Below are 89921 nucleotides of genomic sequence, written 5' to 3'. Positions count from 1 at the left end.
TCACCGCCACCAGCCTGAACGGCACATGGACACCACAGGCCGCCACCGAGGGCAACCCCTTCGCCGGCAAGGCCAACAGCGGCGCCACCTGGACCAACGACATCAGCCACGGCGAACTGATCCGCACGAGCGCCGACCAGACCTTCACCGTGGACCCCTGCAACCTCCAACTCCTCTACCAGGGACGCAGCCCCAGCTCCGGCGGCGACTACGGCCTCCTGCCCTACCGACCGGGTCTGCTCACACTCCAGCGCTGAGCCTGCTGAGCGCGGGTTGATCGTCCCGCGAACATCGAGACGGCTTTGAGCGATCACACCCGGTGCCGAGCCACCGGTGATCGCTCAAGGCCGTGACAGACGTCGTCGCACGCCTGGCGCAACCCGATCTGGCGGCACCGGGACCGCTCGTTCGCCGAGTGGTAGTCGTCCCTGGAGCCGCCCGTCGCCGCCCTGTGCTGGCACAGGCACGTGGCGGACGATGTGGTGCTCACCGCACACGGCCTCGTTTCGCAGCGACTCCACCAGCGGACGGGCGATGCTCACCAGCCCCACCCACAGGCTCGACAGCCGGGAGGGTGATCACGCAACCATGCGAAACCGCAGGTGGAAGCTCTGAAGATTTCGCGCGCCCCCCTCCGAGGCACCACGTCCTGCGCGGCGGTGGCGCCATCCTGTCCGCCCTCGCCGGGGACCGAGTCGTCAGAGGCTCAGGAGGCACGCAGCTTGGCGTCGGCCGCGTCCGTACGGGCCCGGCTGCCCCAGAACCACTCCAGGTGGGCGGTCCGCCGCTGCTCCGTCAGCCACTCCTCGAACAGGTGCCGCTCGATGAGCCCGCGGCGGATCTCGTCGAGCACCGCCGGCTCCGTCGCCAGCACGTACGCGACGCAGAGCCCGCCGTCCGGGAGCCGCCCGGGCCCGAGCACGTCACCGGCGGCGGCCTTCTCGACCTCGGGGCCGAAGAGCCCGATCAGCGAGCTCCTGTCGTTCGCCTCCATTCGGCACGTGGCCGCGCCCGCCAGCACCTCCTCCGTGGCCAGCGCGACCGGGTCGGCCTTACCACCCCGCAGCATCGCGGCGGCGATCGCGGCGCGGGCTGCGTCGACGTACCGCAGCCTGACCACGCGCAGCCCTGGCGTTCCCCACAGGCCCGATCGGGCCGCGGCCGGCCGCCCAAGGTGTCCCTGGACAAGATCGTGGGTGCGGCCATGGCGCTGGCGGACCGGGAAGGACTGGCCGCCATGACCATGGACCGGCTCGCCGCGTCCCTCGGCGTCGGCACGATGACGCTCTACACCCACGTGCCCGGCAAGGCCGAACTGGTCGACCTGATGGTGGACTCCGCCTGGCAGGAACCCGACCTGACTCGATCAGGCTCCTGGCGGGACCGGATCGAGCACTACGCGAAGCAGAACACGGCCTTGCACGAACGCCACCCGTGGCTGCGCATGGTGTCGACCGTACGACCACCCCTGGGTCCCGGCCTGCTCGCCAGGGCCGACTTCCTCCTGGCCGCTCTGTCCATGACCGGGCTGTCCGCCACCGAGAGGTCCGCGGCGAGCGACTCCGTCGTCACCTTCGTCGACGCCGCGACCGCCACCCTTGCCGAACACACCCATGCCGAGCGGCTCAGCGGCCTGTCCGACGACGACTGGTGGGCCGCCCGTCAGGAGTTCTGGGAGACCATCTTCGACCCGGCGCGCTACCCGGCGATCGAACAGACCTGGCAGAACGGCGGCCTCGACCGCAGCGCGGCCGAGGCCGCGGTGCGCGCGTTCGACCTCGGCCTGCGTGCCCTGCTCGACGGAATCGCCGCGACGGCCCAGCGGAATCGCCGATCGACCGGCTGATCTCCACAGGGACCTCGATCGGCTAGCTAGCCCTGTCCGGCGACAGTCGCGCGGAGGGTCTCGATCCACCAGTCGAGCAGACGATCCCGGGCGGTGTCGTCCAGCCCGACGCTCCGGCGGAACTCGTCGCCGAACAGCGGCTCCGTCGCGACCGCTTGGTGCAGGGCACACACAGTCAGCTGGATCGCCTCGCGTGACGGCGGCGTTCGCCCGGTGGCCGCGCACTGCCGCCGAGCCTGGGCGTGCAGCCGGTCCACCACCTCGTCCAGCATTCCGCTACCGGCGTCCCGCCAGCCGGAACGGTGCAGCGCGAGCGCCAGTTCGGCGTAACCGCCCGCGTACAGCGCGGCCAACGTGCGCACCAGTTCGGCGGGATCGATCGGGGCGTCGGCCCACGTGTCGAGCACGATGTGCAGTTCGGCCTTCAGCTTGGCCCCGCCGAACCGCAGCAGCGACTCCAGCAGTCGTTCCCGCGTGCCGAAGTGGTGGTTGACCGCGGCGTCGGACACACCGACCTCCGCCGCGACGGCGCGCACCTGCACGGCGGCAGGGCCGCCCGCGGCGAGCAACCTGCTCGCCGCTTCGAGGATCAGCCGCTTGGCGTCCTCGGGCCGGCGTCGTACTCGGGGGGGCATGCGCCCACCTTACCTTGACCGGTCAAGGCAGCGTCGCTTACCTTGGTCGCTCAAGGTAAGGAAGGTGGCGCGTGCGGGGACACTTAGCGATTCCGGCGATGACCGAGCTGGCGACGGCACTGGGTGTCACGATCGACGATCCGGCGCCGCCCCGCGAGATCCACTTCTCCCGTGCGGGCTGCCGGTTGCACGGATTCGACTGGGGTGGAACCGGATCCCCGGTGCTCCTGTTGCACGGTGGCGCGTTGACCGCGCACACGTGGGACTTCGTCTGCCTCGGCCTGCGCGGCGCTGCCCGGCTGATCGCGCTGGATCTGCGAGGTCACGGCGAGAGCGGCTGGTCCGGTGACTACCGCGTCGGCACCCTCGCGGCCGACGTCGTCGCCGCGGCCGATCACCTCGGCTTCGACCGGGTCCGGCTGGTCGGCATGTCTCTGGGCGGCGTCATCGCGGCCCACGTCGCCGACCGGCATCCCGCTCGGGTGGAGCGGCTGGTGCTCGTCGATGTCGCGCCCGGCGTGGACTTCGACAGCACCTGGCGGGTGCGGTTGTTCATCAGCGGGCTCGGTCCGGTGCGGGATCTGGAGACGGTGGTGGAGGCCGCGATGCGGGTCAATCCACGCGCCGACCGGGCCAGTGTCACCTACCGCATGAGCACGCTGTTCCGCCGTGCACCCGGCGGCGGCTGGGTGCCGAAGAGCGATCCGCGGCCTCCGGACTTCCCCGCCATCCTGGCGGCCATCGATCGGCTGCCCGATCAGCTGAGCAGGACGCCGGTGCTGCTCGTGCGCGGCGGACGCAGCAGGGTGCTCCCCCAGGCCGCCGCCGAACGCCTGGCCGCGCGCCTCCCGGACGGCGAGCTCGTGGTCGTGCCGGACGCCGGGCACAACGTCCAGGAGGACAATCCGGCCGCACTGATCACCGCGTTACGTGCCTTCCTGACACGCTGACCGCGACAACGCCGGATCAGCAACTACGGCCGTGACCGGCTGCGAACCGCAGAACCCTGCTGGAGACCCGGCGAGTCCCTTACCGCCGGACCACGAAAGGAGAACCAGCGCATGTCCGCACGAACGTTCGAGCTCACCACGATCCCCTCGGTGAAGGTCGGCATGCTCATCCGCCGCCCCGCCCGCGAGGTGTTCCAGGCCATCGTGGACCCCGCCATCACGAGCAAGATCTGGTACACCAAGAGCAGTGGGATGATGACCCCCGGCGCCGAGCTGACCTGGGAATGGGAGATGTACGGGGCGTCGACTCAAGCCTCGGTCGAAGAGGTGGACGAAAACAGTCGGATCCGCTTCACCTGGGGCAACTACGCGCCCGACGCCCCCACCACAGTCGAGTTCCGTTTCATCCCCATGCCCGACGACACCACCTACGTCCACGTCACCGAAACCGGGTTCACCGGCACCGGCGACGAACTCGTCCACCACGTAACCGACTCCACCGGCGGCTTCACGTTCCTGATCAGTGCACTCAAGGCGCTGCTGGAGCACGACATCGTTCTCGGCCTCGTCGCCGACGCCAACCCGAGCGGCCTGTCGGCCTGAAAGAACTGGCATCATCGCAGCATCTTCTGTCCTGTCCGTTCATGTGTTGCAGGGAGCCAGATGGATCAGCTGGTGGAGGACGATCCGCGCACGCTGGGGCCGTACGAACTCGTCGCCCGGCTCGGCGAGGGCGGCCAGGGCGTCGTCTATCTGGGACGCGACCTCTCCGGCCGGCAGGTGGCCGTCAAGCTGCTGCACAACGGCCTGCTGACCGATCCCGGCGCGCGCGACGGGTTCCTGCGCGAGGTGGAGCTCGCCCGGCGGGTGGCCAGGTTCTCCACCGCGCCCGTGCTCAACGCCGACCTGGCGGGCCGGCGGCCCTACATCGTCAGCGAGTACGTGCCCGGCCCCTCGCTGCGTGACCTGGTCGCCACCGAGGGACCACGGCAGGGGGCCGCGCTGGAGCGGCTGGCGATCAGCACCGCCGCCGCGCTGGCCGCCATCCACCGGGCCGGGGTGCTCCACCGCGACTTCAAGCCGGCCAACATCCTCATGGGGCCCGAGGGCCCGGTCGTGATCGACTTCGGTATCGCCCGGGCTCTGGACGCGCCAGGCAACACCTCGACGGGCCCGCTGATGGGCACGCCGTCCTATCTGGCGCCCGAGCAGATCGGCGGCGGGCAGGTGACGGCCGCGGCCGACGTCTTCGCCTGGGCCGTGACCATGGTGTTCGCGGCTTCGGGGCGACCCGCGTTCGGCGCCGACTCCACCCCCGCCGTGATCAACCGCATCCTGAACGAGCAGCCGGCCGTCTCCGGGCTGGACGGCGTCCTGCTCCGGCTCGTCACCGCCGGCCTGTCGAAGGACCCGGCCGCGCGGCCGAGCGCCGACGACCTGGTCACCGGGCTGACCTCGCGCGAGTTCGTACCGGGACCGGCCACCGGGTCTCCCCCGCCGCCGGAGCGTCAGGGCGGTCGGGGGCGGCGGCGCGCGCTGCTGGCGACGGCCGCCGCCACGGCGGCGCTGCTCGTCACGGGCGGCGTGCTGATCACCGCGGACACCCTGCCCCCACCGCCCCCGGCCACGATCGGCACGGCCTCTCCCCCGTCGTCCGGCACCGCCACCGCCCCGGCTCCGGCCGCGGCCACCGCCTCGCCGCAGGAGGTCAAGAGCACTGCGCGGGGGACGTCGTCCCCACCGGCCAGGCAGCGGGCCCGACCCAGGAGCTCGCCCCCCCGCCACCCGGCCGACCAGGACGGGCGACACGGTGAGCAGCCGCATCGACGACGGCTCAGTACCCCACCCGACACCCGCCCGGCACACGGAGAACCCGCCGGAGCCCACGCGCGAGCCGTCGCAGCAGCCCACCCAGGCGCCCGCCCAGCCGCAGCCGCCGTCCCCGATGGAGAACCCGTTCACCTGCATCCCGTCGATGTGCTGAGGCGTGGCCCGCGTCAGTCGTCCCGGGGGATCTTCGAGACTCGTGGTCGGCGTGGAAGAGCACCTCCTGCACCCGACGGTCGTCCCTGCGGGTGCACATCTGGCCGACCAGGGGCAGTGTGGGGGCCCGGCAGCGATGGAGCAGAATTCACGCTGTCGGCGCTGACCCGCGGGAACTCCTCGAGAAACACGATCACGGGACGGCGGGGTCCGACGTGGCGCTGGACGACATCGCGCGCCGCGCAGGAGTAGGCAACCCTCTATCGCCATTTCCCCACGCGCGGCGACCTGCTCGTCGCCGTCTTCACCGAGGAGGTGGCCGAGCGCGGCGGTCGTGGGTGATCGACGAGGCCTCCGGCAGTTGGTTCAAACGACGAAGAAGAGCCAAATACCGGAGACCTCATGGCCGGCGTAGCGGTGACGAGGCGGCACGACCTCACCGACGAGCAGTGGGCAGCGCTGGAGCCGCTGTTACCCGCCGCTCCGGGACGTGGTCGTCCGCCGAAATGGAGCAGAGGGCAGCCGGGATGGCCGTCTGCGGAAGGAACCGCCCGGTGGGACGGAAAGCGAACCCTAGTCGGGCAGGCGGTCCAGGAGCCAGGTGGCGGCCTCTTCCGTGATCTCGGTGTGGCCGCGGTTGTCGCCGGCGCACAGGAAGTCGTCGAAGTCGCTCTCGTCCGGGGACAGCGCGTCGATGTCGGTGTACAGCTCGGCGTCGGTGATGTCGCGGACGGAGACGGCGCTGATGGACGGGACGAAGCAGTGCCCGGCGATCGGATTGTCGACGTCCAGGCCGAGACCGGTGGCTTCGGCGATCGCGTTGAGCGCGTCGGCGAGGATCTTGAACCCGGTCAGGATGCCGCCGGGCGCGCCGTCGACGCACGGAACGCCCGGCGCCTGGACCTCGATGACGTCGGGCGTCAGCAGGCGAAGCAGGCCGGCCAGGGTCTCCGGCGCCTTGGGCTGCGTGCGCAGGTCGGTGCCGGTGATGAGGTCGCCGGTGCCCAGCAGCGCGCTCTCCCCGGCGCCGGTGCCGTTGCCCGCGCCGTTGCCCGCGCCGTCGGCGACAGCGAGCAGGCGCGGGATACGCGGCCAGCCGCCGACGGATTCCAGTTCGCGCAGGAACTGGGTGCGCAGCGGGTCGACGCCGGGCACGCCGTCGGTGCCGGGCAGGTGCCAGGCCAGCAGCTGGCGGGCGGCCGGGCTGTTGAAGAGGTCGGAGAAGCGCGAGTCGTAGGCGTTGATGTGGTGCGCGAACGCCTGGAGCGAGATCGGCACGTAGGCGCCGCGGTGCGGGGTGTCCCAGGAGAAGTACACGCCGACCTGGTGGTCGATGCGCTGCGTCTCCATCCGGGCCAGGGCGTAGCGGGTGACCAGGCCGCCCATGCTGAACCCGCCGGCCAGCAGGCGGGTGTCGCCGACCCGCTCGGCGGCGGCGCGGTGGATCGCCGCGGTGGCGGTCTGCGCGTTGTCGAGGATGGAGGCGCCGCGGTCGTCGAAGCCGATGACGACGACGTCGCGGCCGCGCCGGCGCAGCTCGCTGATCAGCGGGAAGGCGCGCCGCTCCAGGCCGTCGTAGAGCTCGTCGATGTCGCTGGCCCCGGATCCGAAGCCGTCGGCCAGAAGCACCGGCCGGGTCAGGGTCTGGTTGCGTTCGCCGTAGTACACCCATGCGGTCCCGCCGGGCAGCTGCCAGCGGTCGCTCCACTCCGCGGCGGGTGGAGCGGTGGTGGTGGCGCCCGCCCTGGAGCTGGCGCTGGAGGACAGGACGACCGGCGGCGCGGCGCTCAGAGCGCTCGCGATCTGCTTTTTGTTGATCACCCCAGAGTTATCACCATTAGTGGCCGTACGGACACCTAAAGCTATGATCTCGGTCGGCTCCTCGTTTGGTCCGCATGAGACCGCAGCAGCGAGTCCACCGGCCGGCCGAGAACACCCACGCGCGTGGGATCGCACGCAGCGGCTTGTGCTCGGTCAGGACGCCTTCCAGGTGAGGGTGATGCGCCAGAGTCGCCCAGTGTGGGCGCGGAAGTCGTGCCCCTCCAGCGCTTGAGCCCGGCTCCCCACGCGTTGCGGGCGGGCGTACGTCGCAGATGACACGAACTGGCCGCGGCCCCGCTCGGTGATCAGCGCGCGGCAGTCGGGCCCGGTTCGGCGTGTGCGCGCGACGGGCGGGCCGAGACGACGTCGAGCAGGTTGGCGAGCTGACCGAGCTGTTGTGGGTCCAGCCGACCGGTCGCCGGTGTCAGGGCACGCCGGATGTCGTCCTTCACGCGTTCGGTGAGTTCGATCCCGGCCGGGGTCATGTACACCTCGACGACCCGGCCGTCATCGGGGTTCTTGCCGCGCGCCAGCAGGCCCCGGCGCTCGGCGCGGGCGATGAGGGTGGACATCGTGGACTTGTCCAGACCGAGGTAGGCGGCCAGGTCGGTGACGCGGAGGCGGCGGTCGCTGAGGATACCGAGCACCCGCAGCTGGGTGAGCGACAGATCATGCTCGCCACCGATGCGGGTCAGCACGCCGGCCACTTCGAAGGTGGTCCGGACGAGGGCGTCCATGACGTCGTCGGCGACGGTCATGCCGCCATGCTAGTCCGGCATGGTTGGAAATGCCAACCATGCCGAGGCGTGGACGCCTGACATCGCCGTCGCCCGAGGGCGCCTCACGGCTCGATCCCGCATCAGGTGATCGACGGATACGGCGTCGATCACACGGCCCGGTTGACATGGTTTGCATTTCCAACCATCCTGAAGATAGTTGGAAATGCAAACCATCCTCAGGAGGTCTCCATGCATGCTGCCGTCATCCCTGAAGCCGGTGCTCCGCCGGTCTATCAGGACCATCCCGACCCCACGGAACGCCACGACGAGCTCGCCGTCGAGGTCCTCGCGGCCGGGCTGCACCATCTGACCAGAGCCAAGGCGAACGGCTCGCACTACTCCGGCAAGGGCATGTACCCGCTCGTCCCAGGCGTCGACGGCGTCGTACGCGACAAGGAGGGCAACGTCCGCTACGTGGTCCTGGACGACACAGCTCTGGGAACGTTCGCCGACCGCACCCTCATCGACCCGCGTCGCAGCGTGATCCTGCCCGACGGCGTCGACCCCGTACGGATCGCCGCCGCGATGAATCCGGCCATGTCGTCCTGGGTCGCGCTGCGCCGGCGCGTCGAATTCCGAGCCGGTCAGCGTGTCCTCGTCCTCGGCGCCACCGGCAACGCCGGACGGATGGCGGTCCAGATCGCCAAGCTGTTCGGCGCCGCCCACGTCATCGCCGCAGGCCGTGACGCCGCCCGCTTGAGAGCGCTGACCGCCCTCGGAGCCGACGAGACGATCACCTTCGACGAGATCAGCCGCGCGGCCGATGTCGACGTGGTCATCGACTACGTGTGGGGCGAGCCCGCAGCCGGCGCCTTGATCCCGATGCTCACCGCCCGCGCCGACCGCGCCGTCCCGCTGACCTGGATCCAGATCGGATCCATCGCCGGCCAGAGTGCGCCGATCCCGTCCGCGGCACTGCGCTCGGCCCGCCTGCAGATCGTCGGCAGCGGCATCGGCTCGGTCCCTGCCCGCGACATCCTCGCCGAGCTGCCCGAACTGGCCTCAGCGGTGACCGCCGGCGCGATCGACGTGCGGGTCCGCGCCGTACCCCTCCCCCAGGTCGCGCAGGCGTGGACCGACGAGACCGAGGACCGCATCGTCCTCGTCCCCCAGCCGCCGAGGGCGGCGGGGGACGCGGCGTCGGGGTCATGATCGGCCCGTTGTCGGCAAGTGAGGCGCCTCATGTCGGCGGCGATGGTCGGACGCGGGGCCATGGCGAGGCCGAGGGAGGGGCGCGGATGTCGGCTGAGGCGTTGGCAGCGGTGGCGCCTCCGTACGTGCCGTTGCCCCTGTCCGACGCCCCGGACCCACCGACCATCACCACCCCGTGAACCACTTCGCCACGATCGGGGACCGCCGTCGAACCCGCCGGCTCCACCTCGCTGCTGACGAACCTGACCTCACGCGGACCGGATCGGCAGCCATGAAGATCAGTACCTCCGAGAGCCCACCCGACGCGCAGTGGGGCCGGCCGTCCTGCGGGGAGATGAACATGATCGCCGCCAAGGTCTGTCCTGGTACGACCATGGCCCCGAGCCGTCCGGGGCCGGCGGGCGGCCTCGGACGGCGCGGTGACTGTTTGACGGTGGATTCCCGTCCACCCTGGTGAGCCTGTCGCCGGGGTGCCCACGGCGTCGGCGCCACCCGAATGAGTAGGCGTTACTCATGCCGGGCGGCGTCCGGCGGCGGAGGCTGGTCCTGGAACGACTCCAGAAGATCAACGACTGTCGGGCAGGAGAATCCATGGACACGCATTGGGGCACGATGCGCCGCCACTACACGCGGGCCGCCGCGCGGGCGCAGGCGATGACCGCGCTGAGCACGGCCGGATACGAGGTCTGGAGCGACCCGGCCGGCGACGAGTACTTCGTCCTGGGCGGCAACGACCAGGTGAACGTGACGATCGTGATCGTCCCCGAGGGGGACGACGAGTGCTTCCTCGCCGTCATCGCCAACAGCTCCAACGGCACGGCCGAGAGCGCACGCAACAAGGTCCGCAGCCTCATCCCGGACCTGGCGGCTCCCGCCCCGATGCCCCACCTGCCGTAGGTCCGGTCGTCCGACAGAGGGGAGCACGGTCATGGTTCAGGTGGCCCCGACATTCGGCCCGTGGTCGAGCAACGCGACCAGCGTCGTCAGCACCTGGGTGCCCAACGGCGACACACCGCTGGGCTACCGCGTCTGGGTGAACCCGTTCGACCTGCGGGTCACGATCGACGTCGACCTCGCCCTGTTCACGGCCGATCCCTCGGTCGGCGGGTGGGGCGGCCGGTACACCTGGACGAACCTGCCCAGCGACCGTCAGATGACGTTCATCGTGGCGTGCGTGTACCCGGGAGGAGTGATCGCGGCCAACAGCTTCCAGGCACGTACCCTGCCCTCGGCGACCGCTCCGGTGGAGCCGCCCCCGCCGCCCGCCGGCCATTTCCGCGCAGTCGGGAACATCGGCGGGGCCGTCGAACTGACGTGGGACCGCGTCGACGCGGCGGCCGTGAGGGAGCTGTTCGTGGTCCGGCATGGGCCGGAAGTGAGGTTGTTCAGCTCGCCTGGGGCCTCCGACCCGGGACGGTTCACCGACCACGTGGGCGGGCCGGGCGACTACACGTACATGCTGCGGACCATCGCCCCGCACGGGGCCTTCGCGGACGTACGGGCGACGGCGACGGTCGTCCCGGCCCCAGCTCCGATGCCGCACCTGCCGGGCTGGTCGGAACGGCGCGGGATCGCCATGAGCCACGGTGTCCCGATACCGGCGATGACCGCCGTCTCATGGGGGCCGAACCGCATCGACGCGGCATGGAGCTCGTTCTCGGACTTCAAGAAGATCGCCAGGGTGGCCTGGACCGGGGCGGCGTTCGAGTCCCAGCCGGGACCGGCGGGACCGGGCGACGGGAGCGGTGACCCCTCCGCCATCGGCTCGATGGCCCTCAGCTCGCTGGGTCCGGGGCATCTGGACTTCCTCTACGCGCACCCGGGGACGGGCCCCTGGCATCGCTGGTGGGACGGGCAGTCGTGGACGGCGCCCGAGAACCTGGGCTGGGGGACGATCAACGGGCTCTGCGCCGTGGGGTGGCCCGCGTCGGACCAGTTGCACGTGTTCTACACCACCGCGAGCGGAGGCAGCCGCCTCCTGCACCGCCACTGGAGCGGCGGCGCCTGGTCCGGCGAGGAGGACTGGGGCGGGACCGTGCAGGGGCGGCCCACGGCCGCATCCTGGGGCGAAGGACGGCTGGACGTCTTCTACCGATCCCCCGCGAACCATCTCATGCACCAGTGGCTGGACGCCGGAGCCCGGGGCGCGGAGGAGGACCTGGGCGACTCTCTCACCTCCGACCCGGCAGCGGTCGCCGACCGGTTCGGGTCGCTCCACGTGTTCTACAACTCCGGAGGGCGCCTGGTCGATCGGCGATGGAACACCGGCGGCCACGGCTGGGACCGTCCTGCCGAACCGCTGGACCACACCGCCACCGGGCCCCTCGACGAGAAGCGCGCCCCAGCCGCCGCGTCCTGGGGGGCGGGCCGGGTCGACGTGTTCTTCGTCCGCTTCGACCAGGGGGCGGTCCCGTACGTGTATCACATGGCCTTTCACTGACCGGTGACCCGGCCCACGCGCGTCGGTTGTCAGGGATGCCTGGGTTGCTCCCTTGCGCGGCTCTGGAGAAACCCACGACGACCGCGCCGACCAGCTGCCGCACCAGGAACTCGAAGAGGCCGTCACACTCTGGACCCGTAAAGCCGAGGTAGCAAGTTACAAGTTTTGACATCTGTTACCAACCCGCTTAGCGTTTCTCGTATGGAGCAGAGGACATTCGCCGCCGACATCTGTGTGGGGGCGGTCGGGCTCGGTTGTGCAGGCATGTCCGGCGCGTACGGACGCAGCGCCGACGAGCAGAGCATCGCCACGCTTCGCAACGCGCTCGACGCCTGGATCACGTTCATCGACACGGCCGACCACTACGGGATGGGGCACAACGAGACGCTCATCGGGCAGGCGCTGCGACCCGCCGATCGCGACCGCGCCGTGGTGAGCGTGAAGTTCGGCGCGTTGTTCGGTGTGGACGGCAGCGTCCGCGGCATCGGGCTGTCGGAGGTCGGCGCCGAGACGATCCGCCGCGCCCACGCCGTGCACCCGATCACCGACGTCCAGATCGAGTACTCACTGTTCAGCCGCGGCGTCGAAGATGAGATCCTGCCCACCTGCCGCGAGCTGGGCATCGGCGTCACCGCCTACGGGGTGCTCGCCCAAGGGATGCTGACCGGGACATGGCGACCGTCGGCCGGCGACGCACGGCATCGCGGGCACCTGCCCCGCTTCGCCGCCGGCAACATCGAGACCAACCTCGCGTTGGTCGAGCGGCTGCGGGAGGTCGCCACCTCCCGCAGCGCCACGGTCGCCCAGCTCGCGATCGCGTGGGTGCTGGCGCAGGGTCGCGTGCACCAGGACATCGTCGCGCTGGTCGGGGCCAGCCGACCGCACAGCGTCACCGAGGCGGTGGACGCCGTCGGCCTGCGGCTGACCGAGGACGACCTGGACGCGATCGAGCAGGCCGTCCCCCGTGGGGCGGTCGCGGGAGAACGCTACGCCCCCGCCCTGCTCGCGCTCCTGGACAGCGAGCGAACGGGCGGCAGGCACTGATGCCGGCCCGAACCCCGCTGGATGCGAACGCCATCCTGGCGGCCACCGAGCAGATCCTGCGCCGCCACGGACCGGACAAGGCAACGGTCGTCGACGTCGCCCGCGCACTCGGGGTCAGCCACGCCGCCGTCTACAAGCACTTCCCCTCCAAGCAGGCGCTGCGCGAGGCCGTGACCCGGCGCTGGCTCGACCGCAACCGCGACGCCCTCGCCGTCATCGCCGCCGACAGCGCGGTCCCACCGGTGCAGCGACTGCGTACCTGGCTGCACGCCGTCCTGGCCGTGAAGCAGGCCAAGATTCGCGAGGACCCCGAGCTGTTCGCCGCCTATGGAATCCTCGCGGCCGCGCACAGCAGCGTCGCCACCGACCACGTCGCCGACCTCCTGGGCCAGCTGACGGCCATCATCGCCGACGGCGCCGCCGACGGCAGCCTCCGCACCGACGACGCGGAGGCCACCGCCCACGTGGTCTTCAACGCCACCGCCAAGTTCCACCACCTCGCCCACGCGGCCGAATGGCAGCACCCCGGCGTCGGCGCCGAACTCGACGAGGTGTGCAACCTGCTGCTGGAGGGCCTGCACGTCCCCACATCGCCGTAGCCGAAGCGGGTCGACCACACGCCGCGACTCGTCAGCGGCGCGGTCGGCCCTGCCCATCACCACCCAGGCGGCAACGAACAAGGAGGACGAACGACCATGGTTCAAGCAATCGGAGTGACGCGGCCAGGCGGACCGGACGCTCTCGGCGAGCTCGATCTGGCGGCCGAACCGATCGGTCCCGGTCAGGTCAGGATCCGGGTCACCAGCGCCACGGTGAACCCGGCCGACGCGATGATCCGTTCTCGTCCGCGGCAGGATGAGGCGGACGCGGTGCGGGTGCCGGGCATGGAGGTCGCCGGCGTGATCACCGAGATCGGCCCCGCCGTCGACCGCCCGTTCACGATCGGGGACGCCGTCATGGCCATCGTGGTGCCCTCGGGCGAGCACGGCGGCTACCGGGCAGACCTGGTCATGTCGGCACGCTCGGTCGCGAAGATCCCGGCCGGGCTCTCGGACGTTCAGGCCGCCACCATCCCGATGAACGGGCTCACCGCCCGGCTCGCACTCGACACGCTGGCGCTCCCGGCCGGCGCGACGGTCGCCGTCACCGGCGCAGCCGGCACCGTCGGCGGATACTTCGTCCAGCTCGCCAAGCAGGCCGGGCTGGTCGTCGTCGCCGACGCCGCCCAGCAGGACGAGACCTTCGTCCGCGAGTGCGGAGCCGACGAAGTCGTGCCGCGGGGGGACGACTTCGCCGCGATGGTCCGCCGCCACCACCCGGGCGGCGTCGACGGGCTCGTCGACGCCGCCGTGCTGGAGGCCGTCGTGCTCCCTGCCGTCAAGGACGGCGGCACCGTCGTCACCGTCCGCGGCTACCAGGGCGACGGGACCGGCCGGGTCCGCGTCGTCCCGATCTTCGTCCGCGACTACGTCGAGGCCGCGGCCGAGCTCGACCGGCTCGCCGAACTCGCCGGTGAAGGGCGGCTCACCGTCCGCGTGGCCGGCGAGCTGCCGGCCTCCCGAGCCGCCGACGCGCATCGCTCGCTCGAACGGCGCGGCGTACGCGGGCGGTTCGTCCTGCGGTTCGGCTGACCGATCCGCGCCAGGGCTGCACACGACTCCCGAAAGCGCTGCCACCACCGGAGGAGCCGTCGCCGCCGTCGAACCGCGAAGGGCGACCGGGACGAACCTGCTGCCTGTTCAGCAGTGACAGACGCCCGCAAGCGTTCGGCCGGCAGAGCAGGGCGGTGGCGATGGAGCAGGACAGTCCGACCGCGAGCACCGCGTCCCGGGCCGCCTTTGCCTCCGTCGCGGTAGTGGGGGTGGAGCCGGTTTGACGCGTACACTTGCACCTGTAAGACTGAACTAACAGGTGCAAGACAGACGCTCCCCAAGGACGACATGCCGACCAGCGAAGAGTTGCTCCGCCTGCTCGGCGCGGTCGGGCATCCACTCAGGTTGCAGATCCTCGCCGAGCTCGCCGACGGCCGGGTCCACGTCAGCGAGCTGGCCCGCCGGATCAAGGTGTCCCGTGCGCTGCTCTACATGCATCTGGAGCGGCTGGAGAAGGCGGGGCTGATCGAAGGGCGGCTGGAGCTGTCGGCCGACGGCAAGGCGATGAAGTACATCGAGCTGCTGCCCTTCGAGCTCAGCCTGACGATCGACACCGTCCTCGCGGCTCTGCGCGCGGACGACGAGGAAGGACCCCATCAGGTGCAGGAGACCCCGCAGTGATCGACATCGGTTCCATCGTGATCCCCATCGTGGTCGTGCTGATTCTGTTCGGCGCGATCACGGCCTGCATGGCGTTCTACTTCCGGTTCGAACGGCACCGCACCGACGTGCTGACGGCCGAGATGGCCAGATATCGCGAACTGGCCGAGCAGGCCGTGCAGCGGCAGGGTGAGGTGCAGGCCAGGCTGGGCGAGCTGACGGAGAAGGTCGCGGCGATGGAGAGGATCCTGCTCAGCGTCGACTGACGAGCCTGTGACACAGGTCCGGGGGCGAGCGGCAACTCACCCCCGGACGGCGGAACCGCACGACCACGCCGTGACGGCGTGCCTTTGACGCGTACGTGCTCCCACAGAAAGGAGAGCAGCTCATGCTGCTCGAACGCAAATCGTCCCGCTGGCGTGCCCTCATGTGCTCGCTGGCGGTCGCCGCGCCGCTGCTCGCAGTGAGCGCCCCCGCCGCCGCGACGGCGGCCGATCCGGCACGGTCGGTACGGGAGTTCGCCGACGCCTACGTGCCCCGCCAGCTCAAGGAGCACCACATCCCGGGGGCGGCGATCGCCGTCGTGGCGGGCGGCCGTCAGGTCTTCGCCCAGGGGTACGGCGTCGCCGAGGTGGAGACCGGCCGTCCCGTGGACGCCGAGCGGACCGTCTTCGCCCCCGCGTCGGTGGCCAAGCTGATCACCGCCACCGCCGTCATGCAGCTCGTCGAACGGGGCCGGATCGACCTGAACGCCGACGTCAACCAGTACCTCACCACGTTCAAGATCGACGACGCCTACCCGGGCCGGCCGGTCACCATGGCGAGCCTGCTGACCCACACCGCCGGGTTCGCCGGCGGTGACTTCGGCACCGGCGCGGCCACCGCCCGTGACGTGCACCCGCTCGGCGCCCACCTCGCCGACCACCAGCCGCCCCGGATCCGGCCGCCCGGCACCAGGGCCGTCTACTCCAACTACGGGATGGGCCTGGCCGGCTACCTGGTCGAGGTGCGCTCGGGCCTGCCCTTCCAGCAGTACGTGCAGGAGAACATCTTCCGCCCGCTCGGCATGACGCGCTCCAGCATGGCCCAGCCCGAGCCCGGCCCCGTCGCCCAGGCGCTGGCCCCCGGTTACCGTCTCCAGGACGGCCACCAGGTCCGGGCCGAAGGGGCCAAATACGGACACATGCCGCCGCACGGAGCCGGCTTCCGCTCCACCGCCACCGACATGGCCGCGTTCATGCTGGCCCAGCTGACCGGCGGCGGGAGGATACTCAGGCCGGACAGCGTGCGACTCATGCAGAGCCGCCACTTCGGCAACGCCGAGGGCACCGCCGGCATGGGGTACGGCTTCCAGGAGTACACCAGGAACGGCCGGCGCCTGCTGGTGCACCGGGGCAACATTCCCGGCTACTTCGCGATCATGGCGCTGATCCCCGACCGGGGCATCGGCGTCTACGCCTCCTACAACGGCATCGGCAAGGGCGGCCCCGACTCCGCCTGGTCCCTGGTCAACGCCTTCGCCGACCGCTTCGCCCCGGCCCCCGCCCCGGCGGACGGCACGCCGGGCCCGCTGCCCGACGTCGCCCAGTACACCGGCACCTACCGTACGGCCCTGGCCGCCGACATGACCGACCTGGGCAAGCTCAGCTCGCTCACCAGCACCGTGACGGTCAGCGCGGGCGGCGACGGCCTCCTGACCACCACCGGCGCGGTCGCGCTCGGCCCCACCGAGAGCCGCCAGTGGACGCAGATCGCCCCCGCCCTGTTCCGCGAGAAGAACGGCTACCGCACGATCCGGTTCCGCCCCGACGGCCTGCTGGCCACGGAGAACCCGGCGGGGCCGCTGGAGCGCCTGGCCTGGTACCAGTCGCCCACGGTGCATCTCGGCGTGCTCGGCGTGAGCCTGACCGTGCTGCTGCTGTCGGCTGTGGGCGGACCCCTCGCGCATGCCGTACGCCTCGCGCGGCGCCGCCGCAGGCCCGGCGGGTCCAGTGACGGATCCGCACCCGCAGGTGCTTTCGGGGCTGCCGCCGGAGCCGGGCGGGCGGCGCGCCGGCGGCCGGTTCGCGGGCCACGCCTGGCCGGGCTGCCCGCGTGGATCACGGCGGTGCTCGTCACGGCCTCCGCCGGGTCCCTCGTGGCGATGTTCGCGGACTTCGACGCCAACCAGGCTGAGTTCTTCCTGGGCGGCAGCCCGTTGTTCACGACCATCACCACGCTGCCCGTCCTGGCCGCGGCCGGGGCCGCCGTGACGCTGGTCACCGCCGGTCTGGCCTGGGTCAAGGGCTGGTGGACCCTGGCCGGGCGGGTTCACTGCACCGTCGTGGTCCTGGCCGCGCTCGCCTATCTGAGTGTGGCCGCCGCCTACAACCTGATCGGCTGAGAGCCCCCGGCACCCGGCCCTTGGTTCGGGAAGGCGGTCAGCCCTTGACGGTGAGGAGCGGGCGCAGCTCGGCCACCGGGTCCGCCACGCCTCCCGCCTGCAGGCTCGACACCACGGGCCCGATGTCCTTGTACGCCCACGGAGCTTCCTGCTTGAGGTCGCGCCGCCAGGCCGCCATCACGTCCGCGCGGCGCGCCACGGTCGGATCGCGGTGGTCCAGCGGCGTGACCACGCGGAACTCCCGCAGGAACGCGTCGAGGTCGCGGTCGCCGGCCCGTGCGGTGGCGCCGCGCGGGACCCGCCGTCCGGCGCCGTGGCAGGCGCTGGCCAACGTGCGGGCGTTGCCGTGGCCCCGCAGCAGGTAGCTGGACGCTCCCATCGACCCGGGCACGATCACGGGCTCACCCCACATCGTGTACGGGCCGCCGCTCATCTGCTCGTGACCACCCGCCGGCGTCGCGCCCTTGCGGTGGACGACGCGGTCCCCGTCCTGCCAGAACAGGTTGTGCGGCGCGTCGTAGAGCAGGCGCGCCGTCATCCGACCGCATTCGGCGGCGAGTCCGGCCCGCATGGTGAGGGCGAGGAAGAACCGATTGCCTGAGGCGAAGTTGGCGGCGTTGCCGAAGGCGTCCAGGTAGCGGCGCCGGGCGGCGGCCGTGCGCCCGTTCAGCAGGAACGGCAGGATCTGGTTGCGGGGTCGCGACAACCCCGGCGGCCAGGTCCGGCGCAGCCGGTCCAGCGCTGTGGCGTTGGCCTGGTGTCCCAGCGCCAGTGAGCCGCTGTGCACCATCAGGACGACCGCGCCCGCCGTCAGACCCCACGCGTACGCGGCGGCGGGATCGTGGATCCGTGCCACGTACTGCAGTTCGGCGAAGTGGTTGCCGCCGCCGATGCTGCCGATGAGGCTGTCGTGGCTGGCGGCCTCGGTGCCGCCCGCGCTGGTGATCCAGTCGGCGAACGCCTCGGCGGTGCCGGTCGGGTGCGCCGGGGCGTGCATGCGGTCCAGGCAGTCCTCGGTGTCGGTCGGCTGGTGGCCTTGCCAGGGGGCGTCGCCGGTGAGCATGAGCCCCGGGAGCCCGTCGCGCAGGAGCGCCTCCCGCTGGGCGGGCGTGAGGGCGATGCGGCGGCCGCCCTCGAAGAACAAGTGCCGCAGCCGCCGTTCCAGGGCGTCCAGGCGCGGCCGTACCTGCTCCACGGTGAGTGAGGTGACCTCCAGCCGCATGCCGCAGTTGACGTCGTTGCCGACCGCCTGCGGGAGCAGCGCGCCCTCGGTCTCGATGACCGTGCCGATCGGGATGCCCGCGCCCTTGTGGAAGTCAGGGGTGAGGACGAGGCGGACCAGGCGGGGCAGCGGACCGTCGTGGCCGGGTACGGCCTCGGCGAGGCGGTCGAGGGTGTCGGCGGTCTCCAGGACGGACAGCACTTCGTCGACGGCGGCCGGTTCGAGAGGCACACGCTCGTCGGCACAGATGTCGACGGGGACGTCCCAGGGGTTCGGGAGGGTGAGCCACTGCTCGTCGCGGCGCACGAGACGGCGGTCCTGACGGGTGCGCATGATGGTGAAGTCCTTCGGGCTGCTGAAACGCGATCTAAGGGCGGGCGCGGTCGAAAGCGCGCCGAAGAAGGCGACGGACCGGAGCCGCCGCCGTGGGCCTCGTGGTTCAGCAGCCGCGAGGGTGAAGGCGTGCCCGACTGTAGTACGGCACACGCCGCCCACACCACGGATTTACGCCTCCACCGAGGAGGCGATGCCGGCACTGTCCCCTTCCACCCTTTGAACCGACTCAGGGAAAACCCGATTTCATGCTGCGAGCTGCGGCCACCGTGTATCTGACCCGCGCCCCCTCCCCCTCCCCCGCAACGAGATGTGGGAGATGACCACAAGGCGCTGCCGATCCCGGTGCTGCCGCCGCGCGGATTCGCCGTCTGCCCGTGGCGTGCGGTCGACGTGCTCAGCCCCACCCCGCCCGGCCGGTCAGGGCAGTGTCCGGGTCGGGTCCTCAAGGGTGGCCAGTAGCGGTTCGACGGTAGTGAGGGCCTGGTCGACCAGGGCGGCGAGCGGGGTGGCGCCCTGGTCGGCCACCCATCTGCGGGAGGCGGTGAACAGGACCCCCGCGAGGACGAAAGCGATGAGTTCGAGCTGGTAGTCGTCGGCCGGGCGCCCGGTGCGGCCGGCGAGCAGGGCGGTCAGGAGCTCGATGGTCCTGCGCTCTTCGCCGGCGTAACGAGCTTCGAGGGCCGGGACGGTCGCGACGAGCCGCATGCGGGCGAGAGTGAGGTCGCGGTCGGCTTCGACCGCCGCCACGACCGCGCCCATGGCGGCGCGGACCGTCGCCGTCAGGGGCTCGCCCGCGGGTCGCTCAGCGGTGGTGGTCTCGAAGAGGGGGGAGGCGTCGTTGTCGAGGACGACGTCCTCCTTGGTGGGAAAGTAGCGGTAGAAGGTGGTGGTGGAGGTCTCGGCGGCCTCGGCGATCTGCTCAACGGTGGTGTTCTCGTAGCCCTGGCTCTCGAAGAGGCGCAGCGCCGCGGTCTGGATGGCGCGTCGCAGCTTGATCCTCTTGCGTTCCCGCAGGCCCGGGGAGGGATGAGTCGGTGGGCTCATTGTGCCGATCTCTGTTCGCAGGCCGACAGGGCCGCTCCGCTGTGGGTCATGCTTGCAGCACGACCTCGTAGAGGGCGACCGGAGGAGGGGTGACGCCCAGCTCCGCACTCGCCTCCTGACGCGCCTGGGCGCCTCGGCCTTCGTTGTTCCTGCGCAGGTCGTCGTCGCTGTCCCACAGGGAGATGGTCAGGACCTTGCCGCTCTGGCGGTCGGCAAGCAGGTAGAAACCTTTGAAACCGGGAACTTCGCGGAAGCTTGGGAGCTGCTCCTCGCAGAACGTGAGGAGACCGGCGAGCTTGTCGCTTTCCGCCTCCGTGGAGACAACCTGAGCGAACATGACATGACGTCCTTTCGGAGATCGAGCCACGAGGGGTCGCCCGCCGCCTTGCGGTGTGCTGTCGATGAAAGGCAGCGCCCGTAGGAGCGATGGGATGAAGCCACGCCAAACCGACCCGATCCACACGCGGACCATTTCGGGTCAATGACACAAATAGTAGTTTGACCCATATTTTTCAATCTGTCACCCACCCGTGAAAGCCGCCACCACCGGCGCCGACACCGGACCACTGGACGCTGTTGCGGTGGGCAACGGCCCGATCGAGGGTTTCGCGCCCATGGCGACGAGCCTGCCAACCCTCACCGTGGAGACCGTCGCCGGCTACCGGCCGGGACCGTCCCGCCCGCTGAAGATTGCAGCCGGGGCACATGTGCGCTCGTCTGGGGCCATCGGCATGTCGGAGGTAGCGGACGGCGCGTCGAAGGCCCCTTGCTTCCGTTGAGGATCCTCTCATCGGCAGCCGTCGCTCCACCCGGCGGAGTCGTTCACAACCATCCGCTCCTGCGCAGCAGCCGGTACACGATGATCACGGCGATGACCATGACGCACAAGCTCAGCGGGTAACCGAGCAGCCAGTGCAGTTCGGGCATGTGGTCGAAGTTCATGCCGTAGACCCCGGCGATCATGGTGGGGACGGCGATGAGCGCCGCCCACGAGGAGATCTTGCGCATGTCCGCGTTCTGCTGCATGGCCGCCGCGCTCTGCTCGCGGCCGACAAGGGCCAGGTGGGCGTTCAGGGCGTTGGTGAGCAGTTCGTTGTGCTCGTCGACGGCCGCGTCCACCCGCAGCAGATGATCGAGGACGTCGCGGAACTGGTCGCGGGCCACGTTGCACAACTCCACGCGTCCCTTGACGATCTCCTCAAGGACGGGGATGAGGGGATCTTGAGCGGCCCGGAACTCCAGCACCTCACGCTTGAGCGAGTAGATGTCCTCGGTCACGTCGGCCTGCTCGCCGCTGAAGACCCGCCGCTCCAGCACGATCAAGTCGTGCTCGACCTCGTGGGAGATCTCCGAGTAGGTGTCGACGATCTGGTCGCAGATCGCGTACAGCACCCCGGCCGGCCCGGCGGCCAGCAGCTCGGGATCGTCCTCGATCCGCCTGCGCACCCCTGTCAGCGGGTTGGCCTGCCCGTGCCGGACACTGATGACGAAGTCCGCGCCGACGAACAGGTTGATCTCGCCGACCTCGATGTCGGAGCCGTCCTCCACGTACAGCAGCGTCTTGAGCACCACGAACAGGGTGTCGCCGTAACGTTCGAGTTTGGGCCGCTGATGGGCGTGGATGGCGTCCTCCACCGCCAGCGGGTGCAGCTTCACCTCGCTGGTGATCAGGTCGAACTCCTCCTGGCTGGGCTCGTGCAAGCCGATCCACAGGAAGCAGTCGCCCCGGGTCCTGGCATCACTGAAGGCGTCGCTGATGTCGCCGTGGATGGTGTGGCGTACGCCGTCGCAGTAGATCGCCTTGTCCACAATCACATCCGGCATTGTCGCCCATCGAACGACTCACCGGCCGACGCGTTCGACCTCAAGACTGCCTTCTCCACCTCGATGCCCGGCGCGCGTCCCTGCGCCGTCGGCGCGGACGGGGGACGATCTCGCGCCGTTCCATCCGCAGCCAGACGGGGCTGCGCCGGTGTCGTGACAGCGCGCATCCGGGAAACTTCGGCCAGGACTGACACGATGCGCCGCCTCTCTCACCCCGGCCCGACTCGGCCTGCCGAGTGAGCAGAGCCTGCAGGCGGAAGTCGGTTCAAGGGGGCGCCGCCCCGGCCAACCGGCTCCCGCCGCCTGCGGCTGTCGCGTTCTCGGGGCGACGGGTTTCTCGCAGTGGCGGGGGAAGGGTTCCGGCGAGGGTGCGCACGCCACCGTTGCGGATCTGGTGAGCGGGAGAACCGGCGCCCTGATCATGCGGACGTCTGGGGCTGGCGGGCGCCTGTCGCAACCTTTATGTTGCTATATTAATGGCAACACAAAGGTTGCGACAGGAGGGTGGGCATGGTCCCGGACACGATCGAACGCGAAGTGGTGCTGAGGCATCCCATTGAGCGGGTGTGGGCCGCCCTGATCACCGCCGAAGGCCTCTCGCGGTGGTTCGGTTCGGTGGCCGAGGTAGATCTGCGGCCCGGCGGGCGAGCGTACTTCCGCTGGGAGGACCTCGGCCAGGAATCTGTCGCCACGATCACGGCGGTCGAGCCACCCCGCCGTTTCGCGTTCAGGTGGGGGATCGAGGGCCTGCCGGCGAACCATGAACTGCAGACGCTTGTGGAGTTCACGCTGGAGCAAGTGCCGGACGGCACCCGGCTGCGTCTCGTGGAGAGCGGATTCGCCCAAGCCGCCGACGACGTCGCCTGGTCCGCCCATGAGGCCAACAGCCAGGGATGGGACGCAGAACTCGTCGACCTGAAGACCTACCTCGATGCGGCCGCCTGATGCGGAAGGGCAGGCCGTCGCGGTGTTCGCGGCGCTCACCGACCCGACGCGGCGGGCGCTGCTGGAGGAGCTCTCCCGCACCGGGCCGGCCACCGTCACTGATCTGGCGCGACGGTTGCCGGTCAGCCGTCAGGCGGTAGCCAGGCACCTCGGCCGGCTCGCCGAAGCGGGCACTGCTCGCCAACAGGTGGGACGACCGCCTGACCGCGCTGGAACACGCACTGGACGCCACCGACACGAAGGAGTCGAGCAACCATGGACAAGCCTGAATTCACCGCCGGCCTGAACATCGCCATGAAGATCCCCAAGGCGCAGTACGAGGCCACCGTGGCCTTCTATCGAGACACCCTGGGCTTCGAGGTCAAAGAGGACGACGTCTCCTATGCACCGACCGTCTCGAGAACTCATTCGGTGCGGTTCGGGCCCAACACGCTGTGGCTCGACTGCGTGGACAACTACAGCCGGCCCGACCTGTGGCTGCAACTCCACACCGATGACCTGGACGCGGCGACGGGCAAGCTGGCCGACATCGGCATCCACCCCTGTGATGAGCTGGAACCCCTGGAGAACCTCGATTCCAGAACCCATTGGATCAAGAACCCGGCCGGTATCGTCCATCTGCTCGCACAGTCCGGCTGATCACCGTCGTCGGGACCGGAGCGACGAGGCGTCGCAAGCGTTGCCTCTCCTTGTCGACGGCCAGGCCGCCATCGAGGCCTCCACCCGCGTACTGGCGGCGATGAGGCGAGCACCATCCCCATGATCGGCGACGTCCGCGGGAAAGGCCTGCCGGACCTCGACGACAACATCTGCGCCGACAACAACGCACGATCACCGGGATATCTCGATGATGGACCGTCGGCTCGCCTGATCGTCGAGATGGTTGAGCATGTAGTGCGCGAGATCGGCACGCGACAAAGTACGCGGGCGCGGCAGGTGCTGGTTGGCGGCCGTCCGGTACTGGCGGGTGAGCTCGCCGTCGGTCAGCTTCGGCGGTCGGACGATGGTCCAGTCCAGGTCACTGGTGGTGACGACGTCCTCCATCTTGGTCATGTCGGTGTAGACGTGGCGGTACAGCGGCCGGACCACACCGCCGATCAGCAGTCGCCGGCTCAGCGGTGCGGTCGGGGGCAGGCTGAGACTGGCTGAGGTGACGCAGGTCAGTCGGCGCACTCCGCTGTCCCGCATGGCCGCGATGATGCCGGTCATACCTTGCGAGTAGACGGTCGTGGGACGTCGATCGGCGCTTCCGAGGCACGACAGCACCGCGTCGTGGCCCGCGAGCACCCGGCGCCAGCCATGGGGTTCCAGCACATTGCCGGGCAGGATCGTCAGGCGGGCATGGCCGGGGATCGATTCGGGGGTGCGTGCTACGGCGGTGACGCGGTGGCCGGAGCCCAGGGCCTGGTCGAGCACCTGCGCGCCCAGGCCACCGCTCGCACCGAAGACGAACAGCCTCACGACGTGACCTGAGGGCGGCGCGTCACGGCGAGGAGCACCGCGATGGCGAGGATCACGCAAGTGACGGCGGCCATGAACAACTGGCCATGCAGGCCGAGAACGAACTGGGTTTCGTCCTTGAATTCCGGGTCGTACGTGGCGGTGCCGGGGAACAGCAGCGCGGGGAACATGCCGGCCCACGGTACGGCCACGATGCCTGCCGACCACAGCAGGCGTGAGTGCGTGTCCCCATGGCGGCGGACCAGCAGGAGCAGGGCGAGCAGGCCGAGAGCCAGCGACGTGACGATGTACTGCGCGTCGTGGAACTTGGCGTGCGGAGGCCAGGCCGGGTTGTACATGTGCTCGTGGGCCGTGTCATGGAGGACCAGGTCGAACAGGAGCGCTCCCAGGGCGGTCTCGACCGCCACCAGGGCGATGAGTACGCGCGGCAGGGCCCAGTGTCGCTTCGATGTCGTCACGCTTACCTCTCACGGTGATTGGAGACGTTCCATAAGTGTAGTGACTACATCGACAGTGTCCATACATGAATAGAGTCACACTATTTATGTATCGGCCGCCGCGAGGGCTCGTACGCTTGGCCCATGAGCGAGATGACGAGCCGGCGAGACCGCAAGAAGCAGCAGACGCGACAGGCGATCGGCGAGGCAGCGATGCGGCTCTTTCTCGCGCGGGGATTCGACGCCGTCACCATCGCCGACGTGGCCAGGGAGGCCGACACGGCGGTCCAGACGGTCTTCAACCACTTCCCGACGAAGGAGGACCTCTTCTTCCAGGAGCGCGACAGCTTTGTGGCAGCACCGAGCGCGGCCATCAGGAGCCGTCGAGACGACGAATCGATCGCACAGGCCTTGGCCCGCGGCTACCTGCGGCTGCTCAGCGACTATCACGTCGCCGGCCTGCTCGTGCAGAGCGTCGAGTACCAGCGGACCATGGACGCCAGCCCTGCACTGCGCGGCAGGGAACTGGAGCTGCGCCGGGAGCGAGAGGATCTTCTCGCCGCCACTTTGGCCGAGGACATGCCGCCGCAGGGGGATCCGCTACGCCCGCGGCTGGTGGCGGCACTCGCATCGGCCATTGACCGGGTGCTGGACGGGGAGTTCCGGCACCGACTGCTCGCGGGAGAGGGGGCCAGTGAGGTCCGGGCCGCGCTGGCGCCGATGGCCGAAGAACTGTTCGGCACCATCGAGGCCGCCTGCCGGCACCTGGATGCGTCCGGAGCTGAAAATCCCCGCATCGAGCCTGCGCGCCGATCACCTGCCTGAAGCAACCTCCCGAGATCATTTCGGCTGAGATCAACTCATTGCTCTTGGACCTGTGGACGAGGATGTGGCGCGGCTGCCCCCGCTGGGCGACGCCCACCTCAACTGCCCGGGCCGCAGCGCGCTCGCCTCCTCGGCCTCGGCGCAGGGCCTGCGGTCGCTCGGATCGCCGCGTTCCTCAAGGGGCGCAGACGAACCGGCGGCGTAAGCGTCGAGGAGATGGTGGCCGCCACCCTGAAGGGTGTTCAATACCCCGTTCACGGTCGTGAGCTGCACGTTCGTCCTGGCTTCCGGGCCGGAGCAGTAGCCCGGGTCGGCATGCTCGAACACGTGGCTCTGGGAGAAGCGCACTTAAACCGGTGACAGATGCCTCTGGGCAACCCCTGGCCGGGCTTCCTAGTTTCTTGAACGGAACCGTCTCCGTGAAGGGATCATCCTGCGTCCGCTCAAACGTTCGGTCATCGCCGCCGCAGTGCTCGCGGCGCCCCTCCTGGCGACCCCCGCCGCCCACGCCGAAGGCTCCTACGAATGCTTCTTCGGCAGCATCACCCCTGGTCAGTACGGCTACCACCTCGACGGCAACCCGTGCGACGGCACCGGATACGGCGTGGGCCCGGGCAGCTTCGTCCGCTGACCCTCAGGACTCCGAAGGGAATCATCATGCGCCCCGTCCGAACGCTCCTCCTCGCTCTCGTCGCGGCAGCGCTCCTGCCCGCGACGGCGGCCGCGGCCCAGGAGCGTGTGTACGACTGCGCCCAGGGCTTCTGGTCGCCCAACCCCTACCGCGGAGGGATCGACATCCTCGCCGGCCCCTGCACGGGACCGGCGTCGGGCACGGAACCGGCCTACGTCACGCTCCGGTCCGGGGTGTCCTCGCCTCCCCAGACGTTCCTGTGCCCGACGGCCGCGTATGTCGACGGCACCGTGGTCGCGTCGCGGTGCGCCCACGTGCCGCCGGCCTGACACCCTTCGAACGGGGTCAGTCCCGCGCCGGCTGAGGGTGGGCGCGTTCGTGGACGAGGGTCTGCGCGCTCAGGACGCAGGTGGCGAGGACGGTGAGGACGGCGCCGGTCCACCTGGCGGCGGCGGTGGCGTCTCCGGTGGCGCAGACGGCCACGTCGCCGATGGCGCTGCCGGTGACGACGTCCAGCGTGATGATCGGACGTGTGCACGCCTGATCTGCCCTCCGGGCGGCGGCAACCCGTTCCTGACCCGGATGTGGGAGATCCTCGAACCGAGCCTGCGCGCCACCGCCGACACGCTCTTCGACGGCGACCGGCACGCGATGGCCGACGAGCGCGGCCGCCTGGTCTCGCTGCTGCCCGACGGCGACTCCGGCCAAGGCGTCCGAGGCGTTCGCCGACCATTCCGCGGGCCGCTCCCCCGTCCCCGACCGCCACACCCGCAGGAAGAGCAAGCTCTCTTCTCGCTGAGCCCAGGATGTTGTCGTTCCAGGTGGGATTCGCCGGATCCCGCCCCCTGAATCCCGCTAACGTGGGGCACATGGCAGATGATCAACATGGAGGTGCGGGGGTGACCGGCGACAGGCGGACGGGGGTCGATCTCAGGACGAACGTGCCGCACTCGGCGCGGGTCTACGACTACCTCCTGGGAGGCAAGGACAACTTCGCGGCCGACCGCACGGCGGCCGAGGAGGTCATCAAGATAGCCCCCTACATGCCGACGTCCGTACGCGCCAACCGCGACTTCATGGTCAGGGTGACCCGCCATCTGGCGGCCGAGCGCGGCGTCGACCAGTTCATCGACATCGGCACCGGACTGCCCACCTCGCCCAACCTGCACGAGGTGGCCCAGCAGGCCGACCCCGCCGCCCGGGTCATCTACGTGGACAACGACCCGCTCGTCCTCGTCCACGCCCGCGCCCTGCTCACCAGCACCCCGGAGGGCAGAACCCGGTACATCCAGGCCGACCTGAACGACCCCGACGCCATCATCGGCTCGGCCGAGGTCCGCGACACCTTCGACTTCACCCGTCCCGTCGCGCTGTGCCTGATCGCCGTCGTGCACTTCATCCGCGACGACTCCGACGTCCGCTCGATCATCGAGCACCTGATGAAGCCGCTGCCGCCGGGCAGCTTCCTGGCCCTGTCCACCATCACGCTCGACAGCGCGCCGAGCAGGCTGGTGAGCGGGGCCGTCGCCCAGTACAACCGGCGCGGCATCATGTCCAAGGCCCGTACCAGAGCGCAGATCGAGGAGTTCTTCACCGGGTTCGAGCTCATCGAGCCGGGTGTGGTGCCGGTGCACCGGTGGCGGCCCGACGACCAGGCGCTGCTCGTGGAGGACTCCATGGTCTCGATGTACGGCGGGCTCGCCGTCAAGGCCTGACCCGCCCCCGGAGGGCGGTGGTGAGGGCTCTGAACTCGGCGATGCGCAGGACTCACGCGGCCAGGGCGTAGAGGACGGCGCCGATCGCCGGAGCAGGCGATGTTGGCATGTAGTGGCACGGGAGCCGGATTCGGCTCCCGCCATGAGTAAGGCGTCGGTTCGCCATGCAGGGCCGCGAACATCGTGCTGTCGACTGCAACGCTCAGGGTCACTTCTCGTCCTACTGCCTGCAGCGGATGTTCCGCCCACCCGTGGTGAGCGTGTTCGGCGGGTCGAGCACAGTGACGACGTCCACGTCGATGACGCTACGCCACTCGCGTCACAGTGCTCACAGCCCCAGCCGTTCCCGATCGACGTGGTCCAACGCCATGCGCACCGCGCCGAGCGCGATGCTCTCCTCGCCGAACGTGGACAGCGTGACCTCGGGAGGGTTCAGGCACATCTGGGCCAGATGCGCCCGCATGCGCCCGAGCAGCAACTCGCCCGCGCGCGAGAACCCGCCGCCCACGACGACCAGCTCGGGGTCCACCACGAGGACGAGCGCGGACGCGCCGCGCGCGAGCCCGTGCGCGAGCCGGTCCACCACCGCGAGCGCCCGCTCGTCGCCCGCCCGCGCCGCCCGGAAGACCTCCTCGGCGTCCCGTCCCGCCTCGGCGAGCACGACGGAGGAGTCCTCCCAGCCGGTCAGCGGCAGCCTGCCCAGCTCGCCGGCGCTCCCGGTGCGGCCGGTACGCAACCGGCCGTCGAGCAGCAGGCCGTGCCCGGCCCGGTACCCGGACAACACGTAGACGAGGTCCTCGACGTGGCGGGCGCTGCCCCGCCAGTGCTCGGCGACGGCCGCGAGGTTGGCGTCGTTGGCCGCGAACCCCGGGCAGCCGAACCATCGCCCCACCAGGCCGCCGAGGTCGAGCCCGGTCCAGCCGGGGATGAGGTGCGAGACCGACACCCGGCCGGACCGGTCCACGACGCCCGAGGTGCCCGCCGTGGCCGCCCACACGCCCCCGCGGGCCAGCTCGGCCGCCTCCACGCAGGCGGTGGCGGCCCGCTCGGCCAGCGCGAGGCGTTCGGCTGCGGGCAGGTGCTCGTCCACGTCGAGCCGCCGCTCCTCGATCACGTCGCCGTCGAGGTCGGCCAGCATGGCGAGGATCCGTCGCGGCCCCACGTCCAGGCCGACGACGTGACCGGCCTCGGACCTGAACCTGAAGCGGCGGGCGGGCCGCCCGGCCCTGCCTTCGGTCGGCGCGGCCTCCTCCGCGAGCCCCCGCTCGGTCAGGTCGGACAGCGCCACCTCAGCCGTCTGCCGCGACAGGCCGGCGGCGCGGGCGAGCTGGGTCAGCGTCTGCGGCCCGCCCTGGCGCAGGGCGTGCAGGGTGGCGCGCGTGTTGAGGCGGCGCAGCAGGGCGGTGTCGTTGGTAACACCGAGACTTCTCATAAGGCCCCTTGACGGTAGGACTAAGCGAACTCTAGCTTTACGTCGCGTCTTCTCATAATTGGAGTTGGGGATATGCGGCAGGTTGGGCTGGCCTTGGTCGGTGCGGGCGACCGAGGGACGAGATACACGCGATACGCGACGGCGGACGGCCGTGCCAGGCTCACCGCCGTGGCCGAGCCCGATCCACGGCGCCGGGAAGGACTGCTCGCCGAGCACCCGGACGCCGTGGGCTTCGGCGACTGGCGGGAACTCGCCGAGCAGCCGCGGCTCGCGGACGCGGTGGTGATCGCGACGCTGGACGCCGGCCACGTGGAACCGGCGGTGCGCTTCGCCGAGCTCGGCTACCACATCCTGCTGGAGAAGCCGATGGCGATCCGGCTGGAGGACTGCCGCAGAATCGTCGCGGCCGCCGAACGGGCGGGCGTGTTGTTCGCCGTCTGTCACGTGATGCGCTACACGTCCTACACCCGCGGAGTGAAGGACGTGCTCGACAGCGGACGGCTCGGCGAGATCGTCAACATCGAGCACCTGGAGCCCGTCGGCTGGTGGCATCACGCCCACTCCTATGTGCGCGGCAACTGGCGCCGCACCGATCAGGCCACGTTCATGCTGCTGGCCAAATCGTGCCACGATCTTGACTGGCTGACGTACGTGATGGGCCGCCGGGTGACACGGGTGTCGTCGTTCGGCGGGTTGAAGCACTTCACGGCCGACAACCAGCCGGCGGGCGCGGCGGAGCGCTGCCTGGACTGCGCCGTCGCGGACACCTGCCCCTACGACGCGCAGCGCATCTACCTGCCCTTCGTGGGCAGCCAGGACCGCTGGCCGCTGACCGTGCTGAGCGAGGACACCACCGAGGCGGGCGTGCTGCGCGCACTGCGCGAGGGCCCCTACGGCAGGTGCGTCTACGCCTGCGACAACGACGTCGTCGACCACCAAGTGGTCAACCTCGACTTCGACGGCGGCGCGACCGCCTCGTTCACCATGACCGCCTTCTCCCCCAAGACCCCGCGCCAGACCCGCATCTTCGGCACACACGGCTCCCTCGAAGGGGACGGCGCCCGGCTCACCGTCACCGACTTCGTGACCGGGGACGTCGAGGTCATCGACACCAACCCGCCCGCGGACGGTCACAGCGGCGGCGACCAGGGCCTGGTCACGGCGTTCCTGGACGCCCTCACCCGCAACGACCCCTCCCCCATCCTCTCCGACCCCCGGGAAAGCCTGCACAGCCACGAGATCGCGTGGGCGGCCGAGGAAGCCCGCCTCACCGGAACCGTCGTCACCCTGAAGGAACCACGATGAAGAAGACCCTCTTGCTCGCCTGCGCGCTGACACTCGCCACGACCACCGCGTGCGGCGCCGACGAGGAGGAATCGCCCGCCGACGGACGCGGCCCGATCACCATCGTCGACACCCAGAGCCACGAGGCCGCGACCAGAAAGGTGATCGACGCCTGGAACGCGGCCCACCCCGACCAGCAGGTGACCCTGGACATCCAGCCCAAGGACGCCGACAGCCAGCGGCAGCGCCTGATCAACAACGCGCAGACCAAGTCCGACGCCATGGACGTCATCATGCTGGACGCCGTCTGGACGGCCGAGTTCGCCGCCAACCGCTGGGTGGACCCCATCGCCGCCGGCACGTTCAAGGCCGAGGAGTTCCTCGCCCCCACCCTGCAGACCGCCACCTACCGGGGCACGCTGTACGCGATGCCCTGGCTCACCGGGACCGGCCTGCTCTACTACCGCGGCGACCTGGTCGACAAGGCCCCCACGACCTGGGCCGAGATGAAGGAGACCTGCGACGAGGTGCTGCCCGAGCACAAGGAGATGTCCTGCTACGCGGGCCTGCTCGACAAGTACGAGGGCCTGACCGTCTCCTTCTCCGAGGCCGTGCAGTCCGCGGGCGGCACCGTGGCCGACGAGTCCGGCGTGCCGCACCTGGACACCGACGCCGCCAAGGCGGGACTGGCCTTCCTCGTCGACGGACTCAAGAGCGGCATGATCCCCAAGGAGGGCATCACCTTCAAGGAGGACGAGGTCAAGAACGCCCTGCAGAGCGGCAAGGTGCTCTTCGCCCGCAGCTGGGCCTCGCTGTACGGCACCGCCAACGCCGCCGACAGCCCCGTGGCGGGCAAGGTCGGGGTCGCCCCCATTCCCGGCCTCGACGGTCCGGGCAGCGGCACCCTCGGCGGGGCGAACCTGGCGATCTCCGCCTTCTCCAAGCACAAGGAGACCGCCAAGGACTTCCTGGCCTTCCTCACCTCGCCCGAGCAGATGAAGACCTGGGCCACGGTCAACAGCACACCCGTCGCCCGCGCGGCACTCTACGACGACCCGGAGCTCGTCAAGCGGTACCCGTACCTGCCCTCCCTGAAGGACGGCATCGTCGCGGCCAAGCCCCGGCCGGTCGCCGTCAAGTACGGGGACGTGACCGCGGCGATCCAGAACGCCGTCTACCCGGCGCTTTCCGGCGAGGTGGCCGTCGACCAGGCGCTGTCCGGGCTGCAGCAGCAACTGTCGGGGTTGCTCAAGCAATGAGGCGCGGCTCGCGGTGGTTCACCGCACTGATGATCTCCCCGACACTGCTCGCCCTCGCCCTGGTGGTCCTGTACCCGCTGGTCGCGGCCGCGCGGGAGTCGATGTACGTCCGGGGCGAGGGCCTGGACGCCGACGGTTTCGTCGTCGAGGGCGAACGGTTCGTCGGCCTGGCGCACTACGCCGAGCTGGTCGGCGAGCGCTTCCTCAACGCCCTGGCCAACACCACGGTCTTCACCGTCGTCACCGTCTCGCTGGAGACCGTGCTCGGCGTCGCGATGGCGCTGGTCATGCACAACGTCCTGCGCGGCCGCGGCCTGGTGCGGGCCAGCATCCTCATCCCCTGGGCGGTGCCGACCGCCATCTCCGGCCTGATGTGGCGGTGGGTGTTCCAGGCCGACGGCGTGGCCAACGCCGTCATCGGCGAGAAGATCCTGTGGACCACCGAGGGCGTCCAGGCCAAGCTCGCCGTCGTCATCGCCGACACGTGGAAGACCGCGCCGTTCGTCGGGCTGCTGGTGCTCGCCGGGCTGCAGATCATCCCCACGATGGTGTACGAGGCCGCGAAGGTGGACGGCGCCTCGGCCTGGCAGACGTTCTGGCGCATCACGTTACCGCTGGTCAGGCCCGCGCTGGTGGTGGCGGTCCTGTTCCGCATCCTCGACGCGCTGGCCATGTTCGACCTGCCGTTCGTGATGATCGGCCGGGGCAAGCTGTCCGTGGAGACCCTGTCGGCCCTGGTCTGGGACGAGGCCACCCAGCTCCGATACGGGTCGGCCGCCGCCTACGGGATCGTGCTCATCTCGTACGTGGCCGTGGTGGTGTTCGTCTTCGTCCGCCTGCTCGGCGCCGACCTGCTCGCCGACGCACGATCAAGGAAGAGGACGGCATGAAGAGGGCCTTGGGGGCCGGGCTCGTCGTGGTGTACTGTCTGGCGCCGTTCTACTGGATGGTCGTCTCCAGCCTGCGGCGCACCGGCGACATCTTCTCCACCACGCCCTGGCCGTCGCCGCCGTCACTGGAGAACTACACCGCGGTGTTCTCCGGGCACAGCGACTTCGGCCGGGCACTGCTCAACAGCCTGATCGTGTCGGCCGGCACCACCGCGCTGACGCTGATCCTCGGCATCTGCTGCGCCTACGCGCTGGCCCGGCTCACCTTCCGCGGCAAGAACCTCGTGCTCGGCCTGATCATGGGCACCTCGATGTTCCCAGGCGCGCTGCTGATCGTGCCGCTGCTCAAGCTCTTCACCGAGCTGGGCTGGATCAACACCTACCACGCGATGATCGTGCCGAGCATGTCGTTCGCGCTCCCGCTGGCCGTCTGGACGCTCACCGCGTTCTTCCGCCAGATGCCGCACGAGCTGGAGCAGGCCGCCACGATCGACGGCTGCACCCGCTGGGGCGCGTTCCGGCGGGTGATCCTGCCGATCGCCGCGCCGGGCGTGTTCACCACGGCCATCCTCGCCTTCTTCGCCACCTGGAACGAGTTCATGATCGCGCTGACCATGATCAGCAAGGCGGACATGCAGACCGCCACCGTGCGGGTGGCCCAGTTCGGCGGAGCCTCCGACTTCGACACCCCGTTCGGCACCCAGATGGCCGCAGGGGTCGTCGTCACGATCCCCCTCGTGATCCTCGTCCTGGTCTTCCAGAAGAGGATCGTCGCCGGGCTCACGTCCGGCGCGCTCAAGTAACCCCGGAAAGGAACCCCCCATCATGAGCATCAGCAGGAGAGGTCTGCTCGGCGCCGGCGCCGTGGCGGCGGCCGGCGTCGGACTGGCCGCGATGCCCGCCTCCGCGACCGTGGAGAAGCGCAGGATCCGGCGCGGGGTCATCCGCGTGGCCACCTTCAACATCCACTACGGCGCCGGTCCCGACAACGTCTTCGACCTCCGGCACACCGCCGAGATGATCGAGGCCATCGACCCGGACGTCATCGGCCTCCAAGAGGTCGACAAGCACTTCCGCGCGCGCAGCGAGTGGCTCGACACCGCCGGCGAGCTGGCCGGCATGCTCGGCATGCACCAGGCGTACGGCGCCAACTACGACCTGGACCCGCTGGAGCCGGGCCGGCCGCGCAGGCAGTACGGCACCGCGTTCCTGTCCCGCTGGCCGATCCTCGAATCGAGCAACACCCGCCTTCCGCAGTACACCGGCAGCGAGCCGCGCGGCCTGCTGGAGGTCGTCGTCAACATCCAGGGCAAGCAGGTACGGCTGGGCAACTCGCACATGCAGCACACCAGCGACGCCGAGTGGCAGGAGCAGGCCGACGCCATCACGGCCCGGCTCGCCCAGTCGGCCCAGCCGGTCATCCTGCTCGGCGACACCAACGCCGTGCCGGCCTTCCCCGGCATCAAGACCTTCACCGACCGGTACGACGACGTGTGGGCACGGGTCGGCGTGGGCCCCGGCCTGTCGGCGGCGAACACGTGGCGCTTCGACTACGTCTTCGTGCCCAAGGGCTCCGACGTGCGCTCGGCCTGGCTGGTGAGCACCGACGCCTCGGACCACCTGCCGCTGGTCACCGACCTTCTGCTCCCGTGAACAACGCCTCCAATACCCCCCGGCGCCTGCTCACCGCGTTGCTCGGCGTCGCGCTGACCGCGCCGATCGCGCTTCCCGCGCGGGCCGGCGGGCACTGGGCCGACGCCTGGGCCACCTCCCTGCACTCCTCGGCCGCCGCCGTCGTGCCGCCCGCGTACGAGAACCAGAGCATCCGCATGGTCGTACGGATGCGCGGCGACGGCGACCAGGTGCGCGTCCGGCTCTCCAACCTCCATGGCGACCGGCCGGTGACCTTCGGCGCCGCCACCGTGGCACTGCGCAGCTCCGGCCCGGCGCTGGCCGAGGGCACACTGAGGCGGCTCGCCTTCGGCGGCGCGCCCTCGGTGACGGTCCCCGCCGGTCAGGAGGTCTCCAGCGACCCGGTGGAGCTGAAGGTCAGGAGCGGCCAGGACCTGGCCGTCAGCATCTACCTGCCGGACGCCACCGGGCCGGCCACCTGGCACCGCTCCGCCGTGCAGACCAACTACCTCACGACCGGCGACCACACCGCCGACGAGGACGGCGGCTCGTTCACCACCACGGTGAGGAGCTGGCTCTTCCTCAACGCGGTCGCCGTCACCCACGGTCCCACGCACGAGACGCTGGCCGCGCTCGGCGACTCCATCACCGACGGCTCCGGCACGGCCGTCGACGGGTTCGAGCGCTGGCCGGACCATCTGGCGGCCCGGCTCGCCGCCGTCCCCGGACGCGACCCCGCCGTCGTGAACGTGGGCATCGGCGGCAACCGCGTGCTGGCCGACACCGCACAGGACGGCCTGAGCGTGCTGAACCGGCTGGAGCACGACGTGCTCACCCGCGACGGCCTGAGGTACGTGCTGCTCCTCGAAGGCACGAACGACCTGCGCAACCGTGCCACAGCCGGCCGGCTCGTCACCGCCTATCGCCAGATCGCCGACCGGGTGCACGCGGCGGGCGCGCGGATCATCGGCGGGACGCTCCCGCCGCTGAAGGGCAGCGCCGGGTACGACGAGGCGTTGGAGGCCGAACGCCAGGCCGTCAACACCTGGATCACCACCGGCGGCGCGTTCGACGGGGTCGTGGACTTCGCGAGCGCGCTGGCCGACCCCGCGGACCCGCTGCGCTACCTGCCCGCCTACGACCGGGGCGACCACATCCACCCCAACGCCGCGGGCTTCGCGGCCATGGCCGCCGCCGTGGACCTCGACCTGCTGCGCTGAACACGGCCGAGCTGAACACCACCCGGCGGGAGGCGCACACCGCGTCCCGCCCGGTCCGCCGTTTTGACACCGTTCAGGCCCTGTACCTTCTCGGCACCGTCATATCCGCGTGAGCCGGTGGCGACGGTCTCCGCGGCCCGCAGTGACTGCGGGTCGGTGATCCCCGCGTTGGGTTCCGGCGCCTGGGGGCGGGAAGCCGTAGGGAAGTGCCTCACTTGAGGGGCCCCGAACCGGTGAGTTGCCGGGCATCAGGTGCGGTCTCCGGCTCCAGGGACGATCAAGCCGGTCTCGTATGCGATGACCACGGCTTGGGCGCGGCTGGACAGCTTGAGCTTGGCCATGAGGCGGCCCAGGTGGGATTTGACGGTGGCCTCGGCGATGTTCAGGCGGGAGGCGATCTGCTGGTTGGTCAGGCCCTGGCCGCGCTGACCGGCTCCCGCATGATCACATTGAACGGCGCCTTCCGCCACGGGGTCTACCTCGCGGCGGGCAACGCCTGCGTCGACACCAAGGTCGCCGGCTACCTGGCCGACGGTGTCCTGCCCGGTGAGGACGTCACCTGCGGCCGCCCGGCCGTCTGACACGTTCGCGCCCCACCACCGGCCGTCCCGGCCGGAACCGGGCCTCGAAGCCGGAGATCTACGCTGACCTCGCTGAACCGGCTGCACGAGATCCCTCGCGCCGTCATGGACGACGTCGCGCCCCCGGGGGCCGGCGACGGCGGTGCGCATGATCCGGGCCGGGGCCGACGCGCACCCCGATCGACTCGTTGGGGAAGCCTTTCGCGCCGGTGCCGCGTGGCTGAACTCCAACGCCCCCGACCGGCTCGGCCGCAACCTCCTGGAAGGGCTCATCGTCCTCAACGACCTGTTCCAGCACGGCATCGCGGCCTGGTGTCCCTCACAACCACTGTGCGGCTGGTGACACGGACCCGAGCCGCGGCCCTTCCAGGAGCGGCAGGCCCGCCGCGTACCGCCGCAAGAAACCGGCGGTCGGGGTGTTCGCGGTTGCGACGGCGTCCGGGGTGCCCTCCGCGACCACCGCGCCCCCGTCCGGACCGGCTCCCGGCCCCAGGTCGATCACCCAGTCCGCGGACGCGGCGACGGGGATGTCGTGTTCGGCCACGACGACGGTGTTGCCCGAGTCGAGCAACACGTCGAACGCATCCACCACACGCTGGATGTCAGAGGGGTGCAGGCCCGAGACGGGTTCGTCGAGAACGACAAGACCGGCCTTGCGGCCCGCGGCACCGCGCTGGATGGCGGACGCCAGCTTCAGCCGCTGCGCCTCGCCGCCGGACAACTCCGTGGCGCTCTGGCCGAGCTGCAGATAGCCGAGCCCGACCTGGTTCAAGGCTCCCAGGGTTTCGGCGAGTTGCCGGGGTTCGGGGAACTGCTCCACCGCCTCGGAGACGGTCAGCTCCAGCACCTGATCGATGGCCAATCCCTGGTACTTGATCTCCAAGGCCTCCGGCGTGTAGCGCCGCCCCTGGCATGCGTCGCAGACCACCCACACATCCGGCAGGAAGTGCATGTCGACCAGCTTGCGGCCATAACCGGTGCAGGGTTCGCAGCGGCCACCGCCCGCGGTGTTGAAGCTGAACCAGGACGCATTGACCCCACGTGCGCGTGCCATGCCGGTTTCGGCGAACAGCTTACGGACGACGTCGAACGCCTTGCTGTAGGTGGCCGGGTTGGATCGCGGCGTGCGCCCGAGCGGTTCCTGATCGACGACGGCGACCCAGTCGAACCCCTCCAGGCCGGTCACCTGTCGCACGGCGTCGATCGTCGTCCCGTTCAGAGCGGCCTCCACGCTCGCCGCGAGCGCGCCGAGCAGGCTGCTCTTGCCGCTGCCGCTCACCCCGGTCAGGCAGGTGAGCCGGCCGGCGGGGAAACGCACCACGTCTGCGGTCACGTTGTGCGCACGCAAGCCGTGCAGTACCACCCAGCCGGTGTCATCCCCGGCCGGACGGCAGGTCCGGCGCAGCCGTGGCCCCTCACCGGCCAGGTAGCGTCCGGTCAGTGACGTGGGGTGGGCGGCCGCGTCGGAGGGAAGCCCCGACACCAGGATCTCACCGCCGAGGCGGCCCGCGCCGGGCCCCATGTCGATCACCCAGTCGGCCCGGGCGATCAGTTCGGGGTCGTGCTCGACCAGGAGCACCGTGTTGCCGGCCTTGCGCAGCTCCAGGGCGATGTCGAGCAGGTGCGCCTTGTCCGCCGGATGCAGCCCGGTCCCGGGCTCGTCCAGGACGAAGACGATGCCGCTCAGCTCGGTGCTGAGCTGCGCGGCGAGCCGGGTTCGCTGCAACTCGCCCCCGGACAGTGTCGCCGCGCTCCGGGACAGCTGGAGATGGGCCAGGCCGAGGCGGTCGAGGATCCCGAGTCTGCGGCCCAGGTCCTGCAGCAGCGGCTCACCCACCTCGCGCTGCCGGGCGTCCAGGTCGCCGGCCACCCGCTCGGCCCAGCCGCGTACCTCCCGTACGTCCACCTGGAGCAGGTCGGGAAAGGTCAGCCCGCCGAGCCGCACGGACCGGGCCACCTGGTCGTACCCGCTGCCGCCGCAGGTGCCGCACGGCTGCTTGCGCATGTACGGCAGGTAGCGCTGCTTGGCGCTGGCGGTCTGGGCGTTCAAGAACACCCGCTCCACCTCGGCCAGCGCCCCCCGCAGCGGCTGGCTGGAGGTGTAGGTCACCGAGACCGTCTCCTTCTTGCTGGTCATGTCGACGGTCGCCTCGACCTTCTCCTCACCTGTGCCGTACAGCACGCAGTGGCGGAACTCCTCCGGCAGCGACCGCCATGGCAGGCCGAGGTCCACGCCGCGCTTGTCGGCGAGCGCCGGCACGAAGGCGTGCTCCCCCGACCGCCACTTGGCGTACCAGGGCGAGGCCCCCTCGAAGAGGGGAAGCTCCGGATGGGTGATGATGAGGTCCTCCTGCGCCCGCCAGCGCCCGCCCACGCCGTGACAGTCCGCGCAGCTGCCTTCCGGGGAGTTGCGATCGAAATGAGCGGTCGTCAGAGGCCCGTTGACGCTCTGCGCCGCCGGGTCCGCGCCGATCCCCGGAAGGCGCGAGTACAGCAGTCCCAGATGCCCGTCGATGCCGGTGATCGTCGCGACCGTGGACCGGGGGTTGCGGTTCAGGCGGCGCTGGTCGACTGCGAGCGTCGCGCCGAGTCCCAGGATGCGGTCGACCTTCGGCCGATTGCGCTGGGTGATGTACTGCCGCACGAACGGCGAAAGCCCCTCCAGGTACCGCAACTGGGCCTCGTTGTGCAGGGTGTCGATGGCCAGCGAGGTCTTGCCGCTGCCGCTCACCCCGGTGAAGGCGGTGAGCCACCCTTTGGGGATGCTCACCGACACGTCCCGCAGATTGTTGGTACGAGCCCCCACCACCTCGATGGCCTCTCGCCCCATGCTCGCGACGTCCCGTACGAACGCAGTCAACCTTGATCCACCCTCTCGCAACACAGCAGAACACAGGCGGACGGACTCCCACCCACGTCGAACAAGTTGATTCCGCCACTACGCGGCCGTTTGACCAGATCCCTCGGCACGTGGCCGGTCTGGATTCGGCCCGTGCCGCAGATCAAGACCGGGACCCCCGGTGAGCTTGTCGATGCCCGGGGCATGGGCGGTCATCCAGTGCGGATGCAGCCGGCAGCAGACCACGTCGTTGTCCCAGTCGAAGGCGTCGTCGCCGGTGCCGATTCGGGTGATCTGCTCCGCGGTCAGGGTGTTCCCGGTGACGATCGAGCGGAGGTGCGAGGTGGAGCGGGACAGGGAGGCTTCGAGGAGAGTCTCAAGCTCCTTGAGCTCCTCGGGCGTTTCGCGCATTGAGGTCCTTGTCTATCCATGAGGCCCCCGGTCCACACCCACATCGGCGCCGACCGGTGCATTGATGATCACTCTGAAACCCGACGCCTTGTGTCATGTTTTCATCCGTGTCCTGTCCCGGGACACGCTTGACACGTCGATCCCAAGACCTGGGTGAAGGTGCTGTCTTCGGCCCGTCTGACGTGCGTCGTTGCGGCGTCGCGCGTCAGGACGCCGGGAATGGCCCTGGTGGATATGTCCGTTGTCGAGCAGCGGTATCGGGCTGTGCCGGCGGTGCCGGCCCGCGGTTCGGTGACCGGATGCGGGCGGAGGTGGAGGTACTGGTGTGTGAGTTGCGGCGTCAGCATGCGCGGTGGGGACCGGTCCGGCTGGCGCGCGAGGCCGGTCGCCGTGGCGTGGATCGGCCGCCGTCCCGGATGGGCATGCATCGGGCGCTGGTGCGTCACGGGCTGGTCGAGCCGGGTGCGAGGGTCTTTCGCCGTTGGCGGCGTGAGGCGCCGATGGAGTTATGGCAGACGGACGTCGTCGGCGGCGTGCTGCCGGCTGACGGGCGTAGGTCAAGGTGGTGACGGCGTCGACGACCACTCGCGCTGCTGTGTGATCGCCAAGGCGGTGGTGCGGGCCACCGGCCGGGCTGTCTGCCTGGCCTTCGTCGAGGCGTTGCGGGGGGTTCGGGGCGCCGGGCGAGGTGCTGACCGACAACGGCTCCTGCTACCGCTCCCACCTGTGGCGCGACACCCTCACCAAAGCGGGCGACACCCACAAGCGCACCCGCCCCAACCCGCCGCAGACACCTACAATCACCATCGCGGCCACACCGCACCAGCAGGTCTGCCACCAGCCGGCCGCGTACTCAACCTCACGGGACAGAACAGCTAGACCTGGTCGTCCGGGCGTAGGGCGTGCAGGACCGCAGAAGTGTCCAGGTAGAACGGGTGTATCTCGGTGATGCGATCATTCTTGATCGTCATCAGCTGCATCACCGAGGCCTCCAAGGCCCGGCCGGTGGCGCGGGCGCGCAAGACGCCGCGGTTCCAGACCACGACACTGCCGCCGTCGACCACATACTTCTGCTCCAGGAACTCCAGGGACTGCCATGCCTCGCTCATGGCGGCCATGAACTGCTCGATGCCGCTCGGTCCGCGCCAGGTGCCCCCGTAGGGCAGGGAGTCCGCCTGGTACATCACGACCTCTGGGTCCAGGCACTCGGCAAGCCGGCCGAAGTCGGCCTTGCCGAAGCCCCCTGCGGCGATATAGGCAACTTCCGCCCGGTAGAACCTCTCCAGGACTGCCAGTGAGCTCCTGCCCTCGTCGCCCCCCGAAGCCGGACCGTCATTCGTCATTGCTTCTGCCGTCATGCGCTCATCATGTCGGCCCCGGACAGGATGCATCCGGCGGAAATCGGACCCGTAGGCGGCAAGCGCGCCACCGACGACCGGCAACGCCGGGCTGGATTCCCGGCCCCGACCGTGAGCAAGGCCAGGCTCGCGCCCCCCGCCAAAGGGGAGCGAGCCTGGCGCGCAGGCATGAGACGGGCCCCGCCCAGCCTCGCGTTCCGCGACCCGTCCACACGCACCTCTGCTGCCGTGTCCGCCTGGGCGAGCGCTCGCCTCACCACCGCCCCGCACTCGCGCGGGGCGACCCAGGTTCCGATGAGAGGTGGCACCGGAGCACGGCAGAAACGGGCCACCTTCTTGATCATCGATCATTAGACTCTTGTAGTCCGCACTGATTGGTGACGGTTTCGGGGGGGCGGGTGGCGTCGATCGACCGGACGGCATACCCGACGTTCGCGCGTACAGTGTCGGCACGGGAGCTGGCGGAGGTGCTCACTCCCTCGGCTGTCGAGACGGAGTGGGCGCACGGCAAGGCCCAGGATGACCAGCATCTCCTCGCCCTGCTGGGGTGGCTGAAGGCCTACCAGCGGCTGGGGCACTTTCCCAAGCTCAAGGACGTCCCCGCGGTGGTTCCGAGCACATCCGGGACTGGAAGAACAGGCGCGTCCCGGGCCTGGAGGGCCTCATCGTGGCCCGCCTGTCCGAGGCGACCGGACGAGCGCGGCGCACCGGTGAGCCGTGCCACCAGGGCCTGCGCGTCCTCGTCGTTCCATGCTTTGGTGCTGGCGGGCGCGGGCTGCGGTCGAGTTGCCGTCGCATCTGCGGCGCCGTGCGCACAGTTCGCAGGCGTCCGCGTGACGTTGCCGGCCGCGCTGTCGGTGGAGCGGGAGCGGGTGCGGTGCGGCCCCGCCGCCGTGGTGGGCGGAGGGGCCGTGACCTGCTGGGAACCGATCTATCCGAGCACCGGGTAGTTCGCGCGGAACACGTTGTGCGGGTCGCGGGCCCGCTTGATCTCCCGCAGGCGCGCGAGCGTGCCGCCGGAGAAGGACTGCGCCGCCGTGTCACCGGGGGACAGCAAGGTGTACGGCTTGCGGCCGCCGATGTAGGCGTCCAGGTCGGCCACGATCTCGGCTTGCTTGGCACGGGTCGCGTCGGCCGTGTGCGGCAGGCCGAGACCCACCAGTCCGAGCAGGTACGGCTCAGCCACCGCGCCGCTCGCACCGGCCCCGCCGCCCGGCTCGGCCAGCGCCCCGCCCAGGTGCCTGATCTGCACGTTGATGAGCGGTTCGACCGGCTTGGCCAGCAGCAGCTCCACCGCGTCCGCGTCCAGGCCGGTGAGCAGCTCCGCACGAGTGATGGACGGGGCCGGATCGGTCGGCTCGGCGGCGATGCCACCCAGTTCGGCGACCGGGACGACGCCTCGGCTGTCGAAGACCGCGCCTCCGATCTTGTCGACGCGCACCAGCAGCTCCTCAGCCTGAGCCGCCTCGCCCAGGTAGGCCAGATCCAGCGTCACCATCGGCGGCGCGCCGGGCGGCTGGAACCGGTTGATCCAGACGCTGAGTTCACGCGGCGCCTCGGCGGTGATCTCCAGGAACGCGTCGTACACCTCCCTGGTGCGGTGCTCCGGCCAGATCACGCGCCCGCCGTACAGGGCCGGAGCGGGATACAGGTCGAGTTCGAGGGCGGTCACCATCGCGTAGTCGCCGCCACCGCCGCGCAGGGCCCAGAACAGGTCGGGGTCGGACTCGGCGGTCACCCGGCCCGGCTCGCCGTCGGCGTCCACGATGTCGAAGGCGCGGACGCTGTCGGAGGCGAAGCCGTGCTTGCGGCTGAACCAGCCGACCCCACCGCCCAGCGTGTAGCCGGTCACGCTGACCCCCGGCGCGCTGCCGGACAGGCCGGTCAGACCCAGCGGACCGGCCGCCGCCAGCACCTGCCCCCACTTCACACCCGCGCCCACCCGGACCACGCGCTCCTCGGCACGTATCTCCACCTCGTTCAGCAGGCCGGTACGCAACAGGATCAGGCCGTCCACGTCACCCGAGGCGCCGTGCCCGCTCGGCTGCGCGGTCACCGTCATGCCCGCCCGCCGCGCGTAACGCACGAGCGCCGCCACATCATCGGCATCCGCGGCCTCCGCCACGGCCGCCACCGGCTGCCTGACGGTGAGATTCCACGCGGTGGCCGCCTGTTCGAAGCCGTCGTCACCGGGCAGGAGCAGGCGCCCCTTCAGGACACCGCGCAGATCGTTGATCGTCATTGTCGTCTCCCTTTTCGAGTTGTCAGAGAATGCGGACGTCAGGCGCGCGGCGCGGCGGTCGCCGGGGTGGTGCTGGTCTCCCGGAGGATCAGCAACCCCGTGACCGCGATCAGCGCCGCGGTCAGGCCGTGGACGCCGAGCGCGGCGGCCGTGGATCCGTGGTGGGCCAGGACGTTGACCATGTCGCCGAACGGGGTGACGGCCGTCATCAGCAGGACCCAGCCCAACGGGCGGCGGTGGCCTGTCACCAGCAGGATGCCCATGGCCAGGCCCATCCCGATCTCGCGGCTGCCCTTCACGATGGAGAAGCCGCTGCCGTCCGAGGGCCAGTTCGCCAGCCCCGGGAAGGTCGTCCCGAGGGGCAGGACGAAGGACAACCCGAGGTAGAGGGTGAACAGGACGACGACGGCGGCCAGGACGGTGTTGAGCTTCTTCAGCGACATGGTCGTTCTCCTTGTTTGTTCGGACGGGCAGGGTTCAGCCGCGGACGCGGCGGATGTGGCGGGCGTAGCGGGGGCGGCCGATGACGTGCCAGATGGCGCGGACCGGGGCGGGCAGGCCGCCGAGGACGAGGGCGCGCTCGGCCGGGTTCGCGTCCTCCAGGACGGCGCCGAAGAGCGTGAGCAGGGTGAGCTTGGGGGTGTTGTTCACCAGGTGGTCGCCCAGGGAGGCCCACTCCTGTTGGGTGATGTGCTTGGCCGCGAGCGGGAGGAGGGTGGCCTCCTCGTCGTCGAGGTGTTCCAGCAAAACCGCGCGGTGCTCGTAGAGGGCGGCCGCCAGGGTGTCGCGTTCGTCGGCGCCCGCGGTGGCCTCCCAGGCGGGGAGCGCGGCGTCCAGCCTGCTCAGGGTGGCCGCGACGCGTTCGTGCTGGGCCTGCATGCGCAGGACGATGTCGGCCTCCAGGTCCACCCGGGACAACAAGGGCGGCCACAGCAGCTCGTCCTCGCCCTCGTGGTGGTTGTGCAGGCCCAGCCGGTAGACGCGGAAGTGGCCGGCGATCACCTTGGCGCGAGCGGTGTCACCCGGGGCGACGGCCGCGACGAGCTCCACCAGCAGCCGTGACTCACGGCGGAGCACGCGGTGGACGATCTCCATGTCCTGGGTGTTGACGCTCATCTGTTCCCGCTCCTTCGTCGGTTGCGATGTGTTCAGGCTGCTCCTGGGTGTTTGGAAGGCATTTGGAAGCGATTTGGAACGTCCACGCGGGATGTACGGATCATGGTCTTCGTCCGGGTGCTGGGCTCGTTCGGGGCCGAGGTCTGCGGCGAGCCCGTGCCCCTGGGCGGGCCTCGGGCAGCGGGGCGTGCCGGCGTTGCTGGTGGCGGCGCGCGGGCAGGTCGTGCCGGCCGATCCCCTCACCGACGCGGTCGCGAACTCGACCGACCCGGAGGAGCGCATAGACCTGTCTGGCAGGCTGCTGCGGGCGCGGATCCGGTCCGGCGCCTTGCCTGCCGCGCGCCGGACCCGCCTGCAGGCCGTCGAGTACGCCGAGTCCCTGGGACGCGACGACTTGATGATCGCCGCGTTCACGGCCTGGACCGAGCCGACACCATGGCAGTCCCGCGAGTACGGGACGGTGGACCGGCCCATCGTCGACAGGCTGAGCCGCCTGCTCAAGCACGCCGACCTGGCCCCGGAGGCACGCAGCCACCTCCTCGCCGCCTACGGGCGGCGGCCCTCCAGGTCCTTGTCCGCGGCCACCCCGGCTTGCCCGAACGCGACGACCTCTGCCGCGAGTTGGTGGCGATCGGCACCGAGCACGACCTGCCCGTCTATCGCGTCACCGGGCTGCCCAACCAGGCCGGCGCCGCCGCCGGGGCCCACGACCCGGCCACCATGCCCCGCGCGGCGGCCGCGGCCCTCGGCCTCGCGCGGGCCGCGATCCGGGTGAACAACGGCACGCTCGGCGAGCACCTGGAGGAGGTGCGCGCCTTCCACGAGGCCTTCGGCCCGGTCGCCTCCGATCTGCTGGTCCTCGCCCTGCACGCCAACGGCCTGATCGACGAAACCCGCCGGATACGCACCTCGGACCCGATCCGGCCCGCCGAGGCCCGATCGCGAACGACCATCTGGCCTCTGCCCGCGGCGCCGCCATCTGTGACACAGAACTCTCACCAGTCGCGCTGACGCCCGGGGGCAGGACGTTGTTCACGCTGTTTCGTGGTGGAGGGTGTCCAGGACGGTGAGTTCGTCCTCGGACAGACACAGAGATCCGGCGGCCACGTTCTGGACGAGGTGGTCGACGTCGCCGGTGCCGGGGATGGCCAGGACGTGCGGGCCGCGGTGCAGCGTCCACGCCAGCCGGACCTGGGCGGTGCTCACCCCGCGAGCGCGGGCGATTGCGTGCACCTCGTCGTTGTCCCCGGTGCTCGCGCCGGCCGTGCGTCCGTGGCCGGCGATCGAGTAGAACGGCACGAACGCGACGCGCTGTTCACCGCAGACGCGCAGGAACTCCTCCTGCTCAGGCGTTGCGCCGATGCCGTACATGTTCTGGACGCAGACCACCGGCGCGATGCCCTGGGCCTCGGCGAGATGGTGGCGGCGGACGTTGGACAGGCCCAGGTGGCGGATGAGCCCGGCGTCGCGCAGGTCGGCGAGTGCGCCGAAGCGTTCGGCGATGGAGCCGGCGCCGACGATACGCAGGTTCACCACGTCGAGATGGTCGCGGCCAAGCTGACGCAGGTTCTCCTCGACCTGGCCGCGCAGTTGCCCGGGGGTGGCGTGTGGCAGCCAGTTGCCATCGGGGTCGCGGCTTGGCCCGACTTTGGTGGCGATGACCAGGTCATCCGGATAGGGGGCCAGGGCCCTGTTGATCAGCTCGTTGGCCGAGCGGCGCGGCGAGAAGTAGAACGCGGCCGTGTCGATGTGATTCACGCCGAGCTCGATCGCACGGCGCAGCACATCGATCGCCTGCTCGCGGTCGCGGGGGACGGCGTCGGGCGTGAGCGCCTCGCCGTGCTGCGGCAGGCGCATCGTGCCGAACCCGATCCGGTTGACCGTGCGGTCGCCGAGCCTCCAGGTGCCCGATGCCGTCGCGGAGATCGTCTGTGAGGTCATGGCGGCATGATCTCCACTCGGTAGACTTGCGTGCTATTGATTCACATATGCCGGAATCCATTGAGGAGTGGTCGTTCTGGCTGAGCTGGCGTTCTCGGCGAGCGATCTGGCGCAGGTGCGGTTCGTCGTCTCACCGATGTGGGAGGTGGCGCCCAGCTTCCGGTTGCTGACGTCCGGCAGGTCTCATCCGGTCCATCGGGCCTGGGTCGACCAGGTGCGGCCACGTATGGTGACCGCCGGGCTGGACCGGGGGTGGCTCGCTGAGCTGATCCCGCTCACCGGCTACGTGCCGGACTTCCTCACCCCGTCCCCTGGCGGGGCGGCGCCTGCCCCACGGCAGGAGTGGGACGCGATCATGGCCTCGCCCGCCGACCGGGTACGGCAGGATCTCGATCACCTCGCCCGTCACCAAGGGCATCTCGGCCCCCGCCTGCGGGCCCTGCACGCCGACCCACCTTCCCGCCTGGCCAAGGTCACACAGGAGATCGAGACCTACTGGGAGCTGGCCCTTGCCCCCTATTGGGCACGGATCCGGGCCGTGCTGGACGCCGACATCTTCTACCGGGCCCGCACGGTCGCCGAACACGGCGCGGGCCACCTGCTCAACGACCTGCACGACTCGGTGAGGTGGAACGACAACGAGCTGAGGGTGGCCCGCTGGAAACGAATCCTGCCCCGGGAGGCAGCGGGCCCTGGGCTGCTGCTGATCCCTTCGGCGTTCACCGGCCCCGGCCTGCGTACGAAGATGAGGCCGCCGGAGCCACCGCAGCTCGCCTATCCCGCACGTGGCGTCGGCCGGCTGTGGGAGGCGCGGCCCGCCATCGGAGCCGCCGCCCTCGCCCCCGTCCTCGGCCGCTCGCGCACCCTGCTGCTGGCCGAACTGGAGGCCCCGGCCTCCACCACCGAACTGGCCCGCCGCACCGGGCTCTCCGCGTCCGGAGTCTCCCGCGATCTCACCGCACTGCGCGACGCGGGCCTGGTCAGCGCGCATCGCGCCGGTCGCTCCGTCCTCTACGCCCGCACCGCCGCCGCCGAAACCCTCCTCAAGGCCGCCTCCGCGTCCTTGGCGCAAGGTTCGTGAACCGTACGGCTGCAACGGCGCGGTCGTCGCGTCGTCCGCCGCTGACCGCATGTTTGATCATCCTGGTCGAGCCCACGACTTGGAAGTCAGCACTCGACGTCGAAATCGAGCTCGTTGTAGCGGAACTCCGCGATCTGCTCCCGGGTCCCCGAGATGAGGGTGATGCAGCCGTCCCCGAAGACCGTACTTTCCGGGATGGAGGCGAACAGCACCTTCCCGCGCTCTTCCACCGGGTTGTGCCAGGCTCGGGAGTAGCCGCCGAGCTGGATGTCAAATCTCCATCGGACGTCGGGAATCTCCCCTATGTCATCGATGAACTTGGCCACCAGGCGGGCCCGCTCGGCGTCCCCCTCGGCGTAGTCGGCCGCTTCCGCAACGTCGGACCAGCGGAGATCGGCAGACCAGGTGGTGCCAGGAACCGCGTAGAGCGGGAACGGCTCGTGAGCCTTCGCCTGCGTGTGGCGTTCGACGGTCTCGGTGCCTGGCGGCAGGTGGACGATGACGCCTTCGTCGAGGTCGCTGATCTCGGCGAGGATGACCAGGTGGCCGTCGGCGGGAAAGTCGATGTCGAGGACGCCGGCGGGTAGGGCGGCGCAGTCGATGGTCACCACGTGCGGCACGTATGAGGGCAGTTCCAGGTCCTCGGGCAGATGGGGAAGCCCGAGGGCCCGAGCGGCCGGACGGGCATTCTTCTTCAGCTCTTCCGGCAGTTCGTCATGGGGACAGAGGTAGACACAGGGGCGCAGGAGGCGGATGAACGCCTCGGCCACCGGCTCGGGTAGGTCAAGGGCCCGTCCGGCGTCGAGGACGGCTTCACGCACGCTCACCTTCATGGACGTCACAGTGCCATGCGCCACTGACACCGTCGCGCTGCGGGGCGAGCAGGGCGGCGCGGAAGGCGACGGGGTCGACCAGGCCCATCCGGGCCAGATGCGAGTCTTCGATGAGGTCGCGCCGGTGGCGGCGGAAGCCGGTGTAGTACTCGGCCGAGTATTCGCCGTTGGTGACGCGCCGCAGGATCGGCGGATCATGGTGAGGACCAGCCCTTCACGGCGATGCCACAATATGCGAATATACGTTCGAAGAGCGAAGATCGTCTTTCGGAACGGAGTGCATGTGCGTCCATCAGCCTCTGAACGCATCGGCCGATTAGTCGCCTCGGCCGGGTCCCTGCTCCTGGCGGCGAGCCTGCTCGCCGCCCCAGCCCCCGCCGCCGCGGCCGCCGACCTCGTCGCCGACCTCGGGGTCGCGGGCAAGGGCGGGGACCTGGTGACCGGCCACGGCAGGGTCTTCGTCGCCGCCGACGACCGGATCGTGGTCACGGACCTGGACGGCGAGGCCGTCACCACGATCGGCGGCCTGTCGGGAGTCACCGCCCTGTCCGCGCCGGACGGCGCCAGGAAGGTGTACGCGACGCTGAGCGGCACGCATGAGGTGATCGAGATCGACACCGCCACGGTCGCCGTCACCCGGCGCATCGATCTTTCCGCGTATCCGTGCCCGTCCACGCTGGCGCAGGCCCACAACCGGCTGTGGATCGGATACGGCTGCGGCGGGGCGGGCGAGGGAGGGGTCGTCGCGCTCGAGGTGCGGGCGACCCCCACCCTCGTCAAGGTCGGGCCGGCCACGACCCGGCCTCCGCTGGTCGCGGTCGCCGGCGCCTTCCTCGCCGTGTCCGAGCCGGGAGTCAGCCCCGCCACCGTCAGGCTGTACGACGTCAACCGCGACCCGGGTAACCCGCTCGGCGAGATCCTCGGCGACGCGGACGGGCTGCCGCCCCTGGAGGACCTGGCCCTCGCCTACCAAGGGTCGGCGGTGCTGCCAGTGCCGTCCGGCGCCCACCGCTTCGACGCCTGGGACACCACGACCTTCGACCGCGCCCACGCCTTCGACCAGAAGGGGCCGGCCGGGCACGACCTGGCCGCCACCGTCGCGGCCAGCGAGAACGGCTACTACGTCGTGGGCGGCTGGAACTCCGCCGCGGGTGACGCGGCGGAGCTCGTGGTCTACGACGCGGCCACGAGAGAGGTGATCTACACGGCCGGCCACCAGGGAAAGGCGCTGGTGCCGGGCAGCATCGGCTTCTACGGCATCTACACCTTCGCGGTGCTGAAGGAGCCCGGCACCGGGCGCATGCATCTCTGGCGGCTGCCGCCCGCGCCCTACCACTCCTCGGCCCTGACCCTGACGGCGCCCGCCGAGGCGAACGCGCTCAAGCCGCTGACCATCAGCGGACGACTCACGCTCAGCACCGGGGCGACCCCCGGCGCGCAGACGCTGGAACTGTACAGCTGGCTCCCCGACGGCACCGACCGGCCCTTCCGGGAGGTCACCACAGCGGCGGACGGGACCTACGAGTTCACCGACACCCCACCGGGCCTCGGGGCGTTCAGGTATCGCCTGTCCTGGCCGGGCAACTCCTGGTACTACGGGGCCTACGCGACGGCGACCGTCACGGTGGCCAGGTACGAACCGGCGCTCATCGTGACAGGGCCGGCGACGGGCGCCGTCGGTGAGCTGCTGGAGTTCAGAGGCACCTTTGCCGCCGAGGGCGTCGTCTACCCGCGCACGACGGTCACTGTCAGCCGCAGGGCCGTCGCGCCGGACGGCACCGTCACCACCAAGGGTCAGAAACTGGCCGCCGCCACCGACGGGACGTTCGCCTTCACCGACACGCCGGCCACGGCCGGGAAACACACCTACACCGTCACGCTGGTCGGGAGCTCGACCGTCAAGGGAACGAGCACCGAGCACGTGGTCACCGTCGTCGAGCCGGCGGGATAACGTCCCAGGGAGCCGGGGCCTGCCTCTCGTAGGCCTCGGCGATGCCGGCCGGGGCCGCCCCGCCACCCGAGTACCACGAAATCCTCGAAAGGCCCCAGACCAGCGGAAGCGGAGTTGGCCCAGGTCAGTGAACCCCTGCCGTTGGAGTCTTCTGGACCTCGTCAACGCATGGGACATGCCTGGGATCAGGCGGCGAGGCCGAGGGCCTGGGCCACGGCCGAGGTGGCCGAACTGGTTTCCGTGGCGGTGTAGCCGCCGCGCAGGGAGGCGTCCTGGTCTTTCAGGCCGTGGCCGCTCAGCGTGATCACGATCCGCTGGCCCGGCGCGAGGTTGCCCCGGGCGTGCTGGTCGAGGAGGCCGGCGATCCCGGCGGCCGAGGCGGGCTCGGCGAAGACGCCGTCGCGCCGCGCGACCAGCTCGTACGCCTCGAAGATCTGCGCGTCGGTCACCGCGGCGATCAGCCCGCCGGACCGGTCGCGGGCGTCGAGGGCTCCGTCCCAGGTGGCCGGGCTGCCGATGCGGATCGCGCTCGCCGCGGTCTCGGGCTCGGCGACGGGCGCGCCGTGGACGAGCGGCGCCGCCCCGGCCGCCTGGAAGCCCCACATGCGCGGCGACCGCGTGGACAGGCCCTCCTGCTCGTAGCCGCGGTAGCCGCCCCAGGTGGCGGTGATGTTGCCGCCGTTGCCGACCGGCAGGCAGTGGATGTCGGGCGCGTCGCCGAGCGCGTCGACGATCTCGTAGGCGACCGTGCGCTGCCCCGCGAGCCGCAGCTCGTTGCCGACCGAGTTGACCAGCGCGATCGGGTGGTGGGCGGCGAGCTCGCGGGCGACGCGCAGGCAGTCGTCGAACGTGCCGTCGATCTCGACGATCCGCGCGCCGTAACGGACCGCCTGCCCCAGCTTGGCGAGCGCGACCCGCCCCTTCGGCACGAGCACGGCGGCCGTCAGCCCGGCGCGCGCGGCGTAGGCGGCGGCCGAGGCGCTGGTGTTGCCGGTGGAGGCGCACACGGCCAGCTCGGCCCCGGCCTCGGCGGCCCTGCTGATCGCCACGGTCATCCCGCGGTCCTTGAACGACCCCGTGGGGTTGGCGCCCTCGATCTTCAGCCAGACCTCGCAGCCGGTCACCGCGGACAGGTGCGCCGAGCGCAGCAGCGGGGTGTTGCCCTCGTTGAGCGAGACGGCGGGCGTGTCGGGGGTGACCGGGAGCCAGCGCCGGTACCCGCTGTCGATCAGTCCGTTCCAGGAACTCATACCGGCGACCGTAACATTCGTTTCATGCTCTCCGCCACATGTAACATTTGTCAGTATGGATGAGGATCCGGTGACGAACCGGCTCAGCGCGGTCTACCCCGAGCTGCCACCGGGCGAGCGGGCCGTCGTTCGTGCGCTGCTCGACGACCACCCCTTCGCCGCGCTCGGCTCGCTGCGCGCGCTCGCCGAGCGTGCCGGGGTCAGCCCGCCGACCGCCTCCCGGCTGTTCGACCGGCTCGGGTACGCGGGATTCGCCGGGTTCCAGGCGGCCGTGCGCGACGGCGTACGCGACCGGTCGCGCCTACGCGAGTTCGTCGCCCGTCCGCCCGGCACCCAGCGGGCCGCCGAAGACCTGCGTGCCGGGCTCGACAGCACCCTCGCCGCCGTCACCGAGCCCCTGCTCGACGCCGTCGGCGACCTGCTGGCCGGAGCCGCGTCGGTCTGGGCGCTCGGCGGGCCGATCAGCGAGCTGGCCGCCGAATACCTGATCAGGCAGCTCGCCGGCCTGCGTCCGGGGGCGCACCGGGTGCCCGACTCGGCGTCCGCGCGTGCCCGTACGCTGCTCGATCTGGGTGGTTCTGCGGCCGTGGTCGCGTACGACTTCCGGCGCTACTCCCCCGCGACGGCCCGCTTCACCGAGGCCGCGTGCGCCCGCGGGGCGCGGCTGGCGCTGATCACCGACGCCTGGGAGTCGCCGCTCGCGGCACGGGCAGAGGTGCTGATCAGGCTGCCGCGCGAGGCCGCCGGGCCGATCGCGCCGCTCGCGCACCAGATCGCCGTCACCGAGCTGCTGCTGGTCGCCGTGGCGGCCCGCCTCGACCCGGCCGGACGCCTGGCCGACCTCGACGCGCTCACCGAGAGGTTGTGAACCGCTTGTAGAAGAAGCAGCAGTCCAGCAGTGTGAGGCCGGGCACGATGCCGAAGAGGTCGTACCGTCAACTTGCCGGGTTGTCATGGGAGAACCGTTCCGGGCGGAAGTCGGCGAGCGTCTCGTCCCTCCTCCCACTGACGATCTCCGACGCGAGCAGCCGGCCGATCACCGGCCCGAGCGTGATGCCGCTGTGGGAGACGGCCTCGTAGTAGCCCGGCACGGAAGGCACCGCTCCCACCGAGGGGTATCCATCGCCCGGGATGGGCCGGTCGACCACCCGTGTCCCGACGATGCGGGAGTCCACGAACCCGGGAACGACGTGCCGCGCCGACTCGTGGAGCAGCCGCTGGAGCGCCGCCGGATCTTCGCCGGTGTCGATGAGCGCGTCGACCTCGCGGCTGTGGAGGACCACCGAAGCGTCTCCGTCAGGACGGATCGCGACGCGAGGCGCGTGCATGGTCCGGCGGATCGGCACCTGAGCACACTCGATCCGGGTGACGAGGCCGGGCTCCCGGCGCATCGGCAGGTGCCGCGCGACGAGCCCGGCGACGTGGGCGGCGCCGGGTCCCGCGGCGTTCACGACGACGTCGACGTCGAGACGGCTGCCGTCGGACAGGGCGACGGTCCGTACGCTGCCGTCGGCGCCGGTGCCGACGTCGTGGACCGTGGTGCCGAACCGGTGCTCGGCGCCGGACGCGACGGCCTGGCCGACCAGGCGGCCGACGAGATGGCGTCCGTGCACCCAGGCCTCGTCGGGAAAGAACACGACCGGAACCTCGTCGGACACCGTGAGCGCGGGTTCGAGGTGGCGGCGTACCTCGGCTCCCGTACGCACCTCGGCCCGGTAGCCCCACCCGGCCAGCAGCCCGGCCGTTTCCAGGAGGCTCGCCTCCGCCGCGGGGTCGTCCGCCCAGCGCAGGTGGCCGTCGGGGTGCCACCATGGGTCAGGCCCGATGATCCCGGCAAGCTCGCGGTACGCCGCCATGCTCGCGACGTTCAGGTCGAAGTAGGGCCTGCTCGCGGTCTTGGCACTGGCGTTGACCCACGAGAACGACCAGTCGGTGACCCCTTCACCCGGCCGGCCCGCGTCGAGGAAGACCACCTTGACGCCGTGCCGTGCCAAACTCCAGCCCACACAGGCTCCGAGAACGCCCACCCCGATGACAGCAACACATCCAGGCCGCTCCACGGTCCGATTCTCTCATGAACGGACGACCTCCGCTCGTCCATGCGATGCCGGGGCCTACCGCACCACTTGATTCAGTCCTGCCAAATGGCGCCGGGGCCGAGCAGCGCCTTGACTTCGCTGTAGAAGGCCGGCTCGGGGGTGACCTGGAAGGGCCGCAGGTTCAGCAGCAGCCCTTTGGCTCCTTGGCGGTGCAGGCGGACGTGGACGGGCGCGCGGCCGGGATGGGTGGACAGGATGTGCTTGAGCTCCAGGACGACGCGTGAGTTCAGGCGGCTCTCGTGAATCGAGAGCACCACGGGTGGCTCGGCGTTCGTGTGTGAGACGTCGAGGATCTTGATGTCCTCGCCGTACACGCTCAGCGTCTCGTCGCGGACGTTGACTCGTCCGCGCACGGAGATCACCCGGTCCTCGGCGAGCGCTTCGCCGTACAGGGTGTAGGTCTTGGGAAAGATGAGGCACTCGACGGCGGCGTCGTGGTCTTCGAGGGTGACGATCGCCCAGGGGCTGCCCTGCTTGGTGATCTTGCGCTGCAGACCGGAGACGATGCCGCTGACGCGGACGGGCGCGTCCTGCCGCCCGGAGGACTGCAGCTCGGCGATGGTGGTGTCGCGGTTGGCGTCCAGGACGTGTTCGGCTCCGTCGAGCGGATGGCTGCTGACGTACAGGCCGAGCATTTCGCGTTCGAAGGCGAGCATGGTGGCGCGGTCCCATTCGCCCTGCGGGATCGCGGTCGAGAACGCGCTGCTCCGGCCGGGCTCGCCGAACAGCGAGTCCTGGCCGTGGGCCTCGTTGCGCTTGAGGTCGACGACCGCGTCGACGGCCTGCTCGTGCACCGCCACCAGGGCCTGGCGGTGATGGCCGAGGCTGTCGAAGGCGCCGGCCTTGGCCAGGGACTCGATGACGCGCTTGTTGCAGACGATGGCGGGGACCTTGGTGAGAAAGTCGTTGAAGTCGGTGTAGGGCCCCTTGGTCTCCCGGGCGGTGACGATCGCGTCCACCACGCCCGTTCCCACGTTGCGGACGGCTCCCAGGCCGAAGCGGATGTCGGCGACGACCGCGGCGAAGTCCTGCCGGCTGGCGTTGACGTCCGGGGGCAGCACCTTGATGCCCGTGCGGCGGCAGTCGGCCAGGTAGACGGCCATCTTGTCCTTGTCGTCGCCGACGGAGGTGAGCAGCGCGGCCAGGTATTCGCACGGGTGGTTGGCCTTGAGGTAGGCGGTCCAGTAGGAGACCATGCCGTAGCCGGCGGTGTGCGACTTGTTGAAGCCGTAGCCGCTGAACGGGACCAGGACGTCCCACACCGCCTTGACGGCCTCCTCGGAGAAGCCCCGCCCGCGCATGCCGGCCGAGAAGCGGTCCCATTCGGCGTCCAGGACCTCCTTCTTCTTCTTGCCCATGGCCCGGCGCAGCATGTCGGCGGCGCCGAGGGAGTAGCCGGCGAGCTGCTGGGCGATGGCCATCACCTGCTCCTGGAAGACCACCAGGTGGTAGGTGTCGCCGAGGATGGGTTCCAACGCCTCCTCCAGCTCGGGGTGGATCGGCTCGACCGGTTGCCTGCCGGTTTTGCGCAGCGCGTAGTTGGTGTGGGCGTTCATCTCCATCGGGCCTGGCCGGTACAGCGCGTTCACCGCGGCGATGTCGGTGAAGGTGGTCGGCTGCATCAGCTTCAGCAGCACCCGCATGCCGCCGCTGTCCAGTTGGAAGACGCCGAGCGTGTCGCCGCGCGCCAGCAGCTCGTACGTCGCGGCGTCGTCGAGCGGGATCTCCAGGATGTCGAGGTCGATGCCCTTGTTGGCGCGGACGTTCGCGATGGCGTCGCCGATGACGGTGAGGTTGCGCAGGCCCAGGAAGTCCATCTTCAGCAGGCCCATCTCCTCGGCCTGGGTGAAGGGGAAGCCGGTGATGACAGGTCCGTTCGTCTTGGGCTTGACCAGGGGGATCACGTCGATGAGCGGCTCGCTGGAGAGGATCACGCCGGCGGCGTGGATGCCGGTTCCCCGGGTGAGGCCCTCGAGGCCGGTGGCGGCGTCGATCACCCTTTTGACGTCGGGGTCCTGCTCGTACATCTGGCGCAGCTCGGCGGCCTCGCCGTGGCGGGGATGGCCGGTGTCGTGGATGGCGGCCAGCGGGATCTCCTTGCCTGCGTCCGCCGCGGGGAAGGCCTTGGTGATGCGGTCGCCCAGGGCGTACGGCAGGCCCAGCACCCGGCAGGAGTCCTTGATGGCGGCTTTGGCCTTGATGGTGCCGAACGTGACGATCTGGCAGACCCGGGCGTCGCCGTATTTGCGGGTGACGTAGTCGATCATCTCGTCCCGTCGGCGGTCGTCGAAGTCGAGGTCGACGTCCGGCATGGAGATGCGTTCGGGGTTGAGGAAGCGTTCGAAGATCAGTTTGTGTTCGATGGGGTCCAGCTGGGTGATGCCCGTGCAATAGGCGACCATCGACCCGGTGGCCGAGCCGCGGCCGGGGCCCAATCCGATGCCGTGCTCGCGGGCGTACCGACAGATGTCGGCGACCACCAGGAAGTAGCCGGGGAATCCCATCATGTCGATGACCGACAGCTCGTAGTCGATCCGGTCCAGCACCTCCTGCGACGGCCGGCCGTCATAGCGGCGGCGCGCCCCCTCCAGGGTCTCCTTGCGCAACCAGCTCGACTCGCTCTCCCCTTCAGGTACGGGGAACCGCGGCGTCAGGTCCCGATGCGCGAACACCTCCTCGTAGTCGCCGACCCGCTCGGCGACCAGCAGCGTGTTGTCGCAGGCGCCCGGCACCTCGGCGTCCCACGTCGCGCGCATCTCCGCGGCGGACTTGACGTAGTAGCCGCTGCCGCTGAAGCGGAAGCGGTCGGTGTCGGCCAGCCGTTTGCCGGTGCCGACGCACAGCAACGCGTCGTGAGCCTGGGCCTGGCTCTCCGTGACGTAGTGGGAGTCGTTGGTGGCCAGCGGCGGCAGGTCGAGCTCCTTGCCGAGTCTCAGCAGGTCGTCGCGGACCCGGCGCTCGATGGCGAGGCCGTGGTCCATCAGCTCCAGGAAGTAGTTGTCCGGGCCGAAGATGTCGCGGTAGCGCGCGGCGGCCTCGACAGCCCGGTCGTACTGGCCGAGCCGGAGCCGGGTCTGGACCTCGCCGGAGGGGCAGCCGGTCGTGGCGATGATGCCCTGCCCGTGCTCGGCGAGCAGTTCATCGTCCATGCGCGGATATTTCTGGACGTGTCCTTCGATCCAGGCCCGGGACTGCAGCCGGAAGAGGTTACGCAGGCCCTGAGAGCCGGCCGCCCACATCGTCATGTGCGTGTACAGACCACGCCCGGAGACGTCCCCGCCCTCGCCGGTGTCGTCATCGGAGCGGCGCAACGAGAGGTCCCCGCTGTAGTACACCGGCTTGCGGTGATGCCTGGAGGCGGGGGCGACGTAAGCCTCGATGCCGATGATCGGCTTGATCCCCGTCTTGCGCGCCTTCTGATGGAACTCGTACGCCCCGTGCACGTTGCCGTGGTCGCTCATCGCCACGGCGGGCATGCCGAGCCGTGTCACCTCCTCCATCAGCAGGCCGACCTTGGCCGCGCCGTCGAGCATGCTGTACTCGGTGTGCACGTGGAGATGCACGAAGGATCCCATCCTCATCCACTCCCCCTGGTTGTAGGCTGCCGCAGAGACCCTGCATTCGACCCGAGAGGAAGCCGGGTTGTCCAACAACCGACACGCCGCCCCACCACAACCATCGGTGGTTGCACCAGTTGATCTGGATCTCGCGGCGGTCCGCGCCTTCGTCGCCGTCACCGACGAGCGCTACTTCAGCGAGGCCGCCGCCACGCTGGGCATCAGCCAGCAGGCCGTCTCCAAGCGCATCGCGAAACTGGAGGCCGGCCTCGGCGTGCGGCTGCTGTCCCGCACGCGCGTCGGGGCCGAGCCCACCCAGGACGGCCGGGCGTTCCTCAACCACGCGCGCGCCCTCGTCAGCCTTGCCGACCAAGCAGCCGAGCTGCTGCGCAACCGGCGCCGCACACTGCGCGTCGACGTCCTGGACACCCGGCTGGCGTCCATCGACGTGATCCGCGCCTTTCACCGGGTCAGCGCGGACGCCGAGATCGACATCACCACCTCCAACGGGCTCCGTTCCGCGCGCGCCGCGCTGGCGAACGGATCCGTGGACGCGGCCTTCGCACGGGCCTGCGGGCCGCTGGGCGACGAACTGGTGTCCACACCCGCCTACCTGGAGCAGGCGCACCTGCTGGTGGGCCGCGACCATCCCCTGGCAGCGCTGCCGCAGGTGGAGACGGCGCAGCTCGCGGGGATGACCATGTGGATGCCGGGCAACGCCGCCGGCAGCGAGTGGGCCGACTTCTGGAACCTCTTCGGCGCCGAGTTCGGCGTCCACATCGACGCCTCGGGCCCCGACTTCGGCTGGGAGTACTACGTCGAGGAGATCGCATCGGGTGAGCGCGCCGGGCTCGTCGGGGAGTGGTGCCATCTGCCCAGCCATGCGCGCACCGTGCAGATCCCGGTGGTTGACCCGATCCCCGTCTACCCCTGTTCACTGCTCCGCCGACGGCAGAACGATCACCCGTTGCTGACGCCGCTCGTCCGCTTCGTCAAGGACCGGTTCCGCCCGTTCGACCCGGGACGCCAATGGCTGCCCCTCGCCGATCGCGCCGACTTCGTCGGCACCGGTGCTTAGCCCGGTCCGTCAGGACGCTGTGATCACCGGCACTGTCGGTGTGCTCCGGGAGCACGATCCCCTCGACCTCGCTCGGCACAGGCTCGCACGCCGGCGGGCCCGCGTCGGGCGGGATGGTGCGGCCCTCGATGTCGTCGGCGGGGCTGGTCGGCCACGGCACCGCATCGGACGGCCCTGGCCAGGACGCCGCCGCTGCCGTCTGACCTCAATCCCAGTGGTGAAAGCCTTGGCCGGTCTTGCGTCCCAACTGTCCGTCGGCGACCTTGTCGCGCAGCAGTTGCGGGGGCGCGAACCGGTCCCCGAGCTTGGCGTGCAGGTATTCGGCGATCGCGAGGCGCACGTCGAGCCCGACCAGGTCGGTCGACCGCAGCGGCCCCATCGGGTGGCGGTAGCCGAGTTCCATCGCGTTGTCGATCGCTTCGGCGTCGGCGACGCCTTCTTCGAGCATGCGGATCGCTTCGAGGCCCAGCAGGACGCCGAGGCGGCTCGTGGCGAAGCCCGGCGAGTCCCGTACGACGACGTCGGTCTTGTCCAGGCCGCGCACCCAGGCACGGACGCGCTCGACGACGTCGGCGGCCGTCTCGGGCGCGGTGACGACCTCGACCAGCCTGGAGGCCGGGACGGGATTGAAGAAGTGCGTCCCGAGGAAGCGGGCCGGGCGCTGGAGAGCGGCGCCGAGTTCGGCGATGGACAACGAGCTGGTGTTGCTGGCCAGCACCGTCTGATCGCCGACCGCTCTCTCCGCGCGAGCCAGGACGTCCACCTTGAGCGCCGGCTCTTCCGGCACGGCTTCGACGACCAGCTCGGCGGACGGCGGCAACCCGGCGACGTCGTCGACGACGCGCACCCGCTCCAGTACGAGCTCCGGAGCATGGGGGAGCTTCCCCCGCTCGGCCGCCTTGGCCAGGCCGTCGGCCAGGCGCAGACGTGTCGCCGTGACGTCGCCGCTCTCCACCACGCACACGGTGGCACCCGCGACGGCGAAGACCTGTGCGATTCCGGCGCCCATCCGGCCACCGCCGATCACGCCGACCGTCGTGGGCATTCGCGCTGTCGTCACGTTCGTCTCCGTTCCAGGAACTCTGTCATGCGGTGGTGTTTGTCCTCGGTCTCGAACAGGACGGCCTGGGCCAGGTCGTCCGCCAACGGGTGTGCGCCGGGGGCGTCGAGGACCAGCTTGGTCAGCCGCAGCGCCGCGGGCGACCACCCGGTCATCCGGTCCAGCAGCCGATGCGCGGCATGGAGCAGCTCGCCGGTCGGGACGACCTCGGTGACGAGGCCGAACGCGAGGCAGGCTTCGGCGTCCAGTCGTCGGCCGGCCAGCAGGACCTGTTTGGCGACGGAGGTGCCGACCAGTTCGGCCAGCCGCCAGCAGGCGCCGGCTCCGGCGAGGATGCCCAGGCCGGGTTCGGGATTGGCGAACACGGTGGCCGGGGTGGCCAGCCTGAGGTCGCAGGCGTAGGCGAGCTCGGCGCCGCCGCCGATCGCGTAGCCGTCCACCGCGGCGACGGTGGGCATCGGAAGCCGGGCGATGCGGTCGAAGAGCCTGCTGTTGATGCCTTGCAGGGCTTCTTCCCGGCCGCGGGCGCGTAGTTCGGCGATGTCGGCGCCGGCGGCGAACACGCCACCCGCGCCGGTGAGCAGCAGGAGCCGGGGCCGGCGTTCGAGCAGGGCGCAGACGGCGTGCAGTTCCTCGACCATCGCCGCGTTGATCGCGTTGCGGGCGGCCGGACGGTTCAGCGTGACGACGACGCGGTCGTCGCGTTCGTCGACGGCGAGGGCGTTCATGCGTGGCCCTGCGCCGCGATGCCGCGGGCGATGAGGTCGTCGGGGTCCAGGCCGAGTTCTTCGAGCAACGCGCGGGTGTGCCGGCCGAGTGCGGGGACGTCGCCCATACGCGCTTCGACATCGGTGAACGTCACCGGCGGCAGGAGGGCGTCCACCTGGGCGTGCTCCGTGCCGATCGTGCGCCAGCGGTCGCGGGCGCGCAGCTGGGGGTGATCGACGACCTGGTCGACGTCCTTGAGCTGGGCGGCGGGGATGCCGGCCGCGGCGAGCCGGGCGTCCAACTCGGCCGTGGGCCGGCAGGACGTGCGGGCCGCGATCGCGGCGTCGCACTCGGCGCGGTTGCGCACCCGCAGGACGTTCGTGGCGAAACGCGGGTCGTCGGCGAGCTCGGGGGCGTCCAGGACGGAGGTGACGAGGGTTCGCCAGCCGGCGTCGTTCTGGACGCCGATCAGCATCTGGCCGTCGCGGGTGGGGAACGCGTCGTACGGGGCGATCGAGCTGTGGCTCAGCCCCATCCGCTCCGGCTGTGTCCCGGAGTACATCTGGGTGTAGAGGGCGTAGCCCATCCACTCGACGGTGGCTTCGAACATCGAGACTTCGATCGTCGCGCCCTCGCCGGTGCGTGCGCGGCGTAGCAGCGCCGCGAGCACGGCCTGCGCGCAGTACATGCCACTGGCGATGTCGGCGGTCGGGATGCCGGTCTTCACCGGGGTCTCCGGCGTGCCGGTGATCGCGATGAGCCCGGCCTCGGCCTGGATCAGCATGTCGTACGCCTTGCGCTGTTCCATCGGCCCGCCCGTACCGAACCCGGACAGGTTCACCACGACGAGCTCGGGCCGCCGGGAGCGGAGGTCGCCGAGGCCGAGGCGCTCCACGGCTCCAGGGGCGAGGTTCTGCAGGAAGACGTCGGCCTTCGCGACGAGCCGCCGGACCACGTCGCGTCCCTCGGGGGTCTTGAGGTCGACGGCGATCGACTCCTTGCCGCGGTTGAGCCAGACGAAGTGCGCGCCGGTGCCGTGTACGGCGTGGTCGTAGCGGCGGGCGAAGTCGCCGCCGTCGACGCGTTCGACCTTGATCACGCGCGCGCCGAGGTCGGCGAGGTTGCGGGTGGCCAGCGGTGCGGCGACGGCGTGCTCGATGGCGACGACGGTGAAGCCGTCGAGTGGGCGGGTCATGACCGCTTCCTTCTCTCGGCGCGTACGAGGCCGCCGCCGATGATGAGGCGCTGGATCTCGCTGGTGCCCTCGTACAGGCGCATCAGCCGGACGTCGCGGTAGATGCGCTCGACCGCGACGTCGCGCATGTAGCCGCTGCCGCCGTGGATCTGGACCGCCAGGTCGGCGGCCTTGCCCGCCATCTCGGTGCAGAACAGCTTCGCGGCCGAGGGTGCGATCCGGCGGTCCTCGCCGGTCACGTACAGCCGCGCGGCCTCGCGGGCGAGGGCGCGGCCGGCAAGGACGCCGGTCTGCTGGTCGGCGATCATGGCCTGTACGAGCTGGAAGTCCCCGATCGGCGTGCCGCCCTGGGTCGCGGTGGCCGCGTAGGCGACCGATTCGTCCAGTGCCCGCTGCGCGGCGCCGACGGCCAGGCCCGCCATGTGGATCCGGCCCCGGGCCAGCGACGTCATCGCCGCCTTGTACCCGGCTTCCTCGTCCCCGCCGACCAGCGCGTCCGGGCCTACGCGGACCTGCGAGAAGGTGACGTCCGCCGTACGCGAGCCCTCCTGCCCCATCTTGGCGTCCTTCGCGCCGACCTGGATGCCCGGCGCGTCGGCGGGCACGAGGAACACCGCGACGCCCGTACCGGAGTCCGACGCCGGCCGGGTGCGGGCGAACACCACGAACAGGCCGGCCTCGGTGGCGTTGGTGATGAACCGCTTGTCTCCGTCGATGACCCAGCCTTCGCCGTCCGGCGTGGCGGTGGTCCGCAGACCGGCCGGGTTGGAGCCGGCGCCGGGCTCGGTGAGCGCGAAAGAGGCGACGATCTCGCCGGAGGCGATGCCGGGCAGCCATCGGGCCTGCTGCTCGGCGGCGCCGAAGCCGACCAGGACCTGTCCGGCGATGCCGTTGTTCGTGCCGAACATCGACCGCAGCGACAGCGATGTGTATCCCAGCGCCATGGCGACCTCGACGTCCTGGACGAGGTCGAGACCGAGCCCGCCCCAGTCCTGCGGGATCGCGTACCCGAACAATCCCATCCGCGCGGCCTGCTCGCGCAGGTCGGCGGGGACGGCGTCGGTGTTCATGATCTCCAGCTCGCGCGGCATGACACGGGCGCGTACGAAGTCCTTGATCTGGGAGAGGACGTCCGCGAAGACGTCGTCGGGCACGTCGGGATTGCCGGTGTACATACGGACTACCGTTCCCCACCGATTGAGACCAGTCCAATACTTGATGAGTCCTGCTCTGATACCTTGAGCGCAAAAATCGCGGCGGGAAGGAGCCGGAGGTGGAGCTGCAGCAGCTGCGGTGCTTCCTGGCCGTGGCCGAGGAGCTGCATTTCGGCCGCGCCGCCGAACGACTGCACGTCGCGCAGCCGCCGTTGAGCCGCACGATCAAGCAGCTGGAGCGGGAACTGGGGACGCGGCTGTTCGATCGCAACACCCGATCGGTCAGCCTCACCGCGAGCGGGCATGCGCTTCTGGGGCCGGCCAAGGACGTCCTGACGGCTCTGCGGCGCGCGCAGGAGGCGGCGCGTTCCGCCGGTGACGGCGAGGTCGGGCTGGTCCGGATCGCGTTCGCCGGTGTGTCGACCCACCCGCTCGTGGCGCGACTGGCACGAGCGGTACGCTCACGGCGGCCCGGCATCGAACTGGAGCTGTCGAGCCAGAACTTCGCGCAGCCGGCGATGCGCAAGCTGGTCCAGGGTGAGACCGACATCGCCTTCGGCCGATGGGACGTGATCCCCGCCGATGTCGCCGCACGGGTGGTGATGCCGGACTCGCTGGTCGTCGCGCTCCCCGCCACCCATCGGCTCGCCGGCGCCGACCGGCTGGAGGCCGGGCAGCTCGCCGGGGAGCCCTTCGTCTCGCTGCCGCCGCACGACGGAGCCGTGCTGCCCGACCGGTTGCGGCGGCTCGCCCACGCCGCCGGTTTCGTTGCCGACATCGCGCAGGTCGCTCCCGACACCCAGACCGCGCTGGCGCTGGTCAGCGCGGAGGTGGGCTGCCACCTGACCCTGGCCTCGGTGGCACGGAACGTGACCGACCCGCACGTGGTGTTCGTCCCGCTCGACGCGCCGCACGACGTCGACCTGCGCGCGGCCTGGCGGCGTGACGACGGCCGACCGGCGCTGCGCGGCGTACTGACCGAGCTCTTCGAGCTTGAGGACGGTTCCGCATAGCCACGCGATGCGCCTGGTCCGTCACGGATGGGCCGTTCTCCTGGTCCGTGCGGCTTCAACGCGATCCCCTCAATGATCATCTCCAGACCGGCCTCGAAGATCTTGTCCTCGTCGACCTTGTACGGGGTCGATGACGGCTAGTGCGCCGAGGTCGTTGAGATGGGGCAGGTTCGGCCGGTAGCCGGCGGCCGGCAGCACCGCATCGACGGGGCCGGGACGGCCAGAGGGTCACCGGGCAGGAGCTCCGGTCAGTGGCCGGCGATGGCGGCCACAGAGTGAACGGGGTGCGCGAAGACCGTCTCCCGCGATCGTGCCCGACACAAACAGTTGATCAAGGTAACGTCCTCGGCGCGTGCCCACCCGCCGTACTCGCGGCCTTTGAGAGGAAACCGGCGTTCCTGGGCGTTCTGCGAACGTTCATGACCTCATCATGCCGTCGCCGCAGCGAAGGGCGGACGGGCCTCTAGCCTCGCCAAGGTCATTTCACACCTTTCAGAGCGGAACATCCCGTGCATTGTCGCCATGCCCTGGCAAGTCTGGCCTTCGTTTCCGTGCTCGCCGCTCCGGCCGCCGCCCACGCCTCGACGACCGGCGGCCCCGGCGTGCTGCCCCAAAAGACCCACTTCGACTTGCAAGCCCACCGCGGCGGCCTCGGCATGACGACCGAGGAGTCACTTGAGGGGTTCACCAAGGCCCTGCGCCTCGGGGTCAGCACCCTTGAGCTGGACACCCATGTGACCAAGGACCTGAAGGTGGTGGTCAACCACGACCGGCAGATCAGCGCCCAGAAGTGCCAGGACACCGCGCCCCTCACCCCTGGGGACCCGATGTTCCCCTACGTCGGCAAGTTCATCAAGGACCTGACCCTGGCCCAGATCAAGACCATGAACTGCGGGTACCGGCAGCTGCCCGGCTTCCCCGAACAGGAGGTGGTCGACGGCTTCCGGATGGTCGAGCTCAAGGACGTGCTGAACCTCGTCAGGGCTCGCCGGGCCAAGCAGGTCAAGCTGAACATCGAGACCAAGGTCGAAGCCGGCGCGCCGCAGCAGACCGCGCCGCGCGAGCTGTTCGTCCGCCGCGTGTTCGAGGAGATCCGCGCCTCGGGCATCGAGGACCAGATCACCATCCAGTCCTTCGACTGGGGCGCGTTGACGGAGATGCACCGGCTCGCGCCGGAATGGCCGCTGGTGGCCCTGACCAACTACGACTTCCTCCAGGTCGGCAAGCCGGGCGCTTCCCCCTGGCTCGGCGGGATCGACGCCGACGACTTCGGCGGCGACTTCGTCAGCGCCGCCGCCAGCATCCCGGGTGTCACCGCCCTGTCCCCGGTGTACGGCTTTCCCCAGAACGGCACGATCAGCGATCCCGCCTTCCGCTTCTACGTCACCGAGAAGATGGTGTCGGACGCGCACGAGCGCGGCCTGAAGGTCATCCCGTGGACGTGCGACGACCCGGCCACCATCGCGGCCCTCATCGACATGGGCATCGACGGCATCATCACCGACTACCCGGACCGGGTCCGGCAGATCATGGCCGAGCGCGGCATGCGCCTGCCCAAGCCCTACGCCAAGTAACCGTCGGCCGCCCTTCAGCGGTCTCTCAAGCACGTGGCTCGCCCGAGGCTTTGTCGGGCCGTCGTGCCGGTCCGCGGCCGGCGTGGAGAACCCCCGCCGGCCGCACCCTCACTCTCCGAATGTCCCGCCGCGGCGTCGATTTCGCAGTAGTTTCAGGAGGTAGGAGAGTCGCTGTCGTAGCGGTAGGACCCTCTTCCCTTGGAGAGCCGGCGTTGATCTGAGAATTCTCCGGTCGGCCGGCGAGGGCGTGGGGCGGGTCGAGGTCGGCCTGTCCCCGAGCTGCGGCCTTGGCGATCATCGCCTGCATCAGCTGCTCGAACACGCCGTCCAGCGCCCAGGAGCGGAGACGCGTTCGACGTACCGGTGCTGCGAGCCCACGGCGCGCTCATCGTGCATCACCGCACGGGTCACGAAGCCCGGCAAGGACCGACCCTCCGCCATCGAGTACAGGTTCGACGCGATGAGATCAGCCTGGTCGTCAGCCACCCTGAGCTCGGCCACCGCTTCCCAGGTCTCCTGGCACAGGTCGTCAAGGCGCACACGAATCGACATGGATCCTCTCTATCGGATCACTGCGCAGACCGTCATGCGAATATCACCGCGATCAGGCACGGATGTCGGACAGACTGACCTCCCCATTGCCGTACCAGCAGGCCGACGGTCACATGCGCCACAGACGGCTCGCCGGAGCCTTCCGCCGTTCGGCGAGAAGTCGCCCAGCATTCGCTTCCTCCCCATGCATGCCGTCACGCTCCTCTGCGAGCGTGACGAAGGGCCGCAGGTTCACCTGCTCCGCCCCACTTCGTGCGCAAGCTCATGGGCCACCCGAGAACGACGCACCAGGTATTCCAGATGAGAGGTATGTCCCATGTGCCGCACCCATGCACACTCCCACAGCGCACCGGAAGGAACGGCTGCGTTCGCCGACTTGTCCGTCTCAGAGACCGAACTGTCGCCCGCCGACCTCGGTCGGCGCCGCTTTCTGCTGAACAGTGGGCTGCTCGGCATCAGCAGTCTCGGCGTCACCGCTCTGGGAGGGCTGACCACGCGTCCCGCCGCCGCAACCAGCAGAGGCTCCCGCGCGCTCCACTGGCTGGCCGGCGACCATCACGTTCATACGCAGTACAGCTACGACGGCATGTACACCATTGAGCAGCAGGCTGCGGGCGCTCTCAAGCACGGCCTGGACTGGCTGGTCATCACCGACCACGGGCACGCCGCGCACGAGAAGTTCGCGGTCGAGTCCACTTATGCCGACATCGTCACCTCCCGGGCCAAGCACCCTGAGCTGCTGTTGTGGCAAGGGCTCGAATGGAACGTTCCTGGAGGCGAGCACGCCACGGTGTTCTTCGACGGTGCTCGCGATGAGATCCAACTGCTGCGCGCGTTCGAGCGGCTCTTCGACTCCAGGATCAACGGCACCGGCGCCGGCAGCCCGGCGAACGAGGCCAAGGCGCTGGAGGCGCTCGCCTGGCTCGAGACCGCGCTGCGCACGGGTTCGGCGAGTTCCGCGCTGTTCCTGATCAACCACGTGATGCGGCGTGGCAGGTACTCCCCGCGTGACCTGCGCACCTATCGCGACAAGGCGCCGAACATCGCAGTCGGCATGGAGGGCGCGCCGGGCGCCCAGAACGAGCCCAGGGCCCGCGGCGACTTCAACAACACCGCCGACGCCGACTCCTGGGCCGGCTGGCGGCCGGAACACTACCCGACGTACGGCGGATTCGACTCCATGACCGGAATCCTGGGCGGCATGTGGGACTCGATGCTCGCCGAGGGCAAGGGCTGGTGGATCACTGCCAACTCCGACGGCCACTTCTACAACGGTGACACGATCGTCGAGCCCTCCCGGCCTTCTGACTGGTACGACCAGCACGGTAGATACCCCGATCCCATCGACGGCGGCGTCCCGCTGCGGCACGCCGACTTCTGGCCCGGTCAGTTCAGCCGCACGGTTGTAGGGGCGACCTCACGCAGCTATGGCGCGGTCATGGAGGCGATCAAGGCTGGGCGATCCTGGGTGTCGATGGGCGGCCTCATCGACGGGCTGCACGTCGACGCGCACGCCCCCGGCAACGCCCCGGCCACGTTCGGCGGACGGCTGTCGGTGCGGCGCGGCGACGACGTCACCATCACCATTTCCGTCGATCTCGCCGGCCGTCCCAACGCCAATGAAGAGATCCCCCGGCTCGCCCGCCTGGATCTGATCCGCGGTGCGATCACCGGGCCGGCCGCCGACCCCGACGTCTTCACCGCCCCGGACGTGAGTGTGGTCGAGTCGTTCATGCCGAAGGGCAGGGGCCGGGTCGCCCAGTTCCACTACAAGTTCCGCGACGTGCGCGAGCCGTTCTACTTCCGGCTGCGTGGCACCGACGGCAGGCGCAGCGCTCCCGGCGGGATGGAGCCGGCGGCGGACACAGGCCGCAATGAGAACCCCTGGCACGACCTCTGGTGCTACACCAATCCCACCTTCGTGGAACTGACATAGAACGATTCGACGACACCCGCCCCACTCGAAACATGGTTTCGGGTGGGACGGGGATTCGCCGTGCGACCAGAGCGACAACGGCACCTGTCTCGCGCGCCCGGAACACGCCTTCACCGGCATCGCACCCGGCGCCTACGAGCCGCGTCGCCACCGTGAGCAGGCGGCGTACCCCGTGCCGGAGCGCCCGCGTCCGGAAGGGCCCGCTAGCATCGGGGTCCCCCGGTCCCGCCTCGCGGATGCCCCACTGCGACGGACGCCCGGCCGACCCGCCACGGAGCGCGCGTGCCCACGATCGACCCCCGACGTCTCCTCATCCTCCGTGCCTTCGTGCTGTCCGACTCTGTCACCGCGACCGCGGCGGCGCTGCACCTGACGCCGTCCGCGGTGTCGCAGCAGCTCGCGGCGCTCGAGCGCGAGGTCGGTCACGCGCTCGTCATACGCTCGGGGCGCAAGCTGGTGCTCACGCCGGCCGGGCGCATCCTCGCCGGGCACGCCGAGGAGATCAGCTCACGACTGAAGATCGCCGAGGCTGACCTGGCCGCGCACGCGGGCGGTGTCCTCGGTCAGCTCCGGATCGGCGCCTTCCCCACGGCGATCAGCTGGTTGGTGGCACCCGCCATCGTCGAGCTGCGCCGTCAGGCCCCGGGTGTCGACGTCACCGTCGTCGACGCGGAGGCACACATGAGCCACCGGATGCTGATGCGGGGCGACATCGACGTGACCGTCAGCATGGAGTACGAGTCCGACCCCGAGCGCGACTCCCCCGACATCGTGAAGTTCCCGCTCTACATCGAGCGGTTCAAGGTCGTCCTCCCCCAGGCGCACCCGCTGGCCGGCGAGGAGGGCATCGGGCTCACCCAGCTCACCGAGGAGGGCTGGATCATGCCCTCGCCCGGTAATCCGTGCCGCACGATGGTGCTGCAGGCGTGCGCGGAGCTCGGCTTCCACCCGCCGATCACCCACGTCTCGGACGACTACCGCGCCGCGCTGGCGCTGGTCGCCGCCGAGGCGGGGATCTGCCTGGCGCCGGAGTCCGCGCTCTACGCCCGCGACGCCGACTGGGTGACGATCCTGCCGACACGCGGCATCGCGCCGCTGCGCAAGGTGATCATGACGACGCGGCGCGACAACCAGGGCCACCCCGTCGTACGCGCGGGGCTGGAGGCGATGCGGGCCGCTGTGTCCGAGCCGGACTCGGAGGTCTACGGCCCGCTCGCGCGGTCCGACACCTTCAGCGTCGAGTGACGGCTCCGGCCGGCGGCGCGTTCTCGCGGAGGAAGGCGTCGACGTGCCGGTGGTACTCCTCCGGCTTGTCGCGGCGCACGCAGTGGTGTGCGCCCTCGATCACGACGACGTCGAAGCCGGGCGCGACGGCCGTGAGGCGCTCACGGGAGTGCTTGTCGACGATGACGTCGCCGGTGCCGGTGACGAGCAGCGCCGGTACGCCGGCCGGGCCGACCGTGATCTGCCGCGCGGTCGGCGTCCAGATCCGGCGCTTCTCGTGGACCCGCTGCTGCATGTAGTCGATGTCGACGGCCTTCATCGCCTCGGCGAGCGGGCGCAGTTCCTGCTCCGCCCAGTGGGGCTTGAGCTCGCGCTGCATGTCCATCAGTTCCTCGACCGACGCCGTGCCGGCGTAGTCGAAGGGGTCCTTGGTGGTCTGCTCGACGCTGAGCCACGGGTTGGGACCGGCCTCCGGCACCCACCACGGCGGGTCCTCCAGCACCACGCCGGCCACGAGGTGCGGGGCGTCGGCGGCGACGAAGGCGGCGATCCGCGCGCCCATGGAGTGTCCGACGACGAGCGTCCTGCGCCCGGTCTCGTCGAGCATGTCCTTGAGGATGTCGATCGCGTCCTGCACCATCACGTCGGTGGACGGAACGCCCTCGTGCTCGGGCAGGCGGCCGGGCGACTTCCCGTGGCCCCGCGCGTCCGGTGCCACGATGTGGTAGTCGCCGCCCCAGCGGTCGACGGCGTCGCCGTAGCACGCGCCGGACTCCACGGCGCCGTGGAGGATGAGAATGGCAGGCGCATCTGCTGCGTCCCGCCCATACTCTCGGACGAACAGGTCTGTTCCCACGTGTCCTCATTCACTGCTCTGTCGCACCGGCCCCCGGCCGGCTCACGACGGTTGTCGTTCAATGGATCATGGTCGTGATCGTGGCACGCCTCTTCGGCGTCGCGCAACGCTCCCGCCGGTCAGGTCAGGTCAGCAGCTCAGCCTCCGGTGTCGCCTCGACCAGCGCGCGTGTGCAGGGGTGCCGCGGGGAGCGGAAGATCTCGTCGGACGAGCCGGTCTCGACGATGCGGCCGCGCTGCATGACGGCGACACGGTCGCTGTAGAGCCGGATCACCGCCAGGTCGTGGCTGACGTGGAGGAACGAGATCCCCTGGTCGCGCTGCAGGTCGGCCAGCAGGTTGAGGATCTGGGCACGCACTGACACGTCGAGCGCCGAGGTCGGCTCGTCCGCGATGATCAGATCCGGCTTGAGGGCGAGCGCGCGTGCCACGGCGACGCGCTGGAGCTGCCCGCCGGACGCCTCGTGCGGGTAGCGCCCCAGGTAGTCGGCGCCGAGGCCGACCGACTCCAGCAGCGCGACCAGTTCGGCGGTCGACGTCGTCTCGCCGTGCGCGCGGAAGACGTTCTCCAGCGTCTGCCGCACGGTCTGCAGCGGGTTCAGCGACGCCAGCGGGTCCTGGAAGACCATGGCGACGTTGCGCCGCAGCCGCCGTAGTCCTCGCCGGCCGAGGCGGGCGACGTCCTGCCCGTCCGTACGGACGGTGCCGGACGTCGGCACCACCAGGCCGTTGGCCATCCGCGCCAGCGTGGACTTGCCCGAGCCGGACTCGCCGACCAGGCCGAGCGCCTCGCCCCGCTCGACATGGAGCGAGACGCCGTCCACGGCGAGGAAGCCCTTGCGGCCTCGGCCGAAGCCACCGGCGGTGCGGTACCGCTTGCTGACGTCGGTCATCTCCAGGATCGGCTCGCTCACCGGGCGACCTCCTGCGGTTCGGGGAGACGGTCGAGGTGGCAGGCCGCGAGGTGCACGCCGCCGCCCTCGCCGGCCGGGCGGACGGTGGGCAGCGGTACCTCCGCGACACAGCGTGCGCCGACCTGGTCGGCGAAGCCGCAGCGCGGCGCGAAGGCGCAACCCGGTCCGGCGTCGCGCAGCGACGTGGGCGTGCCGGGGATGGCGCGCAGCCGCGTCCGCTCCCCGCCGATGTCGAGCCGGGCGTCCAGCCGCGGCGTGGCCGCACGGAGACCGGCGGTGTACGGGTGGGCGGGCTGATCGAAGATGTCGCGGAGGCTGCCGTACTCGGCCTGGCGGCCGGCGTACAGCACGAGGACGTCGTCCGCCGCGCTCGCCACCACCCCGAAGTCGTGGGTGATCAGGAGCATCGCCATGCCGTACTCCTGCTGGAGCCCGCGGAGCAGGGCCAGGATCTGCGCCTGCACCGTCACGTCGAGCGCGGTGGTCGGCTCGTCGGCGATGAGCAGCGCCGGCCGGTTCACCAGGGCCATCGCGATCACCGCGCGTTGCCGCATGCCGCCCGAGAACTCGTGCGGGAAGCGGCGTACGGCCTCCGCGGGCTCGGGGATGCCGACCCGGTCGAGCATCTCGACCGCACGGGCCCGCGCGGCGCGACGGGTGACCGACGGGTCGTGCAGGCGGACCGCCTGGGCGATGTGCGCGCCGATGTCGAGGTACGGGCTGAGCGCGGACATCGAGTCCTGGAACACCATGGCCACGTCGGAGCCGCGGGCCCGGCGCAGCTCGCGCTCGTCGGCGGAGAGCATCTCCCGCCCGGCGACGACGATCCGGCCCCGGGCGCTCGCCCCGCGCGGCAGGAGCCGCATGATCGCCCGGCCGGTGATCGTCTTGCCCGACCCCGACTCGCCGACCACGGCGAGCGTGCGGCCGCCGTCCAGCCTCACGGAGAGGTCCCGCACGACATCGGCGGTGACGCCGCCGCCGGTGAACGAGACGCACAGGTCCTCGACCTGGAGTACGGGGTCAGGCACGGCGGATCCTCGGGTCGAGAAGCGGCATCAGCAGGTCGGCGATCAGATTGCCGACGATGATGAGGAAGGCGGAGAAGAGCGTCACCCCGACGACGATGCTCAGGTCGGACTCGTTCACGCCGGACAACAGCAGGTCGCCGAGCCCGTGCAGGCTGAACACCTTCTCCGCGATCACCGAGCCGCCCAGGAGCGCGGTGACGTCGAGCGCGAACATCGCCACGACCGGCACCATCACGCCGCGGACGGCGTGCCGGTTCACCCGCCGGGCCGACGCGCCACGCGCGGTCATCGCGACGAGGTGGTCGGCCGAGAGTTCGTTGAGCAGCTGGGTGCGGGTGACCCGGATGTAGCCGGCGGCGAGGATGAACGACAGCACCATCCACGGGCCGATCAGGTGCCAGGCCCAATCCGCCGGTGACTCCGAGAACGGCACGAAGCCGGAGTACGGCAGCGCGTTGAGCATGAAGCCGAAGACCTGGACGACGAGCAGACCGACGAGGAAGGTCGGGACCGACAACCCGAACATCGCGAAACCGATCGAGAACCGGTCGACGATCCCGCCCTTGCGTATCGCCGACAACGCGCCGAGGCCGATGCCCACGACGAGGCACAGGACGGCCGCGCCCAACGCGAGCGACAACGTGACGGGCAGCCGCTCGGCGATGAGCGTCGTGACGTCGCTGCGGTTCGGGAACGAGTAGCCGAAGCAGGGCGCCTGGCAGTGGACCTGCTGGGTGCCCTCGCCGTACGTACGACCGGCGAAGAGGCCCTTCACGAACTCGGCGTACTGCCACACCGGGCTCTGGTCGGTCTGCATGTAGGCGCTGACCTTGGCCCGGGTCTCGGGCGGGCACGGCTTGCCGCACATGGCGCGGGCCGGGTCCTTCGAGGCCCCGAAGAACAGGGCTATCGTCACGAAGGCGATCGCGAGGAGCATGAACACCGCGGTGGCCATGCGGCGGGCAATGTAGACGATCATGCAGCATCCTCCATGCGCACGTCGAGGACGTCGCGCAGCGCGTCACCGGCGAGCGTGGCGCCGAAAACGATCAGGAACACCACGGCGCCCGGGAAGAGCATGTACCAGACGTCCGCGCCGCTGTAGATCCACGGCAGCGAGTCCGAAAGCAGTTTGCCGAGGTCGGGAACGTCGCCACGCAGGCCGACGCCGAGGAACGACAGTCCCGCGACCACGCTGACGTTGCCGGGCAGTGACATCGCGAACAGGACGACGACCAGGCCGAAGAGGTGCGGCATCATCTCCCTGCGGATGATCTGCCAGGGCGCGGCCCCGCTCGCGCGCGCCGCCTCGACGAAGGCGCGGGCGTTGACGGCGCCGGCCTGGGCGCCGATGATCCGGGCCGGGACGGTCCAGCCGAAGAAGGCCAGCACCAGCACGAGGACCAGGCCCCGCGGCATCTCCGGCGGCACGATCGCCATGATCGCGATGACGAACATCAGGCCCGGGAAGCCGAACATGAAGTCGATCACCCGCCCCGCGACGGCGTTGAGCCAGCCGCCGAAGTACCCGATCGCCGTACCGAGGACGGCGGCGAAGGCGATCGACAGGATGCTCGCCCCGAAGGCGATGAACAGCGACGAGCGGATGCCGTAGACGATCTGGGCGAACAGGTCGACACCCGTCACCGGGACGACACCGAGCCAGTGGTCGGCGCTGACGCCACCGAAGGCGCCCAGCGGACGGCCGCCGTCCGGGTCGAGCACGTCGGTGTGCAGGGTGTTCGGGTCCTGCCCCTCCATCCACACGAGCAGCGGGGCACAGAGCCCCGCGACGAGCGGCACGACCAGCATGACCAGGCCGGCGACGCCGGACCGCTTCCGGAGGAAGCGGCCGAGGACCGAGGTGCCCCGGCCCTCCGCCTGCTGGATCTCAGCGATCGACACCGACGACCAACTCGTTCGCGAACGGCGGGTAGGCGGGGATGAAGTAGTTCATGATCTTCGAGCCGGCCAGGGCCTGCGTGCGCTGCACGAGGATCGGCACGACCGGGGCGTCCTCCATGATCTGCCTGTCGATCGCGGCCCACATCTTGGCGGCCTTGTCGAGGTCCGGCTCCGCGATCGCGGCGTCGATCGCGGCGTCCACCTTGGGGTCGGAGAACTTCGAGGCGTTTCCGCCGCCGTTGCCGATCTCGCTCGACGCGAACAGCGGCTGGATGGTGCTCATGCCGCTCGGGAAGTCCGCTCCCCAGCCGTTCGTCGTCATGTCGTAGTCGCCGTCGGCGGACGAGATGAGCTCGGACCAGGTGTTGGCGTCCAGGCCCTTGAGCTCGACCTTGACGCCGACCCGCGCCAGCGAGTTCTTGATGCTCTGGGCTTCCTTCTCCTCGATCGCGCTCACGTCGGTCGGATAGGTCAGCGTGAGCTTCAGGTCGGAGACGCCGGCGGCGGCGAGCAGTTCCTTCGCCTTGCCGACGTCGCCGGTGTCACCGCCGTCGTACAGGTTGTACTCGGTGTAGCCGGGGATGCCGGGCGTCATGATGGTCGAGGCGATCTGGCCGCCGAACTTCGGGCCGCCGTACACGCTCTGCACCTCGGCCTTGTTGACCGCGTAGTTGATCGCCTGCCGTACGCGGACGTCGGACAGGCCCGGGCGCTTGACGTTCATGGCGAGGTAGCGGAAGTAGCCCGAGGGGCTGTTGGCCATGCGGTCGGAGATCGACGGGTCGGACTGGATCCGCTGGAACTGCGACGGCGAGATGAGCGCGTTGCTGATCGCGGTCTGGTCCTCGCCCTTGTCGTCGATGAGGCGCTGCACGATCGTGTCGTTGTTCAGGCCCATGTCAAGGACGATCTTGTCCGGGCCGGCGAACCGTACCTGGTCGCTGTCGGCCGTCCAGTTCGGGTTGCGGTCCAGCACCGCCTGCGCCCCCTTGCGGAAGCTCGTCACCTGGTACGGGCCGCTGGCGACCGGGTGCTCGCCGTATGTCTCCGGCTTGGTGTCGGCGGCGGCCGGCACCGGCGCGAAGGCCGGCATGCTGACGATCCACGGCCAGTTGCCGAACGGACGCTTCAGCCGGAAGACAATCTTGTGGTCACCGGCGACCTCGATGGAGTCGAGCTCCTTGCCGTCGTACGGGCCGTCGTAGTCGGTGCCGCCGACCAGCAGCGTCTTGTGGTAGCCGAGGCCACCCTGGAACATCGGCGCGAACGACCGCTCGATGCCGTACTTCACGTCCTGGGCGGTGATGGGGCTGCCGTCGGAGAACTTCAAGCCCTCCTTCAACGTGAAGGTCCACGTCTTGCCGCCGTCGTCCGTCGTACCGGTGTCGGTGGCGAGGTCCGGGACGAGGACCGTGTCCTTGTCGGGGAGGGTCCGCCACGACGTCAGCCCGCGGTGCACCCACCGCAGCCGGCTGGTCGGCACCATCTGCGCGTTGGCGGTCTCGAAGGACTCGGTAGCGCGCCGCGAGAGGTAGTGCAGGGTCCCGCCCTTGGGCACGGACTCCAGCGGCGCCGCGTTCTTGCCCGTCGTCGGCTCTGTGGACTGCGAGGTGGACTGCGAGTTCGCGTTGCAGCCCGCCGTCACGAGGGCCAGGACGAGGGCGAGCCCTGCGGGCACCACTCTCCGGGATCGATTCGCCATAGATCGCGCTTCCTGTGAAGCGGCCCCGATCGGTCGGGTCCGCTGTGGATCTCAGGAAGGGAGTCTGTTGGCGAGCGAGAGCACGCGTCCATCGAGGAGTTCTGCACCGGATCTTTCAGATTTTCTGAAAGATCGCGGGGATCCGCGCGCGCGGCGTCAATGATAGTCCGGCAACCCCGGCGGCCGGAAGACCGCGGCGCACACCCACGGGACCCGGCATGGGGGCTCGCCGGTCGCCGGGCCAGTGAGCACTCCGAATCTCGGCGCCTGGGCTTCCGGCTCGCCGTAGAGGGAGGTCATCCAGATGTGGGTGAGGACCCCGACGAGGGTGTCCTCATCGTTGAAGGGGGCCACGTCGAGGGTGGCGAGATAGTGGAGGCGCTCCCCGAGCCAGGTCAGCGCCGCGCCCAGGGCGGCCGGATCCACGTCCGGCGCGGTGGCGCCACCGGCGGTGACGCGCTCGGTGGTGACGCGCTCGGTGGTGACAGCCGTGAAGCTCGCCATCTGGTCGTGCCAAGATCCTGACCGCGTTGCAGAAGCGGACGACGCCGCCGGGAAGATCGGCCGGACGGTGAGGGTGGTCTCCACGACCAGGATCCGGGCGCTGCATGGGGAGGTGTCGATCCAGGTGGGCCTGATGGCCATTGTCCGTAGCCACATCTTCTCGATGTGGCCTCGGAGGCGAGGTTCCCGTCGACGCCGCCGCTCCGGATCGCCGACCAAGCGCCGTCACGACGTCGAAGGCGTGGAAGACCGTCCACGCCACCGCCCTCATCGGGGACCGTGCTCATCATGCAGGCCACCCTCGTCCAGCGGGCCGCGAGCCAAGCCCAGCCTGAAAGTCACCCGGGACCGCAGCATGCCGTGCGATTACCGAATCAATAATCCGCTAAGCATCAGGCAAAGTCATGGAGCAGGAGAGCTGGGTGAGCAGCTCCAATTGATCAAAATACAGGCGCAAACTCGCCATGAGCCCGTCTTCCACTGTGCAGACATAACAGCATCGCAACCGGATGGCGCGACCCGTCGCGGAAACCACCTGTCCGTCGGCCAGGACATACGGCCCCCTATGTGTGCCTACCATAAGGAGCTCGTCAACGGTTGTGGATTCACTTTCGAAGGACTCCATGATCACCGCCTGGACGTCGGGGAATGCCGCCCAGAACTCCTCCAGGTAGGAGGCCAGCTCGGCATGCCCCTGAGACACTCCTTCAGGGCTGATGGACACCCCAGTCGGGCTGAAGGTGCGAAGTAGCGCCTCCATGTCGTGAGCGTTGAATGCGGCCGTATATCGGTCACGTATCTCGCGGGCAACATTCATGGCACCAGATCCTCCCATCGCTCGATGCCCAACGTAACTACCGATATGCGGTCGACTTGCCAACGCTTGCTAAATCTGCTTACTCGACACGGTAGAATTCTCGGCGTTTCCGTCGGACGCGCTCCGGCATGTGGTCGCCTTCCTCATACCCGTCGTCGCCGCGCGGTGGCTGCTGCCGACGGTCAACGGGCCGCCCGAAGGGTTCCCCGCCACGCTGCCACGGGCGTTCCGGCTTGCCGCGATCGGCCCCCAGTCGGTCTTCTGGACGGCGTTCGGCATGCTGTTCGGCTGGGCGAGCGTTCTCCTTGATCAGGAGTTGCACCGTTGTTCTCACACTCCCGAAATGTCCTCTCGCCGCGAAGGTTGAGCGATTCTCACCGAAGGTTGAGTCACCACCAGAAGTAGGCCGGAGCCAGTGACCGTATAGTCCCGGCGACGGGCATGAAGATGGTCAGGCCGGGCAGGACGCCGTTACGGCCCCTTGCCGTCATGACGAGTCAAGAGGTTGTGATGGTCATCATTTCGGGATGTCACTGCCGCCGAGGCGTGTCCCTCTGGGGCGTCGGCACAGTCCCTGTCACCCCCCTCGCACTGCAGGCACACCTGCCTCACTATCCCCGCGACGCGCCGTTGGTCGGCGGGCTGGTGCTCCTGACCGTCGTCACACTCTGTGCGATCGCCATCTCGCGGTTCCGGCGGAAATGAGGCGCGCGAAGGGCGTCGCCGCCACGCAGTCGGGCCGTCCTGGCTCAGCCGTCTGCCTCTTCGCTGAGCAGGCCGACGTCGTCGGCGCAGGAGGCGGCGGTCTCGAACGTCCGGGTGAAGGCACCCGCCTGCTCATTCCATCCCCGGGTCAGGATCGCGGCGTGGATCTCGTCTCGGACGCGTGTCCAGTCGGCGACCCGGGAGGCGGCCCCCAGCACCGGGGCCAGGGCGATCGCCCTGTCCAGTCCCACCCAGCACATCAGCTTGGAGTGCGTGAAGTGCCGGCTGGAGCCTCGGACCTCCCACAGACTCTGATCGGGCTCCTGCCGGCGGCGCGCGGCGGTCTCGGCCACTCCGATCAGCAGCGAGCGGGTGAGGGGGTCGAACGGGCCGATGTCCCGGTAGGTCTGGTGGGCGGCGTCGAGCAGTTCGCCGTACACGTCGAGCTGACGCTGACGCCAGGCGTCGTTGCCGACCCGTACGGGTGCGCTGTCCCGCCACCCCCGCAGATGCGATGGCCGCCGTTCACTCAGGTCGCGCTCGCCGCCGATGCCGTACATGATCTGCAGGTCCGGGCCCGCGTCGACCTGGGTCGCGCAAACGCGGGACAGGAAGGTGAAGAAAGCCGTTTCCTCCTCCTCGCAGGTGGCCGTGTTCAGGGCGTGCAGGGTGAAGCTGGCATCGCGCACCCATGTGTAGCGGTAGTCCCAGTTGCGCTCTCCGCCGATGCTTTCCGGCAGGGAAGTGGTGACCGCGGCCACCATGGCCCCCGTCGGGGCGTAGGTCATCGCGCGTAGAACCCGGCCGCTGTGGTTGACGTGCCGGCGCCAGGGCCCCTCGTAGTCGGCGTGACCGCGTGACCAGGAGCGCCATCCCGCGACGGTGTCGCGGATCCGGCGCGCGACGGCCCAGGAGGTACGGCGCGGCGGGTCGGGCGCCCAGGCCCGGCCGGCCTGCAGGGCCAGGCCGACGTTCTGTCCCGCGCGCAGGGTGAGAGCATCCAGGAGCACCAGGGTGCCCTCGCGCGTCCGGAACGTGGTCTCCAGCACAAGGGTGTCCTCGACGTACCGGCGAGTCACCTCGGCCGGACAGGCCGGCCGGATCGTCCAGCAGCCGGCCTCTTCGTCCAGCAGCCGGGCGAAGATCGCCAGGCTGTCGAAACGCGGCAGACACAGCCAGTCGACAGAGCCGTCGGACGTGACCAGCGCGGCGGACCGGCAGTCCGACAGCATCGCGTAGTCGCCGATCGGCCGGGCGCTCAACGGCCGAACCGCCCCGCAGCCAGGCGTCGCAACACGTAGAGCAGTGCTGAGGCAGCGAAGAGCACCAGGGTGACCAGAATCCATCGGTTGAGATAAGGGATGGTGCTCAAGCCGACCGCCGCCCTGTAGTTGGGCTCGGCGCCGCTCAGGATGAGTGGGAACCACACCAGCAGTAGCAGGCCGGAGAACGCGGTCGGCACGCGCAGGTAGTTGATCGGAGCCGGCCGCCGCCCCGTCGGCCGATGCCGAGGCCGAGCAGCCGTACGACCACGGCGGCGGGCACGTGCGGTGGAAGATCGGGCGGCGAGGTCGGCGGCGGAGTAAAGAGGGAACAGCACCAGATCATGGAGGATGACGGCCCCCACGAACCACACCAGAAAGCCCGGCCAGATCCCTGCTTCGACCACCCGGGTGGCGGCGTAGGCGGCGACCAGGAAACAGAGGGCGAGTGCGAGCAAGTGCCATGGAGGGGCGCCGTAGGTTCTGGCCCATCGGCTGCGGCCGTTCAAGATCGTTCCTGGGTGAAGTCGAGCTCGCGTACCCACTTCGTGTTGTGGACTCCGGGAGCGTTGGGGACGATGACCCGCGCCGGGTAGCCGTGGTCGAGGGACAGGTCGGCGCCGTTGACCCGTAGTGCCAGCAGCGAGCGCGGGTCGGCCACCTGCGCGGCGCTGAGCGAGGCCTGGCCGAAATAGCCCCCGCGTTGCAGAGACCTGGCGGTGACACCTGTCGAGCCGGTTCGGATCCCGATGAGGCGGCCGAGGTCGGCCAGCCGTACGCCGGTCCAGGTCTGGACGGTCGACCAGCCCTCCACACAGGCGATCGGCAAGGCGTAGGTGTACAGCGGCATCGCCAGCAGGTCCGCGCGGGAGAGTTCCAGCCGGTTCGGTCCCGTGAGTGTCAGCCTCCAGAGCTCGCCTGTCTGGGCCGGTGTGACGCCGAGGCTCGCCGCCGTCTTGTTGACCTGGAAGTCGTTAGGGCCAGTACCGTAGAAGCGCCCATGAGGAGCGAGCAGCGCGGTACGGCGCAACGGCCCGTCGACGCACTGGCCGACAGACAGGCCGAACATGACCAGCGAGCCGCCGCCGGCGAAGGCCAGCAGGCCGCGCCTGGACATCGTGGGAGGCGCCGGGTCGGCGGCGACCAGGCCATCAGGGTCCGGCGGCTCCGGGCGGGTGTCCCCCACAGAAGTACGCAGGTAGTCGCGCAGACCGTACGTCCGCAGCGTGTGGATGACGCGGGGCAGCTTGATGACGACGTGGACGACGAACGCGGCCAGGAAGATCCACGCGCCATAAAAGTGGGCCGGGTAGAAGGAGAACGGGAAGACGTAGAAGAGCTGGACGTTGAGAATCCCGGTCACGAACTGGAATACCGCACCCCCGACCAGGAGCAGCAGGCCGGCCCGCTCGGCGGCCTCCGCCACGGAGCGGGCGGGCGGCCAGGAGAACAGCTTGGGGATGACCGACCACAGCTTGGCCAGCAGTATCGGCACCAGTGTCAGCCCGCCGATGACGTGCGCGCCCTGGGTGACCCGGTACAACCAGACCGGGTCCGTGGGCCAGTCGAACAGGTAGAAGCCCAGCAGCCCCCTGCCGGGGGTCGTGTCGTTGCCCGGTAGTCTCGGCTCGTAGGCGGCGTACGACATCAGCCCGGTGATCGCGACGATGGTGATCCCAGCTAGCAGGATCAATCCGAGCACCGAGGTCAGCCAGGGACCGCGTAGCGGGCTGCGCCAAAATTCTGGCCGGAACGGCCCGGGCGGCCGGCTCCACCTCCTGAGGCGCGCGGCCAGGCGGCTCTTCTTGTCGGGCTTGACTTCACGATCGCGCCCATGCGATGAATCCGGCACCGAGCCCCCTGAAATCCAATGTCGGCTGTCGGTCTCCTCACCGAAAACGGTCCTTCCAAAGCCACGTCCCGGCACCCATTCGGCAATGTCCGGCCGCTCTTCGCAGTCTCAGGGAGTTGTACGCGCTGCCGTTTGGAGAGCGGACCGCGCGTGCGACGAATCCGGCGGTCACCATCAGCGCGGCGAGGGCGTAGGCGATGGTCCCGAAGCCGGCGCCGGTGCCCATGTAGGCCGCGCCACTCGCCAGCGGGACGCCGAGCCACTCCCACCGACCGTCGAGGGCGACCAGCGCGACGATCAGTACGGCGTACCAGGAATAGCCGGGCGTGAACACGAGGAACCCCACCCCGGTCACCGACAGCGCGCCCTGCCACGGCCGGTCCGCGTCACCGTGGCGCAGGACGTGGAAGATCACGATCCCGACGATGACCAGGGCCGCGGCCAACGCCCACGAGCCGGGAAGGACCAGTCGCAGCAATGCGTACCGGCCCCTGCGGCCGGCATCGTCGTAACCCTCCTCGGTCAGGTACCCGAAGAGGTATCCGAGTACCGAGCCGCGCGAGGCGAGCGCGTACGGCAGATAGGCGAGCGCCACGACGAGAGCGGCGGGGCCGAGGACGGCCAGAGCGTCGAGCATCCGGCGCGCCGGTGTCCTTCCGTCTGCCGCGAGAACCCCGGATAGTGCGCCGGGGACGGTGACGGCGGGCAGCAGCTTGACCGCGGTCGCCGCGCCGAGCAGTGCACCGCCGAGGCCCCTGTGCCGGTTCACCGTGCTCAGGGCGATGACGGCGAGCAGGACACCGAGCCCGTCGACGTGGGCGTTGTTCACCAGTTCGAGCGGGACGGCGGGACACCATGCGTAACAGGCGGTGTACGCCGCGGCATTGCCCCGGGTGCCGGCCCGCCGGCAGAGCGCGATCAGCAGCACGGCCGAGGTCGCGAACGCCAGCAGCGCACCGGCGATCTGCACCGGCTTGTGCCGTGCCCCTTCGGGAGAGAGTCCGTGCACCAGGAGGAAGTACGCCTCCGCCAGCGGCGGATAGATGGTGTGCACGCCGGGGCGGTTGATCCGCGTGCACGACGCGACCGTGTCCCCGGAGGGGATCGGGTAACGATCGGGCCCCTCGCAGCCGTCGCCGCGGGGGAAGAGCCAGTGATCGCGCAGCCGCGCAAGTGCCGCCTCGGCCGGTGCGTGGTCGTAGGGCGAGACACCTGCGGCCTGAACCCGTCCGTCCCAGACGTAGCGGTAGGAATCGGTGCTGGTGGCGGGCGGCGAGAGGAGGCCGGTGGCGGTCACGGCGATCCCACCGGCGACCAGCAGGCACATCGCCTGGCGTGTGGGCAGCCCGCGCACGGCCCATAGGGCCGCACAGAAGAACGCCCAGGCGAGCGCGTACGGCCAGAACAAGCCGCGGCGGTCCGCGGGAACGGCGTCCTGACCGATCGCCCACGCGAGCGTCCCAGCCAGGGCGACCAGCAGGAGGGCCGTTCCCGCCGTGCGGCGGATCACGCCGGGCAGGCCAGGGGTGCGGTGGCGAACTCCTTCATGCCTTCGTCGAACCCGATCCGGGCGTGGAAGCCGAGTTCCGCGTTCGCCTTGTGCGGAGCCGCCACGATGTGGCGGACGTCGCCCAACCGGTACTTCCCCGTCGTCACCGGCTCCGGCCCGCCACACTGACCGGCCAGTGCCGCCGCCATGTCGCCGATGCTGCGCGGCTCCCCACTGGCGATGTTGTACGCGGCCAACAGGCCGGGCCGGCCGCCGGAGAGCGCGGCGACGTTCGCGCGGGCGACGTCGTGGACGTGGACGAAGTCCCGCAACTGCCTGCCGTCCTCGAACACCTCGGGCGCTCGACCGGCCTCCAGCGCGGATCTGAAGATCGCCGCCACCCCCGAGTACGGCGTGTCCCGTGGCATCCTCGGCCCGTACACGTTGTGGTACCGCAAAGCGACGACCGTGCCGCCGGTCTCGCGTGCCCAGTTGGCGGCCAGATGCTCCTGTGCCAGCTTGCTGGTGGCGTACGCGTTGCGGGGATCCGTCGGCGCGTTCTCGTCGATGGCGGCGTGGACCATCTCCGAGTCGCACCGAGGGCAACGAGGTTCGAAGTGGCCGCGTGCCAGAGCGGCGGCGGCACGCGGTGCGGGCCGTACCCGGCCGTGACCAGGACAGTCGTAGGCGCCCTCGCCGTAGACCACCATCGAGGAGGCCAGCACCAGCCGCCCGATCCCATGCCGGGCCATCGCCGCGAGCAGCACTGCCGTGCCGTACACGTTGACCGAGGCGTAGTCCGGAAGGTCGGCCACGTTCACGCCGAGCCCGACCTTGGCCGCTTGGTGCACGACGACGTCGACCCCTGCCATCGACCGGTCGAGCGCGACGGCGTCGCGCACATCTTCGCCGCTCCTGAGGTCGAGGCGGACCACCTCATGTCCGGCCGCTTCCAGTGCCTCCGTCACATGACTCCCGATGAATCCGGCCGCGCCGGTGACCAGTACCTTCGCCTCGCCGTCGATCACGACAACACCGCCGTTCCGGCGAGCGCGGCGGCGAAGCGGGAGCGGGGAGCCAGCGCCGCCACCTCGATCGCGTCCGCCATGGTGTCCACATCGGTCAGGCAGGGCAGGCAGGCGACGCTCATCCCGGCCTCGGTCAGTCTGTTCAACTGGATCTCTCCTGTGGTCGGCTCGGACATCGGCACGCCGAGCAGCAGATCGGGATCGGGTGCGCGCAGCCCGAGCAGCCAGAACCCGCCGTCGGTCGCGGGTCCGAACACCGCGTCGTGGGCGCCGAGCAACGACAGGGCGCCGGCCAGCAGACCGGCGGTCACCTGCGGGGTATCCATGCCGATGAGCACGATCGGGGTGGGCGAGAGCCGGTGGGCGTCGTCGAACGCGGCGGCGAGCCTCTCGTCCAGGCCGTCCCCGCGCTGCGGGACGATGGTGAACCCGGGCGGCAGCCACGCTCCGGGAGCCCCGTCGAGAGCGATCACGCGGCGGCCCGCCGGGACCCGGGTGACCGTCCGCAACGTGTCCTCCAAAGCGGCGCCCGCCAGCGTCGCGGCCTCACGCGGAGTGCAGGGCGGGGTCAGGCGCGTCTTCACCTTTCCCGGTACGGGCTCCTTGGCGATCACCAGGAGCTGCGCGCCACCGGCATGGTGCGGACTCACGTCATACCGCCCTGTCGGCCATGACCCGGCGCATGTCGCCGATCGTCCGGAGCGTGCCGCGCACCGTACCGGTCACCTTCGACCTCCCCGTACGGGCCAGATAGTCCACCTCGACCTCGGCGATCCGCCAGCCGGCCACACCGGCGCGCAGCACCATCTCCAGGGGGTAGCCGAACCGGCGGTCCACCAGCTCCAAGGCCAGCAGGGCGGCACGTCCGCACGCCCGCATCGGCCCCAGGTCGTGCAGGTCGGCACCGGTACGGCGGCGCAGCTTCCGAGCCAGCACGGCGTTGCCGAGCCGGGCGTGCACCGGCCAGGAGGCGCCCCGCCCAAGGACACGGCGGCCGAGCACCAGATCGGCCTCACCCGCCAGGACCGGCCCGGTGACGCGCGGCAACTGCCCGGGATCGAGGGACGCGTCGGCGTCCATGAAGCACACCACGTCAGCCGTCGCGGCCGTCAGCCCCGCGTGGCACGCGGCGCCGAATCCGGGCCGAGGCTCGGTCACCACCATCGCGCCGAACTCCACCGCGACCCTCGCGGATCCGTCGGTCGAACCGTTGTCGACCACGATCGGGCGGAAGCCGGGCGGCATCCGCCCGAGCACCCAGGGCAGGGCCGCCTCCTCATTCAGGCAGGGCAGGACCACGTCGATCTCCATGGGCCGACGCTAACGCGGCGACAGCGCCATTTCCCTTACGAAAGGATGACGTCGTTCCGAGAAATGACCGGCTCGGGTCCACGGAAATACAGTTTCATGGTCGTCCTCGCGGTTTGGACCGCTGAGCCCTTTGTTCCCGGCGGGACATGCGGCTTGTCCTGCTCCGTCATACTTGGCTTTTCGCTGAGGGCCTGATGGACGCACTTTTGCCAGGCTGTCATGTCCTTGCGCCCGTAAGAGCCTCGTAAGGATCGGCGCCGACTCGTCGGGGTAGTGTTTGCACATGATCATCGGTAGCCGCGCGAACATCGCCCACCACTAGGAAAAGCCGCGTGATCGGCACTCTCTACGAAGACTGCCTCAATGGCAGAGCCGTGGAAATCGAATATTCCGACGGCCTGATACAGCCGCTCCGCGCCGAGCGCTGGCTCCGGTACAACGAGGGCGACGAACACATTCTGGCCAGATGCGGCGGCCCCACTCTCGATGTCGGTTCGGGGCCCGGAAGACTGACCGTTGCGCTCGCCCGGATGGGGATTCCCGCCATGGGCATCGACATCGCGCCCTTGGCCGTGGAGCTGACCCGCCGCGCCGGCGGCCTGGCACTGCGCAGATGCGTCTTCCAACCCCTTCCAGGAACAGGGCGGTGGGCCGAGGTGCTCCTGGCCGACGGCAACATCGGCATCGGCGGCGACCCGGAGGTCCTCCTCCGGCGCCTGCGCGAGCTGGTCAGGCCAGGAGGCACGGTGATCGCCGAACTTTCGCCCCCGGGTTCACCCAGCGGGGTCCACACCGTACGGTTGCGCCAGGCCGGGCGTACGGGCGACTGGTTCACCTGGGCGACCGTGTCGATCGACGACATCGCCCCCCTTGCCCGGCGGTCCGGGTTCCCCACCGTCGAACGCTGGAACGCGGCGGGGCGATGGTTCGCCTCCCTCTCATGACCCGCCAGTGCCGCGGGCCCCAGTCGTCTGTCGAGATCTTGTTCCAATTCATGAAGGATCCCCAAGGCGACGTCACGACGCCGGCAACCCGCAGCGGTCAGTCCGACGAGGGTGCTGCGCGGAAATCCCGGCCCCGGCGTACTGGCCAGCAGGCCCTCTCCGAGAAGCTGCGTGACAGCGCGATGCATCGTGCGACGCGCAGGTGGCCCAAATCGTCCCACTCCGGGGAGTCGAAACCGAGCCGCCCGGGGACGCCGGTCGCCTCCATGTCGCGTCGAACGGCGAGCACCGCGCCGTCCAGCACCTGCTGCCCGGCCACCGCCCGTCACGTCCGCGTCGAGGACGGCAGCGGGCGGTGGGTCGTGGCCCGGTACGGTGCTCGGCCGCGAAGGCGGCGGCGTACGAACCCGGTGTGGCGCACCCTACCTGAACCCCCGGTGCGCGCGATCGTGCCGGAAGGCGTCGAGGCGGTCGAGGTCGAGCAGGCAGGAGGACAGCGGCGCGTCCGGGCAGGCGGTGAAGAAGCCGTCGGCGGCTTCGGGGCAGGGGTTGGCGAACCCGGTCACGCCCGCGCACGGCCGGCCCTGGTAGGCGGCCTCGTGATGCCAGTCGCTGACCGCGACGTACGTCATGAACTCGTACGCCCGCGCCACGCTCATGTGCCGCCACAGCGCGCGGGCGGGGCGGGGGCCGTCCCAGCGGGTGACGGAGAAGGCGGAGACCAGGACGACGTCGAGGTCGTCCTGTCCGGCCAGGGTCGCCGAGTACCACAGGTCGGCGCAGAGCAGCACGCGCAGGCGGCGTCCGGCCAGTTCGAACGCGCCCCCGGCCCTGCCCGGCACCACGCCCGAGCGGCGCTCGACGTCATAGGGGTGGACCTTGTCGTACTCGGCCACCAGCGCGCCGGACGGATCGATCACTGCACCCCGGTTGACCAGGCCCGCCTCGGTGCGGTCGTAGTGGGAACCGCCGGCGACCGTCGCGCCGGCGCCCGCGGCCAGGGCGGCGACCCGGGCCAGGTAGTCGGCGCGCGACAACGAGGACCCGGCCAGCTCGGGCAGGAGCAGCACGTCGCCGCGCACCGGCTCGCGCCCGGCCAGCTCCTCGATGGCGTCGAAGTTGGCGTGGCCGTCGGGAGACCAGATGGGGGGTTGAACCAAGAGGACGTTCACTCCTCCACTGTGGCTTATCCAGAGGAATGACGGTCATGTCCTGCGAGCGCAGCGGTTCCCGGCAGTGCCGCTGGCGCCGCGCGAGGAGGAGGTGCTCACCCATATCGCGCAAGGCTTCACCTACGACCAGATCGCCCGCCGGATGGGCATCAAGAAGTCCACGGTCGACACCCACGTCGAGCGGATCCGGCGCAAGCTGCAGGCCATAACCATGACGCCGGAGACCCGACGAATGTGACCACTCACGCTGTCACATCTCCGCCGCGCGCCGGGTCATGGAGGCGGGAACGGGCTCGGCCGCCGACACCTCGCGGAGCGTCCCTCGCGGGAGTCGTCACCTTCGCCGTGCCCGCGTCGTCATACAGGCGAAGACGAAACGCGAGCAAGTGGGTGTCCGTATATGGCAGCGACTGGGGCGTCTTCGAGGCTGTCCCGCCGGCCGCCGCCGCCCACGCGCAGGGATCGCCTGCCTCGGCAACCCCCTTTCACGAACCCGGAGGGAATCGTCCATGAAACTCACCGTCTTCGGCGCCAGTGGCGGCGTCGGCCGGCAGCTGCTCGACCAGGCTCTGGCCAAGGGGCACGACGTCACGGCCGTCGTACGGAGTCCGGCCAAGCTGGACGGCAACCCGGTCCGCGTCGTGCGTGCCGCCGACCTGGCCACGGCCGACGTCACGACGCTGCTGCCCGCCGTCGAAGGAGCCGATGCCGTCCTGTCGGCGCTCGGCCCGCCGAACAACGCCGCGGCCGGGGTGGCCTCCAAGGGCACCAAGGCGATCCTCGCGGCGATGCAGGTCGCCGGGACCCGTCGGCTGGTCGTGGTGAGCGCCGCCCCGGTGGGCACCACCCCCTCTCCCGGCCGACCCAACCCGCCCCGGCACGACCCCGGCGACGGGCCGTTCCTGCGCTACGTGGTCTATCCGATCGTCAAGGCCGCGCTCCGTCCGCAGTACCTCGACCTGGCCGTCATGGAGGACGACGTGCGCGACAGCGGCCTGGACTGGACGGTGCTCCGGCCGGTGCAACTGACCGACAAGCCGGTGACCGGCGCCTACCGGACGGCGGTGGGCCAGAACGTGCCGGGCGGCCGGTACGTCTCACGCGCCGACGTGGCCCACGCCATGCTCGCGGTGCTCGACCGGCCGGAAACGGTCGAGCAGGTCATCGGCATGGCGAACTGACCCTCTCCTCACCGATCACAAGGGAGAAATCGTGAATGAAGTTCCGATCACCCGTACCGAAACGCCGGTCGACGAGCCGATCACCATGATCAACGCCTTCACCGTCCCGGTGGAGGAGTCGGAGACGTTCCTGCCGCTGTGGATGGAGAACGCCGAGATCATGGCAAGACAGCCGGGATTCGTCCGGGCGCGGCTGCACCGATCGATGATCGACGACGCCGAGCTGCGTTTCGTCAACGTGGCTCACTGGGAGAGCGGGAGGCGGCTCGAAGAGGCGCTGGGCAGACCCGAATGGCAGGAGAGCGCGCGGCGCCTGCTCAATGATCCCGGCCTGCACATCACCGCGCGGCCCAGCGTCTACGAGGTCATCGTCGACCTCCAGCCCTCCCGCGACGGAAGCACCACGCCAGTGACGCGCTGAAGCCGGCATGGCCATGATCACGTGTCTGATCATGGCCATGCCGGATTCTCCTACCGAACGGTCGACGCCCGTCCCACCGGCGGGCCCGGCACCGCGCGGACGCTCCGGTCGTCGAGAGGGTGGAGAAGGTCCCGCCAGTCCGCCGGCCAGTTCGCCAGCGCCACGCCGATCATGATGATCAGGTGCAGCGGCGCCGACACCTCCTCGTACAAGGGGGCGACGTCGATGAGGTGGGTCGTCACCGCGCCGATCAGCACGAACACCAGCCCGGCCGCGCCGACGAACCTGACCCGCCGCCGCGGGACGAGCATCATCAGCCCGAAGACGAGCTCCAGGGCGCCGACCACGAACCGCATCCACGGCGGCCAGCCCCAGTCGACGAACTTCTCCGCGTAGGCCGGACCGAAGAAGGTCGGCCCGGGCCAGAACTTGGTGACGAAGCCGATGAAGAACGACGCGGCCAGATACCAGTAGAGGACTGTGGCGAGCCGTCGCGGCCAGGTACGTGCGGTCATGAGCCCTCCGTCGTGTTCGCCATGCGACTCAGCCCCACTTCTGGCCGGCGAGCTGCCGGGTGGTGACGTTGAGCCGGTTCGCCAGGTTCGTGACCGCGGCCATCAGGATGATCGCGGCCAGTCCCGCCTCGTCGTAATGCCGGGCCACCTCGTCCCAGATGTCGTCGGGGACCGGGTCGCTGCGGTCGGCGAGCCGGGTGGCGGCCTCGGTGAGAGCCAGCGCGGCCCGCTCGGCGTCGGTGAAGTACGGCGTCTCCCGCCAGGCGACGACCAGCCCCGTCCGCTCGTCGCTCTCGCCGCTCTTCCTGGCGCTACGGACCCCCGACTCCACGCAGGGGCCGCAACCGTTGATCTGGCTGGCGCGCAGGTGCACCAGCCCCAGCGTGGTCTCCGGCACGCCGCCCGTACGGGCGGCCTTGAAGAGCTCCTGGATGGGCGCCATCGCCGTCGGCAGGACGGCGGCGGGATTCTTCATCCGTGTCTGCATGTGTTTCTCCGCTTCATCGGCTGGACTTCCGCCCTGATGACTCGCCGCGAGGGGAGGTTGTGACAGCGCGCCGCCTGTCACATCTGCGCGGTCGTTTCCGTCATCTGTTACAGACAGCACGAGAGGGACGGCGTCATGGAGGAGAAGGACCTGCTGGCCGGTTGGTTCCAGCAGCATCGCGACCATCTGTGGGCGGTGGCCTACCGGCTGCTCGGCTCGGCGAGCGAGGCCGACGACGCGCTCCAGGAGGCATGGCTACGGCTCAGCCGCGCCGGCGTGGAGGACGTTCGGAACGTGCCGGGCTGGCTCACCACGATCGTCGCACGGGTGGCGCTGAGCATGCTGCGCGATCGCCGGACGCGCCGCGAGGAGCCGCTACGCGTCTCCGGTCCGGACCCGATGGCCGGCCTTCGCGGGACGGACGATCCGGAGCACGAGGTGGTCGTCGCCGATTCGGTCGGCCTGGCTCTGCTGGTGGTGCTCGACATGCTCGCGCCGGCGGAACGAATCGCGTTCGTCCTGCACGACATGTTCGCCGTGCCGTTCGACGAGATCGCCTTGATCGTGAACCGCTCGCCGGCCGCGGCCCGGCAACTGGCCAGCCGCGCCCGCCGGCGCGTACAGCACCCGGCGGCCCAGGAGGCCGGGACCGGCTCCGTCAGACAGCGGGAGATCGTCGCCGCCTTCCGGGCCGCGTCCCGTGACGGTGACTTCGCGGCCCTGCTCGCGCTGCTCGACCCCGACGTGGAGATCAGCGCGGACCGCACCGCCGTGCTCTCCGGCGCGTCGAGGCTGGTACGAGGGGCGGACGGCGTGGCCGAGACCTTCGCCGGCCGGGCTCAGGCCGCCGAGCTCGCGCTCATCGACGGGGCGCCGGGTCTGGTGTGGGCGCCCGGTGGACGGCCACGGATCGTCTTCGCCTTCACCATCGCGAACGACCGGATCACACACGTCGGCCTGCTCGCCGACCCCGAATACCTGGAGGACATCGAACTGGTGATGCTCGGTGGGTAGGCGTCCGGCCGGGCCACCGACCACGCGGTTCCCGGCGCGGGGCCGTCAGGCGAAGAACCGGGCCGGCGACCGGGACACCCTCCACCGACTCCCCCGTCATCTCGCCGCGGAGGCGGTGTTCCTGGCACCGCACGCTGGGTGCGGAACCTCGGGTCCAGCGTCCAGGAGGACGAGGGCCACCGGGCGAGGTCGAGCCCGCCGATGAGGTCCGTTTCCGGCCTCCGGCGAGCTGGGCGAGCCGGGCTGTGTTGTCTCGGTCACCTACAGTCGCGATGCTGGTGCCATGAGCAGTCGAGGCAGGGGCCGCTGGGTGGTGTCGCCGGTCGCGCTCGCGGTGGTGCCGGTCGGGATCGGGCTGGTGGGGAACCTGGCGACCGGCACCGTCGAGCTGAAGGCCTGGTGGTGGGCGCCGGCCACCTGGCTGTTGACCGGTGTGCTGGTCGTGGTCGCCGTCGCGGCGCAGGTCGTGCGGTCGCGCGCCGTGCCGCCGAGCCGGGAGGCGGCGATGCGCGGCGCCGTGGGGGAGTTGCGGCGGCGGGTGCGGGAGCAGTGGGAGCACGAGGCGGTGTTGCGGGGCGTCCGTCAGCCGGTGCCGTTGCGGGTGCGGTGGTCCTCGA

General features: G+C 70.2%; 92 protein-coding genes and 2 pseudogenes. 47 read left to right on the top strand and 47 right to left on the bottom strand.

Features of this window, described 5'->3' with window-relative positions:
• On the top strand, positions 1 to 257 hold a 257-nt coding region (locus tag AB0J97_RS43305; RefSeq protein WP_364100760.1), incomplete at its 5' end, for a non-reducing end alpha-L-arabinofuranosidase family hydrolase.
• Between the two features lie 449 nt (positions 258 to 706).
• Here AB0J97_RS43305 and AB0J97_RS43300 read toward each other — a convergent pair.
• Positions 707 to 1120, bottom strand: coding sequence for a hypothetical protein (locus tag AB0J97_RS43300; RefSeq protein WP_364100757.1), 414 nt, complete (start codon positions 1118 to 1120; stop codon positions 707 to 709).
• Between the two features lie 54 nt (positions 1121 to 1174).
• Here AB0J97_RS43300 and AB0J97_RS43295 point away from each other — a divergent pair, with 54 nt between their 5' ends.
• Positions 1175 to 1846 (top strand): TetR/AcrR family transcriptional regulator, encoded by a 672-nt coding sequence (locus AB0J97_RS43295; RefSeq protein WP_364100754.1) that lies wholly within the window; start codon positions 1175 to 1177, stop codon positions 1844 to 1846.
• 26 nt (positions 1847 to 1872) lie between these two features.
• On the opposite strand, the gene AB0J97_RS43290 is transcribed toward AB0J97_RS43295, so the two are convergent.
• Positions 1873 to 2481 carry a TetR/AcrR family transcriptional regulator gene (locus AB0J97_RS43290; RefSeq protein WP_357710595.1) on the bottom strand — a complete coding sequence of 203 codons (609 nt, stop codon included), beginning with the start codon at positions 2479 to 2481 and terminating at the stop codon, positions 1873 to 1875.
• Between the two features lie 98 nt (positions 2482 to 2579).
• Here AB0J97_RS43290 and AB0J97_RS43285 point away from each other — a divergent pair, with 98 nt between their 5' ends.
• From AB0J97_RS43285 to AB0J97_RS43275, 3 genes are all read left to right on the top strand, one after another.
• Complete coding sequence (locus tag AB0J97_RS43285; protein WP_364100751.1) at positions 2580 to 3431, top strand: alpha/beta hydrolase; 852 nt, start codon at positions 2580 to 2582, stop codon at positions 3429 to 3431.
• 111 nt (positions 3432 to 3542) lie between these two features.
• Positions 3543 to 4034, top strand: a complete 492-nt coding sequence (locus AB0J97_RS43280; RefSeq protein ID WP_364100748.1) for an SRPBCC family protein — start codon at positions 3543 to 3545, stop codon at positions 4032 to 4034.
• Between the two features lie 60 nt (positions 4035 to 4094).
• Entirely contained in the window at positions 4095 to 5666 is a 1572-nt protein-coding gene (locus AB0J97_RS43275; protein WP_364100745.1) for a protein kinase, read from the top strand.
• Positions 5667 to 5987: 321 nt separating this feature from the next.
• Here the strand turns inward: AB0J97_RS43275 and AB0J97_RS43270 are convergent, their stop codons facing one another.
• Together AB0J97_RS43270 and AB0J97_RS43265 are read right to left on the bottom strand one after the other, a co-directional pair.
• Positions 5988 to 7235 (bottom strand): hypothetical protein, encoded by a 1248-nt coding sequence (locus AB0J97_RS43270; protein ID WP_364100742.1) that lies wholly within the window; start codon positions 7233 to 7235, stop codon positions 5988 to 5990.
• Between the two features lie 305 nt (positions 7236 to 7540).
• The gene (locus AB0J97_RS43265; RefSeq protein WP_364100739.1) at positions 7541 to 7993 is read right to left on the bottom strand and encodes a MarR family transcriptional regulator; all 453 of its coding nucleotides are present in this window, start codon (positions 7991 to 7993) and stop codon (positions 7541 to 7543) included.
• Positions 7994 to 8203: 210 nt separating this feature from the next.
• Here AB0J97_RS43265 and AB0J97_RS43260 point away from each other — a divergent pair, with 210 nt between their 5' ends.
• The 9 genes from AB0J97_RS43260 (at position 8204) to AB0J97_RS43220 (ending at position 17285) form a co-directional block, all read left to right on the top strand.
• Entirely contained in the window at positions 8204 to 9166 is a 963-nt protein-coding gene (locus AB0J97_RS43260; protein ID WP_364100736.1) for a zinc-binding alcohol dehydrogenase family protein, read from the top strand.
• Between the two features lie 591 nt (positions 9167 to 9757).
• Positions 9758 to 10063 carry a hypothetical protein gene (locus AB0J97_RS43255; protein ID WP_358008196.1) on the top strand — a complete coding sequence of 102 codons (306 nt, stop codon included), beginning with the start codon at positions 9758 to 9760 and terminating at the stop codon, positions 10061 to 10063.
• Positions 10064 to 10094: 31 nt separating this feature from the next.
• Complete coding sequence (locus tag AB0J97_RS43250; protein WP_364100733.1) at positions 10095 to 11606, top strand: hypothetical protein; 1512 nt, start codon at positions 10095 to 10097, stop codon at positions 11604 to 11606.
• 201 nt (positions 11607 to 11807) lie between these two features.
• On the top strand, positions 11808 to 12650 hold the full coding sequence (locus AB0J97_RS43245) for an aldo/keto reductase (protein ID WP_364100730.1): 843 nt from the start codon (positions 11808 to 11810) through the stop codon (positions 12648 to 12650).
• A complete protein-coding gene (locus AB0J97_RS43240) occupies positions 12650 to 13249 on the top strand; it encodes a TetR family transcriptional regulator (protein WP_364100727.1) in 600 nt (199 codons plus the stop codon). The genes AB0J97_RS43245 and AB0J97_RS43240 overlap by 1 nt, the downstream gene beginning before the upstream one ends.
• Before the next feature lie 96 nt (positions 13250 to 13345).
• Positions 13346 to 14281, top strand: a complete 936-nt coding sequence (locus tag AB0J97_RS43235) for an NADP-dependent oxidoreductase (protein WP_364100725.1) — start codon at positions 13346 to 13348, stop codon at positions 14279 to 14281.
• Between the two features lie 309 nt (positions 14282 to 14590).
• Positions 14591 to 14923 (top strand): winged helix-turn-helix domain-containing protein, encoded by a 333-nt coding sequence (locus tag AB0J97_RS43230; protein WP_364100722.1) that lies wholly within the window; start codon positions 14591 to 14593, stop codon positions 14921 to 14923.
• Positions 14920 to 15168: a hypothetical protein gene (locus AB0J97_RS43225; RefSeq protein WP_352326865.1), complete on the top strand. Its 249-nt coding sequence runs from the start codon at positions 14920 to 14922 to the stop codon at positions 15166 to 15168. The genes AB0J97_RS43230 and AB0J97_RS43225 overlap by 4 nt, the downstream gene beginning before the upstream one ends.
• Before the next feature lie 122 nt (positions 15169 to 15290).
• Entirely contained in the window at positions 15291 to 17285 is a 1995-nt protein-coding gene (locus AB0J97_RS43220; protein ID WP_364100719.1) for a serine hydrolase domain-containing protein, read from the top strand.
• Positions 17286 to 17322: 37 nt separating this feature from the next.
• Here AB0J97_RS43220 and AB0J97_RS43215 read toward each other — a convergent pair whose 3' ends face one another.
• The 4 genes from AB0J97_RS43215 to AB0J97_RS43200 form a co-directional block, all read right to left on the bottom strand.
• Positions 17323 to 18840, bottom strand: coding sequence for an RtcB family protein (locus AB0J97_RS43215; protein ID WP_364100716.1), 1518 nt, complete (start codon positions 18838 to 18840; stop codon positions 17323 to 17325).
• A gap of 420 nt (positions 18841 to 19260) precedes the next feature.
• Positions 19261 to 19887: a TetR/AcrR family transcriptional regulator gene (locus AB0J97_RS43210; protein WP_364100713.1), complete on the bottom strand. Its 627-nt coding sequence runs from the start codon at positions 19885 to 19887 to the stop codon at positions 19261 to 19263.
• Between the two features lie 46 nt (positions 19888 to 19933).
• Positions 19934 to 20224: an antibiotic biosynthesis monooxygenase gene (locus AB0J97_RS43205; RefSeq protein WP_364100710.1), complete on the bottom strand. Its 291-nt coding sequence runs from the start codon at positions 20222 to 20224 to the stop codon at positions 19934 to 19936.
• 485 nt (positions 20225 to 20709) lie between these two features.
• On the bottom strand, positions 20710 to 21711 hold the full coding sequence (locus AB0J97_RS43200; RefSeq protein ID WP_364100707.1) for a magnesium and cobalt transport protein CorA: 1002 nt from the start codon (positions 21709 to 21711) through the stop codon (positions 20710 to 20712).
• A gap of 510 nt (positions 21712 to 22221) precedes the next feature.
• Between AB0J97_RS43200 and AB0J97_RS43195 the strand changes: the two genes are divergently transcribed.
• The 3 genes and pseudogenes from AB0J97_RS43195 to AB0J97_RS43185 all read left to right on the top strand — a co-directional run bounded on the left by AB0J97_RS43195 (position 22222) and on the right by AB0J97_RS43185 (position 23295).
• A complete protein-coding gene (locus AB0J97_RS43195; protein ID WP_364100704.1) occupies positions 22222 to 22656 on the top strand; it encodes an SRPBCC domain-containing protein in 435 nt (144 codons plus the stop codon).
• Positions 22643 to 22828, top strand: a pseudogene (locus AB0J97_RS43190) (helix-turn-helix domain-containing protein); the annotation flags it as partial. The gene AB0J97_RS43195 and the pseudogene AB0J97_RS43190, both read left to right, overlap by 14 nt.
• An 83-nt stretch (positions 22829 to 22911) precedes the next feature.
• The gene (locus tag AB0J97_RS43185) at positions 22912 to 23295 is read left to right on the top strand and encodes a VOC family protein (RefSeq protein ID WP_364100701.1); all 384 of its coding nucleotides are present in this window, start codon (positions 22912 to 22914) and stop codon (positions 23293 to 23295) included.
• A 192-nt stretch (positions 23296 to 23487) separates the two neighbouring features.
• Here the strand turns inward: AB0J97_RS43185 and AB0J97_RS43180 are convergent, their stop codons facing one another.
• Both AB0J97_RS43180 and AB0J97_RS43175 read right to left on the bottom strand, forming a co-directional pair.
• Positions 23488 to 24117 (bottom strand): NAD(P)H-binding protein, encoded by a 630-nt coding sequence (locus AB0J97_RS43180; protein ID WP_364100698.1) that lies wholly within the window; start codon positions 24115 to 24117, stop codon positions 23488 to 23490.
• Entirely contained in the window at positions 24114 to 24575 is a 462-nt protein-coding gene (locus AB0J97_RS43175; RefSeq protein WP_364100695.1) for a DUF6640 family protein, read from the bottom strand. The genes AB0J97_RS43180 and AB0J97_RS43175 overlap by 4 nt, the downstream gene beginning before the upstream one ends.
• A 123-nt stretch (positions 24576 to 24698) precedes the next feature.
• Between AB0J97_RS43175 and AB0J97_RS43170 the strand changes: the two genes are divergently transcribed.
• The 4 genes from AB0J97_RS43170 (at position 24699) to AB0J97_RS43155 (ending at position 26339) form a co-directional block, all read left to right on the top strand.
• Positions 24699 to 25379 (top strand): helix-turn-helix domain-containing protein, encoded by a 681-nt coding sequence (locus AB0J97_RS43170; protein WP_364100692.1) that lies wholly within the window; start codon positions 24699 to 24701, stop codon positions 25377 to 25379.
• A gap of 52 nt (positions 25380 to 25431) precedes the next feature.
• The gene (locus tag AB0J97_RS43165; protein WP_364100689.1) at positions 25432 to 25584 is read left to right on the top strand and encodes a hypothetical protein; all 153 of its coding nucleotides are present in this window, start codon (positions 25432 to 25434) and stop codon (positions 25582 to 25584) included.
• A 264-nt stretch (positions 25585 to 25848) separates the two neighbouring features.
• Positions 25849 to 26010 carry a hypothetical protein gene (locus AB0J97_RS43160; protein WP_364100686.1) on the top strand — a complete coding sequence of 54 codons (162 nt, stop codon included), beginning with the start codon at positions 25849 to 25851 and terminating at the stop codon, positions 26008 to 26010.
• Positions 26011 to 26036: 26 nt separating this feature from the next.
• Positions 26037 to 26339, top strand: coding sequence for a hypothetical protein (locus AB0J97_RS43155; RefSeq protein ID WP_364100683.1), 303 nt, complete (start codon positions 26037 to 26039; stop codon positions 26337 to 26339).
• A gap of 16 nt (positions 26340 to 26355) precedes the next feature.
• Here AB0J97_RS43155 and AB0J97_RS43150 read toward each other — a convergent pair whose 3' ends face one another.
• Positions 26356 to 26793 (bottom strand): hypothetical protein, encoded by a 438-nt coding sequence (locus tag AB0J97_RS43150; RefSeq protein WP_364100680.1) that lies wholly within the window; start codon positions 26791 to 26793, stop codon positions 26356 to 26358.
• 86 nt (positions 26794 to 26879) lie between these two features.
• Between AB0J97_RS43150 and AB0J97_RS43145 the strand changes: the two genes are divergently transcribed.
• Positions 26880 to 27725 (top strand): SAM-dependent methyltransferase, encoded by an 846-nt coding sequence (locus AB0J97_RS43145; protein WP_364100677.1) that lies wholly within the window; start codon positions 26880 to 26882, stop codon positions 27723 to 27725.
• 328 nt (positions 27726 to 28053) lie between these two features.
• On the opposite strand, the gene AB0J97_RS43140 is transcribed toward AB0J97_RS43145, so the two are convergent.
• The gene (locus AB0J97_RS43140) at positions 28054 to 29157 is read right to left on the bottom strand and encodes an ROK family protein (protein ID WP_357708141.1); all 1104 of its coding nucleotides are present in this window, start codon (positions 29155 to 29157) and stop codon (positions 28054 to 28056) included.
• A 72-nt stretch (positions 29158 to 29229) separates the two neighbouring features.
• Here AB0J97_RS43140 and AB0J97_RS43135 point away from each other — a divergent pair, with 72 nt between their 5' ends.
• From AB0J97_RS43135 to AB0J97_RS43110, 6 genes are read left to right on the top strand one after another with little or no spacing between them, the layout of a single operon-like run.
• Positions 29230 to 30462: a Gfo/Idh/MocA family oxidoreductase gene (locus AB0J97_RS43135; RefSeq protein ID WP_364100672.1), complete on the top strand. Its 1233-nt coding sequence runs from the start codon at positions 29230 to 29232 to the stop codon at positions 30460 to 30462.
• Positions 30459 to 31700 (top strand): ABC transporter substrate-binding protein, encoded by a 1242-nt coding sequence (locus AB0J97_RS43130; protein WP_364100669.1) that lies wholly within the window; start codon positions 30459 to 30461, stop codon positions 31698 to 31700. Before AB0J97_RS43135 ends, AB0J97_RS43130 begins: the two co-directional genes overlap by 4 nt.
• Before the next feature lie 29 nt (positions 31701 to 31729).
• The gene (locus AB0J97_RS43125) at positions 31730 to 32590 is read left to right on the top strand and encodes a sugar ABC transporter permease (protein WP_357708138.1); all 861 of its coding nucleotides are present in this window, start codon (positions 31730 to 31732) and stop codon (positions 32588 to 32590) included.
• Complete coding sequence (locus tag AB0J97_RS43120) at positions 32587 to 33393, top strand: carbohydrate ABC transporter permease (protein WP_364100664.1); 807 nt, start codon at positions 32587 to 32589, stop codon at positions 33391 to 33393. Before AB0J97_RS43125 ends, AB0J97_RS43120 begins: the two co-directional genes overlap by 4 nt.
• Before the next feature lie 22 nt (positions 33394 to 33415).
• Entirely contained in the window at positions 33416 to 34243 is an 828-nt protein-coding gene (locus AB0J97_RS43115) for an endonuclease/exonuclease/phosphatase family protein (protein ID WP_364100661.1), read from the top strand.
• Positions 34240 to 35442, top strand: coding sequence for a GDSL-type esterase/lipase family protein (locus tag AB0J97_RS43110; protein ID WP_364100658.1), 1203 nt, complete (start codon positions 34240 to 34242; stop codon positions 35440 to 35442). The genes AB0J97_RS43115 and AB0J97_RS43110 overlap by 4 nt, the downstream gene beginning before the upstream one ends.
• Before the next feature lie 248 nt (positions 35443 to 35690).
• Here AB0J97_RS43110 and AB0J97_RS43105 read toward each other — a convergent pair whose 3' ends face one another.
• The gene (locus tag AB0J97_RS43105) at positions 35691 to 35822 is read right to left on the bottom strand and encodes a LuxR C-terminal-related transcriptional regulator (protein WP_364100769.1); all 132 of its coding nucleotides are present in this window, start codon (positions 35820 to 35822) and stop codon (positions 35691 to 35693) included.
• Between AB0J97_RS43105 and AB0J97_RS43100 the strand changes: the two genes are divergently transcribed.
• Positions 35796 to 36023, top strand: coding sequence for an alpha/beta hydrolase (locus AB0J97_RS43100; protein WP_364100655.1), 228 nt, complete (start codon positions 35796 to 35798; stop codon positions 36021 to 36023). The two genes, AB0J97_RS43105 and AB0J97_RS43100, sit on opposite strands and share 27 nt — an antisense overlap.
• A 148-nt stretch (positions 36024 to 36171) precedes the next feature.
• The gene (locus tag AB0J97_RS43095; RefSeq protein WP_364100652.1) at positions 36172 to 36366 is read left to right on the top strand and encodes a hypothetical protein; all 195 of its coding nucleotides are present in this window, start codon (positions 36172 to 36174) and stop codon (positions 36364 to 36366) included.
• Here the strand turns inward: AB0J97_RS43095 and AB0J97_RS43090 are convergent.
• Positions 36343 to 38883: an excinuclease ABC subunit UvrA gene (locus tag AB0J97_RS43090; RefSeq protein ID WP_364100649.1), complete on the bottom strand. Its 2541-nt coding sequence runs from the start codon at positions 38881 to 38883 to the stop codon at positions 36343 to 36345. The genes AB0J97_RS43095 and AB0J97_RS43090 overlap by 24 nt on opposite strands.
• 78 nt (positions 38884 to 38961) lie before the next feature.
• The gene (locus AB0J97_RS43085; protein ID WP_364100646.1) at positions 38962 to 39273 is read right to left on the bottom strand and encodes a hypothetical protein; all 312 of its coding nucleotides are present in this window, start codon (positions 39271 to 39273) and stop codon (positions 38962 to 38964) included.
• Positions 39274 to 39958: 685 nt separating this feature from the next.
• Between AB0J97_RS43085 and AB0J97_RS43080 the strand changes: the two are divergent.
• Positions 39959 to 40152 (top strand): annotated as a pseudogene (locus AB0J97_RS43080) (IS481 family transposase); the annotation flags it as partial.
• Here the strand turns inward: AB0J97_RS43080 and AB0J97_RS43075 are convergent.
• The 4 genes from AB0J97_RS43075 to AB0J97_RS43060 all read right to left on the bottom strand — a co-directional run bounded on the left by AB0J97_RS43075 (position 40149) and on the right by AB0J97_RS43060 (position 43989).
• The gene (locus AB0J97_RS43075; RefSeq protein ID WP_364100643.1) at positions 40149 to 40631 is read right to left on the bottom strand and encodes a nuclear transport factor 2 family protein; all 483 of its coding nucleotides are present in this window, start codon (positions 40629 to 40631) and stop codon (positions 40149 to 40151) included. The pseudogene AB0J97_RS43080 and the gene AB0J97_RS43075 sit on opposite strands and share 4 nt — an antisense overlap.
• Before the next feature lie 931 nt (positions 40632 to 41562).
• Positions 41563 to 42873: an FAD-binding protein gene (locus tag AB0J97_RS43070; protein WP_364100640.1), complete on the bottom strand. Its 1311-nt coding sequence runs from the start codon at positions 42871 to 42873 to the stop codon at positions 41563 to 41565.
• 38 nt (positions 42874 to 42911) lie between these two features.
• Positions 42912 to 43316 carry a DUF4267 domain-containing protein gene (locus AB0J97_RS43065; protein ID WP_364100637.1) on the bottom strand — a complete coding sequence of 135 codons (405 nt, stop codon included), beginning with the start codon at positions 43314 to 43316 and terminating at the stop codon, positions 42912 to 42914.
• A 34-nt stretch (positions 43317 to 43350) separates the two neighbouring features.
• The gene (locus AB0J97_RS43060) at positions 43351 to 43989 is read right to left on the bottom strand and encodes a hemerythrin domain-containing protein (protein ID WP_364100634.1); all 639 of its coding nucleotides are present in this window, start codon (positions 43987 to 43989) and stop codon (positions 43351 to 43353) included.
• Positions 43990 to 44580: 591 nt separating this feature from the next.
• On the opposite strand from AB0J97_RS43060, the gene AB0J97_RS43055 reads away from it, so the two are divergent.
• Complete coding sequence (locus tag AB0J97_RS43055; protein WP_364100631.1) at positions 44581 to 45000, top strand: hypothetical protein; 420 nt, start codon at positions 44581 to 44583, stop codon at positions 44998 to 45000.
• Positions 45001 to 45021: 21 nt separating this feature from the next.
• Here the strand turns inward: AB0J97_RS43055 and AB0J97_RS43050 are convergent, their stop codons facing one another.
• Positions 45022 to 45930, bottom strand: a complete 909-nt coding sequence (locus AB0J97_RS43050; RefSeq protein WP_364100628.1) for an oxidoreductase — start codon at positions 45928 to 45930, stop codon at positions 45022 to 45024.
• Between the two features lie 67 nt (positions 45931 to 45997).
• Between AB0J97_RS43050 and AB0J97_RS43045 the strand changes: the two genes are divergently transcribed.
• The gene (locus AB0J97_RS43045) at positions 45998 to 47011 is read left to right on the top strand and encodes a winged helix-turn-helix domain-containing protein (RefSeq protein ID WP_364100625.1); all 1014 of its coding nucleotides are present in this window, start codon (positions 45998 to 46000) and stop codon (positions 47009 to 47011) included.
• 86 nt (positions 47012 to 47097) lie between these two features.
• On the opposite strand, the gene AB0J97_RS43040 is transcribed toward AB0J97_RS43045, so the two are convergent.
• Positions 47098 to 47832, bottom strand: a complete 735-nt coding sequence (locus AB0J97_RS43040; protein ID WP_364100622.1) for a hypothetical protein — start codon at positions 47830 to 47832, stop codon at positions 47098 to 47100.
• 295 nt (positions 47833 to 48127) lie between these two features.
• On the opposite strand from AB0J97_RS43040, the gene AB0J97_RS43035 reads away from it, so the two are divergent.
• Positions 48128 to 49795: a hypothetical protein gene (locus AB0J97_RS43035; RefSeq protein ID WP_364100619.1), complete on the top strand. Its 1668-nt coding sequence runs from the start codon at positions 48128 to 48130 to the stop codon at positions 49793 to 49795.
• Between the two features lie 185 nt (positions 49796 to 49980).
• On the opposite strand, the gene thrC is transcribed toward AB0J97_RS43035, so the two are convergent.
• Entirely contained in the window at positions 49981 to 51045 is a 1065-nt protein-coding gene (gene thrC / locus AB0J97_RS43030; protein WP_364100616.1) for a threonine synthase, read from the bottom strand.
• 55 nt (positions 51046 to 51100) lie between these two features.
• Between thrC and AB0J97_RS43025 the strand changes: the two genes are divergently transcribed.
• The gene (locus AB0J97_RS43025; protein ID WP_364100613.1) at positions 51101 to 51913 is read left to right on the top strand and encodes a MurR/RpiR family transcriptional regulator; all 813 of its coding nucleotides are present in this window, start codon (positions 51101 to 51103) and stop codon (positions 51911 to 51913) included.
• 67 nt (positions 51914 to 51980) lie between these two features.
• On the opposite strand, the gene AB0J97_RS43020 is transcribed toward AB0J97_RS43025, so the two are convergent.
• Entirely contained in the window at positions 51981 to 53105 is a 1125-nt protein-coding gene (locus AB0J97_RS43020; protein ID WP_357708116.1) for an FAD-dependent oxidoreductase, read from the bottom strand.
• A 71-nt stretch (positions 53106 to 53176) separates the two neighbouring features.
• Entirely contained in the window at positions 53177 to 56719 is a 3543-nt protein-coding gene (dnaE, locus tag AB0J97_RS43015; RefSeq protein WP_364100766.1) for a DNA polymerase III subunit alpha, read from the bottom strand.
• Positions 56720 to 56825: 106 nt separating this feature from the next.
• Here dnaE and AB0J97_RS43010 point away from each other — a divergent pair, with 106 nt between their 5' ends.
• Positions 56826 to 57779 (top strand): LysR family transcriptional regulator, encoded by a 954-nt coding sequence (locus AB0J97_RS43010; RefSeq protein WP_364100609.1) that lies wholly within the window; start codon positions 56826 to 56828, stop codon positions 57777 to 57779.
• A 205-nt stretch (positions 57780 to 57984) separates the two neighbouring features.
• Here AB0J97_RS43010 and AB0J97_RS43005 read toward each other — a convergent pair whose 3' ends face one another.
• From AB0J97_RS43005 to AB0J97_RS42990, 4 genes are read right to left on the bottom strand one after another with little or no spacing between them, the layout of a single operon-like run.
• The gene (locus AB0J97_RS43005; RefSeq protein WP_364100763.1) at positions 57985 to 58824 is read right to left on the bottom strand and encodes a 3-hydroxyacyl-CoA dehydrogenase family protein; all 840 of its coding nucleotides are present in this window, start codon (positions 58822 to 58824) and stop codon (positions 57985 to 57987) included.
• Between the two features lie 11 nt (positions 58825 to 58835).
• Positions 58836 to 59567, bottom strand: coding sequence for an enoyl-CoA hydratase/isomerase family protein (locus AB0J97_RS43000; RefSeq protein ID WP_364100606.1), 732 nt, complete (start codon positions 59565 to 59567; stop codon positions 58836 to 58838).
• Complete coding sequence (locus tag AB0J97_RS42995) at positions 59564 to 60742, bottom strand: CaiB/BaiF CoA-transferase family protein (protein WP_364100603.1); 1179 nt, start codon at positions 60740 to 60742, stop codon at positions 59564 to 59566. Before AB0J97_RS42995 ends, AB0J97_RS43000 begins: the two co-directional genes overlap by 4 nt.
• Positions 60739 to 61917, bottom strand: coding sequence for an acyl-CoA dehydrogenase family protein (locus AB0J97_RS42990; RefSeq protein ID WP_364100600.1), 1179 nt, complete (start codon positions 61915 to 61917; stop codon positions 60739 to 60741). Before AB0J97_RS42990 ends, AB0J97_RS42995 begins: the two co-directional genes overlap by 4 nt.
• A gap of 98 nt (positions 61918 to 62015) precedes the next feature.
• On the opposite strand from AB0J97_RS42990, the gene AB0J97_RS42985 reads away from it, so the two are divergent.
• Both AB0J97_RS42985 and AB0J97_RS42980 read left to right on the top strand, forming a co-directional pair.
• The gene (locus AB0J97_RS42985; protein ID WP_364100597.1) at positions 62016 to 62909 is read left to right on the top strand and encodes a LysR substrate-binding domain-containing protein; all 894 of its coding nucleotides are present in this window, start codon (positions 62016 to 62018) and stop codon (positions 62907 to 62909) included.
• Between the two features lie 551 nt (positions 62910 to 63460).
• Positions 63461 to 64483, top strand: a complete 1023-nt coding sequence (locus AB0J97_RS42980; protein ID WP_364100594.1) for a glycerophosphodiester phosphodiesterase family protein — start codon at positions 63461 to 63463, stop codon at positions 64481 to 64483.
• 306 nt (positions 64484 to 64789) lie between these two features.
• Here AB0J97_RS42980 and AB0J97_RS42975 read toward each other — a convergent pair whose 3' ends face one another.
• Complete coding sequence (locus AB0J97_RS42975; protein WP_364100591.1) at positions 64790 to 65035, bottom strand: hypothetical protein; 246 nt, start codon at positions 65033 to 65035, stop codon at positions 64790 to 64792.
• Between the two features lie 376 nt (positions 65036 to 65411).
• On the opposite strand from AB0J97_RS42975, the gene AB0J97_RS42970 reads away from it, so the two are divergent.
• Both AB0J97_RS42970 and AB0J97_RS42965 read left to right on the top strand, forming a co-directional pair.
• Positions 65412 to 66971 carry a PHP domain-containing protein gene (locus tag AB0J97_RS42970; protein WP_364100588.1) on the top strand — a complete coding sequence of 520 codons (1560 nt, stop codon included), beginning with the start codon at positions 65412 to 65414 and terminating at the stop codon, positions 66969 to 66971.
• Between the two features lie 282 nt (positions 66972 to 67253).
• Entirely contained in the window at positions 67254 to 68216 is a 963-nt protein-coding gene (locus tag AB0J97_RS42965; RefSeq protein ID WP_357710164.1) for a LysR family transcriptional regulator, read from the top strand.
• Here the strand turns inward: AB0J97_RS42965 and AB0J97_RS42960 are convergent.
• The 8 genes from AB0J97_RS42960 to AB0J97_RS42925 all read right to left on the bottom strand — a co-directional run bounded on the left by AB0J97_RS42960 (position 68203) and on the right by AB0J97_RS42925 (position 75923).
• Complete coding sequence (locus AB0J97_RS42960; protein ID WP_357710161.1) at positions 68203 to 69051, bottom strand: alpha/beta fold hydrolase; 849 nt, start codon at positions 69049 to 69051, stop codon at positions 68203 to 68205. The two genes, AB0J97_RS42965 and AB0J97_RS42960, sit on opposite strands and share 14 nt — an antisense overlap.
• Positions 69052 to 69175: 124 nt before the next feature.
• Positions 69176 to 69964, bottom strand: a complete 789-nt coding sequence (locus AB0J97_RS42955) for an ATP-binding cassette domain-containing protein (RefSeq protein WP_357710159.1) — start codon at positions 69962 to 69964, stop codon at positions 69176 to 69178.
• Complete coding sequence (locus tag AB0J97_RS42950) at positions 69961 to 70995, bottom strand: ABC transporter ATP-binding protein (RefSeq protein ID WP_364100583.1); 1035 nt, start codon at positions 70993 to 70995, stop codon at positions 69961 to 69963. Before AB0J97_RS42950 ends, AB0J97_RS42955 begins: the two co-directional genes overlap by 4 nt.
• Positions 70988 to 71974, bottom strand: coding sequence for an ABC transporter permease (locus tag AB0J97_RS42945; RefSeq protein WP_364100580.1), 987 nt, complete (start codon positions 71972 to 71974; stop codon positions 70988 to 70990). The genes AB0J97_RS42950 and AB0J97_RS42945 overlap by 8 nt, the downstream gene beginning before the upstream one ends.
• The gene (locus AB0J97_RS42940) at positions 71971 to 72900 is read right to left on the bottom strand and encodes an ABC transporter permease (RefSeq protein WP_364100577.1); all 930 of its coding nucleotides are present in this window, start codon (positions 72898 to 72900) and stop codon (positions 71971 to 71973) included. Before AB0J97_RS42940 ends, AB0J97_RS42945 begins: the two co-directional genes overlap by 4 nt.
• Complete coding sequence (locus AB0J97_RS42935) at positions 72887 to 74602, bottom strand: ABC transporter substrate-binding protein (RefSeq protein WP_364100574.1); 1716 nt, start codon at positions 74600 to 74602, stop codon at positions 72887 to 72889. The genes AB0J97_RS42940 and AB0J97_RS42935 overlap by 14 nt, the downstream gene beginning before the upstream one ends.
• Before the next feature lie 156 nt (positions 74603 to 74758).
• On the bottom strand, positions 74759 to 75247 hold the full coding sequence (locus tag AB0J97_RS42930) for a hypothetical protein (RefSeq protein WP_364100571.1): 489 nt from the start codon (positions 75245 to 75247) through the stop codon (positions 74759 to 74761).
• A 244-nt stretch (positions 75248 to 75491) separates the two neighbouring features.
• Positions 75492 to 75923, bottom strand: a complete 432-nt coding sequence (locus AB0J97_RS42925) for a nuclear transport factor 2 family protein (RefSeq protein ID WP_364100568.1) — start codon at positions 75921 to 75923, stop codon at positions 75492 to 75494.
• 130 nt (positions 75924 to 76053) lie between these two features.
• Here AB0J97_RS42925 and AB0J97_RS42920 point away from each other — a divergent pair, with 130 nt between their 5' ends.
• Positions 76054 to 76290, top strand: coding sequence for a CbtA family protein (locus AB0J97_RS42920; protein WP_364100566.1), 237 nt, complete (start codon positions 76054 to 76056; stop codon positions 76288 to 76290).
• 382 nt (positions 76291 to 76672) lie between these two features.
• Here AB0J97_RS42920 and AB0J97_RS42915 read toward each other — a convergent pair whose 3' ends face one another.
• From AB0J97_RS42915 to AB0J97_RS42885, 7 genes are all read right to left on the bottom strand, one after another.
• A complete protein-coding gene (locus AB0J97_RS42915; RefSeq protein WP_364100563.1) occupies positions 76673 to 77890 on the bottom strand; it encodes a glycoside hydrolase family 15 protein in 1218 nt (405 codons plus the stop codon).
• Positions 77887 to 78348 (bottom strand): hypothetical protein, encoded by a 462-nt coding sequence (locus AB0J97_RS42910; RefSeq protein WP_364100560.1) that lies wholly within the window; start codon positions 78346 to 78348, stop codon positions 77887 to 77889. The genes AB0J97_RS42915 and AB0J97_RS42910 overlap by 4 nt, the downstream gene beginning before the upstream one ends.
• Positions 78349 to 78395: 47 nt before the next feature.
• Entirely contained in the window at positions 78396 to 79592 is a 1197-nt protein-coding gene (locus AB0J97_RS42905) for a molybdopterin-dependent oxidoreductase (protein ID WP_364100557.1), read from the bottom strand.
• A 187-nt stretch (positions 79593 to 79779) separates the two neighbouring features.
• Positions 79780 to 81252, bottom strand: a complete 1473-nt coding sequence (locus tag AB0J97_RS42900) for a glycosyltransferase 87 family protein (RefSeq protein ID WP_364100554.1) — start codon at positions 81250 to 81252, stop codon at positions 79780 to 79782.
• The gene (locus AB0J97_RS42895) at positions 81249 to 82259 is read right to left on the bottom strand and encodes an NAD-dependent epimerase/dehydratase family protein (protein ID WP_364100551.1); all 1011 of its coding nucleotides are present in this window, start codon (positions 82257 to 82259) and stop codon (positions 81249 to 81251) included. The genes AB0J97_RS42900 and AB0J97_RS42895 overlap by 4 nt, the downstream gene beginning before the upstream one ends.
• Positions 82256 to 82909, bottom strand: a complete 654-nt coding sequence (locus AB0J97_RS42890) for a TIGR04282 family arsenosugar biosynthesis glycosyltransferase (protein ID WP_364100548.1) — start codon at positions 82907 to 82909, stop codon at positions 82256 to 82258. Before AB0J97_RS42890 ends, AB0J97_RS42895 begins: the two co-directional genes overlap by 4 nt.
• 1 nt (position 82910) lies before the next feature.
• Positions 82911 to 83570 carry a glycosyltransferase family 2 protein gene (locus AB0J97_RS42885; RefSeq protein ID WP_364100545.1) on the bottom strand — a complete coding sequence of 220 codons (660 nt, stop codon included), beginning with the start codon at positions 83568 to 83570 and terminating at the stop codon, positions 82911 to 82913.
• A 332-nt stretch (positions 83571 to 83902) separates the two neighbouring features.
• Between AB0J97_RS42885 and AB0J97_RS42880 the strand changes: the two genes are divergently transcribed.
• On the top strand, positions 83903 to 84514 hold the full coding sequence (locus AB0J97_RS42880; RefSeq protein WP_364100542.1) for a methyltransferase domain-containing protein: 612 nt from the start codon (positions 83903 to 83905) through the stop codon (positions 84512 to 84514).
• Positions 84515 to 84936: 422 nt separating this feature from the next.
• Here AB0J97_RS42880 and AB0J97_RS42875 read toward each other — a convergent pair whose 3' ends face one another.
• Positions 84937 to 85674 (bottom strand): carbon-nitrogen hydrolase family protein, encoded by a 738-nt coding sequence (locus tag AB0J97_RS42875; protein WP_364100539.1) that lies wholly within the window; start codon positions 85672 to 85674, stop codon positions 84937 to 84939.
• A 76-nt stretch (positions 85675 to 85750) separates the two neighbouring features.
• Here AB0J97_RS42875 and AB0J97_RS42870 point away from each other — a divergent pair, with 76 nt between their 5' ends.
• The 3 genes from AB0J97_RS42870 to AB0J97_RS42860 all read left to right on the top strand — a co-directional run bounded on the left by AB0J97_RS42870 (position 85751) and on the right by AB0J97_RS42860 (position 87288).
• A complete protein-coding gene (locus tag AB0J97_RS42870; RefSeq protein WP_364100536.1) occupies positions 85751 to 85924 on the top strand; it encodes a helix-turn-helix transcriptional regulator in 174 nt (57 codons plus the stop codon).
• A gap of 271 nt (positions 85925 to 86195) precedes the next feature.
• Complete coding sequence (locus AB0J97_RS42865; protein WP_364100533.1) at positions 86196 to 86867, top strand: NAD(P)H-binding protein; 672 nt, start codon at positions 86196 to 86198, stop codon at positions 86865 to 86867.
• Between the two features lie 31 nt (positions 86868 to 86898).
• Positions 86899 to 87288: an antibiotic biosynthesis monooxygenase family protein gene (locus AB0J97_RS42860; RefSeq protein ID WP_364100530.1), complete on the top strand. Its 390-nt coding sequence runs from the start codon at positions 86899 to 86901 to the stop codon at positions 87286 to 87288.
• Between the two features lie 50 nt (positions 87289 to 87338).
• Here AB0J97_RS42860 and AB0J97_RS42855 read toward each other — a convergent pair whose 3' ends face one another.
• Positions 87339 to 87803 (bottom strand): DoxX family protein, encoded by a 465-nt coding sequence (locus tag AB0J97_RS42855; RefSeq protein ID WP_364100527.1) that lies wholly within the window; start codon positions 87801 to 87803, stop codon positions 87339 to 87341.
• A gap of 28 nt (positions 87804 to 87831) precedes the next feature.
• Entirely contained in the window at positions 87832 to 88290 is a 459-nt protein-coding gene (locus AB0J97_RS42850) for a carboxymuconolactone decarboxylase family protein (protein WP_357708153.1), read from the bottom strand.
• A 135-nt stretch (positions 88291 to 88425) separates the two neighbouring features.
• On the opposite strand from AB0J97_RS42850, the gene AB0J97_RS42845 reads away from it, so the two are divergent.
• Together AB0J97_RS42845 and AB0J97_RS42840 are read left to right on the top strand one after the other, a co-directional pair.
• Positions 88426 to 89304: a sigma-70 family RNA polymerase sigma factor gene (locus tag AB0J97_RS42845; protein WP_364100523.1), complete on the top strand. Its 879-nt coding sequence runs from the start codon at positions 88426 to 88428 to the stop codon at positions 89302 to 89304.
• Between the two features lie 283 nt (positions 89305 to 89587).
• The coding region (locus tag AB0J97_RS42840; protein ID WP_364100520.1) for a hypothetical protein at positions 89588 to 89921 on the top strand (334 nt) is incomplete at its 3' end.

The organism is Nonomuraea sp. NPDC049607 (genome assembly GCF_040675375.1).
GTDB lineage: Bacteria > Actinomycetota > Actinomycetes > Streptosporangiales > Streptosporangiaceae > Nonomuraea.
This window is presented reverse-complemented; position numbering and strand designations above follow the sequence as displayed.

Excerpts from the sequence above, each read along its gene's own strand:
- AB0J97_RS43290 (WP_357710595.1), bottom strand. The coding sequence starts at position 2,481 with ATGCCCCCCCGAGTACGACGCCGGCCCGAGGACGCCAAGCGGCTGATC.
- AB0J97_RS43285 (WP_364100751.1), top strand. The coding sequence starts at position 2,580 with ATGACCGAGCTGGCGACGGCACTGGGTGTCACGATCGACGATCCGGCG.
- AB0J97_RS43280 (WP_364100748.1), top strand. The coding sequence starts at position 3,543 with ATGTCCGCACGAACGTTCGAGCTCACCACGATCCCCTCGGTGAAGGTC.
- AB0J97_RS43275 (WP_364100745.1), top strand. The coding sequence starts at position 4,095 with ATGGATCAGCTGGTGGAGGACGATCCGCGCACGCTGGGGCCGTACGAA.
- AB0J97_RS43265 (WP_364100739.1), bottom strand. The coding sequence starts at position 7,993 with ATGACCGTCGCCGACGACGTCATGGACGCCCTCGTCCGGACCACCTTC.
- AB0J97_RS43260 (WP_364100736.1), top strand. The coding sequence starts at position 8,204 with ATGCATGCTGCCGTCATCCCTGAAGCCGGTGCTCCGCCGGTCTATCAG.
- AB0J97_RS43255 (WP_358008196.1), top strand. The coding sequence starts at position 9,758 with ATGGACACGCATTGGGGCACGATGCGCCGCCACTACACGCGGGCCGCC.
- AB0J97_RS43250 (WP_364100733.1), top strand. The coding sequence starts at position 10,095 with ATGGTTCAGGTGGCCCCGACATTCGGCCCGTGGTCGAGCAACGCGACC.
- AB0J97_RS43245 (WP_364100730.1), top strand. The coding sequence starts at position 11,808 with ATGGAGCAGAGGACATTCGCCGCCGACATCTGTGTGGGGGCGGTCGGG.
- AB0J97_RS43240 (WP_364100727.1), top strand. The coding sequence starts at position 12,650 with ATGCCGGCCCGAACCCCGCTGGATGCGAACGCCATCCTGGCGGCCACC.
- AB0J97_RS43235 (WP_364100725.1), top strand. The coding sequence starts at position 13,346 with ATGGTTCAAGCAATCGGAGTGACGCGGCCAGGCGGACCGGACGCTCTC.
- AB0J97_RS43230 (WP_364100722.1), top strand. The coding sequence starts at position 14,591 with ATGCCGACCAGCGAAGAGTTGCTCCGCCTGCTCGGCGCGGTCGGGCAT.
- AB0J97_RS43220 (WP_364100719.1), top strand. The coding sequence starts at position 15,291 with ATGCTGCTCGAACGCAAATCGTCCCGCTGGCGTGCCCTCATGTGCTCG.
- AB0J97_RS43215 (WP_364100716.1), bottom strand. The coding sequence starts at position 18,840 with ATGCGCACCCGTCAGGACCGCCGTCTCGTGCGCCGCGACGAGCAGTGG.
- AB0J97_RS43210 (WP_364100713.1), bottom strand. The coding sequence starts at position 19,887 with ATGAGCCCACCGACTCATCCCTCCCCGGGCCTGCGGGAACGCAAGAGG.
- AB0J97_RS43205 (WP_364100710.1), bottom strand. The coding sequence starts at position 20,224 with ATGTTCGCTCAGGTTGTCTCCACGGAGGCGGAAAGCGACAAGCTCGCC.
- AB0J97_RS43200 (WP_364100707.1), bottom strand. The coding sequence starts at position 21,711 with ATGCCGGATGTGATTGTGGACAAGGCGATCTACTGCGACGGCGTACGC.
- AB0J97_RS43195 (WP_364100704.1), top strand. The coding sequence starts at position 22,222 with ATGGTCCCGGACACGATCGAACGCGAAGTGGTGCTGAGGCATCCCATT.
- AB0J97_RS43185 (WP_364100701.1), top strand. The coding sequence starts at position 22,912 with ATGGACAAGCCTGAATTCACCGCCGGCCTGAACATCGCCATGAAGATC.
- AB0J97_RS43170 (WP_364100692.1), top strand. The coding sequence starts at position 24,699 with ATGAGCGAGATGACGAGCCGGCGAGACCGCAAGAAGCAGCAGACGCGA.
- AB0J97_RS43155 (WP_364100683.1), top strand. The coding sequence starts at position 26,037 with ATGCGCCCCGTCCGAACGCTCCTCCTCGCTCTCGTCGCGGCAGCGCTC.
- AB0J97_RS43145 (WP_364100677.1), top strand. The coding sequence starts at position 26,880 with ATGGCAGATGATCAACATGGAGGTGCGGGGGTGACCGGCGACAGGCGG.
- AB0J97_RS43140 (WP_357708141.1), bottom strand. The coding sequence starts at position 29,157 with ATGAGAAGTCTCGGTGTTACCAACGACACCGCCCTGCTGCGCCGCCTC.
- AB0J97_RS43135 (WP_364100672.1), top strand. The coding sequence starts at position 29,230 with ATGCGGCAGGTTGGGCTGGCCTTGGTCGGTGCGGGCGACCGAGGGACG.
- AB0J97_RS43130 (WP_364100669.1), top strand. The coding sequence starts at position 30,459 with ATGAAGAAGACCCTCTTGCTCGCCTGCGCGCTGACACTCGCCACGACC.
- AB0J97_RS43125 (WP_357708138.1), top strand. The coding sequence starts at position 31,730 with ATGATCTCCCCGACACTGCTCGCCCTCGCCCTGGTGGTCCTGTACCCG.
- AB0J97_RS43120 (WP_364100664.1), top strand. The coding sequence starts at position 32,587 with ATGAAGAGGGCCTTGGGGGCCGGGCTCGTCGTGGTGTACTGTCTGGCG.
- AB0J97_RS43115 (WP_364100661.1), top strand. The coding sequence starts at position 33,416 with ATGAGCATCAGCAGGAGAGGTCTGCTCGGCGCCGGCGCCGTGGCGGCG.
- AB0J97_RS43095 (WP_364100652.1), top strand. The coding sequence starts at position 36,172 with ATGATCCGGGCCGGGGCCGACGCGCACCCCGATCGACTCGTTGGGGAA.
- AB0J97_RS43085 (WP_364100646.1), bottom strand. The coding sequence starts at position 39,273 with ATGCGCGAAACGCCCGAGGAGCTCAAGGAGCTTGAGACTCTCCTCGAA.
- AB0J97_RS43075 (WP_364100643.1), bottom strand. The coding sequence starts at position 40,631 with ATGACGGCAGAAGCAATGACGAATGACGGTCCGGCTTCGGGGGGCGAC.
- AB0J97_RS43070 (WP_364100640.1), bottom strand. The coding sequence starts at position 42,873 with ATGACGATCAACGATCTGCGCGGTGTCCTGAAGGGGCGCCTGCTCCTG.
- AB0J97_RS43065 (WP_364100637.1), bottom strand. The coding sequence starts at position 43,316 with ATGTCGCTGAAGAAGCTCAACACCGTCCTGGCCGCCGTCGTCGTCCTG.
- AB0J97_RS43060 (WP_364100634.1), bottom strand. The coding sequence starts at position 43,989 with ATGAGCGTCAACACCCAGGACATGGAGATCGTCCACCGCGTGCTCCGC.
- AB0J97_RS43050 (WP_364100628.1), bottom strand. The coding sequence starts at position 45,930 with ATGACCTCACAGACGATCTCCGCGACGGCATCGGGCACCTGGAGGCTC.
- thrC (WP_364100616.1), bottom strand. The coding sequence starts at position 51,045 with ATGAGTTCCTGGAACGGACTGATCGACAGCGGGTACCGGCGCTGGCTC.
- AB0J97_RS43025 (WP_364100613.1), top strand. The coding sequence starts at position 51,101 with ATGGATGAGGATCCGGTGACGAACCGGCTCAGCGCGGTCTACCCCGAG.
- dnaE (WP_364100766.1), bottom strand. The coding sequence starts at position 56,719 with ATGGGATCCTTCGTGCATCTCCACGTGCACACCGAGTACAGCATGCTC.
- AB0J97_RS43005 (WP_364100763.1), bottom strand. The coding sequence starts at position 58,824 with ATGCCCACGACGGTCGGCGTGATCGGCGGTGGCCGGATGGGCGCCGGA.
- AB0J97_RS43000 (WP_364100606.1), bottom strand. The coding sequence starts at position 59,567 with ATGAACGCCCTCGCCGTCGACGAACGCGACGACCGCGTCGTCGTCACG.
- AB0J97_RS42995 (WP_364100603.1), bottom strand. The coding sequence starts at position 60,742 with ATGACCCGCCCACTCGACGGCTTCACCGTCGTCGCCATCGAGCACGCC.
- AB0J97_RS42990 (WP_364100600.1), bottom strand. The coding sequence starts at position 61,917 with ATGTACACCGGCAATCCCGACGTGCCCGACGACGTCTTCGCGGACGTC.
- AB0J97_RS42975 (WP_364100591.1), bottom strand. The coding sequence starts at position 65,035 with ATGTCGATTCGTGTGCGCCTTGACGACCTGTGCCAGGAGACCTGGGAA.
- AB0J97_RS42945 (WP_364100580.1), bottom strand. The coding sequence starts at position 71,974 with ATGATCGTCTACATTGCCCGCCGCATGGCCACCGCGGTGTTCATGCTC.
- AB0J97_RS42935 (WP_364100574.1), bottom strand. The coding sequence starts at position 74,602 with ATGGCGAATCGATCCCGGAGAGTGGTGCCCGCAGGGCTCGCCCTCGTC.
- AB0J97_RS42930 (WP_364100571.1), bottom strand. The coding sequence starts at position 75,247 with ATGGCCATCAGGCCCACCTGGATCGACACCTCCCCATGCAGCGCCCGG.
- AB0J97_RS42925 (WP_364100568.1), bottom strand. The coding sequence starts at position 75,923 with ATGAATGTTGCCCGCGAGATACGTGACCGATATACGGCCGCATTCAAC.
- AB0J97_RS42885 (WP_364100545.1), bottom strand. The coding sequence starts at position 83,570 with ATGGAGATCGACGTGGTCCTGCCCTGCCTGAATGAGGAGGCGGCCCTG.
- AB0J97_RS42865 (WP_364100533.1), top strand. The coding sequence starts at position 86,196 with ATGAAACTCACCGTCTTCGGCGCCAGTGGCGGCGTCGGCCGGCAGCTG.
- AB0J97_RS42855 (WP_364100527.1), bottom strand. The coding sequence starts at position 87,803 with ATGACCGCACGTACCTGGCCGCGACGGCTCGCCACAGTCCTCTACTGG.
- AB0J97_RS42850 (WP_357708153.1), bottom strand. The coding sequence starts at position 88,290 with ATGCAGACACGGATGAAGAATCCCGCCGCCGTCCTGCCGACGGCGATG.
- AB0J97_RS42845 (WP_364100523.1), top strand. The coding sequence starts at position 88,426 with ATGGAGGAGAAGGACCTGCTGGCCGGTTGGTTCCAGCAGCATCGCGAC.